This window comes from Riemerella columbina DSM 16469 (genome assembly GCF_000374405.1).
GTDB classification, from domain to species: Bacteria; Bacteroidota; Bacteroidia; order Flavobacteriales; family Weeksellaceae; genus Riemerella; species Riemerella columbina.
The window spans coordinates 24,619-139,961 of the sequence record NZ_KB894217.1; the positions used below are offsets into that span (position 1 = coordinate 24,619).

Genomic DNA, 115,343 nt, shown 5'->3' on the forward strand with positions numbered 1-115,343 from the left:
TTGCGATAGTTCGCAACAAAGAACTTCAATTTATCTTAGACGAAATCGTTGTGAATTGCTTTCAAATTTTTACTATCTTTGCGATAGTTCGCAACCTCAAAATTTAATCCACTGTTTTTCAGTGGATTTTTCGATTTTATAGGATGGTGATTTTTATTCTTTTTTTGGTTTATCGGATATAAGATTTCTTATTTTTTTATTCTAAAATAACTCCAATTGTTGGTAAGTAGGGGGTGGATCTTCTCGTTTTTGTGAAAAAAAAATCTCAATATCGCCAAATTGTTTATCGGTAATATGCATAATCGCCACTTTTCCGTATTTGGGCAATATGGATTTTACTCGTTTGATGTGTACTTCTGCATTTTCTCGGCTTGGGCAGTGGCGTACATAAATAGAGAACTGAAATAGGCTAAAGCCATCGTCTTCCAATCGCTTACGAAATAGTTGAGCTGCTTTTCGCATGGCTTTGGTTTCGGTTGGAAGATCATATAATACCATTACCCACATGACTCGATAGGCGTTAAATCGGTCGAAATTCATTAAATTCAGGCATTGAAAGTTGTCGTTTTTCTCCTGTATAGCATTTGTATAGTGAGGCAATTGTGGTTTTTACGGCTACAATCAGCGGTCTCGTATTGTTTTCAATACGGACATCCATTGTGGCAATTTGTAACATATAGGCTTTGAATTCTTTGTTAAGCTCTTCTGCTTCAGGATTTTGGTTTAGCCATTTTATAACTAATCCATCTACAAAGGGGCGATAGGGCTCCATCATATCATCTGCCAGACAATATGGGTTGTATTTATTCCGATGAAAAATGCCTATTACTGGCAATAAGCCTGTTTCTACAATAGCTCTGGCAATGATGCTCCGCAAGACGGTATATCCAAAATTAAAGAATTGATTGGGCGACTCCCCGAAGCGTTCTCTTAGAAAGTCTGGAGAAATTAAATATTTCCAATAATGCTGAGCTGCAATGCCTTCCATATTGGTGGTATCGCCACTTTTTACTTGCCTTTGGTATTCCAACATTGGTTCGTAATAGGTATCTAATTGTTTTAGAATTTCGGCTTGATTACCGATTTTAGCCTCTACTACTTGTTTCCAAAGATTTTTCTTTAAGGGTTCACTAGCTTCTAATTGATATTTTACGCGTTGCGAATGTTCGGAATGTCCGTACAAAGGTAGCATCATTCCGTGGGGTAAGTGATGCGCATCACAACTGATTACAACCACACTATTTCCCATCAATCGCTGAATCAATTGATGGGAAAGTGTAATCTGAAAATGATCAAGCATAATCAATCCAATATCTTCAATAGGAATACTGCCTTTCTCATTTTTGGATTCAGGACAGATAATTTTCATCTGCTGATCTTTGAGTTTCAGATAGGCTGGATTTCCGATATAGATAGAGCGATAGAGCATGGTTGATTAATTTTGAATAACTCTTTTAATATTTCCTAAACGATCAATTTCTAACTTCCAACATATTTCTTTAACCATTATATCATCAATAGATTTTTCCATTTTGTTTAATGCTGAAAACTCTTTTTTATTATATATTGTATTTGCAACATTTGAAAGAACAAAAAAACATTGATTACCCGTAGAACTCACCATCTTATATATTCTGCTAGATTGCTCTTTTGTAAGGCTATTAAAGTTCACAGAATTTGGATTGTCCATTTCTTCTTGTGTAGGAACAAATACTAAATCATTAGGTGATAGACTAAACAAAAACCTACCAATTTCTGGTTTTATAGGAAGTTCTGTCCTTTCATTTTTTGGTAGGTGCACCATTTGTTTTTGATGTTCTATTACCTCGTTTAGTGGCACGGTTTCATAATTTCGTTTTTTCTTTTCTTCATCCCAATAAATAGCAAAAAACAAGTTCGTTCCTTTAGCCGATTCTACATATTTATCTTTTTTATTACCTACTTCGCCGACCGAAAATTTATTGCCCACTTCATAAATTCGTACCTTATAAATAGGCTGATGTGCTTTTCCTCCGTTTAATTCTTGAATATTGGCATTCATCGCCTCTATTCCCTCAGGGCTGAAAGCCTTAGAAAAGTCTAAGTTTCCTTTTTTATCTACATATTTATTGACATGATTTTGTAAGATTTTACGAATTCCCGAGTCTGTTACAGAATCCAGTTGTTTTTGAGTGAATTTATCGGTGAGTTCGCTACGCGATGCTGTGGCTTCTACAAATTCAAAAACTTTTATTTTCTCAACTTTTTTGCCTTCTTTTTTTATAGGATGTTCTTTTAAATGCTTTTTAACCAAACTTATATCCCCTTTGAATTGTTTGATGAGTTTTTTCACTTGCTCTTTAATAACATCATCTTTAATCAACTCCCAATCGTTTAGGGTGTTGGTTAAAGCCACTATACCCTTTTTTTCTTGCTTTACATAAACCTTTCCAGAAACCGTCTCTTTGTGCATAGGTTTTCTAATAGCAAAGTTTTTTCCTTTCTGCTCTATCCATTCTTTCTTATACTGACCATTGGGTTGCTCTACCCATTTTTGAAATTTATTATTGGTTCGGTTGATCACTCTTAGGTTTTGCTTGAAACTAACAACAATTTCTTCTAATTTGTTTTTTGCTTCCAAAGTAAAACCATCCCATGGCTTTTTGTATGCCTTAGCCACTTTTACCAACTTTCTTTCTTTGGTAATGGGATCATTTTTATAGACTTCTTCAACTTCTCTCAATTTTTTTACCAATGAAAAGTTTTTTCGTTCGGTATTCAATGAAGTGATATAATTGGTATGATCTTTTGTGGTACAAGCCACTACTAAGGCATCCAAAGCGTGATGTCTGTGGTCAATTCTCTTTGTGCTGAATCCTTTAGAAATTTCATCAGGGACTTGTATTCTGAAGGCGTTGATACTTTTATCCCAAAAACCAAAATCTTGGCTATTGGTAATTTCATTCATTCGCTCAAATCGTGGTTGAACAATTTCATTCCATTTGTCATTAAGTCCCCAATCGTGGCGAAGTTTAGCTGTAATAGTACCATTTACGTGCACCAATCTATTAGCCGTAACTTGATTTTCTCCGTCTTCTCGTACAATATTGCTCAATAAGCCTTTGATGTATTTACTGATATATCGGCTGTCGTTGAGTTGTCGCTCAATAAATCCAGAAGGAATCTCATCTGCCAGCAAATTTTTGAGTTTGAGACGGTTTTTTCTGAAATATTTTGAGCAATGTGCTTCATAATCATCAAATTTGGCTAAGGTTACGATTTTGTTCTGACCTAAATCAAATTTTTCTCCTCCTCGGGCTTTAATAAATTCATAAGCCGTTGCATTGCCTTTTTCTTCATTGATTACACTCTCACAAATGATTTTATTATTCATCGAATCATCAAAATAGCGAGATTGTGGTATGATATGCTCGATTTGATATTGGCTTGAGAATAATTTGGTCAGAGGTATCATCTGCAAAGTGTATGGCGATACATAACCTTGCTCTAACCAAAGTTTGTATTTTAAAATCTGAGATTTGGTAGGCGAAGTAGATTTGCGAATATTTTTTATTTCATCACTTGCCTCTTGATTTTCAAAAACACCTTCTTCATAAATTTTCAATATTTCCTGATGACTTGGAGAATAAGGTCGTGGTTTTACTTCCATAGAATCATCATTGGCTAATTCTTCTAAAATTGCCTTAATTCGCTGATTGGTTTTCTCTCTTTCTGTGTTCTTATCCGACATTTCTTTCCTCTTATCCGCCGGATTTTTCATCTCTCTACCTAGTTCTACATGTATTTCTGAAAAGAAATTATCCGCACCATCTCCGTAGTATTCCCAGATATCATGAACCAATCGTAAGGTTTCGGTAGCAATTTGCTCTACAATCGGATTTCTTAATTGATGTTGCTTAAAAATATGATTCAAATAATGTTCTATATCTTTTGGGCTTTTCCACTGAGTGATTTCTGCCGCTTCGGAATGCCTTTTGTAGACTGCATAACAAGCCTGATAGGTGTTTAATCCCTTTAATGGATTCTTATCCTTAAACGAAGCAAAACTTTTTAACAATTGTTTAGAAACCAAATCATCGGTTACACTTTCAAATTTTTCTTTTTCAAAATTGATATCCTCCAAACGCTCCATAATGTCAGAAATATTTTCTTTGGTGGTATCTGAAATATCGTTTTCAGACCAATATTTCCCCATGCGCATTAGTGGAACTAGTTTCTTCAATGCTTTTTCAGAATAGGCACCATAATCATTTAGGAAAGGTGGAAATTTTTTAAAGTTCTCAACAAAACTCTCTGTATCGATAGCATATTTTTCCGCGAATGTTCCTAGGGCTTTTTCAAATTCCTTTTTGTCTTTTACAGAGTATATAATGTGCCATAGATGTTGCTCCACTTCCTTTGTTAAAAAAGTTTCTACATCTATCCCTTTTACTTTTTTTAATCTCGAAACAAAGGCAGAATGCGAAGTATTACACGGATATTTTTTATCCTCTACATAATTCCAAGTATATGCTGGTTCAGACTTTGAGATTTTAGGAAGTTTTTTTAAATCACTAAAATATTTTAGTAATTGATATTGTTCAACTTCCTTCAATTCATTTAGAAAATCAAACAAATTTGTATAGGCTTCCTCATCAGGTAGTAATTGTTGTGTAATATCCTGATTGATTTGAACCTCTCCTTTCTCATTAATACCTTGCTTTTTATAGATCCTAAGATTTTGAATAAATTGCCACAATCGAAACTCTTGATACAATGGATGAGATTTTGCGATACACTTTAAGGGTTTTTCTAATTTTTCTCCATCTTTGATATATTTTTTAACTTCATAAGAGCAATCCGAGATGGTTGATTTTTTACTTTTTAAAGGTCTTTGATAGAAGATAATATCATCTACAAAAAGGTAAGTAAAATCTTTATCGCTAATATTACTTCGATGTGCTTCATTATGAGGATAAAGTTCTTCAATACAAGCATAATACAAATCTTTGTCATTCAACTCTGTATGAAATTCCTTTTGCTTTTTTAAAATGGCTTTTAACTCCTCTTTGTAGTATTTACGCTCAATGGTTTTTACCAATTTCCCATTGATTTTTTGAGTAGGATTTTTTAAGAGTGTATCAAAAATATAAGTTCCTACCTGTTTTCCCGAATTATTGATGTCATGTTCGGTTTTCTTTTTGATAGCAATCCAATCTTTTTCAGAATCTACCATACGGAAACTTCTTTTGATATCTCCTTCTTTATCCTTTTTAGGCGTACCATCTTTATCTAAGGTTGTAGTAACGATAAATTCTTTGGTCATTCCTACCCAATCATCTAAGGGTTCTGTACTTTTCCTTCTGTAAATAAATCCATTTTCTAAATGTACTAAATACCAATTCGCACTGCTATTTTTGTCTTCTTCTACCGATACAACTTTTAGAGCGTAGAATTCTTCGATGGTTTCTACATCTTTTTCCTCTTTCTCCTTTTCCTCTTCTTCACGCAACTCATAATATCCTCTTTTTTGGTTAAAATTTAATAAGAGCCAAGCAAGTTCTTCTTTACTAATCTTATGTTGCAAGGCTTTTTTTCTAAGATAGTACAGAGTCCAATCGTAAGGAATATTTTCGCTATATCCATTATCCTTAAATAATTGCAACATCTCTTGAAAAGAATCTTGAAAAACAAAGGTGAATTGTCCATTTTCCTCTGGTTTATAATTCAGTTTTACTTCTTTATTATCAATAAATTGTCCTTTACGATTTTCAAAATCAATATTTTGAGCGTAGTGCTTAGGTAGAAAATTCATAATGTTCAATACCCGATGCAAACGCTCTCTTCTTAATAAATGTCGTTCTCGCAAACGACGAATACCTCTATACCTTGTTCTTTCTGCCGTTTGTGAAATAGAAACTCCACTATCAAATTTACTAAGAATATCCTGACTCATGGGGATAATCCGCACCCCTAAATCAATAATTCTTCCTTTTTTGTTGTCAAAGTCTTGTTCTGTCAATGCCCAACCAATACTATTGGTTCCTATATCTAACCCGAGTATTTTTTTCATAATAAAATAATTATGCTATAAATTTATGAAAAAAACTTGTAAACTCAAAAATAATTTGTAGATTTGTGCCAGAAAGCAATTCACAATAAGGATTATTCCGTTGTGAAAACATTCAAAGCGGCCTGTGAGGGTCGCTTTTTTTAATTTATATTAAAATGCTATATTAAAACTTAAATTCTAATTATTTCCTTATTTTCTATAAAATTCCGTATATTTGTAATCTTTAAAATTAAGCAATACATTATGAGCAATAAGCAATATACAGCAGATAGTATCCAATCGCTAGAAGGGATTGAACATGTGAGGTTAAGACCATCCATGTACATAGGAGATGTAGGCGTAAGAGGTCTTCACCATTTGGTTTATGAGGTGGTGGATAACTCTATTGATGAAGCACTGGCTGGCTATTGTGATACCATTACAGTGACTATTCACGAAGGCAATTCCATTACCGTTCGCGATAATGGGAGGGGAATTCCAGTAGACTTCCACGCTAAGGAACAAAAATCAGCCTTGGAGGTTGTAATGACTAAAATTGGTGCTGGTGGTAAGTTCGACAAAGACTCTTATAAAGTGTCTGGTGGATTGCACGGTGTAGGGGTATCCTGTGTTAATGCCTTGTCTAATAGCACTATTGCAACGGTCTATAGAGATGGTATCATATATCAGCAAAAATATTCTAAAGGAAGAGCACTTGGTGATGTAGAGCAAATTGGAAAGACAGATGAGCGTGGTACAGAAGTGTTTTTTCAGCCTGATGATACTATTTTTAATGAGTTAGTTTATAATTTTAATACGCTTTCTGCTAGACTTCGTGAGTTGGCTTACCTCAACAAAGGAATTACGATTACCATCATTGATGAAAGAGTAAAAGATGAGCAAGGCAATTTTGAAAGTGAAACTTTCCATTCCGAAGGTGGACTAAAAGAATTTGTAGAGTTTATTGACGGCAATAGAGAAGCCATAATGGAGCAAGTGATCTTTATGGAAGGCGAGCGCGACGATATCCCCGTAGAAGTGGCGATGCGATACAATACTTCGTTTTCCGAAAATTTACACTCTTATGTTAATAATATCAACACACATGAGGGCGGAACACACCTCACAGGATTCCGTAGAGCACTAACTAGAACCCTTAAAAAATATGCCGATGAACTAGGACTTCCACAAAAGGAAAAAGTAGAAGTAACGGGAGACGACTTCCGTGAAGGGCTTACGGCAGTCATTTCTGTGAAGGTAATGGAACCTCAGTTTGAAGGTCAAACAAAAACTAAACTCGGCAACTCTGATGTTTCTGGTGCTGTTGATAAAATAGTCGGAGAAATGTTGACCAACTTTTTGGAAGAAAACCCTAATGAAGCTAAACAAATTGTTCAGAAAGTAGTCCTTGCAGCTAAAGCCAGACAAGCCGCTAAAAAAGCTAGAGAAATGGTACAGCGTAAATCCCCAATGGGAGGTGCTGGATTACCGGGTAAGCTTTCTGATTGTTCTTCTAAAGATCCTGAAATTTCTGAAATATTCCTAGTAGAGGGAGATTCCGCAGGGGGTACCGCTAAACAAGGTAGAGATAGACATTTCCAAGCCATTCTGCCATTAAGAGGTAAAATTTTGAATGTGGAGAAGTCTATGGTGCATAAAGTATATGATAATGAAGAGATTAAAAATATCTATACGGCGCTAGGCGTAAGCGTAGGTACCGAAGAGGACAGCAAGGCACTTAACCTTAACAAGTTGAGATATCATAAAATTGTGATCATGACAGATGCCGATATTGATGGCTCGCATATTTCTACTCTAATATTGACGTTCTTCTTCCGATATATGAAAGAGTTAATAGAACAAGGCTATATCTTTATCGCTTCACCACCACTTTATCAATTGAAAAAAGGAAATAAAAAAATCTATGCTTGGAACGAAAAAGAACGCGAAGAAAAAATGTTGGAAATGAGCGCAGATGGTAAAGGGGTAGAAATCCAGCGTTATAAAGGTCTGGGTGAGATGAATCCAGAACAGCTTTGGGAAACCACTTTAAATCCTGAAAATAGAATCTTAAAACAAGTCACAATAGATAATGCGGGCGAAGCCGATCGAGTGTTCTCAATGCTTATGGGAGATGAAGTACCACCAAGAAGAGAATTTATTGAGAAAAATGCAGTATACGCTAATATTGATGCGTAAAATTTTGAATTATAATCAACTAAAAAAGTGATATATTTGCCAGTACAATATCATTAATTTTTAAAACAAACATTATGAAAAAATTATTTTTAACTCTTGGAGTTCTAGGTTTATTAGCGGTATCATGCGATAAAAAAACTGAAAAAGAAGCGGTAGCAACAGATGTTATTACGGTAGAAGGTGAAAATGTAGCTGATGCTCAAAAAGATCTAAATCAAGAAGTGATTGATGCACAAAATGCATTAAATGACGCACAAAAAGAATTAGATAAGGCTAAGCAAGATGGTAACACGACTTTAGTGGATGTTGCTCAGAAAAAAGTTGATGAATTACAAGCTAGACTAGAGAGTATCCAAGCCAATGCAGGAGAAAAAATTAGAGATGTAAATGGTGCCGCTGATAATGCAGATAAAGTATTAAATAATACTGTAAAAGCAGCAGAAGCTCAAACCGATAACATCGAAGAAGCAGCTAAAGATATTAAAAAAGCAGTAAAGTAACTTTTATTTCTTTTTATAAAAAAGCCGTATCAAAATACCCATTTGATACGGCTTTTTGTATTTAACTAAACTAGCTAGTCATTGTTGACCATTTTTACTTCTACAATATCAGACGGTAGTTTGTAACCTTTATCCAAAATAGTTTTATAAACTTTAAGCATAATTCTGCTTCTCAGATCGTTTGCAGGTGCAGTCATATCATAAGTTTCTATCCAATACATTACCTTTACATTTACGGTGCTGGCTGCTAGTTCGTCTATAAAAACACTCGGTGCAGGCTGCTGCTGAACTTCTGGGAAAGTATTTACAATCTCTCTAATAAGGGACAAAATGGCTTCCACATTATCGTCATAATCTAACCCTATAATAAATTCATTTCGTAAATAATTATCTAATGTATAATTTTGGAGTGGATTTTTAAGAATGATACTATTAGGTACAAAAACATCTTTCCCATCTAATGTTTTAATATTCGTTTCTCTAAGCGACATTCTTTTTACTTTTCCCTTTATCCCTTCTATTTCTACTAAATCGCCTACACGGAACGGTCTTTTAAATGCCATCAAAATACCGGCTAGAAAGTTTTCACCAATATCTTTTAAAGCAAAACCTATAACAAAAGTACCAATCCCTGCTCCAGCCAATATCTTATCCGTAATACTTCCCCAGCCTAATATACTCATGCATATCACCACTAAAAATAGCATCAATACAAATGAAATAATATTAACCAAAAAATCACTAACTAATAAGTCATCGGATTTTTTTTCTATAATATTGGTAGCAAGTTTACTAATGTATTTAATGATAATAAACCCTAAAACAAATACGATAATCGCCATAGCAATAGCAGGTAAATTATCTAAAAAATTGTCCCAAGATTTATATAATAATTGATTAAAATCCTTAATTTCTCTATCCATAAATTTTTATTTAATTAATCGATCTAGCACCCACTGAATCATTTTTTTCTCTGAGGCATGGTGGTCAGCAGAAAATTCGCCTCGGCGTCTATTGGCAATCACACAATTTACCGTTAGGGCTTTGTGTCCTAATAACTTAGAAAGTCCATAGATGGCAGAAGTTTCCATTTCAAAATTAGACACTCCTAATTCATTTAAAGTTTCTAAAAATTGGTCATCTACTGCTTTTAAGCGTAATTGTCTGCCTTGTGGTGCGTAAAATCCTGGGAATGTCGCTGTATTACCTTGATACTTAGCATCTTTGTAATAATCAGAAATATCCTCTGCCCAATCTGAAAAATAAAGCATCGGTTTAATTTTTTCATAAGGGAATTTCTCTAAAAATTGTTTAGAAAATTCATTTTCAAATTGGTAATCTTGATAAAAATGTAATAATCCATCTAAACCAACTACATTTTGAGTCACCAACATTTGGTCTACCTCAATATCAGGATTTACACTGCCACAAGTACCCATACGGAATAGTTCTAAGGCTTTATGCTCTTTCTTTATTTCCTTATTTTTAAGGTCGATATTTACTAAGGCATCTAGCTCGTTCATCACAATATCAATATTCTCAGTACCGATACCTGTGGACATGACTGTAATTCTTTCGCCTCTCAAAATACCTGTATGCGTATAAAACTCTCTTTTATTCTTTTTGATTTCTATTTTATCAAAAAACTGAGATACTCTTGCAACACGATCTGGGTCACCCACTAAAAGGATTTTATCTGCAATATCTTCTGGTAGTAAATTTAAGTGGTATACACTGCCGTCTTCATTAAGCACCAATTCTGATGCTGCTAACTTATTAATCATAATTTATATTTTTTATTTGTTTCTCTATTGTTATCCACCAACTCTTTTGGTTTTGTAGCCTAATTGGTGTAGGATGTCCATAATTTTATCCCGATTGTCCCCTTGTATAATAATTAAACCGTCCTTTTCTGAGCCTCCAATTCCAAGTGTCGTTTTTATCTTTTTTGAAAGTTTTTTCAGTTCATCGTTAGCCCCTTCAAAACCTTCGATAATGGTAACGGGTTTTCCATTTCTTCCTTTCTTTTCGTATTTACAAATCAATGGATTGGTTTGTGTTTTTTGTTCCTCTTCGGGCGCTGTCCATTCTTGCTCTTCGTGGTCAGGGAATAAATTTTTTAATTGATCTCTTAAATCCATAGGTCAAAAATAAGGATTAATATTGAATTTTTTCGCTTTATAACGGGTAAATTCTAATGATTTTTATCTATAAAACAAAAAAAGCACCAAAATTATTGGTGCTTTTATACTTGGTTATCGGTTGTAATCTAAGCATTTTTTATCGACTCGATAGCATGTTCTGGATTTTCAGCCCCAAATACAGCATTTCCTGCCACTAGGACATCGGCACCAGCATCGTAAAGTTTTTTGGCGTTGTGTGGGGTTACCCCGCCATCTACTTGGATTAATGCCGATGCGTTTTGGTCTAAGATTAATTCCTTGGTTTGTCTTATCTTTTTATAAGTATTTTCAATGAATTTCTGTCCGCCAAAGCCTGGGTTTACACTCATTAATAGCACTAAATCCACTTCACTGATGATATCTTCTAAAATTGATACTGGAGTGGAGGGATTGAGTACAACACCCGCTTTTACTCCTTTATCTTGAATTAATTTGATGGTTCTATGCAGATGAATACAGGCTTCATAATGTACAGAAACCAAATCGGCACCGCCATCAATAAAAGCTTCTACATAGTTTTCGGGTTGTTCAATCATCAGGTGAACATCTACAAATTTTTTAGCGTGGGTTTTTATCGTTTTCATCACAGGAAATCCAAACGAGATATTCGGGACAAAGCGGCCATCCATTACATCCACATGAAACCAATCGGCTTGGCTTCTATTAATCATTTCAATATCTCTTTGAAGATTACCAAAGTCTGCAGATAGTAGTGAGGGGGCAATTAGTTTTGTTTTCATGCGTTATTTTTTATTAAATGAAAAAAATAAAAGGTTAAAGTAGATATAAACCAAGCTTTAACCTTTTTTTTTTGAGATTACTTTCCTAAATAAGATTTTAGAATTTTACTTCTAGAATTATGTTTTAGTCTTTTGATTGCTTTTTCTTTAATTTGTCTTACACGCTCTCTTGTTAAGTCAAATGTTTCACCTATTTCCTCTAAAGTCATTGGGTGTTTACCATTAAGCCCAAAATAAAGTCTTACTAAATCTGCTTCTCTAGGGGTAAGGGTTTGAAGCGCTCTTTCAATTTCAATTTGAAGAGATTCTAGCATCAATTCCTTATCTGGACTTGGGGACTCACCAGAACGCAATACATCGTAAAGGTTAGAATCTTCACCTTCTACCAATGGGGCATCCATAGAAAGGTGTCTTCCGCTGTTTTTCATAGACTCTTTTATGTCCTCTTCACTCATATCCAAAACCTCTGCTAATTCTTCTGGGGATGGTGGTCTTTCGTTTTCTTGTTCTAGATGAGCATAGGCTTTATTGATCTTATTGATAGAACCAATTTTGTTGAGTGGTAATCTTACAATTCTAGATTGTTCTGCCAAAGCTTGTAGAATAGATTGTCTAATCCACCACACGGCATAAGAAATGAATTTAAATCCTCTGGTTTCATCATATCGTTTAGCCGCTTTCATCAGCCCTAGGTTACCTTCATTAATAAGGTCAGGAAGAGAAAGTCCTTGATTTTGATATTGTTTAGAAACTGAAACTACGAAACGCAAATTGGCTTTGATAAGTTTTTCGAGGGCAACTTTATCCCCAGCGCGGATACGCTGTGCGAGTTCTACTTCCTCATCGGCAGTAATTAAATCTACCTTACCAATTTCTTGTAAATACTTATCCAGAGAGGCGGTCTCTCTGTTTGTTACCTGTTTTGTAATCTTTAGTTGTCTCATAATCTATTATCGCTCGAAAAAAGAGTTTATACTAAGTTATACGAACAAAAAGTATAAAAGGTTACAATATGTTTATGGAAATATTTTATGAAAAATGATAATTAAAAATTTATGTTTAATTTTACCTCAAATAAAAAATTATGTTCAAATCATCTAATTTTTTTGTGGTATGGTTGATGTTTTTAAGTGGAATGCTATTTTCGCAACATCATCGTTTTGTTTATGAAGTTACTTTTAAACCAGATTCTACTTCTACTGAAGTTACAACAGAACATTATATGTTGGATATAGATTCTGAAAAACTTTGGTATTTTAATGAAATTTATGCCCAAAATGATTCTTTGGTGGTAAATAAAAATCAGTTTGGATTTGATGGTTTTAAGCTTACAGACTTTGTTATTCGGGACTTAAAGACTCCAGAATATAATGTATATCAATATATTGGCGATATCAATGTATATCGCACAACAAGAACGCCACAATTCAAATGGGAACTTGGAAATGAAGTGAAAGAGGTTGGTGGATTAAAAGTTCAGAATGCGTATACCAATTTTGGAGGTAGAGTATGGGAAGCTTGGTCTTGTAATGATATCATGTTGCCTTATGGTCCTTACTTATTTAGTGGTTTGCCAGGCTTAATAATTGAGTTAAAGGACACTAAAAATAATTATCAATTTAAACTGATTAAGAGTATTAATCAATACGATGATTATGGCAGAGTTACTATGGCACAGCAGGCTAAAATAGCGATTGAGGTGAGCTCAAAACAATTATTAAAATTAAAAAAGGAGCATTACTATAATCCTTTTAAATCTATTTTAAATGGTAATTTGGAAATACCAGAAGGGAATCGCTACGCTTAGAAGATGGTACTATTATTAATAAAGATCAATTAAAACCTGCGGAAGAAAAAGAACGCCAAAAGATAAGGGCTAAAAACAACCCAATAGAGCTAGATCAGGCTGTGAAGTATTAAAATTTATGAGATTTTTAGATATTATAATCAAAATTATTTTTGTTCTTGGGGTGATTTATTTCGTCTATCCGATAGTTATTTTATTAAGTCGTGGTCCATTAGGGAATGATATTTATTGGATTATGGCATTAATTGTTTTGTGTGTAATTAATAAAATGCTAAAAAAATAAAAAACCTCCCTAAAAAGAGAGGTTTTAAAGTGAACGCGGAAGGAGTCGAACCCTCAACCTTCAGAGCCGTAATCTGACGCTCTATCCAATTGAGCTACGCGTCCGTTTTGAGATTGCAAATATATAAAAATTTTTAATATTATAAATAATGAAATCTAATTTTTTTTTAGGACTAATAGTTTTAGGACTGGTTTCTTGTAAAAAATCGCCGACTTTGGATATTGCAGAGTCCATTAAAATCTCTCAAAATCTAAGTTATGAAGATGCTCAGAGTTATCTTAAAGTAAATTCAGGAAATTTATCTTTTCAAATTCCGAAATCTAAGTTGCCATTAAAAAAAGTCATCTTGCTGAATGCGACTATGGTAGGCTATATGGCGAGTTTAGATTTGGAACAACAGATTGTAGGCATCACGAGTCCAGAGTATATTTATTCCAAGAGAATTCATCAATTATTAGATAAAGGCTCAATAAAAGTGGTAGGCAATGACCAAAAGTACGACATAGAACAAATCCTAGCCCTAAAGCCAGATGCCATTATCACCAACCATATTCCCAATTTTCAAAATACTTACGATATCCTCAAAAAAAATGGTATTGCAGTAATTTTTCTTAATGAATATACTGAGCCTACACCATTAGAAAAGTCAGCGTATATTAAGTTTTTTGGTCGACTATTCGGTGTTGAGGAAAAAGCCAATGCGATTTATCAGGAGATTGAAACGCATTACCAAGACTTAAAACAAAAGGCAGAACATCAGTCGGAACAGCCTTATGTTTTATCAAATGAAATGTATGGCAACCAATGGTTTATACCCGGTAATTCTACTTTCGTCGCGCAATATTATAAGGATGCAGGAAGTCGGTATGTTTTCAATGATTTAAACTCTAATAAAGCCGAACCTTTAAGTTTTGAAGAAGTTTATGCTAAAGCGGAATCTGCTCAATTTTGGGTTAATCTTTCCAACCATACCACAAAAAAGGAATTGTTAATGGTCAATCCTGCGTATGCTAAAATGAAAGTATTTAACAATGGACAGCTCTATGGATTTGCCAAACGGACAAGAGGTGCTGCCAATGATTATTTTGAAAGTGGGGTAGTGAGAGCGGATTGGGTGCTTCGGGATTATATTAAAATTTTTCATCCTCAATTATTACCGAACGACACGCTGGTGTATATGAATCATTTAAAATAATTGGAATACCTTATCTTTGTCGCTTTTAATAAAGGTTAAAATAATCATCCATGTTTAGTAAACACGAAGCGGCACAACTAAAGAAGGAATTTTGGATTGCATTTGGAAAGTCTTTTCCTAGAAAATGGTTGCTCTATAATACCAAAGTGAAGGATATGGCTTTTAAATTCCGAGCAGAGCGAAAATTTGCAGAAGTGAGTTTGGATATTGAAATGAAAGACGAACTATTTCGTAATGCGTATTTTGAAAAAATGCAGTCGTTGGAAAGTATTTTGGAAGAGGCTTTAGGCGAAGTTTATTTTGATGAATTTTACACGCTAGAGAATCAAAAAGTCATCAGTAGGGTATGGGTGAGATTAGATGATGTAAGTATTTACAATAAAGCCACTTGGCAACAAATATTTGAATTTTTTGTTGAGAAAATGCAGGCTTTTGAAACGGTCTATTACGAATATGAAGACTTTATAAAAGCTATTTAAAGGTACTTTAAAATTTCTCGCCATTGGCTGAGTTTTTCTTCGTAGGGCATCGTGTGCAATGGACTGGTAGAAGGTAAATAGAATATTGGTAATATATAGTTTTTACCCAAAATTTTTGTAGTCGTATTAAAGGCTTTTTTACCATTACAAAATACCGCTTTAATGTTAGGGTAATCTTCAAGTAGTGTACTGATATTTTGAACAGATTCATTTTTAATTGTGGCATCTAGGCTACCTTTTCTTTCGCAACTTTCGATGATGTCCCAAAGGGCAATATGGTGTTTTTTAAGCCATACAATCCGTTGTTGATAATCGGTGTTATAAGGTTCGGACAATAAATCTGAAATGATATTCCAAAACTTATTTTGAGGATGTGCATAGTATTGGTTTTCCTCTAATGATTTTTTACCTGGAATAGACCCTAAAATTAAAATTTTTGAGGTGGTATCCATAATCGGTTTAAAACTTGAAATTCGTGAGGACATTTTATTAATAATCTACTTCTATATGATCCATTTTTCCCATTATAAAAAAGAAATTATCTAAATATTCTGTACTGGGAGGCGTTTCGTATTCTTTTTCTAAATCTCTTTTTTGCTTTGGGGTTAAATGTTTTGTAGCTTCTTTTGATAGTTCCATTTCTTTATCATTTTTCCAAGATTCTAAATACTCGTTAACTGCTTTTTTATACTCTGGCGATTTTTTAAAGGCTAGAAACTGCTTTATTTTAAATTGATAAAATTCATCTTTATTGAGATCTTTAGTCTTTGTAACATGATCATTTTTAATCGTAACCAATTTATACTGACTATAAATTGATGCATAACCGAAATTAATAAATTCTTCTAATTCTCCTGTTGGAATAACTAATATACCGTTATAATTAATATTTACTTTTTGAGTTCCAAATAACTCTTTAAAAACGGATATATATTCTCTTTCTTCAGAATCAAGGTTGGGAACTTTTATATCAACTAAATTTAATTGGTTATTTTTCAGCTCCAATGTAGCTATATAGCCTCTATAATTACCAGTTGAGAATGGTAGTGGAAATTCAGGATTAATGTGTTTGTTTAACATTTCAATTTTTCCACTATAAATAGGATGAAACTCTGGATGCTTTTCAAAATAGCGTTCCATAGGACTGTTTAGCAAATCGTATTTTTTACCATCAATAATAATTTTATCGGGAGCTTGGGCGGTAGCAAACACCTTAGTTAAAGCTAATATTAGAAATAAAAATAATAATTTAATTTTCATCAGATTGTGGTGTTACATTTTGTTTATAAAGCAATTTACCAATGCGGTGTTGAAATATGATAAATACTACCTACCAGTACTTTTATCAATGAAGTATAAAATTCGGATGTTAAACCTAAAGTATTATAATCATCTAAAGTAGAACGCATTAAACTTTTAAGCTCTAATAATTGATAGATATAATTGATGGTTTCAGGAATGGCTTCAAAAAGCATTAAGATACCAATAGACAGAATAGCAATTTGCAATAGGCTTTCCATATTTAGTTTTTCAATATTGATATTTTCATCTAGAAACTTTTTTGGTTTTATTTTATTAATGATAATATCAGGGTTGCTCACTAAAAGATAAAAAGCGCCGTACAGAAATAATATGGATACGAGTAAATATCCTGCCGATATCAAAAAACTATTATCAGAAGAAAATATCAACTTAATAATGGTTTGAAAGGTGCCAATAGCTAATTGAACCACTATATATAACCCAATGGCACTAAACAGAATACGGAGGAGGTTTTTGATTTTCATAAGGTTGCTTTTTTAATTTTACTCTCGAATGACTTTTATCCTATTATCGTGCCATATTCTAATGATAGAGGAGGCGTCCCATTCAGAGGGTTGATTATTTTTATCTTCAACTACAAAATCTACGGCTTGTTTTAATGTTTTATTAATATCGGCAAAGCATTTCGGGCTTTTATCGCCAGAGAAATTGGCAGAGGTAGAAACTAAAGGGACATTGATTTTTCTTATCAATTGTTGGCACCATTTATCCTTTACCACTCGAATGCCTATGCTGCCATCTTTGGCTAATAAGTTTTTGGCTATTCCTTTGGGTTGGTCGTAGATAATGGTCACGGGCTTTTCGCTTAAATCTATAATTTCCCAAGCCATTTCTGGTACTTCTACCAAAGATTGTAATCGCTGGTCACTATCCACCAAAATAATCATCGGTTTTGAGGCTTCTCTTTTTTTGATTTGGTAGATTTTTTCTACCGCATCAGCGTTGGTGGCATCGCATCCAATACCCCAAATGGTGTCCGTAGGGTAAAGGATGATGCCCCCAGAACTGATGATTTCTACAATTTCGTCCATAGACTACATTTTTATTGCCGATTTTACTGCAAATTCCTCTGCTTTTTCCTCAAGCCAAGCGGCTACATCGTCTTCGCCTGTGGCTCTTTGATAGGTGTGTCCTAGCGATACTAAGATTTGATGGAAAAAACGCTTCATTTCGTCTACGGGCATTTCTTTAGTCCAAAGGTCTATTCTTAAGGCTTCTTTGGCTTTATCGTCCCATACGGAAATCATAGCGGCTTTGGTTTCTTGGTTTTCTACACCACCGTCTTGAGCATTCCAGCTGAGTTTTTCAGGGATATGGTTTTCGTCTAATTCTACATTAATGGTAATCTGTGTCTTTCTCATAATATGTTTATATTTTTCTATTCTTTTTTAGTTAATTTAATTCTTTTTTTGCGATATTGATAATTTTATGGGTTGCCCTTATCATTCTTCTATCGCCCAGTCTATTTTCTTATTTTTAATCAATTTTATGTATTGCCCGTTGCGATTCTTCTATTGCTCCGCATCATTCTTGTATTGCCCCATTAATTTTTGGGTTGCCCCAAGCCGTTGGTCTATTGCCCATGGTCGTTTTTCTGTTGCCCCGCATTATTATAAGTCGGTGGTTATTCGCCTTTATATTTTGATTGTTTTAAAATGTCCTCGCCCTTAGTTTTTAAAATAAATTCGGCTAGCGAAGTATCTGGAAGTTGTTTAAAATACGCTCTACATATTTGCCATCCGATAAATACGCCTGCTCTTGGTGCAGATTCGTTATCGATTTCGGTATAGAATTTTGAAAATGGTGCAGGGGCTAAAAATCGCTCAATCAGCCGAGCATCATCGCTAAAAAGTAAATCGTTTTCCACAAAATAATTCCAAATATTGGCTTCGTTTGCTTTTGCCCAAGCTTCTTGTTCTGGGGAGTAACCGATTTTAAGAGCATCGCTGGTATTGGGTAGAAAAGCATCTTGAAGCATCATCAATTTTCCTTCGTACGCGATATCATCAATAAATTTTCTATGGGTTCTATCCAAAGGTACAATATGTTCTGCCAAGGCTCTAGAAACCGTAGGAATAAGGTTCTCAGGATTCATAGATTCTTGTAAATATAAATCTACACCTTGATAGTAGCGGTTGCCTTTTCCTATAAATGCAGCAATGTCTATAAACAACCAATTTTCCTCTAGCTTGTAAAACACGGGGATTTCTACGCCCTGTACTGCCGATGAATAGAGGAATACTTTGGGCGCTACAAATTTTGGAAAATAGTATTGGATATGTGCAAATAAGGTGGCTAAATCTTTTTTAAGTTGAATTTCATTCAGTTGTTTTTTAGCCGTTTTATAGATTTCAATTTCTCGGGTATCTAAGCGTCTTTTAGCATAATCTTCATCGGAAACGGAGCCTTGGAACCACGGGTATTCTTTTTGAAACTCAGGCAAAGGGGTATGCGCATCATAAAACGATTGCGAAATATCTACCAATTCAACGGGTGGTAAAGGCTGCTTGAGTTCAATATCCCAATTTTTAGTTTCCTTATTATGATTATGGCAAGATAGTGTCCATAGGGCTAAACTGAGCACCGAGTATTTGATTAATTTCATACTAAAAGTAGATTTTAAATGGCAAAAATAATGAATTTTATATGCAAATAAAGGTGTAAGTTCAAAAAGTTCTGTAAATTTACCGCTGAATAAAATTTTAGACAATGCAAACAGAAAAAATAATCCATCATATTGTAGGGTGGCTCAAAGATTATGCTACTAAAGCCCGTGTAAAAGGTTATGTCATCGGTGTTTCAGGTGGTGTGGATTCTGGTGTGGTATCTACGCTTTGCGCGATGACGGGGCTTAAAACGCTTTTACTAGAAATGCCTATCCGCCAAAAAGAAGACCAAGTGAATAGAGCGTGGGAGCATATAGAAGACCTTAAAAAAAGATTTCCAAATAATGTGGAAGCGATGTCGGTAGATTTAACGCCTGCTTTCGAGGAACTCTATAAAACCTTTGATGTGGCAGATGAACTTTACCCCAATGAGCAATTGGCATTTGCTAATACTAGAAGCCGATTGAGAATGCTGACTTTATATTATTATGGTCAAATCAATGGACTGCTAGTCTGTGGAACGGGGAACAAAGTAGAAGATTTTGGAATTGGTTTTTATACCAAATATGGCGATGGCGGTGTAGATGTATCCCCCATTGCAGACCTTTACAAAACGGAAGTGTATGAGCTTTCCAGAGCCTTAAACTTAGTAAAGAGTATCCAAGAAGCCATTCCAACAGATGGACTTTGGGATACCGAAAGAACAGACGAACAACAGATTGGTGCGACTTACCCAGAATTAGAAAAAATTCAAAAAGAATACGGTACAAAAACGCTGGATGACTACACAGGAAGAGACAGAGAGGTGTACGAAATCTTCGATAGAATGCATAAAGCGGCACAACATAAGATTAACCCAATCCCCATTTGTGATATTCCAGAAGATTGGAGAGATTAAACATTAAATAAAAATCTTACCTTTGTAGCACCAATTAATATTATTATTTTGAAGAGAGGGCTAATCATTATTGGATTGAGTTTAGGCGTGTTGAGTAATGCTCAAGACGGTACTTCGGTGTATAATTTTCTTAATTTACCCGTTTCACCAAGACAAGCCGTACTAGGCGATGCGGTGTCCGTAAGAGATTACGACCAAAACTTTGCTGTGGTAAATCCTGCCTTGCTCAATTTAGAAATGGATAGTCGTGTGTCAGTAAACTATGCTAATTATTTAGCAGGGTCTCATTATGGTGCCATTTCTTATGCCAAAGATTTGGAATACGGGCATCATATTGTGGCTAATGCTCGATATTTAGATTACGGAAGTATGCCCAGAACCGACGAATACGGTAATACCAATGGTCAGTTTTCTGCAATGGATGCCTCAGTAGGTGTGGGCTATGCTTATCAATTTGAAGACGAATGGACGATAGGGGGAAATCTAAACCTTATTTCCTCTAAAATTGATACCTATAATTCTATGGCGGTTTCGGGGAATATTGCGGCGGCTTATAGTAGAAAGCAATCTAAAGAAACTTTAACTTTTGTAGTTCGTAACTTAGGGTATCAATTTAAAACCTATAATGGGTATAGAGAAACGCTACCTGTAAGGATAGATTTGGGCTATACTAAAATCTTTGACCAGCTTCCCGTTGCTTTAACGCTAACCGCCCACGATTTGCAAAAATGGAAAATCTCCCAGGACACGAATCATAATGGTGAAAAAGCCAGATGGACTAAACATTTACTAGACCACTTTGCCGTAGGGGTGGAGTTATTTCCAGAGCAGGCATTTAATCTTAGAATGGGCTATAATGCCAAGCGCGGCAATGATTTATATATAGAGGATCAAAGAAATTTTTCAGGACTTGCCTTTGGATTTGGGTTTAAATGGTCTTACTTCCGCTTCGATTATACCCATAGCCGATACCATAATGCGACAAACCTTAATCAAATAGGACTCTCTTTAGACTTAGTTGAAATCAGTGGTTTTAGAAGATAATACGAAACAGATTTATGAAAAAACAACCCGTGATAGCCATAGACGGCTATTCTTCTACAGGAAAAAGTTCAATATCCAAAGAAATTGCCAAACGCCTAGGCATCATCCATATGGATACAGGGGCGCTCTACCGTGCAGTGACTTATTACGCGTTGACGCATTGTGCTAAAGATGGTATAATCCAAACACTACAATTGATTGATGCACTAGACGATATTCATTTAGAGTTTAAAATAGAAGGGAATGATTTGGTGCTGTTCCTTAATGGTAAGGATGTTTCGTCGGGTATTAGAACGATGGCGGTTAATCATCATGTCAGTCAAGTAGCGAAAATTCCAGAAGTTCGGGCTTATCTATTAAATACGCAAAGGGCTATGGCAGAGCAAGGGGGTGTGATTATGGATGGTAGAGATATTGGCAGTGTGGTGCTTCCCAATGCCGATTATAAATTTTTCCTCACCGCGAGTATTGAAGAACGCATCAACCGACGCTATTTAGAATTAAAGTCTTTAGGACAAGAAACCGATAGAGAAGAGGTAAAACAAAACCTTATCCAAAGAGATAAAATAGATTCCGAAAGAGCCGTTGCCCCATTAATCCAAGCCGAAGATGCTATATTGGTGGATAATTCCGATATGGATAAACAGCAAACCATAGAAAAGATATTGGAATATATTCATTGACTATTTAAAGGGTTATGCTGAAAAATTGTTTGTTAATTCTAGGACTTTAGCTATGCTGTGCGTGTAATGATTCGGATAAGCAACCCATGGAATTTAAAAACTATGCTGAGGCAAAATCCTATGTTGACAATACTCATTAACACATTCATACATTATACTTTCTACATTGGTACATCCATACATGCTACATCATTACTTTTTATATTGGTATACTAATACATTGGCACATACCCACATTAGTACATTTCACTAAAAATCTCTATATTTGTAACAATCAAAATACATCTAATGAGTACGACATATACACCTAATCAAGAGGTTTCTTTTGAAGATTTTAAAAAAAGTATTTTAAATAATTATAAACTCGCACGCATTTCACGCGAAATGTCCTACCTAGGAAGGCGAGAGGTGCTAACAGGAAAAGCAAAATTTGGTATTTTTGGCGATGGTAAAGAGCTTCCACAGCTGGCGATGGCAAATGTCTTTAAAAATGGGGATTTCCGTTCTGGATATTACCGAGACCAAACTTTTGCCTTAGCGATTAATGCCATTACTATTGAAAGTTTTTTCGCACAACTCTATGCAGATACCAGTGTAGAAAGAGAACCCGCCTCGGCAGGGCGACAGATGAACGGACACTATGCTACTAGAAGCCTTAATGCCGATGGAAGTTGGAAAGATTTAACGGCTCAAAAAAATATTTCAGCTGATATATCGCCTACAGCAGGGCAGATGCCAAGGTTATTAGGTTTAGCCCAAGCATCAAAAATTTATAAAGAAATTCAGTTTGAAGGGTCTGAAAAATTCTCTAAAAATGGTAGAGAAGTGGCCTTTGGAACTATTGGAGACGCATCTACAGCAGAAGGGCATTTTTGGGAAACATTAAATGCTGCTTGTGCTTTGCAAGTCCCTATGATTGTAAGTATTTGGGATGATGGCTATGGAATTTCTGTACCGACTCATAACCAAAGAGCCAAAGCCGATATTTCCGATATGCTATCAGGATTCCAAAGAAAAGAAGGTGAAAACTCTGGTTGCGAAATCATCACGGTAAATGCCTGGGATTATCCTGCGTTATTAGACGCCTATGCGAGAGCAGAACATTTTGCAAGACACGAAAGTGTACCTGTGGTGGTTCATGTAAAAGAGGTGACACAGCCTCAGGGGCATTCTACTTCTGGGTCGCACGAACGCTATAAATCCGAAGAAAGACTGAATTGGGAAGCCGAATTTGATGGGTTAAAACAATTCAAAAATTGGATTATCAATTATAAGCACGATATGAATGGCAAAGTGCTGACTTTAGCAAGTGAGGAGGAACTAGATGAGATGGACAAAGCGGCAAAGAAAGAAGTAAAACAAGGACAAAAAGCCGCTTGGGAAGCCTATCAAAATGCCATCAACGAAGTAAAAGATAAAGCCCTAAATGTAGTACAACCTCTGGCGGAAGAGCATACGGAAGTTAAAGTAGTGTTGGATAAATTCCACCAACTGATTGCCGTTAGCAAAAGAGAGGTATTCCATTTGATGAGAAAATCATTATTGGTAACGAGACAAAATCCTACGGATAAAAGGGCACAATTGCAGAAGGTTTACAATGAACTTCTAGCTCAAGAAAAAGACCATTATTCGTCGCATCTCTATTCTCAATCAGAATGGAAAGCCACCAATGTAAAAGAAGTAAAGCCTATCTATTCGGATCAATCTGAAACGGTAGATGGTAGAGTAGTGGTAAGAAATAATTTTGATAAAATCTTTGAAAAATACCCTGAAACTTTAGTCTTTGGGGAAGATACTGGAAATATTGGGGATGTTAACCAAGGCTTAGAGGGGATGCAAGAAAAGTATGGCGCGACTAGAGTTGCCGATACGGGTATCCGCGAGGCTACGATTTTAGGTCAAGGGATTGGTATGGCGATGAGGGGACTTCGTCCAATTGCTGAAATTCAATATTTGGATTATATTCTATATTGTCTACAAGGAATGAGCGATGATTTGGCAACCGTACAATACCGTACCAAAGGGGGACAAAAAGCCCCAGTTATCATCAGAACCAGAGGACATAGATTGGAAGGAATTTGGCATTCTGGATCACCTATGGCTGGATTGCTCAATCTTTCAAAAGGGATTTTAATTTTAGTGCCTAGAGACTTAACCAAAGCTGCAGGATTCTATAACACGATGCTACAAAGTGATGAGCCTGCCGTAATTATTGAATGCCTTAATGGTTATCGATTAAAAGAAAAACAACCCGATAACTTGGGCGAATTTACCGTGCCAGTAGGTCAGGTAGAAGTTACTAAAGAAGGTAAAGATGTTACTTTGGTAACTTACGGCTCTACATGGCGTATTGTAATGGAAGCAGCCAAAGAACTGGAGCAATTCGGAATTTCTGCTGAGGTAATTGATATTCAATCTTTAATTCCTTTTGACTTATCTCACGATATTGCTAAAAGTCTTCAGAAAACCAATCGCTTAGTCGTGATAGATGAAGATGTAGAAGGCGGAACTACGGCATTTATCCTCCAACAAGTATTGGAAAAACAACAAGCCTTTAGATACTTGGATAGTGCACCGCTAACGATTACAGCAAATGACCACCGTCCTGCCTATGCAAGTGATGGCGATTACTTTAGCAAACCATCGGTAGATGATATGGTAGAAAAAATTTACCAATTATTTTATGAGGTTAATCCATCCAAATTTCCAAAACTTTAATTTGAATATTTAAGATAATGGTTTCTAAAATCATTATTTACTAAAAACGATAGATCATGAAAAAAATACAAATGGTAGACCTGCAAACGCAGTACTACAAAATAAAAAATGAAGTGGATAATGCCGTAATGAATGTTATGGAATCGGCAGCATTTATTAATGGCCCAGAAGTAAAATCTTTTCAGAAAGATCTAGAGGATTATCTAGATGTAAAACATGTGATACCTTGTGGAAATGGGACAGATGCTTTGCAAATTGCACTGATGGCATTAGACTTAAAGGAAGGCGATGAGGTCATTACCACTGATTTTACCTTTGCGGCAACGGTAGAGGTTATTCATTTATTAAAATTAAAAGCCGTCTTGGTAGATGTTGATTATGACACTTTTACCATAGACCCAGAGCAAATTAAAAAAGCAATAACACCCAATACTAAAGCCATTATCCCAGTGCATTTATTTGGACAGTGTGCCAATATGGAAGCGATTTTAGAGATTGCCAAAGTGCATCATCTTTATGTTGTAGAAGATAATGCACAAGCCATTGGTGCCGAATATACTTTTTCCGATGGTAGCAAGAAAAAATCTGGAACCATGGGCGATATCGGAACAACTTCATTTTTCCCTTCTAAAAACTTAGGTTGCTATGGCGATGGTGGGGCTATTTTTACCAATAATGATGACTTAGCACAGCGTATGCGTGGAATTGTCAACCATGGAATGTATAAAAGATATTATCACGATGAGGTAGGTGTAAACTCTCGTTTGGATAGCATTCAAGCAACGGTATTAAGAAAAAAATTACCACTCTTAGACCAATATAATGAGGCTAGAAAAAAGGCAGCTGACTTTTATGATAAAGCCTTTGCAGAGCATTCTCAAATTTTAACGCCCCTAAGATCTAAAGATTCTACCCATGTATTTCATCAATATACTTTAAGGATTTTAAACGGTAAAAGAAATGAATTACAACAATTCCTTTCTGAAAAAGACATTCCAGCGATGATCTACTATCCCGTAGCTCTTAGACAACAAAAAGCGTATTACCAAGACAGTAACGATGCGGACTTCGTTAATACAGATAAATTGTTAGACCAAGTGATTTCTCTACCTATGCATACGGAATTAGATGAGGAGCAACTGACTTATATTACTGAGCAAGTGTTGAATTTTATGAATCATAATCAATAATCTATGGAAATTTTAGTAACGGGAGGATTAGGCTATATTGGTTCTCATACGGTGGTGGAACTACTTAACGATGGTTTCGAAGTTGTGATTGTGGACGATATGTCTAACTCTGAGAAATTTGTTCTTCAAAACATCGAAGCGATTACAGGTAAAAAGCCAGTCTTTTATCCTTTTGATTTAAAACGAAGAGAGTTGCTTTCTCAAGTATTGGATGCTCATAATATCGAAGGCTGTATCAATTTTGCTGCATTCAAGGCGGTAGGTGAAAGCCAAGTGAAACCTATTGATTATTATGAGAATAATCTTTTTACGCTGATTAACTTATTGCAAGAGTTTAAAGAACGAAATATTTCTAATTTTATATTTTCATCGTCTTGTACTGTGTATGGTCAGGCTGACCAAATGCCTATTGATGAGCAAACGTCATTAAAAACTCCAGAATCTTCTTATGGAAAAACCAAACAAATGGGAGAGGAGATATTAAAGGATTTTGCCAATGCCTATAAGAAAAAAGTGGCACTACTTAGATATTTTAATCCTATTGGGGCGCATCCATCAGCTAAAATTGGAGAATTACCAATTGGTATTCCTAATAATTTAGTGCCTTATGTTATGCAAACCGCTGCGGGTATCCGTGAGTTTCTAAATGTTTGGGGTGATGACTATCCAACGCCTGATGGAACAGCGATTAGAGATTATATCTATGTGGTAGATTTAGCCAAAGCCCATACCGCAGCACTTAAAAAATTGATGTCTGATAGTCAAGATACTTTGGTGGATATTTTTAATCTAGGAACAGGGAAGGGGTCGTCGGTTTTAGAAGTGGTAAAAGCCTTTGAAAAAGCAAATGGCGTGGAAGTCCCATATAAAATTTGTGATAGAAGGGCAGGGGATATAACCATTGCTTATGCCAATGCCGATAAAGCAGAGCGAGAATTGGGGTGGAAGGCTGATACGACTTTAGAAGAAGCCTTACGAACCACTTGGGAATGGCAAAAGTATTTAGATAGTAGGGAATTATAGAAAATAAAATTAATGGAATTAATACAGCAACATTTTGATTTATCCGACCGACAAATCCAGCAATTTCAGCAGTTGGAATCGCTCTATCGTGAGTGGAACGAAAAAATTAATGTGATCTCGCGAAAAGATATGGATAGTTTATACGAAAAACATGTGTTACATTCATTGGGGATTGCTAAAGTAATGCCTTTTGCCGATGGTTCTAAAGTCTTAGATATCGGTACGGGTGGCGGTTTCCCTGGGATTCCATTAGCTATTTTATTTCCTAAGGTTCAGTTTACATTAATTGATTCTATTGGTAAAAAAATTAAAGTGGTTCAGGCTGTGGTAGAGGCTTTAGAATTGGATAATGTAACTACAATCCATGGTAGAGCCGAAAAGGTAAAAGATAAATTCCATTTTGTAGTCAGTAGAGCTGTGACGCAGATGCCAACTTTTTTAAGATGGGTAAAAGGAAAGTTTGAAAAAGAACAAATCAACCCTAAGCACAATGGCGTTCTCTACTTAAAAGGTGGCGATTTATCCGAAGAATTGGCAGGACTAAAATGCGAAATTTTTAATCTTAAAAACTATTTTGATACTCCATTTTTTGAAACTAAAAAAGTGGTTTACCTTTCTAAAGGGCATATTTGATTAAGGATAAAAGTGAAATAAAGACTTTCTTTTTCCAGATAAAAGCATTATTTTTGAAACCATAATAATTTTTATCTATGAAAAAGAATATTATTATAGCACTGAGTGCCTCATTTTTATTTGTGTCCTCTCTTAAATCTCAAGAAATTACTTTAGACAAAATTTATTCGGGATATTATCGTGGACAAGGGATTGCAGGGATTTCGCCTCTTAAAACCGATGATTATTATGCGGTAATAGAACGCGGTGGCATTGCCAAATATGCGTACAAAAATTTAGAAAAAGTAGGCTATGTGGTTGAAGGGCAGTTTGAAGGTTATACTTTATCCGACGATGGCTCTAAGATTCTACTTCAGTTAAAAAGTCAGCCGATTTATAGGCATTCGTTTTTAGGGGTATTTGAGGTTAAGGATTTGAAATCGGGTAAGACGGTTTCTGTGTTTAATGGTAAGCCTGTACAAGAGCCTTTATTATCGACAGATGCTTCAAAAGTAGCTTTTATTTCTGAAAACAATCTCTATATTCAAGATTTAACAACGGGGAATATCACTCAAGTGACCAATGATGGTAAGAAAAATAAAATTCTTAATGGTTTAGCAGATTGGGTTTATGAGGAAGAATTTGGACATGCCAGACAATACGAATGGAGTAAAAATGGTGATGCCTTAATCTATGTAAAATCCAACGAATCCGAAGTGCCAGAAATGAATATGCCGATATATGGCGACTATTTATACCCTAAAGATTTCAAATTTAAATACCCTAAAGCTGGCGAAAAAAACTCTGAGGTTTCACTTTGGGTTTACCATTTACCATCTGCCGACTCTAAAAAAGTAGATTTATCACAATTTGAAAATTATTATATCCCTAAAATTTTTAAAGCCCATCAATCTGGAGAAATTTTAGTCGCAACAGCCAATAGGCATCAAAACAAATTAGACTTATTGAGTTTAAATATCAAAACTAATAAAGTTCAAAAACTATTTACAGAAACCGATAAAGCGTGGATAGAAACGGATAATTTAACATTAGAGTTCTTACCTGATGGGAGTCTACTGTGGGCGTCAGAACGCGATGGACACCGTCATCTTTATTGGTATGATGCTTCTGGAAAACTAAAAAAACAAGTGACTAAAGGCGATTGGGAAATCACTGATTATTATGGTTACAATCCTAAAAGTCAAGAGGTTTTAGTGCAAACCACACAAAATGGAAGTATTAATAAAGTAGTGTCTAAAATTAATATCAACACAGGAAAATCTAAATTAATTTCCGAACCAGAAGGTAATAATAGCGCGTCTTTTAGCCCTAATTATAATTACTTTATCAATACCACTTCTACGGCTAAGATGCCTTATCAATATATATTAAAAAATGGAGATGGAAAAACCATTAAGGAAATTCAAAATAATGATACCTTATTAAAAAAATTAAAAGACGACCAATGGGTAACGAAAGAATTTTTTACCATTCCTAATGACAATGGTGATCAAATGAACGCTTGGATTATGAAACCGAAAAACTTTGATCCGAATAAAAAGTATCCTTTGCTTATGTATCAGTACTCTGGACCAGGCTCTCAGCAAGTGAGCAATTCTTGGGATGGCGGTAATGGTTTATGGTTCAATCATTTGGTGCAGCAAGGTTATATCGTGGCGTGTGTAGATGGGAGAGGAACAGGCTATAAAGGAACAGATTATAAAAAAGCCACTTACCTTAATCTAGGAAAATATGAAATAGAAGACCAAATTGCTGCGGCTAAATGGTTGGGTAAGCAACCTTATATTGATGCTTCTAGAATTGGAATTTTTGGTTGGAGTTTTGGAGGCTATATGGCGAGTCTAGCTATGACTAAGGGGGCTGATGTATTCAAAATGGGAATTGCGGTGGCACCAGTTACCAATTGGAGGTTTTATGATACTATTTATACGGAAAGATTCCTAAGAACCCCTCAAGAAAACCCTAAAGGCTATGATGAAAATTCACCAACGGAATATGCTCCGCTTTTAAAAGGTAAATTTCTAATGATTCATGGGACGGCAGATGATAATGTCCACTACCAAAATGCGACTGTCTTTGCAGAAGCGTTAATCCAAAATAATAAGAATTTTGAATTTATGACTTATCCAGACAAAAATCATGGAATCTATGGCGGTAAAACCCGTCACCAATTGTATAAAAAAATGACGAAGTTTATTCTTGAGAATTTATAGAATAAAATCTGATAATTGTAATATAAAAGGCTATCAAAATTATTTGATAGCCTTTTCTTGTATTACATAAGTAATTAATGACTTACTACTTTCTCACTCTTTTTCTATGCAGTTGTTTTTTAACCTTATTAGATTTAGAGTCTGCTTTATAAAAGTGGTTGTAAGCATATTCAGCGGCTTTGTAAGTATCAATAACACCACCTGCTCTGGAAATTAAATCAAAGCGGTTGTTTTCATTAGAATCAATCATGGCATTAACAGAAGATTTATTAGCTGTTTTTACAAAAGATTCAATGATTTGTGCTGGTGTAAGGTTTGGCATATAAGCCAACAATACCGCTGCTGCACCCGCTACCACTGGGGAAGCCATAGAAGTTCCTTGTAGATATTCGTATTTACCATCTGGAACTGTAGAATAAATTTTATCCCCTGGTGCGAACACATCTACCATTTTACCATTATAGTTAGAGAATCCAGCTCTTAGGAATTCATTATTATTGGTGCTAGCACCTACCACAATCATATTATTGATGAATGGTTTCTCGTCATTAGCAGTAATAAAATTCGTAGGATAGAATATATTTTCTTGAATATTTTCATTCTCATTTCCTGCTGCTTTTACGAGTAACACGCCTTTATCTTGAGCATATTTCATAGCGTCCCATACATATTTTTTACCAGGTGATACAGGCTTTCCAAAACTCATGTTAAGGATTTTAGCTCCGTTATCCACAGCATATCGAATGGCATTGGCTACATCTTTATCTCTTTCATCGCCGTTGGGAACGGCTCTTACCGTCATAATTTTAGCCACTTTAGAGGCAACACCATGCTGAACTTCTTTACCTTGTGGAAGCCCTGCAATAATCCCTGCGACATGCGTTCCGTGCTGTGCATCTGGACCTTCATAGTGGTTGTTACCATAACTTTTTTCATAGTAATCTTCGTAATTGTCGCCTACAACCTCTGCTCTTGGGTCAAAGTTTAGGTCGTATTGTTGAGCTTGAGGACCGAAGTAATCTAAAGCACCTTTCAATTCTTTTTCCATCACCTTTCTTACGCCTTCAGCATTTTTACCATTGTAGTCTTCATTTTCTGCCATTTTGGAAAGCATTTGAAGATACATTACATCTTCCTGAGAATTAGGCTTAATGGTTGCTAGATTTTCAGTTGTTAAAGTTTTATCACCCAATAATGCTACCATATTAGGAATTTTGCTGTAAAGCATCTTGTAGAATTCAGCGTTTTGTTTGGATTCTACGCTTTTTTTGTAGAACAAATCTTTAGCCTTCATGTACATTTTAAATTCTTCAGCCATTTGGGCTTGGTTCACTTTGTTTTTTGCAGAATCTTCCCCTTCAAAAATAGGCTGGTATTTTTTCACCACACGGGTTACTTCCATATTATCCACATCTACATCGCCATTTCTACCGCCTTGGAAATTCCATCCGTGGATATCGTCTACATAGCCGTTATTATCGTCATCTATACCATTATTAGGCACTTCATTAGGATTAGTCCAAATATTATTGATGAGTCCTGGGTGGTCTACTTCTACACCACTATCCAACACGCCTACGATAACGGTATGAGGTTTAAGCCCCTTAGATTCTAAAAATTTATAAGCGTTGATGGTATTAACGCCATAAACATTGGTCGAATTAAAATCTTTGTGATACCAAGTTTCTAAATCTGGGTTGTGCTGAACTTGCTCTTGTTCTTGTGAAAAAGCAGTGCCGAATCCTGCTAAAAATAGTGCGGCAATAATTATTTTTTTCATAATTTATAAATTTATTGTTTTTCCTTGTTCTGCGATGATGACTTCAACGCCCAAAGGATTTAATAGGTTTAATTCTTCTTTAAGTTGTTCTACGATATGAGGCTTAGGTTTGATATGGGTAATTACAATTTTCAAACCATTCAGCCGAGTTTTTGATATTTTTTGTAAATGGGTTAATTCTTCTAATAACAATTTTGGTGTTAAATGTCCGAATAACAAATGGTTAGGGCGGTTATTATCATAAGAACATTCTATTGCAATGCCTTTGAGTTGCTTAGATAAAATTAATGGGGCGATGCTTTTCCAAAGCGATTCTAATTGTGTCGATTGTTCCATTCGGTCTGCCCCTGTATCGCCTAAATAAAGAAAATAGTCACTAGTATTATTTCTTATCAATACTCCTGAACTTTGGCTAATGCCATCATGACTTAGAGGAAATGCCTGAATGCTTAATCCTAAATCTTCTATGGTATGCCAAGTTCCAAATTCTGTGGTCTGATATTGATATTTAGAAAGGGTAGGAGGAGTCCCTTCATTACCAAAATTAGCCCAAGAAGTCCCGTTGAAAATATGATGTTTAAAGTTATCAATCACAAATTTTGGGGCGTAAATTGGTTTTTTAGAATCTAAAGGCGAGTTAATAATCAGTCCTGAAAGATGGTCAAAATGAGGATGCGAAATATAATAGGCTTTAATTCTATTTTGAAGAAAATATTTGATTTCAGATTCATCATCAACCAAAGTTTTAATCCCAGAATACAATGTCCCAGCATCTAAGCACAGATAATGTTTTTCTTGGTAAGGCGCTATCAGGTAACTGCTCATATTTCCTTCGTTGAGCCCACCTCTTACACCCAAAGGAGTGAGGGTAAAACTTTGCCCCATAATAAGGAATGGTACTAATAGAACCCCAAAAAACATCATTAAACTTCTAGTCACGCGAAATTGTTTTAATATAAGTCGCAGATTCTGGGCCTTTGTTACAAATTAAATCCAAAATCGATAAATCTTTGATAAATCCTAGTTTGTCAGAAAAGGTTTGATAATACTCTGGCATTTCGTACTCAGAAGGTTTTTTAGAAGAAAAATCGTTTCTTAAATCTTTACCTTCTATGGTTTTATGATAAGTTTCTGACCATTTAAAAGAGGCATTGGTTTTCAGAATCCCTTGAATAATTTCTAATGCATTTAGGTTAAACGCCATTAAGTTTTGAATATCATTATCCCAAATTTTATTGAGCTGACTTTCATAAAACTCAAAATAAGGGGAAGTTTGATAGGCAATTTTAATCGACTTCCAGTGGAGTGAACGCCAATTTTCATTATCCGAAATTTCGATGTCTTTATAAACGCGTTTGCCATTGTGTTTTATAGGAATGCTGAGTTGTAGCATACCATTAGCACCATAGATTTGGGTTCTATTTCTATAAGTTTGCTTAGGAAAATGCTCGTATTGCTCCAATACAATTTCTGCATTCTCGTCTAAAAACTCATGCCACCACGAAAGCGGTGGCATGTAGAATAAGGGCATCAACTTCATATTAATCGTCTTTTTTCTTTTTAAATAATTTTACAAAATATTCCCATCCAAAGAATAAAATCAGTATTGCGGCTGCAATCCACCAGTAGGATGTTTTGTTAGTCTCGCCAGTATTAGTAGCTTTAAACATTCTATCCCAACGGATTTTTTTAGGGCCTTCATCAAAAATACCTTGAACGCTCATCCATGTGAACATCGGTTTTCCCACAATATTTTCCTCAGGAACAAATCCGAAAAATCGAGCATCTAAAGAGGCATCGCGGTTGTCCCCCATCATAAAGTAATAATTTTGTTTTATTTTATATTGATTAGCTTCTTTGCCATTAATATAAATTTTTCCGTTTTTATGTTCCAGTTTGTTATGCTCATATTCAGAAATAATCCATTGATATTCTGGTAGCGTTTCTTCATTAATGGTCACAACATCGCCTTTTTTCGGTATTTTGAGTGGACCATACCAATCTTGATTCCAATCTTTGTTAATCGGGAAAATGGTATTGGTTGTATCAATTTTCGTTTGTTCAGCGTTGTAATAAGAAATGGTCTTTTCACCTTTTTCAGAAAGGATTTCTTCGGCTTTGATGAACTCTGGCAATTCTTTTATCTCGTTCAGTAATTCATCTGTTAACCCTTGAAATTGATAAACATAACCATTCTCTAAAGTGCCTTCTTGCAACGGAAGATAGCCCAAACGATTCCATAATCCCATTACATCCATAGGCTGAGAAGTATAAACCAAATACGAATGCTGAATTTTTTGGTCGCCTAAAATATGCTCTGGTTTACCATTAATATATAAGCGTCCTTTTTTCATTTCCACCACATCGCCACCTACGGCTACACATCGTTTTACATAGGCATCTTTTCTGTCAATGGCGGTATGTACAGAATCTTGAGGGTAGTTAAATACCACAATATCATCTCGCTGCACTTCTTCCCAACCTGGTAGCCTTAGATAAGGCAAGTTAATGGCATCTACATAAGATTTTGGGTCGTCTTTAGGATTGCCTTTTTGTCCAGCATCAAAGATAGTACCTTGTAGAAAAGGTAGTGCCACAGGGCGCATCGGCATTCTATAACCGTAGTTGAGTTTATTCACGAAAAGGAAATCGCCCACTAAAAGCGTACGCTCCATAGACCCCGTAGGAATCCCAAAAGGTTGGGTAATAAAGGTATGGATAATGGTGGCAAATACCACAGCAAAAGTTACAGAACCAAGGAAAGTCTCTTTCTTTTTAGATTCTTTTTCCTCATCACTAAGGTAAAATGGCTCTTCTTCTTTTACCACTTCGGCATTGCTTGAGTAATTGACTACCGCCAAATAGATAAATGGAAGTACCACCGTAAGAAATTGCTCAAAAAAACTGGTTTTACCAAATTTTCTTACCAAAAATAAATGAAATACTGACATCATAATAGGTCCTACAATGGGTAAATACGATAATATCGCCCACCATTGAGGGTGTTTGGTTTCCTTTAATACAATCATATAATTGTAAAACGGGATAAAGGCAAAAAGGGGATTGTAGCCCATTTTTTTGAATAATTTCCAGCTGGATAGTCCCATCAGTACCGATACGATGAGGACATAAAGTGAATATTTTAAAATATAATCCATAATTGTGAATTTAAAATTTAGTTATTAAAAAGTACATCTTTCATACCAAAGTTTCCTTTTTTTCCGATAATCCATTCCGCAGCAATGACGGCACCGAGGGCAAAACCATCTCGGCTAAAAGCGGTATGTTTTATTTCTATTTCATCTACATTAGAGCGGTAGAATACGCTGTGGGTGCCAGGAACTTCATCTTTTCTAATGGTCTCAATGCCTAAGTCTTGGTCGTTGGTTTCACCTAATTTCCAAGTCTTGTAGTTGGAATGTTCTATAATGCCTTCGGCGAGTGTAATGGCAGTACCACTAGGGGCATCTTTTTTATGCGTATGGTGAATTTCTTCCATTTGGCAAATATAAGCCCCAAAGGAGTGCATCAATTGAGCCAACTGTTCATTCAGTTCAAAAAAGAGATTGACGCCAAGGCTAAAATTAGAACCATAAAGAAATGCCGTCTCATTATCCAAAGCGATGTGTTCAATTTCTGGTTTTCTATTGAGCCATCCAGTAGTACCACAGACTACGGGGATTTTTAGTTCTAGACAAGTTTTTATATTTTCAAAAGCCGCTTCGGGGTTAGAGAATTCTATCACCACATCTGGGGCGTTTAGGTTTTCGGCGGTGGGTGTTTCTTTAAGCCTAGCAACGATTTCGTGACCTCTTTTAGTCGCGATTTCATCGATGATTTTCCCCATTTTTCCGTAACCTACTAATGCTATTTTCATATATTATAAAGTGTTATTTTTTAATCTTCTTTTTGATAACCTTCGTAGTAGTATGATTGCTCTATACCTTTAAAAATCATATCTTTATTATTGGTGTCGTCACTTAGATTTGCAGAAAGTAAAGCTTTAATTTCCAAATCGTTAATTGGACTGCGTTCCATCGCTTGCAAATATAAGTTTTTATCCACACTTTGCTTTCAATACGCTCAATGGTGCCATTTTCAAATAGTCGGTAGGCGTTTTCTAAGCTTTTTTTATCAATATCTTTCATTTGTTGTATCCACTATTTATAGGGGTGTTTTGTGTACATTATTTTTTGGCGTATCCCTTGCCTTTGCTATATCCAGCGCTAGGGTCGGGCTATCGGCTCTATCTTTTTTTCGTCGTTCCTCCTCAAAAAAGGATGCCGCCTCTATCCCTTACGCGATTTTAATTTAATAAAAACTAAAATCTATAATTTAAAGACAAGCCCACTTTGCTCGGTTCTATCCCAAACTGGTCATTAAGTAGAGTAGGGGCTATTGCCAAATCTGGGTCGTGCCTCTGCTCGTATAAATGAGCATCTACTACCGCATCTATAATATTCAGGATATAAATCCCTGCCGTTATGGCGATGGCATAGTCTCTTTGTCGCTTCATACGGTCTTGCATATTACCGAGTACCCTTGCATCCACACCATTAATATTAGAAAATTCGTGTGGCTGATTATTGAGTTCGGCAATAAAAGCATTTCGGTATTTGGTATATTGCTTTTGATTCCAAATGGCAATACCTACGCCCGTTCCTACTGCGCCCCAAACGATGGGGATTTTCCAATATTTTCTGTTATAATATTGTCCTAATCCAGGCAACACCGCAGAATAAAGCCCCGCTAGCGTAGGATTATAAGTTTTAAGGCTAGGTTTGGCGTTGGCTTTTTCTATGTCCTGAACCACTTCTGCCTCTGTTTTAGTTGAAGAAAGGGAATCCTGTGGTGTATATTGAGCAAAACCTAATCCCCCGATAAAAACAAAGACGATATAAATCAATTTGTACAGCGGCATATTATCTTTCAAAAGCGTTCAAAATTCGTTCTAACTCTTCCTCGTTGTTGAAATCCAAAACAATCTTTCCTTTTTTACCATTTTTAGAGGCTTTAATATCTACCTTAATATCTAATAAATCCGATAACGATTTCTGAGTTTTCTTAAGGTGATGCGGAAGTTCTCTTATCGTTTTAGACTTTTCGGATTTAGGTTTTTTAAGTTCGTTGGCCGCTGCCTCGGATTGGCGCACATTCAGTTGTTCTTTTACAATCTTTTCAAATAACTGGTGTTGCAAAGCTTCGTCTTCCAAACTGATGATACTTCTGCCGTGTCCTGCTGAAATCATTCCACTACGGATAGCGTTTTGTACTTCTGGGCTTAGTTTAAGTAATCGTAATGCGTTGGTAATGGTACTTCTATTTTTACCAATTCTATGGCTTAGATTTTCTTGGGTCATACCAATTTCGTCTAATAATCGCTGATAAGTCAAGGCGATTTCTATGGCGTCTAGATCTTCCCTTTGGATATTTTCTACCAATGCCATTTCTAGCAATTCTTGGTCATTTACCAAACGGATATAGGCGGGAATGGTTTTTAGACCTGCCATTTTAGAAGCTCGGTATCGTCTTTCCCCAGAGATAATCTCGAATTTGGTGCCGTCTTTTCTTAAGGTAATCGGTTGTATTACTCCAAGATTTTTGATGGATTGCGAAAGTTGCTCTAGCGCCTCATCATCAAAATGAGTTCTCGGCTGGTTGGGATTAGGATAAATATCTTCTATATTGATTTCTACAATACTGCCCATTATTTGTTTAGCTCCTTCATCGTTCGCATCGTTGATAGTGGCTTTTTTTTCAGCATTGAGTATGGCGTTGAGCCCTCTGCCCATGGCGGTATTCTTTTTTCTCATAACTTTTATGGGGTTAATATAACATTAAGATGGACTTACCGAAGTTTCATTTTTTAATAAGACTTCTTCTGCCAACTGAATATATTGGATGGCGCCTTTGCTTTCGGCATCGTACATCAGGATACTTTCGCCAAAACTTGGCGCTTCACTTAGGCGGACATTTCTATTGATAACGGTTTCAAATACCATATCTGGAAAATGGGTGTTCACTTCTTCTACCACTTGGTTAGATAGCCTTAGCCTTGCATCGTACATGGTGAGGAGCAAGCCTTCAATATCCAATTCCGAATTGTGACTATTTTGTACATTTTTAATGGTATTAAGTAATTTTCCTAGACCTTCTAGTGCGTAATATTCGCATTGGATAGGGATAATTACCGCATCGGCAGCCGTTAGGGCATTAACGGTGATAAGTCCTAAACTTGGCGCACAATCTATAATAATAAAATCGTATTCATCTTTTACTTCTTCCAAAGCGGTTTTCAGCATATATTCTCGCTGGTCTTTATCCACCAATTCAATTTCTGCCGCTACTAAATCGATATGAGAAGGAATAATATCCAAATTAGGGGAAGTGGTAGGCACAATACATTCCCTAGCAGTAGCATGATGTTCTAATAAGTCGTAAGTAGAATTATTGACTTCTTCTACACCTAATCCTGAAGTGGCATTGGCCTGAGGATCAGCATCAATCAACAATACTTTTTTTTCTAATACGCCTAAAGCTGCGGCTAAATTTACCGAAGTGGTTGTTTTTCCAACACCTCCTTTCTGATTGGCTATACCGATGATTTTACTCATATTTTATATTTAATTCTTCAAAAATACAATTTTTTTAATGTTGCGTAAATCTTTAAAATATTAAAATATGTTAAATTTCTGATTATAAATGGGTTATTCTAATAAAAAATTATCCACAAAATTTTAAAAAATTGTGGATAACTTTGATTTTAAAAACGCGTAGTAGATTACTCAAAACGCATAGATACAGGGATTCTAAAATATGATCTTACTGGGGTTCCTTTTATTTTAGCAGGTTCCCAGCGTTCTCTAATTTTTTTAATGGCGCGTTCTGCTTCCTTATTAAAGTCTGGATTACTACCCTCAGCTCTGATGTCGGAAATACTACCATCTTTTTCCACGACGAAAGTAACCACGGCTTTTATAATGCCCTCTTTATTCGTCAAAACTTCTGGATCAAAATTTTCGGATACTTTTGTTCTAAAATTATTGATACCCCCAATAAACTTTGCTTCTACATCTACTTTGGTTTGGATTTCATTATTTGGTTTTGGGGTAACCATTTGGTTTGGAGCCACAATCCCTGAGTTTGTAGGTAATTGTAAATCAGGAATTACGCTACTTGATGGCTTTACGCCTTCTTTATCTTGGATACCAGATGCCGCAGTTTTTAAATCGGTTACTGTCGGTAAGGGTTTTTCTTCTACTGGAGTTCTCGTAGGATCAGGAACTCTAGTATCCAAAGTTTTTATAGGCTCAGCTTTTATAGGCTTTGTGATGGGCTGAGGCTCAATTTTTTTCTTTTGGACTTCTGGTTCGCTCGTATCCACAGGTTTTAAATTGACTACAAAGCCGTCAGAGGTCTCTTGAGTGACTTTATGAGACTGTAAATAGAGTGTTGAAACGCTAATAATACTTCCGAAAATAGCCACACCTGCGATGAGGGCTTTTTTTAGGAAGTAGTCGGATTCCGCTCTAAGGGCATAGGCACCATAGGCTTTGTTGCGGTGAGCAAACAATAAATCATTAAGCCGCTCTTGTTCTGTTGGTTTTTGGAAAATTGTCATCATTTGTTCTAAATTTAAAATCATTAGATAATTAAACACGCAAATGATTATTAGTTTTAAGTCTTTTTGCAAAAAGTAATTAAAACTTAACAATTATCTTGCCAAAAATGCTAGTACTTCTCGTTTTATTAAAAAAAATTATTTCTCCCAATAATTCGCATTTTTGATGCCTACTTCTTTAGCATTGAATTGAGGTGATTCTTCTCCGCGTTTCTTTTTTTCAACATAATCTTTCCAAACTTTAATGGTGATATTGCTTAATAGTAAAATCGCAATAATGTTGACCCAAGCCATTAGCCCTACGCCAATATCTCCAATTTTCCAAGCTAATTGGGCTTCTTTTACCGTTCCCATATAGGTGGCTCCCAAAAATAATACTCTTAAAATCCAGATGTAAACCTTAGTGTTTTTCTTAAAAATATAGGTAATGTTGGTTTCTGCATAATAATAGTACGCCATAATCGTGGTAAATGCAAAGAAAAATAAGGCAATCGCTACAAATTCATTACCGAAAGATGGGAAATAGGTAGATACGGCGTTTTGTGTAAATTGGGTATAATCTTTCCCAGGTAAATGCTCAACGATAATTTGATTGGTTCCTTCGTCTATTACATTATAACTATTGGTAAATAAAATCATCAGTGCTGTACAAGTACAAATCATCAAGGTGTCTACATAAATAGAAAAGGCTTGTACTAAACCTTGCTCTGCGGGGTGATTAACTCGTGCGGCAGCAGCGGCGTGGGGTGCAGTACCTTGTCCTGCTTCGTTGGAATAGACACCGCGTTTAACGCCCCAAGAGAGGGCAGCTCCTATAATACCTCCAAAAGCAGCATCAAACCCAAAGGCAGAATTGATTATCAATTTAAACATCTCAGGGATTTTCTGAATATTTACCCCAATGATATATAACACCATAAGAATGTAAATCCCCGCCATCACAGGGACTACGATTTCCGCAATTTTCCCTAAACGCTTAACACCACCAAAAATAATGATCGCCAATAGCGTGATAATGATAGCACCAGGAATATTGATAGAAAAATCAAAAATTTGAGTATTTGAAATAGCAAACGCATTGTCTATGGAAGATGATATACTATTGCTCTGTATTCCAGGAAGTAGTAATCCACAACTGATAATAGTAACCAAAGCAAAAAGGACAGCATACCATTTAATCCCTAACCCTTTTTCAATATAAAAAGCGGGACCTCCTCGGTATTGTCCATTATGGTCTTGTTTGTATACTTGTCCTAAAGTAGATTCAGCAAATGCTGAGGCAGAGCCTAAAATGGCAATGCACCACATCCAAAATATGGCGCCGGGACCACCCATAGATATCGCTGTGGCTACCCCTACGATATTTCCTGTACCTACACGCCCAGAAATAGCTAGTGCAAAGGCTTGGAAAGGTGAAATTCCTTTTTTTGAACCACCTTTATTAAAAAGAATATTGAGCATACTTCTAAAGTACCTAAACTGTAAAAATCCAGTACGAATTGAAAAGTATAATCCTGCAAAAGCACACAAGGATATTAAGGCGATAGACCAAATATAATCATTAATCAGATAAACAATTTCTTCCATAACTATTTTTTACCTAGAGTCACAAAACTACAATTTTTTATTTAAAATGGATTTTTGAATTCATATTGTGTGGATTTAAATTCTTGATTTATGTTCGCCATTCTCATTCTTAATTCCTAAATTTGCATTTCTCAATGGAATAAGAAAATGAATAAAACAACAGCGAATCCCCAATCTGTAAAACAAAAAACTTTGTCTAAGCCACGCATCATCTTTGGACTTGGATTTTTATTGATTTCAGTAATTCTAATATTATCATTTGTTTCTTACCTTAGTAATTGGCAGTCAGACCAAAGCCAAGCGGGTGAATTATTGGACAAATCGGTGGAATCTTCTAATTTAATTGGTAAATTAGGGGATTGGCTAGGTAATATTTTTATTTTTGAGAGCTTTGGGGTTGCAGCATTTATTATTGCATTTTTAGTTTTCGTGTTGGGCTGTCTTATTTTAAAAAAGAAATTTTTTAAACCTTTAAAAACTTTTTCACACGCTATATTTTTTCTATGCTGGTTACCTATTTTCCTAGGTGCTGTTACCAAAGGCGCAGGCGTGATGAGTGGGGTTTATGGGTTTCAAATTTATGACTATTTAAGCGTTTTTATTGGTAAAGTAGGAACTTGCCTCATTATTATAGTGAGTATACTGCTCTATTTTGTACTGGAATTTAACTTAAGACCAAGTGTTATGAAATCCAGATGGCGTAAGTTAAATGACAAGACAGCAATGATGGCTGAAAAACTAAAGCCTAAAGCCCAAGAAGAAGAGGTAGATTCTCAAGCATCAGAAGATGAATTACCAGAAACAAAAATCGAACATAGGACAGAAGCGAAGGTATCGACGCCAACGCAGGTGGTAGATTTAGAAAATTTAGAGGTAACCAACTCTAAAACTGAGCCTACCCATATTATAGAAACTCCTAACCATACTACATCCGATGTAGTTATTGAATCCTCTGCAAACAATCCACCAGAGAAAGTAAAAATAGCGAAAGATTCATTTGAGTTTAGCATTGAAGAACATCAGCCTAGTAATGAACCTCAAAACGAAGTATCAAAAGCAGAAGATTTAGTCAATCAGCATGGGTTGTACGACCATAAATTAGATTTGGCAAAGTTCCAAATGCCGACTATTGATTTGCTGAATGATTATGGAAATGAAGAAATTACCATTAACAAAGAAGAATTAGAAGAAAACAAGAATAAAATTGTTGGACTGCTCAAGAATTTTAAGATTGGAATTGCTAAAATTAAAGCAACCATTGGTCCTACTGTTACGCTCTACGAAATTGTGCCAGAAGCAGGTATCCGTGTGTCGTCTATTAAACGATTACAAGATGATATAGCACTTAATTTAGCGGCTTTAGGTATTAGAATTATTGCTCCTATGCCAGGTAAAGGAACTATTGGTATTGAAGTGCCTAGAAAAAATGCAACGATGGTGTCTATGCGCTCGGTAATTAATTCGCCGAAGTTCCAAAATACAACGATGGATTTGCCAGTAGTTTTTGGTAAAACTATTTCTAACGAAGTGTTTATGGCGGATCTCGCTAAGATGCCACACTTATTGATTGCTGGGGCTACGGGGCAAGGTAAATCAGTAGGGATTAATGCGATACTGACTTCACTATTGTATAAAAAACACCCGAGTGAATTAAAATTTGTAATGGTAGACCCTAAAAAAGTAGAGTTATCACTTTATTCTAAAATTGAACGCCATTATTTAGCCAAGCTTCCAGATGTAGAAGAAGCGATTATAACAGATAATACTCATGTTATCAATACTTTAAATTCATTATGTGTTGAAATGGACAACCGCTACGACTTGCTGAAAGATGCGTTTTGTAGAAACCTTAATGAATATAACGCTAAGTTTTCTCAAAGAAAATTAAATCCAGAACATGGTCACCGCTATTTACCTTATATCGTTTTGGTGGTGGACGAGTTTGCGGATTTAATTATGACGGCAGGGAAAGAGATAGAACAGCCGATTGCCAGATTAGCACAAAAGGCGAGGGCAGTAGGGATACACCTGATTGTAGCCACTCAAAAGCCTACGGTGAATGTGATTACGGGGATTATAAAAGCCAATTTCCCTGCTAGAGTATCGTTTAGAGTGAATTCTAATATGGATTCAAGAACGATTTTGGATACGACTGGTGCTGACCAACTAATCGGTAAAGGAGATATGTTGATTTCTAATGGGAATGATTTAATTAGGGTTCAATGTGCCTTTATTGATACGCCAGAAGTGGAACGCATTGCAGATTTTATCGGGGAGCAAAAAGGCTATGGGGGAGCGTATGAACTGCCAGAATATAGCGGTGAGGAAAGCGGAAATGCCAGTGGCGATTTCAACCCCAATGAAAAAGACGCGTTATTTGATGAAGCTGCAAGAATTGTAGTGTCTACGCAACAAGGCTCTACCTCTATGCTTCAGCGTCAATTGAAATTAGGCTATAATCGTGCGGGGAGAATTGTGGATCAATTAGAGGCTTGTGGGATTTTAGGTGGATTTAATGGTTCTAAAGCTAGAGAGGTTCTTATCCCAGATTTGCAGACATTGGAACAGTTTTTGGAAGACTTGAAGAAATAAAAATTGAATCTCATGAATACAATATACAAAACTATGCTTGTTTCTGCTGTATCTTTGGCAAGTGCAGCAAGTCTTTCGGCTCAGAAAATGGATGTTAAAGCCAAATCTCTTTTGGATGCGGTATCAGCAAATTATAAATCTAAAAACAATACCTACTTTAAGTTCCTTTATGGCTCTGGGAGTAATAATAAAGTGCAACAGACTCAAACGGGTATTTTTTATTCTCAAGGGGCACAATACAAATTGAAAATCATGGACACAGAACAGATTTTTGATGGTAAAAAGATTTATAATATTAATGAAGAAGACCAAGAAGTTACCACAGCATCGCCAAATGAAGATGCGGTTATGTTTTCCCCAATTAATTATATAGACGATTATAAAAAAGGCTATGAAATTTCTTATGTAGGGAAAAGAAGCGTGGCAGGAAAATCTGCGGATTTAGTAAAGCTAGTACCCACAAAGCAGAATGAGGTAAAAGCCGTCTACATTTATGTAGAACCTAATAAAAAGGAATTGGTTAAACTAGAACAATATCAGAAAAATAAAAATGTAGCGGTGATTTATATCCAAGAATTTAAATACAATCAAAATTTAAGTGCAGATATGTTTACTTTTAATAGAGGGAAATATAAAAACTACCTCATTACGGATTTGTAAATATTAAATAAATTATAGAAAATAGCCACGAAGGTTTTATCTTTGTGGCTTTTATTTTATCTTTGTCCTATGTTGAAGAAATTAGACCAATACATTATTAAAACTTTCTTTGGACCTTTTTTGTTCATTTTCAGTGTATTGTTCTTTATTTTTATTGTGAATATCGTTTGGATTAAACTTTATCAGTTTACAGGTAAAGGACTTTCGCCGTTTGAAATTTCCAAACTATTATTTTATATGAGTGTAACGGTGGTGAGTATGGTACTACCGCTTACCATTCTCTTATCTTCCATTATGACTTTTGGAGAGTTTGGGGAACGCTATGAGCTGGCAGCGATGAAAGCGGCTGGTATTTCTCTATTTAGAGTAATGAAGCCATTGATTTTTGTATGTACTATTTTGGCAGGAATTTTATTTTTGTTTTCTAATAATATCGTTCCAGACTTTAATAAGAAGGCAAAAAATATGCTTTATAATATTGCGGTGAATAAGCCTGCTCTTAACTTTACACCTGGACAATTCATTAACACTATTCCTGGGGCTTCGGCAAAGTTTGATAAAATCTATGGTGAGAATGGAGAGTTTATAGAAGGGATAATGATTCATAAAGAAGCCTATGGACTAGAAAGCCAACAAACCATTATTGCCAAAAAAGGAAAATTCGTACCTGCACAAAATCGCAATTATTTAAAATTGATTTTAAAAGACGGCTATGTCTACGAAAACGAAAATAATAGCTACGACTATAACGACCGTATAAAACAGCCTAATCGCACAGTAAAATTTGATAGCCTAACCCTACATTTTGATGTGAGCGAATTAGTTAATCAAGCCATTGAAGCAGAAAGTATATCGGATAGTTATGAATTTCAGACTTATCCACAAATCAGCACCACGATTGATAATTTAGAGAAAGAAAACGAAACTATTTACAGCAATATCAATACCGACTTAGTTTCTCAAATCAGTTATTATCTTACTTTTGACCATTCCAAAACAAAGAAAAAACCTGTATTACCATTTAAGTTAGATACCCTGAAAAATAAACAACAATTAAAAGTACTTTATAACGCGTACGACAAAATCAATACTTTAAAAGAAGGTAAAAAATCAAAAGATAGTGAACTTTACGATTTAACAAAATACCGAAGCAAAGTCATTATGTATCAGCAGCGTATATTGGCTTTTCCTGTAACATGTTTGATATTTTTCCTTATTGGAGCGAGTTTAGGGTCTATTATCCGTAAAGGAGGGGTAGGATTTCCAGTGGTAATCGCCATTATAATTTTCATTATTTTTTATGTATTGAATCTAAGCGTGGAAAATTTAGCATGGAAAGCCAAACTCAATCCCTATTTAGCCGCGTGGATTCCAGATTTGGTATTAGCACCATTAGGCATATGGCTTACTTTTAAAGCCCTTACCGATTCTCAAGTTTTAGATGTTGATAAATATAAAACGCTTTTAAAGCCTATAACAAAATTATTCCAAAAGAATAAAGAGCATGCCCGCTATCAGTAATTTTTTATTAAAATTATTAGGTAGATTATAAAAAATGTTTTATTTTTGCACCCTGTTAACCAACCTCTGACGAGAGCCGTGTATGTTGCTTAGCGCTCAACTTTATTTTATTTATTAACAATGGATTTAATCAAGTACGTACAAGACAAGTACATTACAAAAAAAGAATTCCCAGAATTCAAAGCAGGGGACACTATTACTGCTTATTACGAAATTAAAGAAGGACAGAAAACTAGAACTCAGTTCTTTAAAGGTGTGGTAATTCAGTTAAGAGGGACTGGAGCTACAAAAACTTTCACTATTAGAAAAATGAGTGGTGATGTAGGTGTGGAAAGAGTATTCCCAATCAATATGCCTGCACTACAAAAAATTACCGTAGATAGAAGAGGTAGCGTAAGAAGAGCTAGAATCTACTACTTCCGTAGCCTTAGAGGTAAAAAAGCAAGAATTAAAGATAAAGCTTATATTAAATAATATTTGTTTTACACTATTAAAAAATCCCTTTATGTTTGTAGAGGGATTTTTTTATTTATATCCCATTTATTAAATTTGTCAAAAATAACTTATATGCACAAAGCAGGATTTGTAAATATTGTAGGAAAGCCCAATGCAGGAAAATCAACGCTACTCAATCAATTGATGGGCGAAAAGCTGGCTATTGTAACTCAAAAGGCACAGACTACCCGACATAGAATCTTTGGTATCTATAACGAACCCGATGTTCAGATTGTGTTTTCGGATACACCTGGCGTTCTAGAGCCAAAATATGGCTTACAAGAAAAAATGATGGATTTTGTAAAAGATTCTTTACAAGATGCCGATGTATTTTTATACATTGTGGATGTTACGGATAAAACGCCAGCATCTGAATTTTTAATAGAAAAACTCAACAAAATTCCTGTACCTGTTCTTATTCTTATTAACAAGATAGATCAGTCGAACCAAGAGCAATTGGAGCAAATCATGAACCATTGGCACGACCTGATTCCTAAAGCCGAAATCCTTCCTATATCAGCATTAAAAGCATTTAATACAGAAATTATTTTACCTAAATTAAAATCTTTATTGCCTGAAAATCCGCCTTATTACGATAAAGAACAGTTTACCGATAAGCCCGAACGCTTCTTTGTAAACGAGACCATTAGAGAAAAAATTCTATTGAACTACGAAAAGGAAATTCCTTATTCCGTAGAAGTAGTTACAGAGTTATTTAAGGAAAAAGAAGGCATTATCTTTATCGATTCTATTATTTATGTAGAAAGAGAGAGCCAAAAAGGTATTGTGATAGGTCATAAAGGTGAAGCTATCAAAAAAGTAGGAACCGAAGCAAGGTTAGACTTAGAAAAGTTTTTTGATAAAAAAATTCATCTTAATTTATTCGTTAAGGTTAAGAAAGATTGGCGCAAAAACGACAGAGATCTTAAGAGTTTTGGGTATAGATAATCTACCATTTTATAAAGAAATATCGTTATATTTGTCCCTATGATATTACGAGGCGATAATTTAATTAAAGAATACGGACCTAAAAATGTTGTAAAAGGCGTTTCTATTGAGGTAAAACAAGGTGAGATTGTAGGTTTGCTAGGTCCTAATGGGGCGGGTAAAACAACGACTTTCTATATGATTGTAGGTTTGGTAAAGCCCACTAAAGGCAATGTATTTTTAGACCAAACCAATATTACCCAAGATGCAATGTATCGCAGAGCCCAAAAAGGAATTGGCTATTTGGCACAAGAAGCCTCTGTATTTAGAAAATTATCGGTAGAAGATAATATCATGGGCGTTTTGGAATTAACCAAATTATCTAAAAAAGAACAACGCCGAAAGTGCGATGAATTAATAGAGGAATTTTCTCTAGAGCATGTACGCAAAAATCGTGGTGACTTACTTTCTGGTGGTGAAAGGCGACGAACAGAAATTGCGCGTTGTTTGGCAACCAGTCCTAATTTTATTCTTTTGGATGAGCCTTTTGCGGGGGTAGATCCGATTGCAGTGGAGGATATTCAGAAGATTGTAAGGTCTTTAGTAGAAAAAAATATTGGGATTTTAATTACCGACCACAATGTGCAGCAGACCTTGGCCATTACCAACAAAACTTATATTATGTTCGAGGGTAGAATTCTAAAAGAAGGCTTACCAGAAGACCTTGCCAACGACTCAGAGGTAAGAAGAGCCTATCTCGGCGAAAACTTTAGATTTGAAAAAATATAACACTATCCAAAATATTAATTATGAAAATCTATACTAAAATAGGCGACAAAGGGGAAACCGCACTCTACGGTGGGACTAGAGTATCCAAAGCCTCGTCTAGAGTAGAGGCATATGGGGCTATTGATGAGCTCAATGCGTTTGTAGGTATTGCTAAATCCTATATTAATGATGAAGCACTTATCCGTCAACTAAAAACCATTCAGTTTGATTTATTTACCGTAGGCTCTGAGGCAGCAACCCCCACCGATAAGTTGATGTTAGCAAACGGCAAATCTAGATTGTCATTAATAATAGAAGAAAAAGATATAGAGCAATTGGAGCAATGGATGGATGCCTTGGACGAAAGTTTAGAACCGCTTCAGTTTTTTATTTTACCTGGTGGAGGGAAAGCGGCTACCCACCTTCATGCTGCTAGGACGATATGCCGTAGAGCAGAGCGTGGACTTGTATTGTTAAATGAAACCGAACCCGTGCGACCTACCTTAATTAAATATCTCAATCGGCTATCTGATTATTTTTTTGTTTTAGCGCGCTATGTTTCTAAAACACATAATGAACCAGAGGAGTATTGGAATCCTAATGATAGACCTTCTAAGGCTAAATAATCATGGAAAAAGCCATCTTATTTCTAAATGGAACGCCACCAAAGACTTTTGATGATAAGCTAGAAAAGGATGCTATAATTGCGTGTACAGACGGCGCATTTGAATATCTAAAAGATACCATAGGCATCCAGAAAATTCATTTTATTTCTGGGGATTTTGATTCTTATGAATTAGCACCACAGCATCAAGGGTTAGAGGTAATTCATACGCCTGACCAAGATTATACCGATTTTCATAAAGCCTTAAATATCCTTAAATCTAGAGGGGTAAAAGAAATAAAAGTATATGGCGCCAGCGGCGATGAACAAGACCATTTTTTAGGGAATTTGACTGTTGCCTATCATTTTAAAGATACTTTAGATATTATTTTTGAAGATGAATATGCGCGTTATTTTTTTATCCCCAATACCTTTAAGCTGCAAGGGGTACAAAACAAAATGATTTCGCTATATCCATTTCCCTATGCCAAAGAAGTGACGACTAAAGGACTTAAATGGCTGCTTAATGGCGAAGATTTAGAAATTACCCATCGTATCGGGACACGAAATATCGCCATAGAAGATACCGTGACTATTGAATATAATAGTGGAGGTTTATTAGTTTTTGTAGGGCATTAATCATTAATGTTCGTAACTTTCAAAAGTGCCATCTTCAAAAAATAGAACAACCCGCTTGATTCCAGATTTTGTTTTATGCTGTACTGCTTGTAAACTCTGATTTTTTTCTTCGATTTCCACCATTTTTTCTAATCGCTGAGAATCGTCTATATGATTTTCATTGTGTTCTTGGTTATCATTTTTAATTTCTGGGGCTTTTTCAGAAAATTCTGAAGTGGTTGGTAAATTGAACAAGTCGGGTAGAGGGGTGGGAGAAGTATCTTCCACTTCGTTGGTTGGGGGATTGATTTTTTCGTTAGATTGTGGAGGGGTAATCATTTCCCCTTTACCATTAATTAGCCAGTCCCATTCAATCTCTGGAAAGCGGTCTTTGATTTTAGTTATGAAGTCGAGTGAGGGTTTATTTCTTCCCGAAGTGATGTGTGAGATACTAGAACGCTGAACATCTATTTCGTCCGCAAAGTCCGATGCCGTTAATTGAGAATACTCAATAATTTTTGAAATGCGTTGATTGAGCCCCATACCTTAGGTTTTACAATTGTTACAATTAGATATTACAAAAGTAAAACAAAGAAATGGAACAATAAAATACAAATGTAAAATATGCGCGTTAACAAATGTAAATATTAATATGAATCACTTGTAAATCAATAGTTTTTGTAAATGTTACAAATTTAAAAACTATTAGAATTAGTCAACTTTTACCTTTTTGCTAGTTGTTAATAATGATGCAATAATACTAATGGCAAGGATACTAACAATTACAATTAAGGAATGAGTGGTAGTAAATCCTAAGTCATCCAATTGATGATGTAATAACATTTTTACACCAATAAAGGTAAGCAATACGGCTAGACCTACTTTCAGATACTTGAACTTATCAATCACCCCAGCCAATAAAAAGAACATAGACCTTAGCCCGATGATGGCGAAAATATTAGAGAAAAAGACGATATAAGGATCTTTGGTAACAGAAAATATCGCTGGAATACTATCCACTGCAAAGATTAAATCGGTAAATTCTATGATGACTAAAACTAGGAATAGTGGCGTCATTTTCTTTACGCCATTAATCGTTACAAAAAATTTACTCCCTACAAACTGATTATGAACCTTAAAATATTTATTGGCAAACTTAACAACTGGATGATTTTGAGGATCTATTTCTTCATCTTGGTCTTTTTGTAGGAACATTTTAATCCCTGTAAATACTAGAAATGCGCCGAAGACATACATAATCCAGTCGAATTTTTCAATCAATGCTGCTCCAATAAATATAAATGCAAAACGCATGACTAATGCCCCAATGATTCCCCAGAATAAAACTCTATGATAATTCTTTTTTTCTACCCCATAAGCTGAAAATATTAAAACGATCACAAAAATATTATCCACAGACAGCGCATATTCTACAACATAACCCGTAAGGTATTCTAATCCTAAATTTTGGTTATAGAGTTGAATACTACTTTCTAAATCGCCAGGTATAATTTTAACAGGGTGATGGTGGCGAGCGATTACTTCTTGTAGCCGCTCCATACTATCAATACCATGTAAATACTGCCCAAAAGAAAGGATAAAAAAGTAAAACCCCATCGATAGACATACCACAAGAAAACTCATCAAGGTAGCATGTTTAAGGGAAATGGTATTAGAATTTTTATTCTTATTTAATAGTCCTAAATCTAAGGCTAGGATAAAGCCTATGAATAGAACAAAACAGATTAGGAATATAGCTTCATTTGTCATGTGACAAAGATAATAAAATTATTTTTCCTGCATTTTACAAATGTAATATTTAAAGTTATTCACAAAAGTAATCCACGAAATCTGTTTAATAAATTTGTATACACTCTCATTTTATCAACTATTTTGATACTTAAAGTAATATTAAAGTTTGATTTTATATAAATTATATAATAAACTGATTTGCATATAATTATATTTTTGAAATAAGAATAGTTTAATCCACAAAATAATCCACAGACATATTGTCTTTTTCACTTGTTTAATGATTTTACTAATGTAAATTACCTAAGATATAAAAATTAAGATTATCTTTGGGGTATAAATTTTAAAAGAAGACTATGGAATTTCAGTATGTTAGAAATGTAAACTTTAATCATCGTTATATTTCGCCACAGCAACTTCACCATTATTTAGAATCTCATTATGCACAGCAAATAAAATTACTGGGAACTTCAACTTTAGGTTTGCCTATTTATAGTTTGAGAATTGGTACGGGGAAAACTAAAGTGGCAGCATGGAGCCAAATGCATGGAAACGAATCCACTGCTACATTGGCTTTATTGGATTTATTATATTCATGGAACTCTAACCAAGTAATTATGGATGCATTATTTTCGGAAATTCAATTGGATTTTATTGTGATGCTCAACCCCGATGGTTCTAAAGTTTGGACGCGTAGAAATAGCCTCGATATAGATATTAACCGAGATTTTATAAAAGAGTCTTCTAAAGAAATTAAAATTTTAAAGCAGTTTGTTGCTAGTAATCACTATGATTATGCTCTGAATTTGCATGATCAACGCACGATTTTTACTACCGACGGCGAGCATCCTGCGACGCTATCTTTTCTTTCTCCGTCTGAAAATGTTGCCCGTAGCCTTACAGAGCATAGAAAGCAAAGTATGGCAGTTATTGCCTCAATTTACAAGGCATTAAAATCAAAATTACCTCATAGAATAGGGCGCTATTCTGATGAGTTCTATCCGCTTTCGGTAGGGGATAATTTTATGAAAATGGGACTTCCAACCGTTCTATTTGAAGGCGGACATTATGAGAATGATTACTACCGAAACCATACCCGACAATATTATACGGAAGCGCTTTATATTGCATTAAAGGCAATGGCAGATTTAAAAGGCGATACCACAAACTTTGAGATGTATTCTGAAATTCCAGAAAATAAAGACACCCATTGCGATATAATCTATAACAATCTTAATATCAATACAGGAGAGGAGCCTTATCTAGTAGATGTCGCGGTACAATATCGTGAGGAATTTACTGAAGGCCATGAGGAATTGACTTTTCAGCCTTATATCCTAGATATAGGGGATGCCCGACGAAAAAAAGCATGGAAAACCATAGACTGCGAAGGAAAATTGTTCCAAGACAAGCGTCCACAACTCGACCAAAAAGCGCAATTTACAATAGGTTAAAACTAAGTCTAACTCATATCATACATCACCATAGCGGTTATTAATTTAGGCGAAATTAAGGTTGATTTCGGTGGCATTTTTTGGTTTAGATCAGAAACTTTTATCAAGTCATTAAAACTAACAGGATATACTCCAAAGGCTACTTTATAATCCCCAGAGTCTACTTTATCCTTAAGTTTTAAAATACCTTCCATATTAGAAGTGCCTTTAACGAACTTAATTCTATCCGAAGTTTTTGTATTTTCTATATCTAAAATTGGTTTATAAACATACTTTTCCAAAAGGTAGTGGTCCATACTGGCTAAACCATCCTCGGTTGGTCTAAGGTGATGTTTGATGTGCAAACTATAAAATTTACCCCCTAGATACATAGAAATATGGAACTTCTGAGATGGGTAATAAGGGGTTTCTCCCTTTTCGTAAATCAAGAAATTTTCGTCTAATGCACTTAAAAATTTCTCCTCTGAAAGTCCATTCAAATCTTTGATTAAACGGTTGTAATCATGGATTTTAATAGATTGGTTGGAAACAATATAACTGAACACAAAATTATAAGGTTCTGCTCCCGTGTGTTTTTTATATTTTTCTTTGTGATTTCTAGCATTAAGTGCCGCAGACCCTATTCTATGGTGACCATCGGCAATATAAAATGCTTCTATTTGGTCTATCACTTCTTTAAACTGCTGAAGTTTTAGTCGGTTGTCAATTTTCCAAACTTTATGACGGATTTGATCGTCGTCTGTAAAATTAATAATTGGAATATTTTTTTCCTCTAAATTCATCAGCATTTCAACTTTGGAATTGGCAGGGTAGGTCAGCAATACTGGCTCTGATTGTAATTCTACCTTATCCAAATATTTAGCGAGTTTTTCCTTTCTCTTAGTGATGGTACCTTCGTGTTTTTTAATCTTACCATTCCAGAAATCTTCTACCGAAACCAGCCCCATTAAACCTCTAAATACAGTTTTATCTGGCATAATCTGCTCATAGAGATAGTACGATGCTGTATCTTCTTGCATCAGATGCTGTTGTAGGCTATTTTCATAATTGACCTTTACTTTTCTTAGGTTTCTAGATACATCTTTAGATTTACTGCATACATAAGGTTTTACCATATGGATATAGGAACCTTCGTCTTTAGATTTTGCTAGCAATTCCTCATCCGTGTAATTATCCAAAGATCTAGTTGGAAAATGTTCTAGAAATTCTGCTTTAGGTCGTATTCCTTTAAATGGCTTAAATATCGGCATCGCTAAGATTTTAGGTTAATAATTTGCTCTGCTAACTCTGTACCAATTCTATCTTGTGCTTCCTTGGTGCTGCCTGCAATATGTGGTGAAAGCGACAATGCAGGATTCATCAATAGCGATAAAGCGGGCTGTGGTTCAGCTTCAAATACATCTAAAGCTGCACCTCTTACAATACCTTTCTCTACAAACTCTAGGAGTGCCTGCTCGTTGATTACGCCACCTCTTGCTGTATTCACAATCATCACGCCTGGTTTCATTGCTTCAAACTCTGGAGTATCAATAATGTAACCATTAGTTTTTGGCGTATTAAGGCTAATGAAATCGGCATCTTTTAGCACTTTTTGAATTTGGTCTGTGGTTTCAATACTAAATTCTAGCGTTTGACCGTCAAAAAATTTTAATGATACAGTTTCAGTTTTGGGTTTGGTGGTTACGGCAGTAATCTTCATTCCTAATGCAATACCAATTTTTGCCACCTCTTTACCAATACTTCCAAATCCAATAATAGCTAAAGTTTTGCCTGCCAATTCCGTAGCATCAGCATAAGATTTTTTAAGAGCTTTAAACTGAGTGTCACCTTCTAGAGGCATCATACGATTAGATTCATGAAGGAATCTGGCTAATGAAAATAAATGAGCAAATACGAGCTCTGCAACCGATTTTGAAGAGGCTAATGGCGTATTAATCACCTGAAGCCCTTTAGACTTGGCGTAGTCTACATCAATATTATCTAATCCTACACCGCCTCGTCCAATAATTTTTAGACTAGGACAAGCGTCTATAAGGTCTTGTCTTACTTTGGTTGCACTTCTTACTAAAAGTACTTCAATATGGTTTTCATTGATGAAATTCGCAAGTTGTTCCTGAGCCACACGATGCTCTAAAACTTCAAATCCTGCGTTTTTTAGTCGTTCGACACCACTATTTGAGAGTCCGTCGTTTGCTAATATTTTCATTTTAATTAGATTTATTTTAGTTGTTGCATTACCTCTACAAGGACTTGTACGCTTTCTATAGGTAGGGCATTATAAAGACTAGCACGGTAGCCTCCTACGCTACGGTGTCCATTAATCCCATTGATGTTTGCTGCTTTCCAAAGTCGGTCAAATTCTTCTTTCTTAGACTCATCGGTTAGTCGGAAACAAACATTCATATTTGAACGGTCTTCTGTATGGGCAGTCCCTTCAAATAATGGATTGCGGTCAATCTCGCCATAGAGTAGTGCAGCTTTAGCCTTGTTTTTCTCTTCTGCGGCGGCGATACCCCCATGCTTTTCTAAATGCTGAAGGGTTAATAATGAAGTATATACCGCAAATACAGGCGGGGTATTAAACATGGATTCCTTATCAATATGAAGTTGATAATTCAAATAAGATGGAATGTTGCGTTTGGTTTTTCCTAAAATATCCTTTTTTACAACCACCAATACCGTACCTGCAGGTCCCATATTTTTCTGAGCACCAGCGTAGATTAAATCAAATTGAGAAAAATCTACCACTCTAGAAAAAATATCCGAACTCATATCACAAACTAGAGGTACTTCTGTTTTTGGAAATTCTTTCATTTGGGTCCCATAAATCGTATTGTTGGAAGTACAATGGAAGTAATCGTAATTGCTTTTTATGGTATAATCTTTAGGAATATAAGTATAATTTGATGCTTTAGACGATGCCAACACATCTACATTTCCAAGTAATTTGGCTTCTTTAATGGCGTTAGATGCCCATTTCCCCGTATCGGTATAGGCAGCGGTACCCTCGGTAGAGAGCAAATTAAACGGCACCATTAGGAATTGTAAACTAGCACCTCCTTGTAAGAACAGGACTTCGTAATCGTCATTAAGATGCATCAATCGTTTTACGATAGCACGCGCCTCGTCCATTACCGCCACAAAATCTTTTGAACGGTGGGAAATTTCTAATAAAGACAACCCCGATTGATTAAAATCTATAATGGCTTCTGAGGACTGTTGGAATACTTCATTGGGAAGTATACATGGTCCAGCACTGAAATTATGTTTCTTACTCATAGTATTTTGATAAATAAGATGTAACGATATTATTCCCCGTGTAGAAAAACTTTTTTAGATAGCAGTTGCTCTTCGGTTTCTTCGTGGTTTTCATCGGGTACGCAACAATCCACTGGGCAAACTGCCGCACATTGAGGTTCCTCATGGAAGCCCATACATTCGGTGCATTTATCAGTTACGATGAAATAGACATCATCACTTACAGGTTCTTGAGGGGCGTCCGCATCTAAGGTAACGCCAGATGGCATGGTGACCATCCCTTTCAATTCGGTTCCATCAGACGCACGCCAATCTACTGCTCCTTCATATATTGCATTATTCGGGCATTCGGGTTCGCATGCGCCACAATTAATACATTCGTCTGTTATTATGATAGCCATTGCTAATTAAATTTTTAAATTTGCACAAAGTTATTACATTTATATTATATGACAATGATAAACACGACTAAAATTTCAAGTCTAGCCAAAGTTGGTGAGTTCATAAAACATTATCTTGATACGGATGTTTCTCAATATACCCCCGAACAAGAAGAATTCAGTAACCTCTTGCGTCGTAGTGAGATAGAAAATCCATGGTTTACCCAAGAGAACCTAAAATTTGCACTCCAACAATGGGCGACACTTTTAAATGAACACCACCTCAAAACTTGGCAGTCTAAATATCAACACTCCAACGCTACTAAAAAGGTGGGGCTTATTTTAGCAGGAAATATTCCATTGGTAGGTTTTCATGATGTGATTTGTGTGTTGCTAAGTGGGCATATTCCGTATATTAAACAGTCGTCTAAAGATACATTAATTTTACCTTTTCTATTAAACCTTTGGAATCGTTATTCCGAAGGTAATTTAAAATATCATATAGTAGAAAAACTAGAGCACTACGATGCTATTATCGCGACAGGAAGTAATAATACGGCGAGATATTTAGAGTATTATTTTAAATCGGTGCCACATATCATCCGAAAAAATAGAACTTCTGTGGCGGTTTTAAGCGGTGAAGAATCAGATGTACAACTTAAAAAATTGGGTGAAGATATATTCCGATATTTCGGTTTAGGGTGTAGAAATGTGAGTAAAATTTATTTACCAAAAGATTTTGAATTAGATAGAATTTTTGAAAACTTTGAAAGCTATAAAGACATCATTAACCACCATAAGTACGCTAATAATTACGATTATAACCGAGCGGTATATTTACTCAATCAAGAAGTGTTTTGGGATAATAATTTTGTGATGCTTAAAGAGGACGATGCTTTATTTACACCATTATCAGTCGTGAATTTTAGTCGATATGATTCTATTGATGAAGTCAAAAATGCGCTAGATGAAAAAGCAGATGATATCCAATGTATTGTAGCGGATTCTCAATTAGGATTAGAAAGTTTAGATTTTGGACAAGCCCAAACACCAGATTTAGAAACTTATGCGGATAATGTAGATACAATGGCGTTTTTGTGTTCGCTATAAAAACTTAAAACGATGATAAAAAAAATTATTTTATATTTTAGTTTGTGCTACTTTTGCTTAGGATGCGGACAGAATACAAAATCGTCCTCGTTTAAGTTAGGTTTATTTTTTTAGATTGATATTTATTGTATATATTTGTGTGATGTAGCGAAAGGAGCGAAGCGGATTTCGCAAAGCCGCCGGGATTTTATAGCCAATGCTAAAAGACAGATAACAATAAAGAAATATAAAATAGACATTTATACTCTGACCGAAAGTGGAAATCACTCAAGTAACCAAAACTACTTCGGAAGTGTAGTATTTGAGACAGATAATAAGGCAAGTTGGGTTTTTGACTTTTTGCACCACGCAGGTGGACAAATAGTTATAGAAGGAATTGAGATAAAAACTTACGAGTTTGAAGATTATACTTTAATTTCTTTGACTGACTTTTTCCGTGACGGTGACTTTTACAAAAATTTGATTTATGGTAGCAAAGGTTTAAACGTAACTAACAATTTGTTTCCTGACAAGCAGTTTACAGTTGACAATGAACCTGAATACTTAATTATCGGGGACGATGCTGTAGCAGAACAATTTACGGAAAGTGATTTTGACTTCTATGAGGACTGTAAACAAACAGTTGTAAAATCTGAATACTTATACGAATGTGGTGCAACAGGATTTTGGGAAAATTATCTAATTGGAGTTGCGTCAAGTCTTTCTGTCCTCATAGTTGACAAATTAGCTTCATTTGGTTTTCCAGTTGACAGTATTAAAAGATTTAAACTGCCTTCAAAAATTAGAAAATCTCTTGCAAGTGAATACAATATCAATCCTGACAGCTTATTCCTAGAAAGTTATAGAAAAGAAGAAGAAATAATTAGAGTAAGTTTCAGAAATGTCGCCTACCGTTTTCATTTGACAATCAAAGAAGGTGAACTCGTAGATATAATTACGGAAAAATTAGACAAACTTGTATGATGACAAGAAGTACTGGCTATAACAAGGGTTTTGTGTCAGGCGGGGTGATATGCAAAATTGGAGCATTGTGTTTCTATTGAATATTAGTAATAAAACCAACTTTGCGCTTAGATTTACCTTCCGAACGCAGAACCCAAACCGTTACCTATAAGCTAAAAAAGTGCAAATGAAAAAAATATTAGGAATTTTAATTATCGGACTTTCAATTTTTGGCTGTGTAGTAAATCCATCTAAAAAGGAAAAACTTACACAAAATATTAAATTTAACCAAGGTTTAGCAGATGAGCTCAAAAAGATGGCTGAAGTTGACCAAATCGCAGCATATATACCGCAAGGGGAGTATAAAAAAATGTCTAATGAGGAATGGGATTCTTTTAAAGATAGTGTTTTTATAGCTCATCAAAAACGACTAAAACAGATTTTTGACAATTACGGATTTGTTGGATTTGACTTAGCTGGGAAAGAAGGCTCTAATAACTTTTGGCTCATGGTACAACATTCTGACCATAATCCTAATTTTCAAAAAGAAGTATTGGAAAAAATGAAAATTGAAGTTGATAAAGGAAATGCCTCACCAAGTAGCTATGGATTACTTGTTGACCGAGTAAATCTTAATTTAGGAAAAAAACAGATTTATGGAACGCAAGTAACATATAATATGGAAACAGGTCAAGCCTATCCGAAGCCTTTGGAAGATAGTCTAAATGTTAATCAAAGAAGAAGTTCTATTGGACTTAATTCAATAGAAGAGTATTTAAATGAAATGACCAAAATACAATTTGAAATAAATAAAGAAAACTATTTAAAAAAGGGAATGACTGAACCCAAAATATACGAACTGAAAAAATGATTTATGTGGAAATAAAATATTATATTTGTAAAAAATAAAAAAACATGGAATATACAGATCATTTATTAGTAGCACAGTCTACGGAAGCCGAAAAAGCACAGTTTTACAAAAAAACCTATATGCATTTGGCATTAGCGGTTTTGGCGTTTATTGTAGTGGAAAGTATCTTAATTACAGTTGTACCAGAAGAGATAATTTTTTCTATGGTATCAGGCAGGTTTACTTGGTTGTTTATTTTGGGTGCATTTTGGCTGGCATCTATTTTGGCAGATAAATGGACAATGTCCCAAAGCAAATCTACACAATATTTAGGATTAGGATTTTATGTGCTTTTAGAAGCAGTGATTTTCTTACCTATGATACTTATAGCAACTGTGTATAGTGACCCTGATTTAATTTTTCAAGCGGCAATTATTACATTGGCTCTATTTGGTGGACTTACTGGGGTAGCCCTTACTACAAAACGCGATTTTTCGTTTTTAAGAAATATCATTGTCATCGGTGGATTTGTGGCCTTGGGATTAATTGTTGCAGGTGCGATATTTGGATTTAATTTAGGACTTTGGTTTTCTGCGGGTATGGTACTTTTAGCATCAGCGAGTATTTTGTACCAAACACAAAAATTAAAAGTTATGTATACCAAAGACCAATATGTAGGAGCGGCATTACAATTATTTGCTTCTGTGATGTTACTATTCTGGTATATCTTAAGAATTTTAATGTCTAGAAGAGATTAATAAACTCTGCATAAACTGAAATAAAAAAGATTGGCAAAACGCCAATCTTTTTTTGTTAATTGTATACATTCATAATGTTATTCCTCACCAGAATAGTCTACGGTATATAAATCTTTTCTTCTATCCGAAAGGGTTTTTACGGCACCATTATGGTGTAAGTCTTTTAGAAGGTTTAGGTCTACATCTACAATCAGGGTCATTTCTGTATTTGGGGTAGCTTCACCTTTTACTGCATTAGCAGGGAATCCAAAATCCGATGGTGTAAATACAGCAGCTTGTCCATATTGGATATCCATATTATTCACCCCAGGTAAATTGCCTACACAACCAGCAATAGCAACATAACACTCGTTTTCAATGGCTCTAGCAGCCGCACAATGTCTTACACGCGTATATGCATTTTGAGTATCGGTAAGGAATGGAACAAATAGAATCTTCATCCCTTGGTCGGCTAAGATTCTTGGCAATTCTGGAAATTCTACATCGTAGCAAATCACTAAGCCCACTTTACCACAGTCGGTATCGAAAACTTTTACTTTATTACCGCCCTTCATACCATAGTAGCGTCTTTCATTAGGGGTAATGTGGATTTTTCTATATTCATCAATTCTTCCGTCTCTGTGCAATAGGTAGCTGATGTTATAAAGTTCGCCGTTTTCCTCAATGGGCATACTTCCCGAGATGATGTTTACATTATAACTGATGGCAAATTCTGAAATTTTGTTTTTAATTTCTTCTGTCATTTTTGCTAATTCTATCATACTATCTCTTTCCGAAAGATGATTGAAAGGTGCTAATAGAGGTGTATTGAACAATTCTGGGAATAGAACAAAATCCGCTTTGTAACCTCCCATCACATCTACAAAAAATTCGACTTGCTCGTAGAAACTATCAATATCTTTAAAGCGTCTCATCTGCCATTGAACCAAGCCTAAACGAATGATGCTATCCTGCATTGTATTAGGTTTGCGGCTGTAATAGATATTGTTCCATTGTAAAAGTACCGCATTCTCCTTAGAAGAAGAATCTCCTGGTAGATAGTCATTAAGAATTTTAATTGGTAGAAAGTTATTAGAAATTTGAAAAGAGAGTACAGGGTCGTAGATTTCTTTATTTCTTACTTTTTGAATGTATTGCCTAGGCGTTAATTCATCACTATGTAAATGGTAATTTGGGATTCTCCCTCCTACGATAATAGATTTTAGGTTTAGGTGTTCACAGAGTTCTTTTCTAGCATCATATAGTCTTCTGCCTAATCTTAGTTCTCGGTACTCTGGGTCTACAAAGACCTCGATGCCGTAAAGCACATTCCCATTATTGGTATGGGTGTTAAAGGTAAAATTACCCGTAATTTCGGAGTAAGTATGATCGTCACCATAAAGTTCGTACTGAACAATAATAGACAAACACGCAGCCGCAATTTTACCATCTACGGTAATACACATTTGTCCATCTGGAAAAATAGATGTCAGTTTTTGAATATTTCTCTTATCCCAGATGTCGTTCATTTCGGGATAGGCTTTTTTCATTACGCTTACCAGCGCATCATAATCGTCTATATTTAGTTTTCTAATATCTACTTGCATAGTAATAATTTATATTTTTTTAGGGTTGCAAAAATAAAACCTTTTAAGATGATTCTCAAAAGGTTTTAAATGTTTTATTGAATAATCTAAGATTAAATTTTCATAATATCTTCTTCCTTGTGTTTTAGATGCTCTTCAATTTTAGCGATATATTTATCAGTTAGTTCTTGAACTTCATCTTCTGTATCTTTTATGATATCTTCGGAAATCCCTTCTAATTTTTTAAGGTTTTTCATCCCATCTTGTCTGGCGTTTCTTACCGTCACTTTAGTTTGCTCACTTTCTGCTTTAGCTTGTTTCGCTAAATCTCTACGGCGTTCCTCTGTTAATGGCGGAACATTTAGGATAATGGTATCACCATTATTCATTGGGGCAAAACCTAAGTTGGCATTAATGATGCCTTTTTCAATATCCTTGATGGCAGACTTATCCCAAGGTTGTATGGCAATGGTCATGGCATCGGGAATAGAAACATTGGCTACTTGGTTAAGTGGGGTAGGGCTACCGTAGTATTCCACCATTACATCTTGTACCATAGCAGTAGACGCTCTACCTGCTCTAATTTTTAGGAAAGCATGCTCCAAATGCTTGATGGCACTTTCCATTTCTTGCTTTGTCGTATCTAATATTAATTCTAACTCTTCCATTTTATTGTTATTTTTTAATCTTTAAATCAAATTATCTAGCCTTTTACCACAGTTCCCACTTCTTCGCCTTTAATTACTTTCAATAGGTTCCCTGCTTTATTCATATCAAACACAATGATGGGTAAATGATTCTCGTGGCTAAGGGTAAATGCCGTCATATCCATCACTTTTAAGTTTTTTTCGTAGACTTCTTCAAAAGATAAACTATTGAATTTTACGGCATCTTTGTTTTTTTCGGGGTCGCTATCATAGATTCCGTCCACACGAGTTCCTTTAAGAATTACATCAGCACCAATTTCTATGGCTCTTAGTGTAGCCGCAGTATCGGTTGTAAAATAAGGGTTTCCAGTTCCGGCACCGAAAATCACCACACGCCCTTTTTCTAGGTGCCTTGTGGCTCTTCTTTTAATAAACGGCTCGGCAACTTTATCCATTTCAATTGCGGATTGCAATCTTGTTTTTACACCTTGGTCTTCCAAAGCGCCTTGCAATGCCATACCATTGATTACGGTGGCCAGCATTCCCATATAATCCCCTTGAACTCTATCCATACCTTTGGCAGCACCAGATAGCCCTCTAAAGATATTACCACCACCAATGACTATGGCAACTTCGCAGCCTTCGTCTACGGCTTTTTTTATTTCGGTAGCATATTCGGTAAGTCTATCATTATCAATACCATATTGGAGATTTCCCATTAGGGCTTCTCCACTAAGTTTCAGTAGAATTCGTTTGTATTTCATAAAAGTAAAGGTTTAATCTTTAAAAAAGATTCGTTTTTGCAAATATAATAATTATGTCTTTATTATTCACCATACAGCGGGATATTTTGTGGGGTTTGGTCTGTTAAAAAGAATTAATTTTTGCTAAGTTTGCGTATTAAAAAGATTTTAAATGTTGAAAAAATTAACTTTTGCGATGGTATCATCATTTTTATTGAATAGTTGTCAGGTATTGGATCATACTACCAAACAGGAACTATCAGATAGCTATTACACTAAAATTGAGGGAACTGAAAAATCAAAAGTCTATGTAGATATCAATAATGATTTAATTAATATCTATCCTTTAAACCATGATTTAGAAGTAGATACAACTAAAGACTTTGAATCTTATCAACTGGAATCAGCATCTGAAACTCATGTTAATTTTATCTTACAACATAGTAGTTTCGATTTAGATTTTATGACCATACCGTTAAAATATAGATTTTCTACTAAAGATTTACCGGCTCAACTTAATACAGATTTAAATGGCGGGTTATTTATAGGATTTAGAACAGACCGCTATCATATTAATTATAGCAAAAACCCACTAGGAAAATCCATAAGGAACATCAATCATTGGGCGTATTCAGTAGGATTATATACAGGATTGGGAAATACCCAAATGACGCCTACAAATACCAATGACCAAATTCAGCAAGAGTATGATGGCGTGGTATGGTCTAAAGGTATTGTGGGAATTATAGGATTTAATCGCTTTACCATGGGGATTACATTAGGTTTTGACCAATTATTAGATAAAAATAGAAATCTTTGGATTTATTAGCAGCGTCCTTGGTTAGGCTTAGCTTTGGGATTGAATCTTAATTAAGAATATGGAATGAAAAAACCGATTAGAATGTTCTAATCGGTTTTCTTTATTTAAAAAGTTAATAACCTTATTTACCAATATAATGTTGTGCTACTTTTTCAGTAAGGGCAATCACATTCGGATGATTGGTATATTTTGTAAATCTTCTTAAACCAGAAAGCATCATGCGTTGCTCGTCGCCTTCAGCAAAAGAGATGATTCCTTCCTTAGCCGCTTCAATTGTTTTTTCAATCGCTTTGTACAGATTCAACTGTGCCATTGCCGCTTCTACAGAGTCAGCAGAGAAATGTTTTTCTGATCTTAGCACTGCCGATTCTGCCATATACAATTGGTTCAGAATTTCAGAAGCATTAAGCAATAAATGTTGTTGCTTTTCAATTTCCATCATGTATTTTTGAAGTGCCGCTCCAGATACCATTAAAAATACTTTTTTAAGTTTTTCAACCATAGCTTTTTCTTCACTCATAAACTCTGAGTAGTCTGGGGTTTCAAATGATGGAATAGACATCAACTCTTTACCAATAGCTATCGCTGGGGACATTAAATCAATATGACCTTTCATGGCTCTTTTAATGAGCATGCCTACGGCTAGTAAACGGTTGATTTCATTAGTTCCTTCATAAATTCGGGCAATTCTAGCATCTCGCCAAGCGGCTTCCATAGGTGTATCTTCAGAGAAGCCCATACCTCCAAATATTTGAATCCCTTCATCAGCAGCATGTTGAAGAATATCAGACACAAATACTTTTAGAATAGAGCATTCTACGGCAAATTCTTCTACCCCCTTAAGTTCGGCTTGTTGGTGGTCCATACCTTCGGCTACCAATTCATCAATTTTATTTTGAATGTCTTTCGCTGCACGATAAGCTCCAGCCTCGCATACAAAAAGTTGAGTTGCCATTTCCGCAATTTTTTTGCGAATTGCTCCGAAAGTAGAAATGGTAACGCCGAATTGCTTTCTTTCATTAGCGTATTGTATCGCATAATTCATAATGCGACGCTGTGCATCTAAAGAAGCCGCCGCCAATTTAATTCTTCCTACATTTAAGGCATTTAAAGCAATTTTAAATCCATTGTTACGCTCCCCTAAAAGGCTATCTACTGGCACTTTCATATCATTGAAAAAGACTTGTCTCGTAGAAGAGGCACGGATACCTAATTTATGTTCCTCTTCACCGAAAGTTAAACTTTCAGGGTTTTCTAATTCGGAACGGTTAATAACGAATCCTGTAATGTTTTTATCATCATCAATTTTGGCAAAGAAAATAAAAGTATCTGCAAATCCTGCGTTAGAAATCCACATTTTCTGTCCATTGATGATGTAGTGTTTGCCATCTTCGCTTAACTTGGCTCTGGTTTTTCCGCTGTTGGCATCAGAACCTGCATCGGGCTCTGTAAGGCAATATGCCCCAAATTTTTTCCCCATAGCTAAATCTGGAAGGTATTTTTGTTTCTGCTCCTCCGTACCATAGAGTAGGATAGGAAGGGTACCAATCCCCGTATGTGCACCATAGGCGGTTGCTAATGACCCCGTAGCGCCTGAAAGATAATCGCAAGCCAGCATAGTGCTTACGAATCCCATACCCATACCGCCATAAGATTCAGGAACGGCAATACCTAAAAATCCCATTTCGCCCATTTCCTTCATACATTCTTCGGTAAAGGCGTAGTCTTTATGCTCGAATCTTTCTCGGTTAGGGATTACTTTTTTATCAATAAATTCTTTTGCAGAGTCGCGTAGCATTTTTTGCTCCTCTGAAAAATCTTCCATCGTGAAGATGTCTTGTGCTGGTGTTTCTTTAATTAGAAACGCTCCTCCTTTATTTTTCATAATATTTTTATTTTTTTAATTAGTCTTTTATTTAGTTAAAAGGGTTGAGTTTTGAGTTAATAATCACTCTGTCTATCTAAATTTTCCTTAGTAGTTTTTACTATTGCGGTAAGAATATTTATGATATTATTAATTTCATTAATATAACATTCATTATCAAACTTTACTAAATTAGATTTCGATAGCAATAATAACCAATATTTAGTCTCTCTAGCTTCTTTATTAGCTAAACTCATTTTAAAGAGAAAATCTTTTTTAGAAAATCCTGCATTCGCTTCCTGCACATTTGCTCCAATAGATGTACCGCTTCTTAATAACTGTTTTGAGAGTATAAACTCATTTTGGAGTTTGCAAACTTTATATAATTCGATAATGGATAAAGCAAATTGAAATGTTCTCTCTGAAATAGTCATCACTCAAAATTTATCACTCAAAACTTATCATTTATAATTTTTTTAAAGCAACTCAAAGATACTTGCGGCGCCTTGTCCTGTACCGACACACATGGTAACCATGCCGTATTTGTTGCCTCTTTTTTTCATTTCGTCTAGGAGTTGAACGGTAAGTTTTGTTCCTGTACAGCCCAATGGGTGACCGAGTGCAATGGCACCTCCATTGACATTAAGAATATCCGTATTGAGGTCTAACTCTCTTTGGATAGCCACCGACTGAGATGCAAAGGCTTCGTTAAGCTCAATCAATTCAATATCTTTAAGTTCCAATCCCGCTTGTTTTAATACTTTTGGAATGGCATAGACTGGTCCCATTCCCATAATTCTTGGTTCTAGCCCTGCCGTAGCATAAGATACCAAGCGCGCCTCAGGTTCTAAACCGAGTTCTTTTACCATGTCTTCGGACATCACGATAACGAATGCAGCACCGTCTGACATCTGCGAGGAATTTCCTGCCGTTACACTTCCACCATTGGCAAATACAGGACGCAACCTTGCTAATCCTTCCATAGAAGTGTCTTTTCTTGGACCTTCGTCTTGTTTAAAATCAAAAGATTTAGTTTGCACTTTTTGATTGTCGTCCAAATAAGTATATTCTACAGGAATAGGCACAATCTGATTTTCAAAACGATGTTCTGCTAATGCCTTTAACGCTTTTTGATGCGAGTGATAAGCAAATTCATCTTGAGCTTCTCTGCTGATGTTGTACTCCTTAGCTACGGCTTCCGCAGTATAACCCATTCCCCAATAATAATCTGGATTGGTTTTGGACACTTCTGTTTCTGGAACTGGCTTATATCCTCCCATTGGGATAAAGCTCATAGATTCTGTACCACCTGCAATAATGCAGTCTGCCATCCCTGCTTGAATTTTTGCCGAAGCAATAGCGATGGCTTCCGAACCTGAAGCACAATAGCGGTTTACCGTTACCCCAGGAACTTTATCCGTTTGCAATCCCATCAGAGAGATAAGTCTGGCGACATTAAGCCCTTGTTCTGCCTCTGGCATGGCATTACCTACAATAAGGTCGTCTATTCTGTTTTTATCTAATTGTGGTACGGCTTTCATCAATTGTTTAATTACGGTTGCCGCCATCACATCTGGTCTTGTAAAGCGTAGACTGCCTTTAGGTGCTTTGCCCACCGCAGTTCTAAAGCCTTTTATAATATATGCTGTTTTCATTTTTTTTATTGATTTATTGTACAATGTATTGAAGTACAAAGTACAAGGTTTACTATTTATTTAAGCGTTTTAATAAGTTTTGCAAGCATGTTTTGGATGTATTTTAAGTCGTTGAAAATGATATTATAATGTTCTTCTTCTAAATAATTTAAGTTAAAAGCAATTGTCAGTTGAGTTTCAAATTCAAATGACGATGCTAAAGCTATGGATAAAAATTGTTTAAACTGTTTATTAGTATTTCTACCCGAACCTTCTGCAATATTTGAAGCAATAGAAATGACACTTCTTCTAGATTGAGAAGTTAGCCCAAACATTTCCTCCTTTGGGAATTCATTAGAATATTGATAATATATTGTTATCAATTCCATTGACTTTTTCCAAACTTCTAATTCTCTAAAATTATGCATTAGTATTTATTAAAAATTTATATTCATCCAAAATGTTGTAAAAATTGTATTCTACTGTACAAGATACATCATACAAAAGTACATGATACATCGTACAACATTACACACTCATTAATTTCTCAACGGTTTTCCTTTTTGGAGCATGTATTGGATACGCTCTAGGGTTTTTCTTTCGCCACAGAGTTGTAGGAACGCTTCTCGCTCTAGGTTAAGCAAGTATTGTTCTGTAACTAAGGTTTCTTCAGAAAGGTTACCCCCTGCCATTACATACGCCAATTTATCGGCGATTTTTTTATCGTGTTCAGAAATATAATTTCCGGCTAACATTTGGTCGGTGCCTACATAGAACATTCCCAACGCGTCTTTACCAACTACTTTTACCTTTTGAGGAATCGGTTGGGTATAGCCTTGTTCAGCCATCAACTTAGCAACTTTTTTAGCCTCTGCGATTTGACGGTTTTTATTTACAACCACGATATCTTTTCCGTGTTGAAGGATGCCCATATCGTAGGCTTCATAAGCAGAAGTTGCTACTTTACCCATTGCGATATTCATAAAGGCATCGCGAAGACGGTTATTTTTAACATCGTCTTTATAAACTTGCTTCATGGTTCTTAGCGTCATTTCTTTACTACCGCCACCACCTGGGATTACACCAACGCCCACTTCCACTAATCCGATATAAGTTTCTGCTGCTGCAACCACACGGTCGGCATGGAGTGTCATTTCGCAACCGCCGCCTAAAGTCATTCCAAATGGTGCGACTACAGTTGGCACGGCACAGTAGCGTAATCTCATCATAGATTTTTGGAAATATGCAATCGCCATATTAAGGTCGTCCCAATCTTGCTCCACCGCCATCATCAGAATCATGGCTAAGTTGGCTCCCACTGAGAAGTTAGCCCCTTGATTAGCGACTACTAAACCATCGTATTCCTTCTCTGCTAAGTCTATAGCACGATTAAGTCCGTCTAATACCTCACCACCTAAAGAATTCATTTTTGAGCGAATCTCAAAGTTGATGATACCATCACCAAGGTCTTGAATAGCAGAGCCAGAATTACTCCAAAGGGTTTTATTTTTTCTGATATTATCTAAAATAATAAAGGCTTCCTGACCTGGAATAGGTTCGTAATTATCTTTATGATAGAAGGTAGAATGTCCTTCGTCATTCACTTGATAGAAGGCTTTACCTTCATTAGCCATAGTTTTTACCCAATCGGAAACTTCATAGCCCGCTTCTTTCGCTAAGTCTATCCCTTTCTGAACGCCCACGGCATCCCAAATTTCAAACGGTCCATTTTCCCACCCGAAACCTGCACGCATGGCATCGTCTATTTTATAAACTTCGTCTGAAATTTCTGGTACTTTGTGAGAAACATAAGCGAATAATGCACCCAACGATTTTTTATAAAGCTCACTGGCTTTGTCTTGTCCACCGATAAGGACTTTAAAACGCTTAATAGGCTCATCAATATTTTTAGTCATTTCCAATGTTGGGAACGATGTTTTCTCTTGCGCCTCATATTCTAAAGTATCTAAATTTAGCCCTAAGATTTCAGATTTACCCTCGGCATTTTTTACTTTTTTATAGAAGCCTTGTCCTGATTTAGACCCTAGCCATTGGTTATCCATCATTTTTTGGATATAGTCTGGCAATTGGAAGACATCATTAAAATCATTGGCTTCAGCACCACTTTCTCTTACCCCATTAGCCACATGGATTAAAGTATCTAACCCTACAACATCTGCTGTTCTAAATGTAGCTGACTTGGGACGCCCAATGATAGGTCCCGTCAATTTATCCACATCGGTAACACTTAGCCCAAGTTTTCTTACATTATGAAGTAAATCCATAATACTAAATACCCCAATTCTATTCGCAATAAATGCTGGTGTATCTTTAGCTAGTACTGTAGTTTTACCTAAAAACTTCGCGCCATAATTCATATAGAAATCTACAACCTCTGGTAAAGTATCTTTGGTTGGGATAATCTCTAATAAAGGTAAGTAACGCACAGGGTTAAAGAAGTGTGTCCCTGCAAAATACTGTTTGAAATCTTCGCTTCTACCATCGATTAGTAAATGAATCGGAATTCCAGAAGTATTGGACGATACTAAAGTCCCCGGCTTGCGGAATTGCTCAATTTTTTCGTATACTGATTTTTTGATGTCTAAGCGCTCTACCACTACCTCGATAATCCAATCGGTATCTTTGATTTTCTTTAAATCATCCTCAAAGTTACCTACGCTAATGCGGTCGGCAAATTTAGGGGAATAGAGTAGGGCAGGGCTCGATTTTTTTAGTTTGGCTAAATTCTCTGTTGCAATACGATTTCTAAAGGCTTTATCGTCTTTAGAAATTCCTTTTTTTTGTTCCGTTTCGTTTAGTTCAGAAGGTACGATATCCAGCATCAGCACTTCTACACCAATATTGGCGAAATGTGCCGCGATGCCAGCCCCCATAATTCCAGAACCTAAAACGGTAATGTGTTTGATTCTTCTTTTCATACTTTTTTATTAATCTATTTGTTTTTTATTGTTTAGATGATTAGCGATATTAGAAATATCCTTCATCACCTCTTTAAAAATATCAAGTTTCTCTGGCTCTATCGTATCTATGATACTTTTATTAAACTTCAGCACCATTTTTTTAGATAAATTTCGAGATTCTAAGCCTTTAGGCGTTAATTTTATGATGACCTCTCGTTTATCCGTAGCCGATTTTTCCTTATAGATATAGCCATTGTCTTCTAGTAGTTTTATAATCCTTGTAAGGGAAGTGGATTCAATGCCCATTTTGGGTCCCAAATTGGTACTGCGGGTTCCATTTTTCGGGTCTATTTTCAATAATGTTAAGGCTTGGACGGTAGTCGATTGATACTCTTGTGCCAGTTCAGCATACATCTTGGATACCGAGAGCCATGTGGATTTTAATATTAAATCGATACTTTCTATTTTCTCTTTGGTAAGTGACTGCATTATTAAAATTTTGATTTATCCAAATATACAAAAAATACTATGCATGCATAGTATTTTAATGTTAAATTTTAGTTAATATTTTGGTATACAGTTATTTAAATATTATGCTATACATATTTTAAATGTTTGTTTAATTTAACATGGAGGTCTTTATCTCATTTAATAGAGATTCTAAATTATTGAATACCTGTATTTTACCTTCAGTATTTATGCACCATTGCGTTGCTTGGTACTGTATCTGATAATACGATAAATCTTGATTGAAATGTTTTTCCAATAACGCGATTAAAGTTTTTTTATGAAGTTCTGGGGCATCAATGGTGGGAAGTTTTAATTTTTGAGGCGGTTGTATCGTATGATTGTTTTGAAGTTCTGGATGGGTTAAAAGCATATCTTCCACCAGTCCGTGGTGCAGTCTTCCCGAATGAAGCCACCAAAGTTGGTCGGCATATTGTTGGGCTAAGCGCCAATTGTGAGATGAGAAGATGATTAGTTTGTTTTGCTCTTTGGCTAATTGCCTTAGCAATTTAAGTATTGCGATTTTGTTTTTTTCATCGAGATGAGTTGTGGGTTCATCTAAAATAATGATTGGTGTATTCTGGGCAATGGCTCTTCCAATAAAGGCTTTTTGAAGATTGCCGTCAGAGAGTTGTGATAATTTTTTATCCGCGTAGGATGATAAACCTAGTTGGCTAATAATATGATTTATTTCTTGTGCGTCTTGTTGGGTTAATTTAAAATAATAAGGATAATGGATATATTTGCCTAATGCAATTAAATCTTTGGTAGTGTAATGTTCAGGAAGTTGATATTTGGATAATACTACGGAAACCATTTGGGCAATGGCTTGATGGTCTAATTTGTCAATAGAGGTGTTGTTGATCTCAATACGACCTTCAAGTAGTGAAATTTGTTTTAGAATGGATTTAATCAATGTGGTTTTGCCAATGCCATTATCGCCTACCATTAACACTACTTCGCCCAAATGGGTTTTTATATTAATATTACGGATTAATGGGCTTTTGTAGCCAATGGTAAGATTCTTAAATTTGAGAATTGACATGATTATTTTTTATAGTGCTGAATAATTTTATGTTTTGGGGTTTGAAGAAACTCTAATATTTCTTCTGTATCATTCATATTATGCAAAACTTTATAGGTATCAAATAATTCTTGCTGATGACTCTCTAAATCGTAGATGATTTCATAACTTCCATATTTTTGAACTTTGTCATTTGTACTTTTTTTGAAAGTAAAAACTAATGGATGTGCTTTTGTATCTCTAATTAGTGAATCGGGTATTGTAATAGGGTTTGGAAATTTTAATTGAGAGAATGGTTTAAAAACTGTTGTTTTAAAATTTGATTGACGATATAACTTCTGACTGATTAAAGGAGCATAGACCCTTAAAGGCTGATAATAATAAAACGTTCTGCTAAGAAAGGGCGGAATTTTGTCGTTATTTTTAAGATTGAGATAGTCAATCAATTTGAAATTGGCTAATAATGAGTCTAATACTAAGTGCTGTTCCAACTCCAATGGTTTGTTTCTTAAACTGAATCCATTATTGTCAAAAATGAGATTTTCAAATTCAAAATCTGTGGTTGGTGTATCATAGACATATATACCATTAACTGATAGTGTTTTAGCCCGATGATTAGTGACTTTTACCTTATGCGGAATGAAAATCATCACACTATCTTCATTAGAAGAATAAGGCTTTATTTTTACTGGAATATCAGATTCCAAAGGCTCTAAACTAAGAGTAACTGCAGGTTTTAAGTATTGAACACTTATATTTATTAATGCCAACACTGCTATTGCTATGGTTAACCATTGGATATTAAATGTTCGTTTCATTCATGTTTTCTTTTAATCAGCATTAACAAAATAACGGGAATCCCAAATACCGAAGTGATGATATTGATGGGTAAACTGCTTACTTCCGAAATAATGGAAAAGCCTTGCATCAAAGCCATGCCAATCGTTAGATTAAGTAACCATTGTTGCCAAAGCAAGGCAGGATTGTAAACCATACGACTAAAATGAGGAACAATAATACCGATAAATAATATAGGCCCTAAAAACGCCGTAGTACCTGCTGCCAATAGGGAAGACCCTAAAATAATATTGAATTTAAGCCCCTTTAAATTAACCCCAAAACTTTGAGCATAAGAAGTTCCCAAAGCATTTCCTATCAAAGGTTTGATACTTTTAAAACTAAATCCTAATCCTAAAATTATTAGACCAGATAATAGAATTAATTGATTAAAATTCAGCTGATTATTAGCGCCAAAACTCCATAAAATGTAATGTTTAAAACTTTGATTGTCTGCATAAACTTGCATAATAGATACCACAGCACCAGCCAATGCCGAAACTAAAAATCCAAAAATAATGAGAAAGGAAGTGTCTTTAAAAGTTTTTGAAAACAGCAGCAAAATGCCCATCATACTAAGGCTTCCAACTACTGCCACTAGACTCATGAGTCCGTTTTGTAAGAACTCTGGAATAATGATTTGATTCGAAAAAAAGATAAACAATGCCACACTAAGACTAGCAACAGAGGTAATTCCTAAAACCGAAGGTCCAGCCAAAGGGTTTTGAAAATATTCTTGGAGTAAAAATCCAGAGGTCGGAATGGCAATCCCTGCAATCAGCATCGCGAATACCCTTTGGATTCTAAGCTCTGCAATTTGATGATGGGGTGTATTTTGAAAAAAATCAATAGGTTCCAAATGGATATAGCCTATATTTAAATTGACGGTAATTAGAACCATTACCGCCAATGAAATACTGATAATTAATTGTTTAAAACCTATTTTAAACATAGATTATTTTAATTCGTTGAGCTTTCCATTGAGGTCTTCTTTGCTCATACTGCCTACCGTTTCATTAGATTTTTTACCTTTTTGAATTAAAGTAAATGGAATACTTTCACCTTTCCAAGTTTTAAAATGCTCACTAAAGAAAGACTCATCAAAACTTTCCCCATCAAATAATACGATATTTGAAGATAGTCCATTTTCTTCGCCAAACTCTTTTACTTTAGTATCCCAATCGCTCTTTTGGTCTAGACTTACAAAGGTAAACTTAACGGGTTGTCCCTCTAATTCTTTCATTTTTTCCTTAAAATGTGGAATTTCCATCATACAAGGGCCACACCAAGTGGCAAAAAAATTGGTAACATAAAGCGTATCATTATCTTTTGGAGTAACAAGGTCTGCCAGTTGTGCCTTAGTTACTTCCTTAGGTGTAGTCACTACTGTGGTTGTTTCTGTTACCTGTTCCGTAGAATCTGCATCGTTTGTTGTGGTGCTAATAGGTGTGTCTTTTTTTTCACAGCTAAGAGCAAATAGGGCAATACTCACCCCTAATACTAATTTTTTCATAATTTTTTATTATTTTTGTTCGCTTATGAACGAAGTTAATAAAAGTATTAAGCCTCGTTTTGAAAGGCTAAAAGTAACTAAAAAACAGCAATTATCCAAACACACCTTTTTATTGGGGCTAGAGCCGCCGAAAGGGCAGGGGACTGAGTTTTTAGCAGGACAATATTTAAGGCTAAAGCACGAAGACAAAGCCAACGATTATAGTTTTGTATCCGCTCCTTATGAAAATAAATGGGAATTGGCACTCAAAATCAATCATGAGGAATCATTTGCGAATCATATTTTTAAACACTATGAAGTGGGTGATGAAATTTTAGTTTCAGCCCCTATGGGTAGATTTACCTTAGCCGATAAACCGAATGAAAAACGCACCATTTTGGGGTTTGCGGGCGGCATTGGCATTACCCCAATTTTATCTCATCTTAAACATATACTACATACCGAACGTCTCACTCGATTCTTTTTATTTTATGCTAACAAAACTAAGGCGCAAATTGTATTTAAAGATGAATTGGCTGCGTTGGTTGCACAATATCCAGAGCGTTTAGAAGTTTATGAATTTTATACGCAAGAACCTGATATGCACCCATTTTTTTCGGGTAGAATTAATGAACGGAAAATAGAGCTCATCATCAATCAATTATTGCATTTAGATGAAGATGACGACGAATCTACCATTTGGGATGCCGTGGACGAAATTTTAATTTGCGGTCCTGGAATGATGATAAAAGATATTGCCACAGCGTGTTATGAAAATGGGATTAGAAAGAAAAATATCCATTTTGAGTTATTTGAGAGTTTTAATGAAGACATTTATCCAGAAGAGCAAGTACACGAACGTATAGAAGATATTTTGGTGCAGTGGCAACTCAACGGGGAAACTTCGCCAGTGGTACACCTTAAAAATAATCAGCAGAAATTATTATCTCAATTATTAGATTTAGGTTATGAGTTACCATATTCTTGTAAATCTGGAATTTGTGGGGCGTGTCGTTGCAAACTAGAAGAAGGCAAAGTGGAAATGACCGATAATGAATACCTTACAGATAAAGAATTAGAAGAAGGTGAGGTGCTGATTTGTGTATCTTTGCCTATATCTAAAACCTTAAAACTCAATTTTGATTTGATTTGAAATTTGTAATTAACATATTGAAAACCATAATTATAACTGCTGAATTATTACTTTTAGTGATGCTTTCGGCAAATAGTTGGGTTTATGCACTAAATCATGGGCGAACTTATACCAAGGTAAGTAAAATTCCTTACAGAAATGCGGCTTTGGTATTGGGAACTTCGCCGAAAATGCGCTCTGGTATTGCCAATCCTTATTTCACGAAGCGTATGGAAGCGGTATCGGCATTATATCATTATGGTAAAATTGAAACAATAATTGTGAGTGGCGAAAAAAGTCCATACTACGACGAACCCAAAGCGATGAAAAATTATTTAGTGAATACTGAACATATTCCAGAAGATATAATTATAGAAGACCCCAAAGGTTATAGCACCAAAGAAAGTATTGAGCGTTGTAAGAATGTGTATCATCAAACAAATATCATCATTATTTCGCAAGGGTTTCATAATTTACGGGCTTTATTTTTTGCTCGAAATATGCATATGAATGCCTTAGCCTTTGAAGCCCAAGATGTCACGAAGCCAGAAAGTTATTATAGAAATCATACCCGAGAATTTTTAGCCAGAGTACAAGCAGTAGTATATTATGTATTGGGTATAGAAAAAAGATAAACACATTTATGTAAATCATAATCAATTTAACATAATATAAATTATAGGATAAAAAAATATACAAAATATTATAAATCAATATTTTATAAATTATTTGCGTGTTCATTTTTTATCATTTTTAGTATAAAATATTATCATTGTCAATCTTTAGAAACTTTACAACAAGATTACAAACAATCTCGTATTGCTACCAATTCCCAGTTAATAAAACTCACATCCGAAAAAAAATCATGGAAATGGTTATCATTATTACCCACAGTATCAGTTTCTAGCACTTGGGATCCTTTCACACAGGTATATAGACCGACGGTCAATTTTGGAATATCCTTATCCAATTTATCCAATTATATACAAACATCAAATCGCAATCGTATTGAGCGCGAAAAACTAGCTATTTCATTACAGGAGCAGCTATCATCACAATTAATCGCTATAGATGCAGAAATTTTAGACTTAAAAAGAGACTCTATTGCACTTACCTATGAACATAAAAACATCATGCTTTTAGAAGAACTATACACTATAAAATCAAAACAGTATGAGCAAAACCAAATCAATTTAGAAGAAAAAATAAGACACCAGATGAATCTTAATAATAGTAAGCATTCATTTGAAATTCGAAAATTAAACTACGAAAACAAGCAGAAAAAATTAATCAATAAACTAAAAAAACGCCTATGATGTGGTTAGGCATCGTAAGCGTTTTGAAAAAATTCTATTCTTTATTATGGACAAAAATACAATTTTAAAGCAAACAACACAAGTAGAAATTTACAATTATTACTACGGTCATGGCTTCATACCATATACCAAAATATCTTCACCATTTACAGAGGATAAGAACCCCAGTTTCAAAGTCTTTAAAAATGGTTCTTTCAAATGTTTTAGTACAGGGAAGCAAGGGGATGTTTGGCAATTTGTAGCAGACATTAAAGGCTTAGATTGTAAAACACAATTTGCAGAAATATTAAATATAATCTCTAGTGATATGGGAGTTATCAAGGAACAGAAACAAAAAAATATAAATTTTCAGTCTATTAATAATAGTACTGATAATAAACACTTTATATATTTTGAAAAACCCTATACTTCCCATAGTTTAGAATTTTGGACACAAGGAAATTGGAATGTTACAAAAGATATTCTAGAAAAATACAATGTCAAAAACCTTGATAAATACGAGTATTATAACTCTAAAAAAAATGCTATACAAAAAATAAAACTTTATTCTGGTATTGTGGGGTTTATTTATAAAGTCAATGACAATGCCGAAATTTATATCCCTGCACAAGGCAAAAACAAAAAATTCTTTTATAATAACCTTACATTTTCCGATATTTTTGGATACGAACAATTAAAAAATAAAGAAGACTATATCATCATTACAGCAGGCAAAAAAGACTGTCTAATACTCAATGCCAATGGCTTTCCCGCCGTATCATTTAGGTCAGAAAGTGGCTTTATAAAAGAAGAAGAAATACTCAAGCTCAAGCAGAAAACAGACAATATTTACATTTGCTACGACAATGATAAAACAGGCATGGAAACCGCTTTAAAACTATGCCAGGCCTACTCTATCAAACAAATTATTTTACCCGAAAAATACAACGATATAGCCGACTATTTCCTAGTATACGATAAATCACACTATCAGAAATTAATACAAGAAATAAGAGAACTAGAAGAAGCCGAAACAAAAAAAGACACTCAAAACACTATATTTCATATCACAGAAGAATATTTATCTACTTACTACAAATTCAGATACAATACCATTGCATTAGACATAGAATACTGCAAAAAAACAACCCATGATTGGAAATCACTCAATGAAAATTCCTTGTATTTAGAACTTCAGAAAAAAGGAATTAAAATCAGTATAAACAACCTCATTGCCATTCTAAAAAGTGAGTTTGTACCCCATTATAACCCTATACAGGAATACTTTGAGAACTTACCAAAATGGGACGGTAGAACAGATTATATCAGTAACCTTGCCAATTATGTATACCCTTTGGATAGAGAAAAATTCAATCATCATTTCAAAAAATGGGCAGTTAGAACAGTTAAATGTGCGCTATTAGAAAGATACTTTAACAAACAAGCCTTCGTTTTAGTACACAAGGCTCAGAACTCAGGTAAAAGTTCTTTTTGCCGTTTCTTATGCCCACCAGAATTATCCCAATATCTAGCCGAAGATATTAGTAATGATAAAGATGCAAGGATACTATTATGCAAAAATTTCCTTATCAATTTAGACGAACTTTCAAGCCTAGCCAAAAAAGAAATCAATACCCTAAAATCCTACTTCTCAAAAGACCAAATCAACGAACGCCTACCCTACGATAGAAAAAATAGCATACTACCACGCATTTGCAGTTTTATAGGATCTACCAATAGAGATACATTTTTAGATGATGAAACAGGCTCCGTGCGTTGGTTATGCTTTCAAATTACAGGCATCAATTGGAACTACCGTCAAGAGTGCAATATAGATTTATTTTGGTCTCAAGCCTATGCCCTTGCACTAGATGATAGTTTCAATAGCGAAATGACATTTGATGAAATCCAAGACAACGAAGATAGAAACAAAAAATACCAAATCCTAAGCACTGAGCAAGAACTCATCGCCAGCAATTACAAACCAGCTCAGGAAAACGAAGGCGTATTTGTAACCAGTACAGATGTTTTGATAAGGCTATCAGAATTAGGCGTTAGGCTCTCTAGCGTACAGATTGGAAAAGCATTTAATGCCTTAGGCTTTGAAAGAAAAAAACATAAAACCAAACAAACCTACGGATACTGGGTAAAAGTATTATAATATGAAAATATTTCAAATATGAAACAAGTAGAAATTAAAAACGAACTAGAATATATAGATGGTGTCAGAGAAGCACTAGGCTATATATTAGAAGTCATAGATAAGGATACAGATTATCTCTATCACGAAAAAGAAATCATTAAAAAATTCATACGCTCCGAAATTTGGAAAAACATTTCAGAAAAAGATTTTGATAATTTTTTAAATCAATTACAGCAACAAAAAAATAAATAACCTTACCTAAGTTACCTAATCAGTATAATAAAATGATAATCAGGACAATAATTTTAGGTAAGATAATAAAATAAAGTTACCTAGAAGTTACCTAAGTTACCTAATACATGTAGGTAGGTTGGGTAAGTTCAGGTAAGTATAGGTAAGTAGTCTTAGCCCCTATAAATAAAGGCTTTGGTAAGATAGGTAAGATTTTTTAGCAAAAACAGTTTAAAAAAAATAATATGAAAACCAACATCACACTCTTAGCATTAGCAGTATCAGCACTCACTGCCTGTAGTTACAAAAACTATCAACTTACCCAAGACGATAGAAAACTACTAAAAAAATACCCCGAAATTATCCTTTTACACTCGGGTAAACAACATATTCTACTAGCCCGTAGATTAGAAATTATAGACAGTATCCAGAACGCACATCAGCAGGACTTAGCACAAGAATTTAAAGAAGAGCAATACCATAACAATAGCGAAGACTTTTAATGCTTATGATTACCATAGACTACATATCAAAAGAAGAAAGCCTATTACTCATTGAAAAATGCAAAAATCCAAAGTACAAATGCATCATTCTTTTAATGTTAGATTGTGGCTTTAGAGTATCAGAAACCGTTACACTTAGGCTTAGAAACTTCGATTTTCAAAAAAGAACCATTACAATAAAATCACTCAAAAAGAAAAACGAAGACTATCGTACCATACCCATATCAGACCGTTTATACAGAGCCTTAGCCAACTATTTAGAACAATCCAAAATCCCCATTACACAGCCCGAAAACTACCTATTCCCAAGCTATACCCACAAAGGGCATCTATGCCGTAAGACTGTTTGGAAAGTCCTTAAGGCCTATGGAAAAAAATTAGGCATACAAAACCTACACCCGCACACGCTTAGGCATACCTTTGCCACACATCATCTCAATAACGGGACTAAGTTAGAAGAAATAAAAACCATGCTAGGACATAGTTCATACGATACCACACTTATATATGCTCAGATCCCTACCGAACAACTAAGCAAAAAAATAGAAGCCGTTACCACACAAAAAAGAAATTTTTGGGTTAGAGTTAAACATAAATTCTTCCCACCTAAAAAAACAAAACTTATCAATCTATCGTTCAACAAAAATTATTTTACCATTGGGCGAAATGAAGAATTATCAAAACTCAATGTCAATGCAGAATTAGGAATCAATACCGTTATCATTGGCGATATAGGCACAGGTAAAACCCACCTTCTAGACAATCTAAAAACAAACAAAAAAATACTAAAATTTGAAGACGATAGAATGGCAAAAAAATCCCTTATGTATATGATGTTATACCTATTAAAAGGCGATAAAGAAAATATGTTATCTATGCTCTATGGCGATATTGGTATAGAAGCCGTAGAAAAAAAAATACAAAGAGAATCAGCCCTATTCATTTGTGATAAAATTATGACCATCGTAGAACCAAAAGAATACATATTGCTAATAGATAATATTACAGACATTACAGCCGCTAGTAAAAGAATTATAGAACGCCTTAAAGACACCTTTGTTATCATTTGTGCAGCGCGGTATATCAAAAATAAAAACACCTCATTCCTTTGGAATTTCGAAAAAATAGAAATCAAAAATCTATCTCGAGAGAACGCCATAAAATTCATTCAGCAAAACTCATTTGGATTAGAAGTAGAATCTTGGGAAGACTTTAGAAACCACATCTACGAACAAACCAATGGCAACCCTCGTGCAATGGCAGAAATGATAGACCGTTATAGAAAAGAACCATTTTTAACCCTAGATATAGTAAAAAACATTAAGCACTCTGGAGCATTACCCGAAATAGATTTTACCTTTATCATTGTTGTATTCTTAGGCATCATCACAGCACTACGCTATGCCAGCAGAGAGCTAGACGAGCCCGCACTCCGTATGATAGGCTCCGTAGGCCTAATACTACTCATCATCTCACGCCCATTATTCAAAGAACTCAAAAGAAAATTTATTTAATATTTTTTTGTTTCTGTTAATCTTTTAATAATTAATATCATGACAGCACCCAACCACATAGCAGGTGGCATACTATTCACAGGCATATTTACCAGCCTTTGGAATGTCAATATATTCTCAAACCCCTACTACCTTGCAGCCACAATATTTGTATCTCTATTGCCCGATATAGACACACCAAAATCCATAATCGGAAAACCCTTTTACCCCATATCCAAATGGCTCTATCGTCGCTATGGTCATAGGACTATCACACACTCGCTACTCGCAACCGTCATCATCACACTATTAGTCCTTATCTTACAAAAATTACAAATCATTCCAGAACACTACGCTTTAATCACATTCTTCGCTTACTTTGGGCATCTATTATTAGATATGCTCACAATCTCTGGTGTTCCCCTACTCTACCCGTTTTGGCGAAATCCTTGCGTTATCCCTGGTAACCCCACTTACAGATTCAGCACTGGCAACCTAAAGCAAGAAGGTATTTTATTTGTTGTATTCCTATGCAGTTCCGCACTTATGAATAACCTATTTACACAAGGCTTTTGGCTTACCTATAACCAACAATTTAACGATATAACCCATGTTTATAGAGAATTTACAAAATCAAACAAACTCTACAAAATAGACTACGATTTATACAACTTTCAAAAACCAGTCAAAGGAACAGGCTATTTAGTCTATGCAGATTTCCAGCAATTATACATCGTATCAAATGATACCATTATAAGATTAAGAGAAGGTCAGCAAGGGCTAAAAATCAATACTCTAAAACCATACAATACCAAACATACACTCACAACCAAAAGAGTAGAATTTAACCATATTACAGCCGATAGTTTAAATATATTGGTAGATGATAAATTCATATCCTACACCAAAATTACAGCTACAGAAAAAGCCGATGTTATCACATTAGAAAGAAAACTACACGATTACTATTTTGAACTAAAAAACGAACATAACTTATACTTTTCAAAATCCTTAAAAGACACCCTAAAAATAGAAACCATAGACCACTCAGAAGCCAATCAGCGTTTGAAATACGAAGAAAATCGCCTAAAAATACAACAGCAAATCCTAGAAAAACAAACCCAAATCGCTCAAGAAGAAGCCAATATCAAAGCCACAAACGAACCCTATTATAGAGCCTTAGAAGAAATCAAAATAGCCAAACAAAACCTATCCAACGAAACCGATAGTTACCAAATCAATGAACTAAAAAACCAAATCATAGCACTTCAAAAATACATAGACCATCATACCCCAAAAGACAGCCGTAATCTTGCATTACTCAAAGTACAACTATCAGGGCTTAATGCCCAACTAAACAAACCATTCAAATACATCAGCAACAAAAAAAATACCCCTAAAAATCCTTTGCTTTTCTCTGGATATTTTGATTATTTTGTACTCCCAAATAAAAAACAATGAGAGCATTTCTAATTATCTTTTTATTTTATTACGCTATCTTTTTTCCCCAACAAAAAGCCTTCGTTATAGGCATAAAAGATGGTGATACCATAGTCGTATTAGATAGTTTAAAAAATCAACATACCCTAAGACTTGCCGAAGTAGATTGCCCCGAAAATGGTCAAGCCTTCGGCAAAAACGCAAAGCAATTTGTATCATTACAAGTATTCAAAAAAAATATAACCTATTACCCTATTAATACAGATAGATACAGGAGAACCATTGCAAAAGTATATTATGACAATGGTAAATACTTATCCAAAGAAATCATAAAAAACGGCTTCGGTTGGTGGTATTATAAATATTCAGATGATAAGAGTTTAGGAGAATTACAACAAAAAGCACAACAACAAAAAATAGGTTTATTTTCCGATAAAAATGCTGTGGCTCCTTGGGTATATCGTCAGTATCATCAGCGATTCTAATTTTTTTTGTTTCTGTATTGCCACGCAGTGCCATATCCCCAGCCATATCCATCCACATATATCGCACTTGCTTCCTATGCAATCATGTATTATATTTTTTTCTCAAAAAATATAATACACATAGCTTTTTCCAACGCTTACTACTATTCGTCTTCTTATCTTTTTTTCCAAATAAAAATTTATAGTGGGGGTGGGTGGTAGACGCTTATTTTTTATCTTGTTTTCCCAACCCCCGCCCTGCGGGACGGGGCTTAGGAAACCGCTTCAATAATTTTTTTTATTTTTTTTGACGGCTATACCGTCAAAACCATTTATTCCAGTTTCACGGTATAGCCTATTACGGGCGGTTATATGGTGTTCGGTTGTTCGGCGTACCCTGCGGGGTCTACGGCATCTGCAAGGGTAATAATAAACTCCGCTTTGCTCCGCCCTTGCATATGCCTCCGCCCCTTGTGCACCTCACTGCCCTCATCGCTCCACGTGTCACCGCTTCGCTATTTTTTTAGAAAAAAAATTGCCACACTCCGCCTATTGGGGCGTGCCGCTTAGTCGGCGCTGATTCCACGACTTTATTTAGTTCGCTTACGCTCCGCTCCAGCTGGCATCTAAGGTGTTCCCTTCCACTTCCGGTGCTACATCAGCTCCGCTTTGCTCCACCATTCCGCACCTTCAGGCATCGCCTCCACACGCCACTCCGCTCCCCCGCCCTACTTCCCCACACCATACCCATTCCCTTTCCCTCATCTGGTCGCTCCGCAGTACGCACGCCGGTTATCGCACCGCTTATATATAGGTGTCAGTGTGCGTGGCTCGACTACGCTCGCTATTTTTATACAGTCTTAGACTTTACGCTAATACATACACTACGCTGATTATCTTTTCCCACCCACCACCCTTTTGGGTGGTTACTTTCTATTTTGATTTGCTTAAAAAAACTGACACTTATAGGTAACTTAGCGGTATTGACTACCTGAAAAAGCATTTTTCATCCTTTTTGATTCGATTGTTTTGTCTACTTTTTTGAGGATTGAAAGGGCGACAAAATCGCAATTTCGTCGCTCCTTTCAATCCTCGTAATTTTAAAAAAAAACATTTGTTTTAATTCATTTTAGTATCTATATTACAGGCTCTTAACCATTAATTCTTTTTATTATGAAAAAGCTAATTTTACTTACAGGAATTACACTTACAACTCTAGTTGCATGTAAAAGAGAAATCCATAATGAAGATAGCGAACTAAAAGAAATTACACCAATCGCTATGTGTGAGAAGACTTACAACACACCTTCTGTCCTTAATAAATTCGGTACCCTTATTCGTACCACTTGTAAACCAGGTCCCGGGACTGAAGTTGTTTCACTATCAGCTAATGGTAATAATAGTAAATCTGATTTGATTACATTTTCACAACCTTTAAAAACATTAGACAAGGTAAAAACTAAAGCCACCCACTTTTGGTTTTATGGCACAGATTCACAGCAATTATTTAAACCTATTACTTACGCTCGTGTATTTGTTTTTGATGAAAACGATCCAAAGGTCAATCTAGCCAAACAACAGATACAAAGCGGAAATCATTATTTAGGATTTGACAGAGGAATATTTGAAGGCATATATCCATATGTTGTGCTCAATATTAATCATAGAGAGGTCAATGGTAAAATATACAGTTCTTTTAATCTAGAGAATGAAGTAAAAAGAAGTTTACCTGTAGGCAAGCGAATTTTTATACAATTCATAGTACAAAAAACGCCAAATGAAGTACCTACATTTGAAAATGCTAAATTCACCTATTGTGATTTTGTTAATGAAGATAATAAAGCCTATCCGCATTATAAAATAGACTTATCAGATGCTAATTTAGGTTATCAGGGTTCTTCATTTTACTATGTACAGTAATGGATTTTTTAGAAATCAAAAAAAGACTATCTATTAGATGGTCTTTTTTATTATATTTGTATCAAAATTGATATAAAAAATGGAACGGGTTATTTTATGGACAGATACAGCAAAAAATTCTTTTAATGATAATATAGCATATCTTTTAGAAGATTGGACACAAAAGGAAATAGAGAATTTTATAGACAAAACCGACTCAGCAATAGAAAATTTGCGTTATCATCCTTATATAGGCAAACCTGTTAGTGGCTATTCAGACTATAGAAACATACTCATTGTACCACAAATTAGTTTAATTTATCGTGTAGTAAACACCTATGAAATTCTTTTAATTACTTTTTTCAATAACTATCAAAATCCTTACAAACTAGAGATACTTCTCTCTTAAGTCTTTCATGTACTCTCTATGTTCTTGTACTCTTCCATTTTTGTAATCAGCTTCCGCTTTTTCTATTTCATATAGAAGAGCTTCCTGTGGTTTGAGCAATGTAAGTATTTTTAATACTTCATCAGGTGTAAAAGTTAGAGACTTTAACTTTCTATAAAAAGTTGGTGCTGGTATCCCTACTTGCTCAATAATATATGTTTTTTTAAATGGGCTTTTATCCAATAGTCCTTCAATACCATCAAGCACATTTTTATATGCAATAACTTCTTGTATCATATTTGAAATATTTTTATTATATTTGTTGCAAATATACGAATTAAAAATGATACATCATAATATAAATTATAGGATTTTTATTAAATAAAAAAACATCACAGAATTTATGATGTTTTTTGATTTACCCCAAAATAGTAACCCCGTTTTGAAGCATCTCATAAATGGCATCTCTACCATTTTCTGGACGCACATTTACAGCCTTGGTTCCGTTGAAATGTACACATGTAATAAAGCCTTCTTTAGCAGCATCTATACAAGTATATTTTACGCAATAATCTAGTGCTAGCCCAACCACTTCAATCATTTGAATATCATTTGATTTTAGATAATCTGCTAAGCCTGTTTTCATAAACTGATTATTATCTTGGAAGGCACTATAACTATCAAATTCTGCATTTTGACCTTTCTTTATAATATGGTCAATTTTGCTTGTATTTAAATCTTTATGAAATTCTGCGCCATGCGAACCTTGTACACAATGGTCTGGCCACATAAACTGCGGAATTCCATTTAGAGTAATAGTCTTACCAACTTTTTTACCGTTGTTAGACGCAAAACTTTTATGGTTCTGAGGATGCCAATCTTGTGTAAAAACAATTTTATCGTATTGATTTTCTTCTATTAATAAGTTAATATACGGAATAATATCGCTTGCATTAGGAACGGCTAAAGCGCCGCCTTCACAAAAATCATTTTGTACATCAACTACAATCAGTGCTTTTTTCATAAGTTAATTTTATACTCTTAACCTGCAAAATAAAAACCAAACTTTTATGGCAGACAAATCGGCAGAGATTATCTTAGTTTTATTCTATATTCTGCATATCCCTAGTCAAAACTTTAGACTTTTCTATTTTTTTATAGACGAATACCGACATTAAGATACAAATTTCATAAAGGATAACCAAAGGCAATGCCGCCGCCATCATACTGATAATATCCGCTGGGGTAATGAATGCCGCGATGACCATAATCACCACTATGGAATGGCGTCTATAAGTTCTAAGAAATTGTGGGGTAAGTAGTTCTAATGAAGTCAAAATATAGACAATCATTGGAAATAGGAAAATCACTGCCATACCTAATACAATTTGTAAAAGAATAGTCACATAACTTGCCAAGTCGATATCCACTCTTACAAAATCCGAAATACTGAAAAAATAACCAAAATTAATTACAAAAGGCATCACTAAAAAGTAACCCGATAATGCACCCAATATAAACAACACCCATGTGCCATTAATAATGAATATAGAATTCTTTCGCTCACTAGGTTTTAATGCTGGACTAATAAATTTCCACAGTTCCCATACCACATAAGGAAAAGCAATCAAAAGTCCGCCTACAATAGAAATCGCCATCATCATATTGAACTGTTCGAATAGTTTTCTTACTTGGATTGGAAATTCTTTGGGCATGGTAATGGTATCCTCCCCTATGGTCATTCTAGAAATATAATTCACCACGCGGAAAGTGAAAAAGTCGGGACGGGTTGGTCCAAAAATGATATGGTCCATCACCCAGTTTATATTAAACCCTATTAAAAATCCTCCAATGATAATCGCTATGATTGAGCGAATTAGATGCCCTCGAAGTTCTCCAATATGGGCGAGAAAAGACATTTCTTTATCTGTACTCACAGTATTTTTTATTTTTATATTGGCAAATTTACAATATTCCTTCGTCTAAAAGGGTATGTAAGTCTATTATTCCAAAGTATTCGTTGTGGCTTGTAACAATTAATTGTCCTATATTAAACTCCTTAAGCATCGCCATTGCCTCTTTTGCTAAAGCATTTTTGTCGATACTTTTAGGCTCTTGACTCATAATTTCTTTGGCTGTTTTATGGGTAATATCTGTATCCATCATCAGCATCCGTCTTAGGTCGCCATCGGTTATAATGCCTTTTATTTTATTACCTTCTGTCACTACCGTTACCCCATGGGTAGAAGCACTGATGGAAATAATCACTTCTTTAATATCGGCAGATTCCGAAACACAAGGTTTTTGAGAAGACAAAAATTGCTCTACGGTGGCTGTGAGATTTTTACCTAAACTTCCTCCTGGGTGAAATTTAGCAAAATCGGTATCTTTAAAATGGTTAATTTCCATTAAACTTACGGCTAGAGCATCGCCCAATGCCATTTGAACCGTCGTAGAACTCGTAGGCGCTAGTTTATTAGGACAGGCTTCTTTTTCTACAAAAGTATCTAAAATGATATCGGCAGTTTCGGCGAGTTTGGATTTTGTATTTCCCGTCATGGCAATCAGCCCCGAGGCATATTGTTTTAAATAAGGAGCAAGATTCACAATTTCTGGGGAATTTCCCGAATTAGAAATACACAACACCACATCTTGCTTCTGAACCACACCTAGATCCCCATGAATGGCTTCCGCAGCGTGTAAAAATTGTGCGGGAGTTCCCGTAGAATTAAGCGTAGCTACAATTTTTGTTCCTACATGAGCTGATTTCCCTATGCCTACCACAATTAATTTTCCTTTTGATAAATGGATCATCTGGATGGCTTCTAAAAAGCATTGGTTCAATCGATTTTTTAGTTGGGTTAATGCCTCTATCTCCGTTGCTATTGCCTTCTTCCCTATTTCTAGCAATGGGGACATATCTTCTGAAATGAGCTTATTTTGATGATTCATAGCGATGTTTAGTTGGTCCGTTTAGTTGTTTTAAATAAAGAAATATCATATAATTTTTGAACATAACAAAAAAAATTGTACCTTTGGTAAGTTGCAAATTTAGTAAACAAAACTAAAATGACTACGAAAAAATATAATTTAACACAGGAACTCAAAAAATATTTTGGCTTTTCCTCTTTTAAGGGGCAACAAGAACAAGTGATTACAGCGCTTTTAGAAGGCAAAGATGCTTTTGTATTGATGCCTACTGGTGGCGGCAAATCACTATGTTATCAATTACCCGCCCTTATTTCAGATGGTACCGCGATTGTAGTTTCACCACTGATTGCCCTTATGAAAAATCAGGTAGATGCGGTAAATGGACTTTCCTCTGACGAAGGTGTAGCGCATGTCCTTAATTCTTCATTAAACAAAACACAAGTCAGACAAGTGTTTGACGATATACAAGCAGGACGAACTAAATTGCTCTATGTAGCGCCAGAATCGCTCATTAAAGAGGAATATCTAGAGTTTCTTAAATCGGTTAAAATTTCTTTTTTCGCTATTGATGAAGCCCACTGTATTTCGGAATGGGGACATGATTTCCGTCCAGAATATAGAAATTTAAAAGTAATTATAGAACAAATTGCAGAGGTTCCTGTAATTGCCCTTACGGCTACGGCAACCCCAAAAGTTCAAGACGATATTCAGAAAACTTTAGGGATGAATAATGCCCAAGTTTTTAAGGAAAGTTTTAATCGTCCGAATCTATTTTACGAAGTGCGTTCTAAAGTGGATGTAGAAAAGCAAATTGTAAAATTCATCAAAAAAAATAAAGGCAAATCAGGGATTATCTATTGCCTTAGCCGAAAAAAAGTAGAGGAATTCGCACAAATATTACAAGTCAATGGCATTAACGCACTACCCTACCATGCTGGTTTAGACCAGAAAACGCGTATCGCCAATCAGGATAAATTTTTGATGGAAGATTGCGATGTCATTGTAGCGACTATTGCATTTGGTATGGGGATAGACAAGCCCGATGTGCGTTTTGTGATTCATTATGATTTTCCAAAATCTCTCGAAAGTTATTACCAAGAAACAGGGCGTGCTGGTAGAGATGGTGGCGAAGGCTATTGTTTAGCGTTTTACGACCCAAAAGATATCGAAAAACTAGAGAAGTTCTTAGCTCAAAAATCGGTTTCCGAAAAGGAAATTGGATTACAATTGCTCAACGAAGTCATTGGCTATGCCGAAACTTCTATGAGTAGAAGACAATATATATTGTACTATTTTGGGGAATCCTTTGACCCAATCCATGGCGATGGTGCTAAGATGGACGATAATTCCGTAAATCCGCCTCAGCTTATAGATGTTTCAGATGATTTTAAATTGGTATTAGAACTTACCAAAAATTTAGAAGAAAAGTTTAAAACCAAAGATTTGATTGCGGTGCTTATGGGCAAAGAAACCCCAGTGACTAAATCTTATAAATTAGAAAAATCTGAATACTTTGGTAAAGGCAGTGATAAGACCGATAATTATTGGAAGTCTATCATCAGACAAGCGACGGTGAGAGGCTATATCACCAAAGATATTGAAACTTACGGCATTCTTAAACTTAGTCCATCAGGGTTAGAAGTCCTTAAAAATAAGAATACACCTGAATTTTTAATTGCAGAAGATAGAGAATACGACTTAGCACAAACTAGAGCCGAATCCGAACAGATGAATACACAAGCAGGGAATGCCATGGATCAGGCTTTATTTTCGCAACTTAAAGACCTTAGAAAAAAAGTGGCTAAGAAACACGGAATTCCACCTTATACGGTTTTTATGGATCCGAGTTTGGAAGATATGACCATACAATACCCGATTTCCATAGAAGAAATTGCTAAAGTTCATGGTGTTGGCGAAGGCAAGGCTAGAAAATTTGGGAAAGAATTTGCAGAATACATCAAAAAATATGTTGAGGAAAATGATATTGAGCGACCAGATGATATGGTGCTGAAAAAAGTAGCCAATAAATCTAGCCATAAAGTATTTATCATTCAAAATACCGATAAAAAAATAGACCTCGAAGATATAGCCAATGCTAAAAACCTAAGTATGGAAGAATTAATTTCCGAAATGGAAAGCATTGTCTACCAAGGGACTAAATTAAATATCGACTATTATATTGACGAAAATTTCGATGAAGATTTAGTAGACGACTTTATGGAGTTTATGAATGATTCTGAAAGCGATAGCATGAAAATTCTTCTAGCAGAATACGGCGATGAATTAACGGATGATGAAGTGCGATTGCTCAGAATTAAGTTCATTAGTGATGTGGCTAATTAAGAACTATTCATGATGCCAAAAGATATCATTTTTATCCTGCCCGATATGGAAACTGGCGGAGCAGAGCGTATTGTAATGACTTTAGCCAACCATCTTCCTAGAGCTTATTTTAGCTCTAAAATCATGTTGCTTAGAAAAGAAGGGGGCTATCTAAAGTTTCTAAAAGAAGATGTAGAAATCATAGACCTTAAGACGCCAAGAATACGCCATTCATTAATTCCTATTTTAAAAGAATTAAGAAAACGGAAACCAGAGATTGTTTTTTCAGGGTTTGGTGAGGTTAATGCTTATCTTTCCATGTTTACTAAGTTATTCCCAAAAATTCATTTTGTGGCTCGGGAAACTAATGTGGTTTCTCAGCATGTAACTCGTAAAGAAATTAGGCTGTTTTATCGCTTTTATAATAATTATAACACCATCATTGCTCAAAGCGATGATATGGCGCAAGACTTAATTCAGAATTTCAATATTAAGCCAAAAAAAATTGTAAAAATTAACAATCCTGTCGATTTTCAATTTATAGAAGACAAACTAAAGGATACTATACGCCCAGACGCTTATACAGAAGGTAAAAAGCATGTTGTTGCTATTGGCAATCTATCTCATAGAAAAGGTTTTGATAATTTACTAAAGGTATGTTCCTATCTAAAAGGCCAACCGATTATGTTTCATATTTTGGGCGATGGGGCAGATAAAGAACAACTGCATCAGATGAAAACAGATTTAGGTCTAGAGCAAGTGATATTTCATGGAAGACAGAGTAACCCCTACCCTTTCCTTAAATTTGCCGATTTATTTGTATTATCCTCTCGCTACGAAGGTTTTCCTAATGTATTGTTGGAGGCTGGTGCTTGTGGGACTTTTGCCCTAACTAACAATTGCCCTGGGGGAATTAACGAAATTATCCAACCTCAGATTAATGGTGAAATTGCAGATATTACGCAACATCAAATATTTGCAAATACCATAAAAAGGCTTTTAGAGCAAAATTATAATGAGGAAGACATTAAAAATAGTATCAAAACACGGTATAGTAAAGAGGTGATTTTAAAGCAATATGTGGAAACGCTAAATTCACTTTAGCCTATTTTTTCTTTTTCTTAAGTTGTTTTGCAAATTTCTTTATTTGCTTTTTAGACACTATTTTTTCTGAAACTAAACGCTTTAGCAGTGTTTCCTCTTCGTCTTTATAAAACTGTGTGACTAAATTTTTAAGTAAATCAATACGGTACTCTTGCTTAGATATTTCAATTTTATAGAAGAATATTCTACCATGTTTTTCAATGCTTAGATAGCCTTTTTTCGTTAATATTTTAACATAAGTAGACACCGTATTCTGGTGAGGTTTCGGCTCTGGAAAAGTCTCTACGATATCTTTAAGAAACCCACCTTGTAGTTCCCAGATGACTTGCATTACTTGTTCTTCGGCTGTAGTCAGCGGTTGTATCATGTTTTGTTAGTTTTTCAATTCTAAATCCTTAAAGTACAAATATAGCAAATAGATACGACAATACCTATCACTCCACCCAATACCACCTCATTTTTGGAATGTCTTTTTAAAACTAAGCGAGACCACCCCACAATCATGGTGACTAGAATCCAAACAATACACCACTCTAACGCACCAAGACTATAAAACAATGTCGCAACAAATACATTATAAGCTGTATGCATAGAAGTTTTAATAAAATAATTACTCAAAAATAGCACTATGGTAAGCCCTAATAAGTACAATATCTTAACATCTACCCTACCAAATTGATAATAAAACCCAATATTATAAACCATAAAAATGCCGATTAAAAAATAGTATAAGGATTGGCGTTTCCTTTTATCCGATACATCCGCATCTTGGTAATATCCTCTTTTAACATTCCAAATAAGCCAAATGATAGCGGGAAAACCGACCATTAAAGCAAAGCCAAGACATTCTAATTTAGAGATAGCCCCATTGATAAATGTACCATATACATAAAACCAAGCGATGGAAATAAAAGGATAAAACAACTTGGATAGCCACTTGGAAATTAGTTTGAGCATAAAAGATTAGATTTAAGCGGATAAAATTACATTTTTTCAAAGGAATGTCTGGCATAAGGTTTTATATTAAATAAGATTTTCTTATTTTTGCGATATATTTTTGAATAGATATGAAAGAATTTTCTAAAGAAGTTTACCTTCAATGGTATGCTGATATGACGATGTGGAGACGCTTTGAAGATAAATGCCGCTCTCTTTATTTAAAACAAAAAATCAGAGGTTTCCTACACCTTTATAATGGACAAGAAGCTATTCCTGCGGGGTTTGTACACGCTATGGATATGACTAAAGATAGTATGATTACTGCGTACCGTTGTCACATCCACCCTATGGCAATGGGTGTAGATCCTAAAAAAATAATGGCAGAACTTTGTGGTAAAGCCACAGGAACCTCCAAAGGTATGGGCGGTTCTATGCATATTTTTAGCAAAGAACACCGTTTTTATGGAGGACATGGTATTGTAGGTGGACAGATTCCTTTGGGTGCTGGTATTGCCTTTGCAGATAAATATTTCGATAGAAAGGCGGTCAATATTTGTTTTATGGGGGATGGTGCTGTTCGTCAAGGATCACTACACGAAACCTTCAATATGGCAATGAACTGGAAACTCCCTGTAGTTTTTGTTTGCGAAAATAACCAATACGCAATGGGAACTTCAGTTAAAAGAACGGCTAATCATGAAGATATTTATAAATTAGGTTTGGGCTACGAAATGCCTTGTTTACCTGTAGATGCAATGGATCCAGAGAAAGTAGCTGAAGCCGCTTTTGAAGCTATTGAAAGAGCTAGAAGAGGTGATGGACCAACATTTATCGAGGCTAGAACTTACCGATACAGAGGACACTCTATGTCTGATGCTGAACCTTATAGAACTAAAGAGGAAGTCGCAATGCATAAAGAGCACGACCCGATAGAGCTAGTAAAGTCAAGGATCCTTGAAAACCAATGGGCATCTGAGGCTGAGTTGGAAGACATAGATGCGAAGTCTAAAGCTTTTGTTGAAGAATGTGTAGAGTTTATGGAAAATTCTCCATATCCAGAAGCTAGCCAAGTTTATGACTTTGTTTATTCTACTCCAAATTATCCTTTTTTAGACAAATTAGAAAACTAAGAATAGATTGATGATGCAATAGCATATAAAATCATTAAAATACACAAAATACTTATGGCAGAAATTATTACAATGCCTCGCCTTTCTGATACGATGACGGAAGGAAAAGTGTCCAAATGGCACAAAAAAGTGGGCGATACAGTAAAAGAAGGCGATATTCTTGCTGAAATTGAAACCGATAAAGCCGTACAAGATTTCGAATCTGAATTGGATGGTACGCTACTTCATATTGGGGTTCAGGAAAATGGTGCCGCACCCGTAGATAGCATTTTGGCTATTATTGGTAAAGAAGGCGAAGATATTTCAGGTCTTTTAAATGGTGGAGACAATTCAGCATCTAATGGTAAAGAAACTGAGGCTGAGGAAACTGCTTCTGAGGTTAATGGAACAGAAACCTCCTCTGACTCTGTAGATATACCTGACAATGTAGAAGTGGTAACGATGCCTCGCCTTTCTGATACGATGACAGAAGGAAAAGTAGCCAAATGGCATAAACAAGTTGGCGACACAGTAAAAGAAGGCGATATTCTTGCTGAAATTGAAACCGATAAAGCTGTACAAGATTTTGAATCTGAATTTGATGGAACACTTTTATACCAAGGTGTAGCAGAAGGCAACGCTGCCGAAGTAGACAAAATTTTAGCCATTATAGGACCAGAAGGTACTGATGTATCTGCAATTGTATCTGGCGGTGGTAAAAAAGAACAGAAGGCAGAGCCTAAAGTAACTAAGAAGGAAACAACCTTTTCTGAGGCACCAAAATCAGAACAAAAGACTACATCAAACGCTTTAACTTCTGACCGTATTGCAATTTCGCCTTTAGCAAGAAAGATGGCAGAGGAAAAAGGAATTGATATTTCAACCATCGAAGGTTCTGGTGAAAATGGCAGAATTGTAAAAAGAGATATTGAAAATTATACGCCTAAAGCCGCAGCTTCTACTCCTCAAGCCGTTGCTCAGCCAGCTGTTAATTTTGTACCAGGTGAAGACACCGAAACGGTAAATTCTCAAGTAAGAAATGTGATTGCTAAGCGTTTATCGGAAAGTAAATTCTCGGCACCACATTATTATCTAATGGTGGAAATAAATATGGATAAAGCTATTGCTGCAAGAAAAGACATCAATGCTTTGCCTGATACCAAAGTATCGTTTAACGATATGGTGATTAAAGCGACAGCCATGGCATTAAGAAAACATCCACAAGTGAACAGCAGTTGGGCAGGTGATAAAATCATCCACCACGGTAATATCAACATTGGTGTAGCCGTTGCCATTCCAGATGGTTTAGTTGTTCCTGTACTTAAGAATGCAGACTTTATGAGCTACAACCAAATTTCTTCTGGGGTTAAAGATATGGCCTCTAGAGCGAAAACAAAAGGTCTTAAAGCTAATGAAATGGAAGGTTCTACTTTCTCTATTTCTAATTTAGGTATGTTTGGTATAGAAACCTTTACTTCAATTATCAATCAGCCTAACTCATGTATTCTTTCTGTAGGGGCAATTATAGAAAAACCGATTGTAAAAGATGGTCAAATTGTGGTAGGCAACACCATGAAGTTATCCCTAGCCTGCGACCATAGAGTGGTTGATGGTGCTACGGGTGCAGAATTCTTACAGACACTAAGAACTTATTTAGAAAATCCAATGGTTATGTTAGTATAACAACAAATGCCAAAAATAGATAAAGCCCTCTCTAGAAGAGGGCTTTTTTAATGTGATGGTATGCTATTATTTTTTAGATTTCTTAGTGGGCTTTGGTACTAGCATCTTTCCAATGACAAAAACGGCAGGTATTTTATGGAAATCAAACTTTTGGCGTTGCCATTCTTTTACCGTTAAGGTTTTTATAAACTCATCACTAGGATGGTTGATATTGGCAGCAACACAAAGTTTCGTATTAGGGCTAAGCGTTTTTAATAAATCATCCATTAAGGCATTATTACGGTATGGGGTTTCCATAAAAATCTGACTATATCCCGTTTTTTGGACTTGCTGTTCCAAATATTGAATTTGGTTTTTCTTCTCTATTTTATCTATCGGTAAGTAACCATGGAAAGTGAATTGTTGTCCATTAAATCCACTAGCAATCAATGCGGTAATCATAGCTGAAGGTCCATTGATAGGTACCACTTTAATATTATTTTGATGTGTCCAATGGACTATAATATGTCCTGGGTCTGCAATACAAGGCAACCCAGCTTCGGATAATAAGCCAAAATCTTGTCCATTTTTCATTAATTCCAATGCTTCCGAAACATCAGCAGTCGTAGAATATTTGTTGAGTAAATAAAGTTTTAAATCAGGTTGTGATTTTTCTGGACAGAAAAATTTAATGACTTTTCTGGCTGTTTTTTCGTTCTCAACAAAGAAATAATCGGTCTTTAAAATATAATCTTTGATGATGGGTGCAAAGTAAGACCGTGGCGACTGGTCGGAAAGATAAGCAGGTAACAAAAATAACATATTACACAAGATTAAGTTCTTTAATCACTCTATCGCAAGCCTTATCGAGCATAGCGTATACTTTTTCAAAACCACCAATACCACCATAATAGGGGTCTGGCACTTCTTGCTGGCCTTCTAAAATCAGTTTTAATTTTTGCTGCTCTTCCTCATTGTCAGCCAATTTTAAAGCATCTTTATAATTTTGCTGATCCATACAATATATTACATCAAACACTTTAAAATCCTCTTTAGTCAGGGGTCTAGAGCGATGGTCTGTAATATCTATCCCGTGGAAATCAGCAGTTTCAATTGAGCGTGGGTCGGCTTGGTGTCCTTCATGAAATGCACTAGTTCCCGCAGAGTCTATTTCGTGGATATCGGAAACTTTAGACTTTAAAATCCCCTCTGCTAATGGACTTCTACAAATATTTCCTAAACATAACATTAAAATCTTCATGACTTGATGGTTTTTAAAATAAATAAAAAAGGATTCTCAATAATTTTAACATTAAAGAAAATCCTTATAGATGATTAACGATGGTAAGTGGATTTATTTACCAATCTTCTCTTTAAGTTCTTTAACATAAGTTCTTATTTCTTTATTAACCTCAGTACCACCTTTAATGGTTTGGCAAGCGTGCATTACCGTAGCATGGTCTTTACCCCCCATTTCTTTTCCAATTTTGGCATAAGTAGCTTCGGTATATTCTTTAGCAAAATACATGGCGAGTTGTCTTGGTAGCGCAATTTCTCTTTTTCGTGTTTTAGATAATAACTGCTCTCTTTTTAATCCAAAATACTCACAAACCACCTCTTGGATATAAGGAATATTGATTTCTTTTTTCTGGTTTTTAGCAATTTTCTTGATGGTTTCTTTTAATAAATCTAATGTTAAATCAGACTTATAAATCGTAGAATAAGCAATCACGGCATTAATTACCCCAATTAATTCTCTCACATTGGACTGAACCTCACCCGCTAAGAAATCTATCATATCCTCGCTAAGGACAATACCATCTCTATTGAGTTTATCTTCGATAATTTTTCTTCTTGTGTCATAATCTGGCGATTTGATTTCCGCAGAGAGTCCCCATTTAAAACGAGAAACCACACGCTCTTCAATATCCATAATATCCGCCGGTGCCTTATCCGAAGTTAAGATAATCTGCTTACCATTTTGATGCAGATAATCAAAAATATGGAAGAACGATTCTTGAGTTGCTTTTTTACCCGATAAAAACTGAATATCATCTACAATTAAGACATCTAGCATTTTATAAAAATTAGCAAAGTCCTCTCTACTACTAGAGTTTCCACGAGTGGTACTTGCCGCCTTTACAAATTGCTGAATGAATTTCTCTGATGATAAATAATGTACAATTTTTTCTGGATAAGCAGTTTTAATTTCCAAACCGATAGCCTGCGCAATATGCGTTTTCCCTACACCTACGCCTCCATGAATAAACATTGGGTTAAATGAGGTTTCACCAGGTCTTTTAGCGATAATTTTAGCCGCAGAATAAGCAAATTTATTACTCTCTCCTTCTACAAAATTATCAAACGAGTGCACTGGATTAAGATTAGATTCCACAGGGACTTTTTTAATACCAGGCATCACCAAAGGATTTTGGATTTTCCCATGGATTTGAGGCATTACTTCTTGTGTTTTAATCTCTTGTGGCTTAGGTGTTGGAACGGTATTCCCTTTGATGTTTTGGTTGGTAGGGTTTTCCGTAGGTATCGCTTTACCATTTAAAATTAAATAGTATAATTTCACTCGTTTTCCAATATATTTTTTAAGTGCAGAGGATAATAAAGCAATATAATTCTCCTCAATATACTCCTTATAAAAATTACTCGGTACCCCAAGGGTTAAACTATTTTCAACCAACGATATCGGCTGTACTTTATCAAACAACAAATGGAATGAGTCTTCCAATTTACCCAAATCTTCAGTTTCATTAGCATTTAAATTGTCTTTCATAAACTGAAGACATTTTTGCCAGATATTGAGTAAATCGTGTTCCATAATATTTGATGTTTTTTGTAATTTTTTTTGAGAAGAATTAGAACGCAAATATCCAAGATTTAATTCAAAAAAAAAAATGTTTGCACTCTTGATTTTTTAGAAATATATTTGTATGTATAAATAAAAAAAACGGTATGATTCACACAACCCACTCTATACGAGTAAGATACGGCGAAACTGACCCTATGAAGTATGTTTATTACGGTAACTATGCTGAGTATTTGGAAGTTGCTAGGGTAGAACTCTTCCGAAGTATAGGAATTGCCTATGATGAAATTGAAAATCGAGGGATTTGGTTGCCCGTTTCTGAGTTTAATATTAAATATTTGAAACCTGGAAAATATGACGAACTTCTAGAAATACATACTTATGTGAGAAAAAAACCAGCCGGGGTAAAAATCATTTTTGATTATGAAATTTTTAATCCTAATGGGGATAAAATTACCGAAGCGAGTACAACGCTTTATTTTCTAGAGGCTGAAAAACAAAAAGTCATTCGCTGTCCAGATTTTCTTATGGCGTATATGGCACCTTTTTTTGAAGAATCGTAAAAGAAGAAGTGAAAGACTTATTTGGTAGAACAAATTTTATATTCATTCATTTTTTTAGCCGATAATATTGCGTTATATTTGCGATACTTAAAAACTAAAATAAATAATGTCTCCAATTATTCTATTAAGTATTATTTTAGCCTACTTCGCCATTCTACTATGGGTGGCTTATCGTACAGGTAAGGGTAGTAACAACGACAGTTTTTTTATCGGTAACCGTAGCAGCAACTGGATGCTAGTGGCATTTGGGATGATAGGCACTTCGCTTTCTGGGGTTACTTTTGTGAGTGTTCCCGGTCAAGTAGGCAAAGACAGTTTTCATTATTTACAAATTACCATTGGGTATTTAATCGGCTATATTGTAGTGGCGTATGTCCTGCTTCCACTCTACTATCGGCTGAAACTGACTTCCATCTATGGTTATCTTCAGCAACGGATGGGGCAATACTCTTATAAATCTGGGGCATCTATATTCATCGTATCCCGATTGGTAGGCGCTACGGCAAGACTTTATTTGGTGGTGAATATTTTGCAAGTGGCTATCTTAGATAATTTAGGTGTGCCATTTATTCTAACTACGCTGATTATCTTAGCTATGATTATCCTCTATACTTATGAAGGTGGTGTAAAAACCATTGTTTGGACGGATACTTTGCAAACCTCATGTATGCTTTTAGGCTTAATTATTTGTACCATTTATATGCTAAATTATATGGATTTAGGCATAGTGGAAAGTTTTAACGCTATGAGTGCTAAAGGCTATACTAATATCTTTGATTTTAATGTGAATGACAAAGGCTTTTTCCTAAAACAAATTTTGGCTGGAGCATTTATTACCATTACAATGACGGGGATAGACCAAGAAATGATGCAAAAATCCATTTCTGTAACCAATCTTAAAGATTCTCAAAAAAATATGGTAACGCTCGGGTTTATTCTATTAGGCGTTATTTCCTTATTTTTGTATATGGGGGGACTACTTCACTTATACGGCATCAAAGAAGGGGTATTGAGCAGCGGCGACCAGCTGTTCCCAGATATTGCCCTTAACCATATGCCACCATTGATTTCGATTATATTTATTGTGGCTTTAATATCCGCATTATTCCCAAGTGCTGATGGAGCGATGACGGCACTCACCTCTTCTATCTGTATCGATATTTTTGGATTAAAGGAAAAACATATCGACAGCCAAGCGAAAGAAAAGTTTAGAAAGCGTGTTCACCTTTGGGTAGCCTTATCATTTTTAATTATGGTCTTAGTCTTCAAGTGGATTGATGACAATTCTATGATTGGGCTAATCTTAAAATTGGCAGGATTTACCTATGGACCATTATTAGGATTATTTGCATTTGGTATCTTTACGAAGAGAACGGTTAATGATAAACTTGTGCCTTATGTTTGTATCGCGGCACCGGTATTATCTTTTATTATTGATAAATACCAAAGCCTTATTTTTGGGGATTTCCAAGTTGGCTTAGAGTTATTAATCATTAACGGGTTATTGACTTTTATAGGACTATGGCTTATTAGTAAGCCTAAAAAATAATACTATTTTTTAAACATAAAATATCAAAAGAATAAAAATCAAATACAAAAAATGAAAAAAACAACCGAAGAATTAAAACATCTCACCACACAAATCAGAAGAGACATTTTACGGATGGTACACGCTGTAAGCTCTGGACATCCAGGGGGAAGTTTGGGCTGTGTAGAATATTTTACTGCGTTGTATGGCAAGGTGATGAACTACGAGTTACCCTTTACTATGGAAGGCAAAAACGAAGATTTATTTTTCCTTTCCAACGGGCATATTTCCCCTGTATTTTATAGCACATTGGCAAGAACTGGATTTTTCCCAGTAGAGGAACTTAAAACTTTTAGAAAATTAGACTCCAGATTGCAAGGACACCCTACAACACATGAGGGACTTCCTGGTGTTAGAATAGCTTCGGGGTCTTTGGGTCAAGGGCTTTCAGTGGCTATTGGTGCGGCTTTAGGTAAAAAATTAGACGGGGATAAAGGCTTAGTCTATACCCTACACGGCGATGGCGAATTGCAAGAAGGACAGATTTGGGAAGCGCTAATGTACGCCAGCCACAACAAAGTAGACAACCTAATCGCGACCATAGACTACAATAACCGACAAATAGACGGCGATGTAGACCAAGTGCTATCTTTGGGTAATCTAAAAGCCAAATTAGAAGCCTTTGATTGGAAAGTTTTAGAACTAAAAGAAGGGAATAATCTAGAAGCGGTAATCCACACTATAGAGCAAGCCAAATCAGAAACTGGCAAAGGAAAACCTATTGCCATCATTATGCATACCGAAATGGGTAATGGCGTAGACTTTATGATGGGAACTCACGCTTGGCATGGAAAAGCCCCCAATGATGAGCAATTAGAAAAGGCGTTAGCTCAATTAGAACTAGATGAAGTAGCAGATTATTAAAAAAATAAAAACAATGGAAAATTCAAATAAATCAGAAAAAGTAATTGTAGTCACCCCTACCAAAAGTGTGGGAATTAGTTTATTGTTGACTTTCTTTTTTGGTCCAATAGGTATGTTGTACTCTACCGTGTCTGGGGCTATCATCATGTTTATTATATCCTGCATTGTAGGTATATTTACTTTAGGTGTTGGATTATTTATCACTTGGCCTATTTGTATGATTTGGGGTGCAATCGCGGCAAACAATTATAATAAGAAAATTACCATTCAACAAAAAGACTAAGTTTAGGTCTTAACTAAACTTTCATAAATTTTAAAAAATAAAAATGAAATATACATATACAGAAAAAAAAGATACCAGAAGTGGATTCGGAGCAGGCTTAGCCGAGTTAGCAGATAAAAATCCTAATGTAGTTGCTTTATGTGCTGACCTTATTGGTTCACTAAAGATGGAAAAATTTATAGAAAAAGCCCCCGATAGATTCTTCCAAGTGGGAATTGCCGAAGCCAATATGATGGGTATCGCGGCAGGACTTACCATTAATGGAAAAATTCCTTTTACGGGAACTTTTGCTAACTTTTCTACTTCTAGAGTTTACGACCAAATCCGCCAGTCCATCGCCTACTCAGGGAAAAATGTAAAGATTTGTGCTTCTCACGCAGGACTAACTCTAGGTGAAGATGGGGCAACCCACCAAGTGTTAGAAGATATTGGGATGATGAAAATGTTACCTGGGATGGTGGTGATTAACCCATGTGATTATAACCAAACTAAAGCCGCAACCATCGCTATTGCAGACTATGAAGGTCCCGTATATTTAAGATTTGGGCGTCCTGCGGTTCCCGTGTTTATACCAGAAGATATGCCATTTGAAATCGGGAAAGGGATTTTATTACAAGAAGGTAGTGATGTAACAATTGTGGCTACGGGGCATCTGGTTTGGGAATCTTTAGTTGCAGCTGAAGAATTAGCTAAAGAAGGTATTTCTTGTGAAGTGATTAACATTCATACGATAAAGCCATTAGACGAAGACATCATCTTAAAATCAGTAAAGAAAACAGGGAAAATCGTAACGGCAGAAGAGCATAACTACTTAGGTGGCTTAGGCGAATCCGTAGCGGGAATGCTTGCAAGAAAGCACCCTACAAAGCAAGAATTTGTAGCCGTAAACGATAGTTTCGGTGAATCTGGAACCCCAGCCGAATTGATGAAAAAATATGGTATTGATGCTGAAGCCGTGAAAAAAGCCGTTAAGAAATTAATGTAATATTATAACTTAATATAAAAAAGGAATATCCAATGAGATATTCCTTTTTTGTTAAACCTCATTGGGATAAAAGTGATAAGAATTATCTTTATATTGGGCAAAAATATGGTGCAGCCCATTACTTAGAATAATTTCTGGGGCTTTGATGATGCTATTGTATCGAGCGGTTTGCTCAAATACAACTTCGTTGAGTTTAATATGGGGTGCTTTACATTCAATAAGGATTTGAGGTTGGGTTTTTGCCGTTACCAATAAGTCCAAACGCTTAGTGGTTCCATTTAATATAATTTTCTGTTCTGCAATCAAGGCAGAGGTGTGGTAACCTTTAGTTTTATGGAAATAATAAATCCAGTGTTGCCTTACCCATTCTTCGGGTGTTAGCACTAACCAGATTTTTCTTAGTATATCGTAAATAAAAAATGTATCTTTGTCTTGTTTAATTTGAAACGGATAGGTTTCTTTAAAATTGAGTTTTGTAACTTGCATTGGTATGAAAGACTTAGAAATAATCATCAAAAATATAAAAAATAAAACATTTCTACCCATCTATTTTTTGCATGGCGAAGAACCTTATTTTATTGATGATGTGGTAAGACACTTAGAACAAGAGGTTTTAACCGAAGATGAAAAAGCCTTTAACCAAACCATTGTCTATGGTAAAGATACCACCTACGCTGAAGTATTGGCATTAGCAAGGCAATTCCCTATGATGGGCGACAAACAACTCATCATCATAAAAGAAGCCCAAGACATTCGATTGACAGAAAGCGAGACCAAAGCGCTAGAAGCCTACGCAGAAAATCCTATTCCCAGTACTATTTTAGCCATTGCCCACAAGCATAAAAAAGTAGATACTCGGAAAAAGTTTGCTAAAACATTAAACAAAAATAAAATGCTATTTCTTAGCGAACGCGTTAAGGATTGGCAGTTGCCACAGTTTATACAATCGGAAATTACAAAGGCGAGTTTTAAAGCCGACCCGAGTATTTCCAACCTACTTGCAGAATACCTCGGGAACGATTTATCAAGAATTGCCAATGAGATTAATAAACTACACTTGGTACTTCAGGAAGGGGAAACCATTACGGCTAGTGTGATAGAAAAACATATCGGCATCAGTAAGGATTATAATGTGTTTGAACTTCAAAAAGCACTAGGTAATAAAAATGCCGACCAAGCGATGAAAATAGCCTATTATATCGGTAAAAATCCAAAATCTAATCCTTTTGTAGTTATTTTGGGAAGTTTATATTCTTATTTTTCTAATTTGGTATTGTTCCATACGATGAAGGGAGCATCGCCCACCACCATTGCATCTACCATTGGTATCAATCCTTATTTTGTTAAAGATTATGAAGCGGCTTCCAAAGTGTATGGGCTAAAACACGCCACAAGAATTATTTCCATTTTAAGAGAATTTGATATGAAAAGTAAAGGACTTGGGGCGGTAAATATGAGTGATGCCGAGCTTTTAAAAGAAATGGTGTATAAAATTATTAATATTGATAAAATCAAAATAAAACTTTAATTATTTAGAATTTAATTTATGAAAAAGACCTTCATTATGGCTGGAATCAGCCTACTGTTAATGACTTCTTGCAACAACGATAAAGACATGCTGAATACACTAAATGAATATAACCTATCTAAACAAACCCAAGGCTACCACTTTGGCGATGCCATCCAGCTGCCTAAAGAAGTGACCGAAAACGCTGAACAAATCAGCATTAGTTTTGGTGATAAGGAAACCAACGACCTTAAGGTAACCCCAGATTATTTTACTTTAGGGGATAATGATGTGTCGTTTATCATTAAAACTAAGGGTGGCGAAACACTCACCCAAGATGCCGTCATCAATGTGTATGCTAAAAACCCAGCCAAAAAATTAAGCTTTACCATAGAAAAAGAATATCCACACGATCCTAATAATTTTGTACAAGGTTTCCAATTAGAGGGCAATACAATCTACGAAAGTGATGGGCAAAATGGAAGCTCTAGAATGATAAAATACCCTCTAGGCAATACCAAAGTTACCGAAGCCACTACGCAACCCAACGAAGTTTTTTCCGAAGGAGCAACCATCGTGGGCGATAAAGTCTATCAATTGACTTGGCAAAATAAAGTTGGATTTATCTATAACAAATCGGATTTAAAATTGTTGGAAACTTTCCCTTACCCCGGCATTCTGGGCGAAGGTTGGGGCTTGACTTATGATGGACAATACCTCATCGCTTCAGATGGTTCTAAAAACCTCTATTTCATTGACCCTAAAACGCCTTCGGAAGTGGTTAAATTTATAGCCGTAGCAAGTAATGATAAAGCTTACGACCGTTTGAATGAACTAGAATACCACAATGGTTATGTGTATGCTAATGTTTGGCAGCAGCCCATTATCCTAAAAATCAACCCTAAAAATGGTGAAGTGGTAGGTATTTTTGATTTTACAGAACTGGCTAAAAAACATACCAAAGGTCAAGACGATGTATTGAATGGCATTGCATTCAAAGGCGAAAATATGCTCGTAACGGGTAAAAATTGGGATAAAATCTATGAAGTAAAAATCAGCGAATAATGCAGTGGCGGTGGTTTTTCTTATTGTGTTTTGCATTTCTATTGGGAAAATCTCAAAGCCTTATCCCTTTGGATTCCAGCATTGTACAAGATACTAATCGTTTTTATTTAGACGATTATAACCACCTTTATTTGTATCGTGATAAAGATTTTAGCCTTACCAAATTTAATGATAAAGGACAACCGCTGAGCCAAAGAATGGAAGTTTATCCATTTAAAATTCAGCAAATCGTCAATCCATTAAATGTGATTTTATTCTCAGCCAATCAGCAAGTGTTTAAGTTTTTAGACCAAAACTTAGTTGAAATTCAACAATTTAAAATTCCGCAACGCTTAGGTTATATCGACGCGGTTTATGTTGAAAACCTACAAGTGGTTTGGCTATTGAATACGACTCAAAACACACTAACGAAGTACAATTACAGAGACCATCATATTCTTAGCACTACCATTTTTAAAGATGATATTAATGTTGAGGAATTTATTATTCAAAATGGCATGATGTATTATGCAACCTCGAACGCATTGATAGGTTTGGATACTAAAACGGGAACCACTACAACTTATCCTTTAAACCAAATAAAAAAAATTAGGCGAGAGGGAAATAAGATTTTTGTATTGACTCATCAGGCTATTTATGAGCTGGTTAACTATCATTTAAAATTAAAAAATTCTCAAGACGATGGTAGAATTGTGGAAAAAAATTCCAATGGATATTTGGCATTGATAGGTAACAAAGTCTATCTTTACACCTCTTTTTAATCATAAAAATTACAAAGCATGCATATTGCAGTTACAGGAAATATTGGCGCAGGAAAAACCACCCTTACCACCATGCTGGCAAAGCATTACCAATGGGAAGCCCAGTTTGAAGATGTAGACCACAACCCTTATCTAGACGACTTTTACCACGATATGTCCAAATGGTCGTTCGCGCTTCAAATTTATTTTTTGGGCAGCCGTTTTAGACAGGTAAAAGAAATTAGAGAAAGTGGTAAAAATATCATTCAGGATAGAACCATCTATGAAGACGCCCATATTTTTGCTGAAAACTTAAATGAAATGCAATTGTTAAGTGATAGGGATTATCAAAATTATTTGTCTTTATTTGAATTGATGAAGACCTTTGTGTCTGCACCAGATTTATTGATTTACCTTAGAGCCTCAGTACCGAAATTGGTGGGACAAATTGCTAAACGCGGCAGAGATTATGAAGCCGAAATCAGTATTGACTACCTTTCTAAACTGAATAATAAATACGAAAACTGGATTAAAAATTATAAGGAAGGGAAATTGCTCATCATAGATGTAGACCATTTAGATTTTGTAGAAAAACCAGAAGATTTTGGTTCTATCCTAGAGCGTATAGACGCTGAATTAAACGGACTATTTTAAATTTTAATACGATGAAAACTACTCTATACCACAACAACCGTTGCTCTAAATCCCGCTGTGCTTTAGATTATTTAAAAGAACACGAATCTAATGTAGAAGTAGTGGATTTATTAAAAGATAACATCACCAAGTCCCAACTAGAGGAAGTTTTAAGCCTCTTAAATATGAAACCTTCTGAATTAATACGGACTTCGGATAAGTATTTTAAAGACAATTTTGAACAAAAAGAATATTCCGAAGAAGATTACCTTAACATTATGTTGGAGCATCCAAGATTAATCCAACGCCCAATTGTTGTTAAAAACAACAAAGCGGCAATTGGTAGACCTTTAGAACGAGTGATTGAGATTTTGTAAAGCGGCAATAGCCTTACCAAAAAATTAAGCCGTTGTATTTTGTGTATATTATAGAAAAGTTATATATTTGCACTGGCAAGTCCTAAACAACCAGCTCCTGAGAATCCTCCAGGGTGGGAACGCAGCAAAGGTAATCGGTTGTAGCGGTGTGATTTAGGTAGCTTGCCATTTTTTGTGTCCCTACTCTACTTTTGAAGGCACTCTTAACTCATTAAAATCGCTATTTTATCTTTTGTAAAGGAATTCTGATTGTAGTATTTTTTGTATTTTTGGATTTCTGATTATAAAAACCTACGCCGTATCGTTACTTTTATCAAAAAATATATTGTAGATAGCCAAATCTATGTTTCCCTTATGGGAACTGCATTAGCGATGCTTTTTATAGGAAGACATCACCAATGGTCTTGGCAGTTTATAGGGCTGATTTTCTTTACTTATCTCTGTGGCTATACCTATACAAAATATCAAAACATCAAATCTAAATTAACAAAAATTATCGTGTTTAATATTATCGTTTTTGTATTTGGATTATTGTTTCTATGGAAATTCCACAATTTTAATATTATTGTTAAATGGTTGATTATCATTGTTATAGGATTATTATACGATAGTCGATTCTTGAAATATTTTGTTAGGCAAATTCCATTATTTAAGATTTTTTATGTAGGGCTCACTTGGGCATTGATGAGTGTTTGGCTGCCTTTAGAATCTATCCATTGGGGAGCGTTTTGGGTAGTCTTATTGTATATTTCAGCATTGGTTTTGCCCTTTGACATCAGAGACCGTCATCAGGACAAAATTATGACTTTCCCTAAGCTAATCGGTACTTCGAATACCAAACTACTAGCCTATACTCTATTAATTTCCAGTGCTACGATGGCTTATTTTACTTTAGAACATCGGTTATTTTTAGCCATAGCATGTTCGGGGTTGATTTCGGCAGGATTGGTATCAGCTTCAAATGACAAGAGAGTAGATTTATACTACTCTCTTGGTGTGGAAACCTGTTGTGGTTTACCTTTTCTATTGGGATTAATGTTCTAATTATCCCATTTTTTTAGCATCTGCTACGAACTGGGCTAGACCATTATCTGTCAATGGGTGTTTTAATAAACTTAAAATCGGTGGCAGTGGCGAAGTAATCACATCGGCACCAATTTTAGCACAATTGATGATATGCATCGAATGTCTAATAGAAGCCGCTAAAATTTCAGTTTCGTACATATAGTTATCAAAAATCACACGGATATCTTCGATTAACCCTAGACCTTCCGTAGAAATATCGTCTAATCTGCCTAAGAATGGCGATACATAGGTGGCTCCTGCTTTAGCCGCCAACAATGCCTGCCCTGCTGAAAAAATTAATGTACAATTGGTTTTAATGCCTTTATCTGAAAAGTATTTTAATGCCTTCACCCCATCTTTAATCATAGGAATTTTAACCACGATATTCGGATGAATGGCTGCCAACTCCTCCCCTTCTTTTATCATTTCGTCATAAGTTGTAGAAAGCACTTCGGCAGAGATATCGCCATCAACTAAATCACAGATCGCTTTGTAATGTTTTAGAATGGCGTCCTTACCTTGGATGCCTTCTTTTGCCATAAGCGAAGGATTAGTCGTTACCCCATCTAAAATTCCGAGGTCTTTTGCTTCTTTAATTTGTTCAAGGTTTGCGGTATCAATGAAAAATTTCATAAGTAGATAATGTTTTTATGTTTCCACAAAGTTACTAAATTAATACGAAATTTCCTTACTAAAAACGACCTATTAAGGTTAAAAAGAATTAATATTTATTAGTATTTTTGCGATTCTAAAAATAGATTATGATAACAACTTTAGATAAAGACTTTACAGCATTAAACCAATATATTAAAGAGCTTCGTCCAAGCCAAATTTTGATTTTGGTAGATGAAAATACACACCAGCATTGTTTGCCTTTATTACTAGGAAATTTAGCCACCGATATCCCTATGGAATCCATTGAATTAGAAGCAGGGGAAGAAAACAAAAACCTTCATACGGCTACTCAATTATGGGAAATTTTTTCCGAATTTCAAGTGGATAGAAATGCATTACTCATTAATTTGGGTGGCGGTGTGATTACAGATATGGGTGGATTTGTAGCTTCAACTTATAAAAGAGGCTTTAAATTTATCCATTTACCTACTTCACTTTTAGCAATGGCAGATGCTTCAATTGGTGGCAAAACAGGAATAGACCACCAGTTTTTAAAAAATATTGTAGGAACTTTTGCTTTTCCAGAACAAATTTTTGTAACTACCGATTTCCTAAAGACTTTGCCTTATAAAGAATTAAGAAGTGGATTTGCTGAAATGCTAAAACATGGACTCATTGCCGACGCCTCTCATTGGGAAGAATTGAGCGCTTTAGAAACGCTTACACCAGAAGTTTTAGATGGGTTGATTGAAACCTCAATTAAAATTAAGCAACATATAGTAGACCAAGATTTTAAGGAACAAAATATCCGAAAGACTTTAAATTTTGGACATACTTTTGGGCATGCCGTAGAAAGTTTATTCATGTCTCTAGACCAACCCATAGCTCATGGGGAAGCGGTAGCCATAGGTATGATCATGGAAACTTATCTGGCTTTTCTAGAAGGTTTGATTCCAGAAACAGCATGCAACACTATTGTTAAAAAAATTCAGCATTTTTATCCCTATATTTCTATTGACCCACTTTCCAACACTTCAATTATGGAATGGATGAAAAACGATAAGAAAAATAAAAATGGAAGCATACAATTTTCTTTAATTGATGGTATTGGCTCTTGTACTTATAACTATAAAGCCGATGCTAACAATATCCATAAAGCCATAGAGTTTTATAAAAGTTTAGCATAAAACAATCGGTGTGGAAATTTCCACACCGATTGTTAGTTTAAGAAATCTTATGATTTCTTTTCTTTTTTAGTTTTGCAGCATGCTTTCTTTTCAGTAGCTTTTGCTTCTTTAGTTTTGCAACATGCTTTTTTCTCTTCTTTACCTTTTTGGGTTGTACATTCTTTTTTATCTTTTGTAGAGCAACACGCTTTTTTCTTAGGGGTTTCTTGTCCTAATACGATAGTAAACGCAGATAATAATGCGATGGAAAGAATCTTTTTCATAATTTCTATGGTTTTAATTGATTGTTAAGTTAAATATCGGTATCTAAATCCCAGTTTTCTAGATAGTCGTGTACGGACTTTAAAAATAATCCGCCTAAAGAGCCATCTACTACACGATGGTCATACGAATGGCTCATAAACATCTTTTGTCTAATCGCGATGACATCACCATCTGGTGTTTCTAATACCGCAGGTTTTTTCACGATAGCACCAACAGCTAAAATAGCCACTTGAGGCAATGGAATAATAGGTGTACCCATTAAGTTTCCAAAAGTCCCAATGTTTGAAATGGTATAAGTTGCCCCTTGGGTATCCTCTGGTTTTAGTTTTTTATTTCTTGCTCTATACGCTAGGTCGTTAATAGCTTTTGCTAAACCGCTTAAAGATAATTGGTCTGCATTTTTAATCACAGGGACAATCAGGTTACCATCTGGCGTTGCTGTTGCCATACCAATATTAATATTTTTCTTTTTGATGATTTTATCTCCATCTACTGAAACATTAATCATAGGATGGTCTTGGATGGCCTTCACCACAGCGCGTACAAAAATTGGCATAAAAGTTAATTTCTCACCTTCTCTTTGTTGGAATCCGTTTTTGTTTTTATTACGCCATTTTACCACATTGGTTACATCCGTTTCAATGAATGAACTGACATGTGGTGCGGTTTGTTTACTTCTCACCATGGCATCGGAAATGAGTTTTCTTACTCTATCCATTTGAATAATCTCGTCTCCAGAAGACACACTTACCGTAGATGCTGGAGCTGAAGATGTTGTAGTTTCCACCTTAACTTGTGGTGTGCTAGGAACTGATGATGACGATTTAGAGCGGTTATTAACAAATGCTAAAATATCATCTTTAGTAATTCTTCCTTCCAAACCAGTCCCTTGGATGCTTTTTAATTCCGCTTCAGAAATATTTTCTTCTTGAATAATAGATTTAACTAAAGGGGATAAATATAAATCATCAAAAGAAACAGATGCTTGTGCCTTTAATGGGGCTTCAATAGTTGCTAAAGTGTCTTCGTCTGGTGTTGGTGCCTCTTCAGTTTGGGTTGGTTCTGGTGTAGTCGTTGAAGTTTTTGTGGCTTCCGTATCGCCAGAGCCTTCGCCTTCCACCTCTAAGATCGCAATTGCCTCTCCTACTTGAGCGACTTCATCTTTTTGTTTTAAAATTTTAACAATCTTCCCAGAAACTGGTGTGGGAACATCGGAATCTACTTTGTCGGTTGCAATTTCCACCACGCTATCATCTTCGGACACATGGTCGCCTTCATCAAAAAGCCAAGAGATAATGGTGGCTTCCATTACGCCTTCTCCCATAGAGGGTAATAATAATTTATATTCTGCCATTTTCTATATTTTGTATGGTAGCAAAGATACCTTTTTTTTATGATTTTCAAAAGTTATACTGCACCTTTATTTATTATAAAACCATTTCAGGTATCTCTCCTTCTATTACTAATTTTCCTGCGGTGGCATTTTTAATTTCATCTATACTTACACCTGGTGCTCGTTCTATTAACTTAAAACCTCCTTCAGGAAGAACTTCATAAACGCCTAATTCGGTTACAATTTTTTTAATACATTTAACGCCTGTTAAAGGTAACGAACATTCTGGGAGTAATTTGCTGTCGCCATGTTTATTGACTTGTTGCATTGCTACTATAATATTTTTTGCTGAGGCCACTAAATCCATAGCACCGCCCATTCCTTTTACCATTTTACCAGGGATTTTCCAGTTGGCAATATCACCATTTTCGGATACTTCCATTGCCCCAAGAATGGTTAAATCTACCTTTTGGGCACGAATCATCCCAAAACTCATAGCCGAGTCAAAAATAACTGAACCCGGTAGTGTGGTAATGGTTTGCTTTCCTGCATTGATAAGGTCAGCATCTTCCTCACCTTCGTAAGGGAATGGGCCCATCCCTAATAATCCATTTTCCGATTGTAGTACTACATTAATATTTTCAGGAATATAATTGGCCACTAGAGTAGGAATCCCAATTCCTAAATTAACATAAGAGTTATTTTTTATTTCTTTCGCAATGCGTTGTGCGATTTGTTCTTTTGATAAAGCCATGCTTTCAATTTTTTAATTAAGATTCTCTTTGTTTCACAGTTCTCTGCTCAATACGCTTTTCATAATGTGCACCTTGGAAAATACGATGAACATAAATCCCTGGGGTATGAATTTCGTCTGGATCTAAAGTTCCCGCAGGTACCAATTCTTCTACTTCGGCAATGGTAATTTTCCCTGCCATCGCCATAGGTGGATTGAAATTTCTGGCGGTAGATTTATAAACTAAGTTTCCAGCGGAATCTCCTTTCCACGCTTTTACAATAGCAAAGTCAGCATCGAAAGCATATTCTAAAAGATAATCTTTTCCATTAAAATTTCGTATTTCTTTACCTTCAGCGACTTCTGTACCTACACCCGCAGGAGTAAAAAACGCAGGCATACCATAACCTGCTGCCAAACATCGCGTAGCCAATGTTCCTTGTGGAATAAGTTCTACTTCTAGTTCTCCGTTTAATAGTTGTCTTTCAAACTCTCCATTTTCGCCAACATAAGACGATATCATTTTTTTGATTTGCTTTTTTTGAAGTAACAAGCCTAAGCCAAAATCGTCTACGCCTGCATTATTAGAAATACAAGTTAGATTTTTCACATTTTTTTCTACCAATTCTGCGATGCAGTTTTCTGGAATCCCGCATAGCCCAAAGCCTCCAAGCATAATGGTCATTCCATCTTCTATCCCTTCGCAGGCTTCTTTTACATTTTTTACAGTTTTATCTATCATGATTTAATTTTTAAAGTGTAGTTTCGTCTTTATCCTGATTGATTAGTTGATTATAGCGTTGTTCGTAGCGTTTAAAGCCTATGTAGTAATAGTATATAAATAAAATCACCGAACTAATCAACCAAATGATGGTATTCTTTAATATAAAGAATTTAAAATTCTCAGGTTTTGTGAGGAAATAGTTAATTGTGGCAGCAAAAAGTATAAATATAAAAGCAATAACAATACCTTGTTTTAAAGAAAACTTCACTCTACTTTTTCTTAAATTCTGCCATAGCATAATGAAGCGTTTGTCTTTTTCGTTCATAGTTTTATATTTTAGCAAAAGGCGTTAATTCCCGTAATATCCATACCCGTAATGAGTAAATGGATATCGTGAGTACCTTCGTAAGTGATTACAGATTCTAGGTTAGCAGCGTGTCGCATCATAGGAAATTCTCCCATGATTCCCATACCACCCAGCATTTGGCGACTTTCTCTAGCAATATCGATGGCCATTTTTACATTATTTCTTTTCGCCATAGAAATTTGTGCTGGGGTGGCTTGGTGTTTGTTTTTCAATTGACCCAATCGCCAAGATAACAATTGAGATTTGGTAATTTCGGTTAAAAACTCTGCCAATTTCTTTTGTTGTAATTGAAATCCTGCAATAGGCCTACCAAACTGGCTGCGTTCTTGTGCATATTGTAATGCCGTACAGTAGCAATCTATTGCTGCACCAATCACGCCCCAAGAAATACCATATCTTGCAGAATTAAGACAGGAAAGAGGTCCTTTAAGTCCTTTAACATTAGGAAGTACATTATCTTTAGGTACTTTAACCTCTCTGAATACGAGTTCTCCAGTCTTAGACGCTCTTAAACTCCATTTATTAAGCGTTTCAGGCGTTGTAAAACCTTCCATTCCACGCTCTACAATCATTCCTCTTATAGTGCCGTCTTCTCCTTTAGCCCAAACTATGGCAATGTCGCAGATGGGGGCATTGGTAATCCACATCTTTGCTCCATTTAGAATAAGGTAATCGCCTTCTTCTCTAAAATGCGTTTCCATCCCTGCTGGATTAGAACCGTGGTTAGGCTCTGTTAAACCAAAAGCGCCTACAAGGTCGCCACTCGCCAACTGAGGCAAGTATTTTTTCTTTTGTGCTTCTGAACCAAATTCATAAATTGGAAACATCACCAAAGAAGATTGTACCGAAGCTGCCGAACGAATGGCAGAATCACCGCGTTCTAACTCCTGCATAATCAGTCCGTAGGAAATTTGATCTAGCCCAGCCCCACCATATTCTTCTGGAATATAAGGGCCTAAAGTACCGATATTTCCCAGTTCTTTCATTAGATTAGGGATTTCTTTATGGTGTTGTGCAGCATCATCTATTTTAGGCATAATGAATGACTCTACCCAATCCCGAACCGAACCTCTAATAAGGCGGTGTTCATCGGTGAGTAAATCATCAATACCATAATAATCTGGAATGCTATTGAGAGGATAATATGACATCTTTACTTTTTTTAGATTGTTTTGATGCCACTAATATAATAAAATTTGGTAAAATCTTTATATTTTTTTTAAAGTTTTTGAATATACTTATTTTATACGAAGTAGCAATTGTAAAGTCCAAATTAGCATCCGAAACGAATATGTAAATAATGCTGTAGTAATGCCCATTTGTTTGGGTGGTACAACATCAAGATGTTGAAAAAGCCCAAAGTATTATTTTTGAATTATCACTCTAAATATAAGGCTTTACAATATTCATCTCTGAAGTTTTTGGAATTTTTGATGTAATACTTTTAGCCATCGTTTGGATTAAAGCTTTTAGTACTTTTTTCTTTACAAAATGCTGGTGGGTTACCACCCCAATCGAACGAACTGGATAAGGTGGGTTAAACTGAGCCAAACGGGCTTTATCTTCTGCCCTTAAATCCAAAGTTGAAAGATACGGTAGAATCGTTACCCCTTTGTTAGCCTTAGTAAATCTAATCAGGCTATCGATTGACCCCGCTTTAAATTGTAAATTATGCATCCCCTGCGATTTATTTTTAGAAAGTTGACAAATTTGTTCTACTTGCATCCTTAAGCAATGCCCATCTTGTAGCAGGATAAAATTATCATAATCTACCTCTGTTATATCCACCTGTTGAGGAATAGTTTCAGAATGACAATCAAACAATAAAAAAGGTTCTTGATAAATTTCGGTTTCTATCAATTCGCTATCGTGAATCGGAATAGCGATAATGCCAATGTCTATACTACCATTTTTAAGTGATTTTTGAATATCATGGGTCATCATTTCTTCTACGATAATGTTGATATTTGGAAATTGATTTGAAAAATCCCCTAAAAACAAGGGCAATAAATAAGGAGCCACGGTAGGGATAATCCCAATAATCAACTCACCTGATACTTCCCCTTTTATTTGTAAAGTCAACTCGTCCAAAACCTTTATTTCTCGACGAATAATTTTAATTTGGTCAATGAGGAGTCTTCCTTCTTTGGTGGTAGTAATAGGTTTGGTTTTCCGATCAAAAATGTTGATGCCTATTTCATCTTCAAATCGCTTAACCATGGTACTCAGTGTAGATTGTGTAATAAAACATCGGTCAGCCGCCTCACCAAAACTTTTAAATTCATCTATCGCCAATATATAATCAAATTGTCTTGTATTCATCTATTTTATCAATATTAATATCTAAACTATCGTTTTTATAAATCAAATATACACATTATCTTTGCAAGAGAAAAATTTAACATAAAAAATGTGAATATGGATAATCAAGAACAATCAAAATACCATGAGGGCAAAACACCCGAGCAAAATGATAACCATCCGAATGCATCGGCTAAGAAAACCACACCTGCCCACACACAAGCGATGGGCAAATGTCCCGTAGCACACGGAGCGAACACAGAAGCAGGCGACAGCGTAATGGAATGATGACCAAAATCATTGAATTTTGACATCTTACACCAGCACGACAAAAAGACCAATCCATTAGGAGAGGATTTCAACTATGCCGAAGAATTCAAAAAATTGGATTTAGAAGCCGTTAAAAACGATTTGAGAAACCTAATGACCGACAGTCAAGATTGGTGGCCAGCCGATTGGGGACACTATGGCGGATTGATGATTCGTATGGCGTGGCACTCAGCAGGAACTTATCGTGTAGCAGATGGTCGCGGTGGAGCAGCAACAGGAAACCAGCGTTTTGCACCCTTGAACTCTTGGCCTGATAACGCCAACTTGGATAAAGCAAGAAGATTACTTTGGCCAATCAAAAAGAAATACGGAAATAAATTATCTTGGGCAGATTTGATGATTTTAGCCGGAAATATGGCGTATGAATCAATGGGCTTAAAAACTTTCGGATTTGCAGGAGGTCGCGAAGACATTTGGCACCCAGAAAAAGATATTTATTGGGGAAGCGAGCGCGAATGGTTAGC

Annotated in this window: 115 protein-coding genes, 1 tRNA gene, 1 other RNA gene and 1 pseudogene (1 of these 118 running past the window's edge); 55 read left to right on the forward strand and 63 right to left on the reverse strand. The window is 35.4% G+C overall.

Translation table 11 applies throughout. From position 1 onward, the window contains the following. Positions 1-201 precede the first annotated feature (201 nt). Genes cas2 through cas9 form a run of 3 tightly spaced genes read right to left on the reverse strand, consistent with a single transcriptional unit; the run spans position 202 to position 6,052 of the window. Positions 202-540 carry a CRISPR-associated endonuclease Cas2 gene (gene cas2 / locus C237_RS0100135; RefSeq protein WP_026315391.1) on the reverse strand — a complete coding sequence of 113 codons (339 nt, stop codon included), beginning with the start codon at positions 538-540 and terminating at the stop codon, positions 202-204. Next, positions 521-1,429 carry a type II CRISPR-associated endonuclease Cas1 gene (cas1, locus tag C237_RS0100140; protein ID WP_018674452.1) on the reverse strand — a complete coding sequence of 303 codons (909 nt, stop codon included), beginning with the start codon at positions 1,427-1,429 and terminating at the stop codon, positions 521-523. Before cas1 ends, cas2 begins: the two co-directional genes overlap by 20 nt. 6 nt (positions 1,430-1,435) lie before the next feature. Next, a complete protein-coding gene (gene cas9 / locus C237_RS0100145) occupies positions 1,436-6,052 on the reverse strand; it encodes a type II CRISPR RNA-guided endonuclease Cas9 (protein ID WP_018674453.1) in 4,617 nt (1,538 codons plus the stop codon). A gap of 243 nt (positions 6,053-6,295) precedes the next feature. Here cas9 and gyrB point away from each other — a divergent pair, with 243 nt between their 5' ends. Together gyrB and C237_RS0100155 are read left to right on the forward strand one after the other, a co-directional pair. Beyond that, positions 6,296-8,230 carry a DNA topoisomerase (ATP-hydrolyzing) subunit B gene (gene gyrB / locus C237_RS0100150; protein ID WP_018674454.1) on the forward strand — a complete coding sequence of 645 codons (1,935 nt, stop codon included), beginning with the start codon at positions 6,296-6,298 and terminating at the stop codon, positions 8,228-8,230. Between the two features lie 74 nt (positions 8,231-8,304). Beyond that, on the forward strand, positions 8,305-8,730 hold the full coding sequence (locus C237_RS0100155; protein ID WP_018674455.1) for a hypothetical protein: 426 nt from the start codon (positions 8,305-8,307) through the stop codon (positions 8,728-8,730). A gap of 74 nt (positions 8,731-8,804) precedes the next feature. On the opposite strand, the gene C237_RS0100160 is transcribed toward C237_RS0100155, so the two are convergent. The 5 genes from C237_RS0100160 to C237_RS0100180 form a co-directional block, all read right to left on the reverse strand. Then, positions 8,805-9,653: a mechanosensitive ion channel family protein gene (locus tag C237_RS0100160; RefSeq protein ID WP_018674456.1), complete on the reverse strand. Its 849-nt coding sequence runs from the start codon at positions 9,651-9,653 to the stop codon at positions 8,805-8,807. A gap of 6 nt (positions 9,654-9,659) precedes the next feature. Continuing rightward, on the reverse strand, positions 9,660-10,514 hold the full coding sequence (locus tag C237_RS0100165; protein ID WP_018674457.1) for a nucleoside phosphorylase: 855 nt from the start codon (positions 10,512-10,514) through the stop codon (positions 9,660-9,662). A gap of 30 nt (positions 10,515-10,544) precedes the next feature. Then, the gene (locus C237_RS0100170; protein ID WP_018674458.1) at positions 10,545-10,871 is read right to left on the reverse strand and encodes a translation initiation factor; all 327 of its coding nucleotides are present in this window, start codon (positions 10,869-10,871) and stop codon (positions 10,545-10,547) included. Positions 10,872-10,999: 128 nt separating this feature from the next. Further along, positions 11,000-11,653, reverse strand: a complete 654-nt coding sequence (gene rpe / locus C237_RS0100175; RefSeq protein ID WP_018674459.1) for a ribulose-phosphate 3-epimerase — start codon at positions 11,651-11,653, stop codon at positions 11,000-11,002. Between the two features lie 77 nt (positions 11,654-11,730). After that, positions 11,731-12,597, reverse strand: coding sequence for a sigma-70 family RNA polymerase sigma factor (locus C237_RS0100180; protein ID WP_018674460.1), 867 nt, complete (start codon positions 12,595-12,597; stop codon positions 11,731-11,733). 140 nt (positions 12,598-12,737) lie between these two features. Here C237_RS0100180 and C237_RS0100185 point away from each other — a divergent pair, with 140 nt between their 5' ends. Next, positions 12,738-13,460 (forward strand): GLPGLI family protein, encoded by a 723-nt coding sequence (locus C237_RS0100185; RefSeq protein ID WP_018674461.1) that lies wholly within the window; start codon positions 12,738-12,740, stop codon positions 13,458-13,460. Positions 13,461-13,773: 313 nt separating this feature from the next. On the opposite strand, the gene C237_RS0100190 is transcribed toward C237_RS0100185, so the two are convergent. Next, positions 13,774-13,847: transfer RNA gene (locus C237_RS0100190), tRNA-Arg, on the reverse strand. 44 nt (positions 13,848-13,891) lie between these two features. On the opposite strand from C237_RS0100190, the gene C237_RS0100195 reads away from it, so the two are divergent. Next, positions 13,892-14,938, forward strand: a complete 1,047-nt coding sequence (locus C237_RS0100195; protein WP_018674462.1) for an ABC transporter substrate-binding protein — start codon at positions 13,892-13,894, stop codon at positions 14,936-14,938. Positions 14,939-14,988: 50 nt separating this feature from the next. Next, positions 14,989-15,417, forward strand: a complete 429-nt coding sequence (locus tag C237_RS0100200) for a DUF4268 domain-containing protein (protein ID WP_018674463.1) — start codon at positions 14,989-14,991, stop codon at positions 15,415-15,417. On the opposite strand, the gene C237_RS0100205 is transcribed toward C237_RS0100200, so the two are convergent. From C237_RS0100205 to gldB, 6 genes are all read right to left on the reverse strand, one after another. Further along, on the reverse strand, positions 15,414-15,902 hold the full coding sequence (locus tag C237_RS0100205; RefSeq protein ID WP_026315392.1) for a DNA-deoxyinosine glycosylase: 489 nt from the start codon (positions 15,900-15,902) through the stop codon (positions 15,414-15,416). The two genes, C237_RS0100200 and C237_RS0100205, sit on opposite strands and share 4 nt — an antisense overlap. Before the next feature lie 4 nt (positions 15,903-15,906). Beyond that, positions 15,907-16,677, reverse strand: a complete 771-nt coding sequence (locus C237_RS13775) for a hypothetical protein (protein ID WP_018674465.1) — start codon at positions 16,675-16,677, stop codon at positions 15,907-15,909. A 35-nt stretch (positions 16,678-16,712) separates the two neighbouring features. Continuing rightward, positions 16,713-17,204, reverse strand: a complete 492-nt coding sequence (locus tag C237_RS13545; RefSeq protein ID WP_018674466.1) for a hypothetical protein — start codon at positions 17,202-17,204, stop codon at positions 16,713-16,715. A gap of 18 nt (positions 17,205-17,222) precedes the next feature. Then, positions 17,223-17,771, reverse strand: a complete 549-nt coding sequence (locus tag C237_RS0100220; protein WP_018674467.1) for an L-threonylcarbamoyladenylate synthase — start codon at positions 17,769-17,771, stop codon at positions 17,223-17,225. Positions 17,772-17,774: 3 nt separating this feature from the next. Then, positions 17,775-18,101: a gliding motility protein GldC gene (gene gldC, locus C237_RS0100225; protein ID WP_018674468.1), complete on the reverse strand. Its 327-nt coding sequence runs from the start codon at positions 18,099-18,101 to the stop codon at positions 17,775-17,777. Positions 18,102-18,364: 263 nt separating this feature from the next. Then, positions 18,365-19,345, reverse strand: coding sequence for a gliding motility lipoprotein GldB (gene gldB, locus C237_RS0100230; protein ID WP_018674469.1), 981 nt, complete (start codon positions 19,343-19,345; stop codon positions 18,365-18,367). Positions 19,346-19,449: 104 nt separating this feature from the next. Here gldB and nadE point away from each other — a divergent pair, with 104 nt between their 5' ends. From nadE to C237_RS0100270, 8 genes are all read left to right on the forward strand, one after another. Continuing rightward, complete coding sequence (nadE, locus tag C237_RS0100235) at positions 19,450-20,244, forward strand: NAD(+) synthase (protein ID WP_018674470.1); 795 nt, start codon at positions 19,450-19,452, stop codon at positions 20,242-20,244. A gap of 48 nt (positions 20,245-20,292) precedes the next feature. After that, positions 20,293-21,288, forward strand: coding sequence for a type IX secretion system protein PorQ (gene porQ, locus C237_RS0100240; protein ID WP_018674471.1), 996 nt, complete (start codon positions 20,293-20,295; stop codon positions 21,286-21,288). Positions 21,289-21,302: 14 nt separating this feature from the next. Continuing rightward, on the forward strand, positions 21,303-21,971 hold the full coding sequence (gene cmk / locus C237_RS0100245) for a (d)CMP kinase (protein ID WP_018674472.1): 669 nt from the start codon (positions 21,303-21,305) through the stop codon (positions 21,969-21,971). A 288-nt stretch (positions 21,972-22,259) separates the two neighbouring features. Beyond that, positions 22,260-24,689: an alpha-ketoacid dehydrogenase subunit alpha/beta gene (locus C237_RS0100250; RefSeq protein WP_018674473.1), complete on the forward strand. Its 2,430-nt coding sequence runs from the start codon at positions 22,260-22,262 to the stop codon at positions 24,687-24,689. Between the two features lie 56 nt (positions 24,690-24,745). Continuing rightward, positions 24,746-25,879: a DegT/DnrJ/EryC1/StrS family aminotransferase gene (locus tag C237_RS0100255; RefSeq protein WP_018674474.1), complete on the forward strand. Its 1,134-nt coding sequence runs from the start codon at positions 24,746-24,748 to the stop codon at positions 25,877-25,879. 3 nt (positions 25,880-25,882) lie between these two features. After that, positions 25,883-26,902, forward strand: a complete 1,020-nt coding sequence (gene galE, locus C237_RS0100260; RefSeq protein ID WP_018674475.1) for a UDP-glucose 4-epimerase GalE — start codon at positions 25,883-25,885, stop codon at positions 26,900-26,902. A 12-nt stretch (positions 26,903-26,914) separates the two neighbouring features. After that, the gene (gene rsmG, locus C237_RS0100265) at positions 26,915-27,535 is read left to right on the forward strand and encodes a 16S rRNA (guanine(527)-N(7))-methyltransferase RsmG (RefSeq protein ID WP_018674476.1); all 621 of its coding nucleotides are present in this window, start codon (positions 26,915-26,917) and stop codon (positions 27,533-27,535) included. A gap of 77 nt (positions 27,536-27,612) precedes the next feature. Further along, positions 27,613-29,748, forward strand: a complete 2,136-nt coding sequence (locus tag C237_RS0100270; RefSeq protein WP_018674477.1) for a S9 family peptidase — start codon at positions 27,613-27,615, stop codon at positions 29,746-29,748. 85 nt (positions 29,749-29,833) lie between these two features. On the opposite strand, the gene C237_RS0100275 is transcribed toward C237_RS0100270, so the two are convergent. The 11 genes from C237_RS0100275 to C237_RS0100325 all read right to left on the reverse strand — a co-directional run bounded on the left by C237_RS0100275 (position 29,834) and on the right by C237_RS0100325 (position 40,736). Continuing rightward, complete coding sequence (locus tag C237_RS0100275; protein WP_018674478.1) at positions 29,834-31,528, reverse strand: S8 family serine peptidase; 1,695 nt, start codon at positions 31,526-31,528, stop codon at positions 29,834-29,836. 3 nt (positions 31,529-31,531) lie between these two features. Further along, the gene (locus tag C237_RS0100280) at positions 31,532-32,467 is read right to left on the reverse strand and encodes an MBL fold metallo-hydrolase (protein WP_026315393.1); all 936 of its coding nucleotides are present in this window, start codon (positions 32,465-32,467) and stop codon (positions 31,532-31,534) included. After that, on the reverse strand, positions 32,460-33,068 hold the full coding sequence (locus C237_RS0100285) for a WbqC family protein (protein WP_018674480.1): 609 nt from the start codon (positions 33,066-33,068) through the stop codon (positions 32,460-32,462). Before C237_RS0100285 ends, C237_RS0100280 begins: the two co-directional genes overlap by 8 nt. Position 33,069: 1 nt before the next feature. After that, positions 33,070-34,686, reverse strand: coding sequence for a signal peptidase I (gene lepB / locus C237_RS0100290; RefSeq protein WP_026315394.1), 1,617 nt, complete (start codon positions 34,684-34,686; stop codon positions 33,070-33,072). Between the two features lie 17 nt (positions 34,687-34,703). After that, a complete protein-coding gene (gene dapB, locus C237_RS0100295; RefSeq protein WP_018674482.1) occupies positions 34,704-35,405 on the reverse strand; it encodes a 4-hydroxy-tetrahydrodipicolinate reductase in 702 nt (233 codons plus the stop codon). 20 nt (positions 35,406-35,425) lie between these two features. Beyond that, on the reverse strand, positions 35,426-35,593 hold the full coding sequence (locus C237_RS14100) for a cell filamentation protein Fic (RefSeq protein WP_221403451.1): 168 nt from the start codon (positions 35,591-35,593) through the stop codon (positions 35,426-35,428). A gap of 256 nt (positions 35,594-35,849) precedes the next feature. Beyond that, positions 35,850-36,449 carry a DUF5683 domain-containing protein gene (locus C237_RS0100305; protein ID WP_051081499.1) on the reverse strand — a complete coding sequence of 200 codons (600 nt, stop codon included), beginning with the start codon at positions 36,447-36,449 and terminating at the stop codon, positions 35,850-35,852. Between the two features lies 1 nt (position 36,450). Beyond that, positions 36,451-37,341, reverse strand: a complete 891-nt coding sequence (locus tag C237_RS0100310) for a ParB/RepB/Spo0J family partition protein (protein ID WP_018674485.1) — start codon at positions 37,339-37,341, stop codon at positions 36,451-36,453. A gap of 24 nt (positions 37,342-37,365) precedes the next feature. Continuing rightward, entirely contained in the window at positions 37,366-38,142 is a 777-nt protein-coding gene (locus C237_RS0100315) for a ParA family protein (RefSeq protein ID WP_018674486.1), read from the reverse strand. Positions 38,143-38,309: 167 nt separating this feature from the next. Next, positions 38,310-39,152: an energy transducer TonB gene (locus tag C237_RS0100320; RefSeq protein ID WP_026315396.1), complete on the reverse strand. Its 843-nt coding sequence runs from the start codon at positions 39,150-39,152 to the stop codon at positions 38,310-38,312. 135 nt (positions 39,153-39,287) lie between these two features. After that, positions 39,288-40,736 carry an alanine/glycine:cation symporter family protein gene (locus C237_RS0100325; protein WP_018674488.1) on the reverse strand — a complete coding sequence of 483 codons (1,449 nt, stop codon included), beginning with the start codon at positions 40,734-40,736 and terminating at the stop codon, positions 39,288-39,290. A gap of 147 nt (positions 40,737-40,883) precedes the next feature. Between C237_RS0100325 and C237_RS0100330 the strand changes: the two genes are divergently transcribed. From C237_RS0100330 to C237_RS0100365, 8 genes are all read left to right on the forward strand, one after another. Next, positions 40,884-43,328 (forward strand): FtsK/SpoIIIE family DNA translocase, encoded by a 2,445-nt coding sequence (locus tag C237_RS0100330; RefSeq protein WP_018674489.1) that lies wholly within the window; start codon positions 40,884-40,886, stop codon positions 43,326-43,328. A gap of 12 nt (positions 43,329-43,340) precedes the next feature. Beyond that, on the forward strand, positions 43,341-43,988 hold the full coding sequence (gene lolA1 / locus C237_RS0100335) for an outer membrane lipoprotein periplasmic chaperone LolA1 (protein ID WP_018674490.1): 648 nt from the start codon (positions 43,341-43,343) through the stop codon (positions 43,986-43,988). Between the two features lie 69 nt (positions 43,989-44,057). Further along, a complete protein-coding gene (locus C237_RS0100340; RefSeq protein ID WP_018674491.1) occupies positions 44,058-45,509 on the forward strand; it encodes an LptF/LptG family permease in 1,452 nt (483 codons plus the stop codon). Positions 45,510-45,629: 120 nt separating this feature from the next. After that, complete coding sequence (rplS, locus tag C237_RS0100345) at positions 45,630-45,983, forward strand: 50S ribosomal protein L19 (protein WP_018674492.1); 354 nt, start codon at positions 45,630-45,632, stop codon at positions 45,981-45,983. A 93-nt stretch (positions 45,984-46,076) separates the two neighbouring features. Then, positions 46,077-46,952 carry a GTPase Era gene (gene era / locus C237_RS0100350; protein ID WP_018674493.1) on the forward strand — a complete coding sequence of 292 codons (876 nt, stop codon included), beginning with the start codon at positions 46,077-46,079 and terminating at the stop codon, positions 46,950-46,952. Between the two features lie 39 nt (positions 46,953-46,991). Beyond that, positions 46,992-47,720: an LPS export ABC transporter ATP-binding protein gene (gene lptB / locus C237_RS0100355; RefSeq protein WP_018674494.1), complete on the forward strand. Its 729-nt coding sequence runs from the start codon at positions 46,992-46,994 to the stop codon at positions 47,718-47,720. Positions 47,721-47,740: 20 nt separating this feature from the next. Continuing rightward, positions 47,741-48,325, forward strand: a complete 585-nt coding sequence (locus C237_RS0100360) for a cob(I)yrinic acid a,c-diamide adenosyltransferase (RefSeq protein ID WP_018674495.1) — start codon at positions 47,741-47,743, stop codon at positions 48,323-48,325. Between the two features lie 2 nt (positions 48,326-48,327). Beyond that, positions 48,328-48,942 carry a thiamine diphosphokinase gene (locus C237_RS0100365; protein ID WP_018674496.1) on the forward strand — a complete coding sequence of 205 codons (615 nt, stop codon included), beginning with the start codon at positions 48,328-48,330 and terminating at the stop codon, positions 48,940-48,942. A gap of 3 nt (positions 48,943-48,945) precedes the next feature. Here C237_RS0100365 and C237_RS0100370 read toward each other — a convergent pair whose 3' ends face one another. Both C237_RS0100370 and C237_RS0100375 read right to left on the reverse strand, forming a co-directional pair. After that, a complete protein-coding gene (locus C237_RS0100370) occupies positions 48,946-49,464 on the reverse strand; it encodes a helix-turn-helix domain-containing protein (protein ID WP_018674497.1) in 519 nt (172 codons plus the stop codon). A 168-nt stretch (positions 49,465-49,632) separates the two neighbouring features. Next, the gene (locus C237_RS0100375; RefSeq protein WP_018674498.1) at positions 49,633-50,691 is read right to left on the reverse strand and encodes a TerC/Alx family metal homeostasis membrane protein; all 1,059 of its coding nucleotides are present in this window, start codon (positions 50,689-50,691) and stop codon (positions 49,633-49,635) included. A gap of 338 nt (positions 50,692-51,029) precedes the next feature. On the opposite strand from C237_RS0100375, the gene C237_RS0100380 reads away from it, so the two are divergent. Then, positions 51,030-52,127 carry a M14 family zinc carboxypeptidase gene (locus C237_RS0100380; protein WP_018674499.1) on the forward strand — a complete coding sequence of 366 codons (1,098 nt, stop codon included), beginning with the start codon at positions 51,030-51,032 and terminating at the stop codon, positions 52,125-52,127. A gap of 8 nt (positions 52,128-52,135) precedes the next feature. Here C237_RS0100380 and C237_RS0100385 read toward each other — a convergent pair whose 3' ends face one another. Genes C237_RS0100385 through C237_RS0100400 form a run of 4 tightly spaced genes read right to left on the reverse strand, consistent with a single transcriptional unit; the run spans position 52,136 to position 55,786 of the window. Then, positions 52,136-53,377, reverse strand: a complete 1,242-nt coding sequence (locus C237_RS0100385) for a DUF1015 domain-containing protein (protein ID WP_018674500.1) — start codon at positions 53,375-53,377, stop codon at positions 52,136-52,138. A gap of 2 nt (positions 53,378-53,379) precedes the next feature. Next, positions 53,380-54,333 carry a D-2-hydroxyacid dehydrogenase gene (locus tag C237_RS0100390; RefSeq protein WP_018674501.1) on the reverse strand — a complete coding sequence of 318 codons (954 nt, stop codon included), beginning with the start codon at positions 54,331-54,333 and terminating at the stop codon, positions 53,380-53,382. A gap of 11 nt (positions 54,334-54,344) precedes the next feature. Continuing rightward, complete coding sequence (gene serC, locus C237_RS0100395; RefSeq protein WP_018674502.1) at positions 54,345-55,406, reverse strand: 3-phosphoserine/phosphohydroxythreonine transaminase; 1,062 nt, start codon at positions 55,404-55,406, stop codon at positions 54,345-54,347. Between the two features lie 29 nt (positions 55,407-55,435). Then, positions 55,436-55,786 carry a 4Fe-4S binding protein gene (locus tag C237_RS0100400; RefSeq protein WP_018674503.1) on the reverse strand — a complete coding sequence of 117 codons (351 nt, stop codon included), beginning with the start codon at positions 55,784-55,786 and terminating at the stop codon, positions 55,436-55,438. 54 nt (positions 55,787-55,840) lie between these two features. Between C237_RS0100400 and C237_RS0100405 the strand changes: the two genes are divergently transcribed. The 4 genes from C237_RS0100405 (at position 55,841) to C237_RS0100420 (ending at position 59,425) form a co-directional block, all read left to right on the forward strand. Then, complete coding sequence (locus tag C237_RS0100405) at positions 55,841-56,875, forward strand: acyl-CoA reductase (RefSeq protein WP_018674504.1); 1,035 nt, start codon at positions 55,841-55,843, stop codon at positions 56,873-56,875. A gap of 135 nt (positions 56,876-57,010) precedes the next feature. Then, entirely contained in the window at positions 57,011-57,838 is an 828-nt protein-coding gene (locus C237_RS0100410; RefSeq protein ID WP_018674505.1) for a hypothetical protein, read from the forward strand. Positions 57,839-58,004: 166 nt separating this feature from the next. Further along, positions 58,005-58,688 carry a DUF6624 domain-containing protein gene (locus tag C237_RS0100415; protein WP_018674506.1) on the forward strand — a complete coding sequence of 228 codons (684 nt, stop codon included), beginning with the start codon at positions 58,005-58,007 and terminating at the stop codon, positions 58,686-58,688. A gap of 44 nt (positions 58,689-58,732) precedes the next feature. Next, complete coding sequence (locus C237_RS0100420) at positions 58,733-59,425, forward strand: Bax inhibitor-1/YccA family protein (protein ID WP_018674507.1); 693 nt, start codon at positions 58,733-58,735, stop codon at positions 59,423-59,425. Between the two features lie 77 nt (positions 59,426-59,502). Here the strand turns inward: C237_RS0100420 and C237_RS0100425 are convergent, their stop codons facing one another. From C237_RS0100425 to pyrH, 3 genes are all read right to left on the reverse strand, one after another. After that, positions 59,503-61,011, reverse strand: coding sequence for a bifunctional GNAT family N-acetyltransferase/carbon-nitrogen hydrolase family protein (locus tag C237_RS0100425; protein WP_018674508.1), 1,509 nt, complete (start codon positions 61,009-61,011; stop codon positions 59,503-59,505). Positions 61,012-61,103: 92 nt separating this feature from the next. Beyond that, on the reverse strand, positions 61,104-61,658 hold the full coding sequence (gene frr, locus C237_RS0100430; protein WP_018674509.1) for a ribosome recycling factor: 555 nt from the start codon (positions 61,656-61,658) through the stop codon (positions 61,104-61,106). 35 nt (positions 61,659-61,693) lie between these two features. Continuing rightward, the gene (pyrH, locus tag C237_RS0100435; RefSeq protein ID WP_018674510.1) at positions 61,694-62,401 is read right to left on the reverse strand and encodes a UMP kinase; all 708 of its coding nucleotides are present in this window, start codon (positions 62,399-62,401) and stop codon (positions 61,694-61,696) included. A 151-nt stretch (positions 62,402-62,552) separates the two neighbouring features. Here pyrH and C237_RS0100440 point away from each other — a divergent pair, with 151 nt between their 5' ends. After that, positions 62,553-63,209 (forward strand): hypothetical protein, encoded by a 657-nt coding sequence (locus tag C237_RS0100440; RefSeq protein WP_018674511.1) that lies wholly within the window; start codon positions 62,553-62,555, stop codon positions 63,207-63,209. Positions 63,210-63,321: 112 nt separating this feature from the next. On the opposite strand, the gene C237_RS0100445 is transcribed toward C237_RS0100440, so the two are convergent. The 10 genes from C237_RS0100445 to C237_RS0100490 form a co-directional block, all read right to left on the reverse strand. Further along, on the reverse strand, positions 63,322-65,085 hold the full coding sequence (locus C237_RS0100445) for an acyl-CoA dehydrogenase family protein (RefSeq protein WP_018674512.1): 1,764 nt from the start codon (positions 65,083-65,085) through the stop codon (positions 63,322-63,324). 56 nt (positions 65,086-65,141) lie between these two features. After that, complete coding sequence (locus C237_RS0100450; RefSeq protein WP_018674513.1) at positions 65,142-65,498, reverse strand: four helix bundle protein; 357 nt, start codon at positions 65,496-65,498, stop codon at positions 65,142-65,144. A gap of 42 nt (positions 65,499-65,540) precedes the next feature. Next, a complete protein-coding gene (locus C237_RS0100455; protein ID WP_018674514.1) occupies positions 65,541-66,719 on the reverse strand; it encodes a thiolase family protein in 1,179 nt (392 codons plus the stop codon). Positions 66,720-66,775: 56 nt separating this feature from the next. After that, positions 66,776-67,126 carry a four helix bundle protein gene (locus C237_RS0100460; RefSeq protein ID WP_018674515.1) on the reverse strand — a complete coding sequence of 117 codons (351 nt, stop codon included), beginning with the start codon at positions 67,124-67,126 and terminating at the stop codon, positions 66,776-66,778. A gap of 111 nt (positions 67,127-67,237) precedes the next feature. After that, a complete protein-coding gene (locus C237_RS0100465; RefSeq protein ID WP_018674516.1) occupies positions 67,238-69,637 on the reverse strand; it encodes a 3-hydroxyacyl-CoA dehydrogenase/enoyl-CoA hydratase family protein in 2,400 nt (799 codons plus the stop codon). Between the two features lie 9 nt (positions 69,638-69,646). After that, on the reverse strand, positions 69,647-70,108 hold the full coding sequence (locus tag C237_RS0100470; protein ID WP_018674517.1) for a MarR family winged helix-turn-helix transcriptional regulator: 462 nt from the start codon (positions 70,106-70,108) through the stop codon (positions 69,647-69,649). Positions 70,109-70,238: 130 nt separating this feature from the next. Next, on the reverse strand, positions 70,239-71,171 hold the full coding sequence (locus C237_RS0100475; RefSeq protein ID WP_018674518.1) for an ABC transporter ATP-binding protein: 933 nt from the start codon (positions 71,169-71,171) through the stop codon (positions 70,239-70,241). A 2-nt stretch (positions 71,172-71,173) separates the two neighbouring features. After that, positions 71,174-71,968 (reverse strand): hypothetical protein, encoded by a 795-nt coding sequence (locus tag C237_RS0100480; protein ID WP_018674519.1) that lies wholly within the window; start codon positions 71,966-71,968, stop codon positions 71,174-71,176. Then, on the reverse strand, positions 71,965-72,939 hold the full coding sequence (locus tag C237_RS0100485) for an iron chelate uptake ABC transporter family permease subunit (protein ID WP_018674520.1): 975 nt from the start codon (positions 72,937-72,939) through the stop codon (positions 71,965-71,967). Before C237_RS0100485 ends, C237_RS0100480 begins: the two co-directional genes overlap by 4 nt. A gap of 3 nt (positions 72,940-72,942) precedes the next feature. Beyond that, the gene (locus tag C237_RS0100490) at positions 72,943-73,500 is read right to left on the reverse strand and encodes a TlpA family protein disulfide reductase (protein WP_018674521.1); all 558 of its coding nucleotides are present in this window, start codon (positions 73,498-73,500) and stop codon (positions 72,943-72,945) included. 25 nt (positions 73,501-73,525) lie between these two features. On the opposite strand from C237_RS0100490, the gene C237_RS0100495 reads away from it, so the two are divergent. From C237_RS0100495 to C237_RS0100555, 10 genes are all read left to right on the forward strand, one after another. Continuing rightward, entirely contained in the window at positions 73,526-74,632 is a 1,107-nt protein-coding gene (locus tag C237_RS0100495; RefSeq protein ID WP_018674522.1) for a flavin reductase family protein, read from the forward strand. Positions 74,633-74,691: 59 nt separating this feature from the next. Next, a complete protein-coding gene (locus tag C237_RS0100500) occupies positions 74,692-75,246 on the forward strand; it encodes a SanA/YdcF family protein (RefSeq protein WP_425413721.1) in 555 nt (184 codons plus the stop codon). 727 nt (positions 75,247-75,973) lie between these two features. After that, positions 75,974-78,067, forward strand: coding sequence for a VapE domain-containing protein (locus tag C237_RS0100515; protein ID WP_018674525.1), 2,094 nt, complete (start codon positions 75,974-75,976; stop codon positions 78,065-78,067). Positions 78,068-78,085: 18 nt separating this feature from the next. Continuing rightward, complete coding sequence (locus C237_RS0100520; RefSeq protein WP_018674526.1) at positions 78,086-78,301, forward strand: hypothetical protein; 216 nt, start codon at positions 78,086-78,088, stop codon at positions 78,299-78,301. Positions 78,302-78,525: 224 nt separating this feature from the next. Beyond that, positions 78,526-78,783, forward strand: a complete 258-nt coding sequence (locus C237_RS0100525; protein ID WP_018674527.1) for a hypothetical protein — start codon at positions 78,526-78,528, stop codon at positions 78,781-78,783. Between the two features lie 5 nt (positions 78,784-78,788). After that, positions 78,789-80,297: a tyrosine-type recombinase/integrase gene (locus tag C237_RS0100530; RefSeq protein WP_245539679.1), complete on the forward strand. Its 1,509-nt coding sequence runs from the start codon at positions 78,789-78,791 to the stop codon at positions 80,295-80,297. A 39-nt stretch (positions 80,298-80,336) separates the two neighbouring features. Further along, positions 80,337-81,737 carry a metal-dependent hydrolase gene (locus C237_RS13780; RefSeq protein WP_083917604.1) on the forward strand — a complete coding sequence of 467 codons (1,401 nt, stop codon included), beginning with the start codon at positions 80,337-80,339 and terminating at the stop codon, positions 81,735-81,737. Further along, entirely contained in the window at positions 81,734-82,201 is a 468-nt protein-coding gene (locus C237_RS0100545) for a thermonuclease family protein (protein ID WP_018674530.1), read from the forward strand. Before C237_RS13780 ends, C237_RS0100545 begins: the two co-directional genes overlap by 4 nt. Positions 82,202-83,353: 1,152 nt before the next feature. Beyond that, on the forward strand, positions 83,354-84,100 hold the full coding sequence (locus C237_RS0100550) for a hypothetical protein (protein ID WP_018674531.1): 747 nt from the start codon (positions 83,354-83,356) through the stop codon (positions 84,098-84,100). 79 nt (positions 84,101-84,179) lie between these two features. Beyond that, positions 84,180-84,488, forward strand: a complete 309-nt coding sequence (locus C237_RS0100555; RefSeq protein ID WP_018674532.1) for a type II toxin-antitoxin system RelE/ParE family toxin — start codon at positions 84,180-84,182, stop codon at positions 84,486-84,488. On the opposite strand, the gene C237_RS0100560 is transcribed toward C237_RS0100555, so the two are convergent. From C237_RS0100560 to C237_RS0100575, 4 genes are all read right to left on the reverse strand, one after another. Continuing rightward, positions 84,468-84,764, reverse strand: a complete 297-nt coding sequence (locus tag C237_RS0100560; RefSeq protein ID WP_018674533.1) for a hypothetical protein — start codon at positions 84,762-84,764, stop codon at positions 84,468-84,470. The two genes, C237_RS0100555 and C237_RS0100560, sit on opposite strands and share 21 nt — an antisense overlap. Positions 84,765-84,885: 121 nt before the next feature. Continuing rightward, positions 84,886-85,491, reverse strand: a complete 606-nt coding sequence (pncA, locus tag C237_RS0100565) for a bifunctional nicotinamidase/pyrazinamidase (RefSeq protein ID WP_018674534.1) — start codon at positions 85,489-85,491, stop codon at positions 84,886-84,888. A gap of 79 nt (positions 85,492-85,570) precedes the next feature. Beyond that, a complete protein-coding gene (tatC, locus tag C237_RS0100570) occupies positions 85,571-86,404 on the reverse strand; it encodes a twin-arginine translocase subunit TatC (RefSeq protein WP_018674535.1) in 834 nt (277 codons plus the stop codon). Between the two features lie 28 nt (positions 86,405-86,432). Beyond that, on the reverse strand, positions 86,433-87,419 hold the full coding sequence (locus tag C237_RS0100575; RefSeq protein ID WP_018674536.1) for a KpsF/GutQ family sugar-phosphate isomerase: 987 nt from the start codon (positions 87,417-87,419) through the stop codon (positions 86,433-86,435). Positions 87,420-87,536: 117 nt separating this feature from the next. Here C237_RS0100575 and recQ point away from each other — a divergent pair, with 117 nt between their 5' ends. Both recQ and C237_RS0100585 read left to right on the forward strand, forming a co-directional pair. Beyond that, positions 87,537-89,741 carry a DNA helicase RecQ gene (recQ, locus tag C237_RS0100580; protein WP_018674537.1) on the forward strand — a complete coding sequence of 735 codons (2,205 nt, stop codon included), beginning with the start codon at positions 87,537-87,539 and terminating at the stop codon, positions 89,739-89,741. 9 nt (positions 89,742-89,750) lie between these two features. After that, the gene (locus C237_RS0100585; protein WP_018674538.1) at positions 89,751-90,824 is read left to right on the forward strand and encodes a glycosyltransferase; all 1,074 of its coding nucleotides are present in this window, start codon (positions 89,751-89,753) and stop codon (positions 90,822-90,824) included. 1 nt (position 90,825) lies between these two features. Here the strand turns inward: C237_RS0100585 and C237_RS0100590 are convergent, their stop codons facing one another. Next, positions 90,826-91,191: a BlaI/MecI/CopY family transcriptional regulator gene (locus C237_RS0100590; protein WP_018674539.1), complete on the reverse strand. Its 366-nt coding sequence runs from the start codon at positions 91,189-91,191 to the stop codon at positions 90,826-90,828. Between the two features lie 20 nt (positions 91,192-91,211). Further along, complete coding sequence (locus C237_RS0100595; RefSeq protein ID WP_018674540.1) at positions 91,212-91,781, reverse strand: phosphatase PAP2 family protein; 570 nt, start codon at positions 91,779-91,781, stop codon at positions 91,212-91,214. A 110-nt stretch (positions 91,782-91,891) separates the two neighbouring features. Between C237_RS0100595 and pdhA the strand changes: the two genes are divergently transcribed. Beyond that, positions 91,892-92,893, forward strand: coding sequence for a pyruvate dehydrogenase (acetyl-transferring) E1 component subunit alpha (pdhA, locus tag C237_RS0100600; RefSeq protein WP_018674541.1), 1,002 nt, complete (start codon positions 91,892-91,894; stop codon positions 92,891-92,893). Between the two features lie 54 nt (positions 92,894-92,947). Then, positions 92,948-94,555: a 2-oxo acid dehydrogenase subunit E2 gene (locus C237_RS0100605; protein WP_018674542.1), complete on the forward strand. Its 1,608-nt coding sequence runs from the start codon at positions 92,948-92,950 to the stop codon at positions 94,553-94,555. A 66-nt stretch (positions 94,556-94,621) separates the two neighbouring features. Here C237_RS0100605 and C237_RS0100610 read toward each other — a convergent pair whose 3' ends face one another. From C237_RS0100610 to dnaA, 3 genes are all read right to left on the reverse strand, one after another. Further along, positions 94,622-95,356 (reverse strand): SAM-dependent methyltransferase, encoded by a 735-nt coding sequence (locus C237_RS0100610; protein WP_018674543.1) that lies wholly within the window; start codon positions 95,354-95,356, stop codon positions 94,622-94,624. Between the two features lies 1 nt (position 95,357). Beyond that, the gene (locus tag C237_RS0100615) at positions 95,358-95,795 is read right to left on the reverse strand and encodes a low molecular weight protein-tyrosine-phosphatase (protein ID WP_018674544.1); all 438 of its coding nucleotides are present in this window, start codon (positions 95,793-95,795) and stop codon (positions 95,358-95,360) included. Positions 95,796-95,888: 93 nt separating this feature from the next. After that, positions 95,889-97,367: a chromosomal replication initiator protein DnaA gene (gene dnaA, locus C237_RS0100620; RefSeq protein ID WP_026315399.1), complete on the reverse strand. Its 1,479-nt coding sequence runs from the start codon at positions 97,365-97,367 to the stop codon at positions 95,889-95,891. A 134-nt stretch (positions 97,368-97,501) separates the two neighbouring features. Between dnaA and C237_RS0100625 the strand changes: the two genes are divergently transcribed. The 5 genes from C237_RS0100625 (at position 97,502) to C237_RS0100645 (ending at position 101,638) form a co-directional block, all read left to right on the forward strand. Continuing rightward, positions 97,502-97,918: an acyl-CoA thioesterase gene (locus tag C237_RS0100625; protein ID WP_018674546.1), complete on the forward strand. Its 417-nt coding sequence runs from the start codon at positions 97,502-97,504 to the stop codon at positions 97,916-97,918. Positions 97,919-98,024: 106 nt separating this feature from the next. Continuing rightward, positions 98,025-99,467, forward strand: a complete 1,443-nt coding sequence (locus C237_RS0100630) for a sodium:solute symporter (RefSeq protein WP_018674547.1) — start codon at positions 98,025-98,027, stop codon at positions 99,465-99,467. A 42-nt stretch (positions 99,468-99,509) separates the two neighbouring features. Continuing rightward, on the forward strand, positions 99,510-100,370 hold the full coding sequence (locus C237_RS0100635; protein WP_281166417.1) for a transketolase: 861 nt from the start codon (positions 99,510-99,512) through the stop codon (positions 100,368-100,370). 13 nt (positions 100,371-100,383) lie between these two features. Then, entirely contained in the window at positions 100,384-100,653 is a 270-nt protein-coding gene (locus C237_RS0100640; protein WP_018674549.1) for a hypothetical protein, read from the forward strand. A 43-nt stretch (positions 100,654-100,696) separates the two neighbouring features. After that, the gene (locus tag C237_RS0100645) at positions 100,697-101,638 is read left to right on the forward strand and encodes a transketolase family protein (RefSeq protein WP_018674550.1); all 942 of its coding nucleotides are present in this window, start codon (positions 100,697-100,699) and stop codon (positions 101,636-101,638) included. A gap of 51 nt (positions 101,639-101,689) precedes the next feature. On the opposite strand, the gene C237_RS0100650 is transcribed toward C237_RS0100645, so the two are convergent. Then, positions 101,690-102,124, reverse strand: a complete 435-nt coding sequence (locus tag C237_RS0100650; RefSeq protein WP_018674551.1) for a type I restriction enzyme HsdR N-terminal domain-containing protein — start codon at positions 102,122-102,124, stop codon at positions 101,690-101,692. A gap of 4 nt (positions 102,125-102,128) precedes the next feature. Here C237_RS0100650 and holA point away from each other — a divergent pair, with 4 nt between their 5' ends. The 7 genes from holA to C237_RS0100680 all read left to right on the forward strand — a co-directional run bounded on the left by holA (position 102,129) and on the right by C237_RS0100680 (position 107,004). Continuing rightward, positions 102,129-103,166, forward strand: coding sequence for a DNA polymerase III subunit delta (gene holA / locus C237_RS0100655; RefSeq protein WP_018674552.1), 1,038 nt, complete (start codon positions 102,129-102,131; stop codon positions 103,164-103,166). Positions 103,167-103,184: 18 nt separating this feature from the next. Then, positions 103,185-104,210, forward strand: coding sequence for a glutaminyl-peptide cyclotransferase (locus C237_RS0100660; protein WP_018674553.1), 1,026 nt, complete (start codon positions 103,185-103,187; stop codon positions 104,208-104,210). Next, positions 104,210-104,971, forward strand: coding sequence for a hypothetical protein (locus C237_RS0100665; RefSeq protein WP_156809684.1), 762 nt, complete (start codon positions 104,210-104,212; stop codon positions 104,969-104,971). Before C237_RS0100660 ends, C237_RS0100665 begins: the two co-directional genes overlap by 1 nt. An 18-nt stretch (positions 104,972-104,989) precedes the next feature. Then, positions 104,990-105,604: a deoxynucleoside kinase gene (locus tag C237_RS0100670; RefSeq protein WP_018674555.1), complete on the forward strand. Its 615-nt coding sequence runs from the start codon at positions 104,990-104,992 to the stop codon at positions 105,602-105,604. Positions 105,605-105,615: 11 nt separating this feature from the next. Next, entirely contained in the window at positions 105,616-105,960 is a 345-nt protein-coding gene (arsC, locus tag C237_RS0100675) for an arsenate reductase (glutaredoxin) (RefSeq protein ID WP_018674556.1), read from the forward strand. 73 nt (positions 105,961-106,033) lie between these two features. After that, positions 106,034-106,131, forward strand: an RNA gene (gene ffs / locus C237_RS14105) — signal recognition particle sRNA small type. 90 nt (positions 106,132-106,221) lie between these two features. Beyond that, positions 106,222-107,004 (forward strand): UbiA prenyltransferase family protein, encoded by a 783-nt coding sequence (locus C237_RS0100680; RefSeq protein ID WP_018674557.1) that lies wholly within the window; start codon positions 106,222-106,224, stop codon positions 107,002-107,004. On the opposite strand, the gene fsa is transcribed toward C237_RS0100680, so the two are convergent. Then, positions 107,005-107,658 carry a fructose-6-phosphate aldolase gene (gene fsa / locus C237_RS0100685; protein WP_018674558.1) on the reverse strand — a complete coding sequence of 218 codons (654 nt, stop codon included), beginning with the start codon at positions 107,656-107,658 and terminating at the stop codon, positions 107,005-107,007. 128 nt (positions 107,659-107,786) lie between these two features. On the opposite strand from fsa, the gene aroB reads away from it, so the two are divergent. Then, positions 107,787-108,827 (forward strand): 3-dehydroquinate synthase, encoded by a 1,041-nt coding sequence (gene aroB / locus C237_RS0100690; protein WP_018674559.1) that lies wholly within the window; start codon positions 107,787-107,789, stop codon positions 108,825-108,827. 47 nt (positions 108,828-108,874) lie between these two features. Here aroB and C237_RS12575 read toward each other — a convergent pair whose 3' ends face one another. The 7 genes from C237_RS12575 to C237_RS0100730 form a co-directional block, all read right to left on the reverse strand. Beyond that, positions 108,875-109,090 carry a hypothetical protein gene (locus tag C237_RS12575; RefSeq protein WP_018674560.1) on the reverse strand — a complete coding sequence of 72 codons (216 nt, stop codon included), beginning with the start codon at positions 109,088-109,090 and terminating at the stop codon, positions 108,875-108,877. 29 nt (positions 109,091-109,119) lie between these two features. After that, a complete protein-coding gene (locus tag C237_RS0100700; RefSeq protein WP_018674561.1) occupies positions 109,120-110,445 on the reverse strand; it encodes a dihydrolipoamide acetyltransferase family protein in 1,326 nt (441 codons plus the stop codon). Between the two features lie 73 nt (positions 110,446-110,518). Then, the gene (locus C237_RS0100705; protein ID WP_018674562.1) at positions 110,519-111,178 is read right to left on the reverse strand and encodes a 3-oxoacid CoA-transferase subunit B; all 660 of its coding nucleotides are present in this window, start codon (positions 111,176-111,178) and stop codon (positions 110,519-110,521) included. 16 nt (positions 111,179-111,194) lie between these two features. Continuing rightward, the gene (locus C237_RS0100710; protein WP_018674563.1) at positions 111,195-111,899 is read right to left on the reverse strand and encodes a CoA transferase subunit A; all 705 of its coding nucleotides are present in this window, start codon (positions 111,897-111,899) and stop codon (positions 111,195-111,197) included. A 10-nt stretch (positions 111,900-111,909) separates the two neighbouring features. Further along, positions 111,910-112,206 (reverse strand): hypothetical protein, encoded by a 297-nt coding sequence (locus C237_RS0100715; RefSeq protein WP_018674564.1) that lies wholly within the window; start codon positions 112,204-112,206, stop codon positions 111,910-111,912. A gap of 11 nt (positions 112,207-112,217) precedes the next feature. Next, on the reverse strand, positions 112,218-113,399 hold the full coding sequence (locus tag C237_RS0100720) for an acyl-CoA dehydrogenase family protein (protein WP_018674565.1): 1,182 nt from the start codon (positions 113,397-113,399) through the stop codon (positions 112,218-112,220). Positions 113,400-113,631: 232 nt separating this feature from the next. Beyond that, on the reverse strand, positions 113,632-114,570 hold the full coding sequence (locus C237_RS0100730; protein WP_018674566.1) for a LysR substrate-binding domain-containing protein: 939 nt from the start codon (positions 114,568-114,570) through the stop codon (positions 113,632-113,634). Between the two features lie 204 nt (positions 114,571-114,774). Between C237_RS0100730 and katG the strand changes: the two are divergent. Then, positions 114,775-115,343, forward strand: a pseudogene (gene katG, locus C237_RS13550) (catalase/peroxidase HPI) (it continues 1,600 nt past the right edge of the window).

What these genes read in the sequence shown, in the direction of transcription:
- C237_RS0100415 (WP_018674506.1), top strand. Translation starts at nt 58,005, where the DNA reads ATGAAAAAAATATTAGGAATTTTAATTATCGGACTTTCAATTTTTGGC.
- C237_RS0100325 (WP_018674488.1), bottom strand. Translation starts at nt 40,736, where the DNA reads ATGGAAGAAATTGTTTATCTGATTAATGATTATATTTGGTCTATCGCC.
- C237_RS0100275 (WP_018674478.1), bottom strand. Translation starts at nt 31,528, where the DNA reads ATGAAAAAAATAATTATTGCCGCACTATTTTTAGCAGGATTCGGCACT.
- frr (WP_018674509.1), bottom strand. Translation starts at nt 61,658, where the DNA reads ATGGAAGAGTTAGAATTAATATTAGATACGACAAAGCAAGAAATGGAA.
- C237_RS0100550 (WP_018674531.1), top strand. Translation starts at nt 83,354, where the DNA reads ATGAAAAAGCTAATTTTACTTACAGGAATTACACTTACAACTCTAGTT.
- rpe (WP_018674459.1), bottom strand. Translation starts at nt 11,653, where the DNA reads ATGAAAACAAAACTAATTGCCCCCTCACTACTATCTGCAGACTTTGGT.
- C237_RS12575 (WP_018674560.1), bottom strand. Translation starts at nt 109,090, where the DNA reads ATGAAAAAGATTCTTTCCATCGCATTATTATCTGCGTTTACTATCGTA.
- lepB (WP_026315394.1), bottom strand. Translation starts at nt 34,686, where the DNA reads ATGGATTATATTTTAAAATATTCACTTTATGTCCTCATCGTATCGGTA.
- C237_RS0100670 (WP_018674555.1), top strand. Translation starts at nt 104,990, where the DNA reads ATGCATATTGCAGTTACAGGAAATATTGGCGCAGGAAAAACCACCCTT.
- nadE (WP_018674470.1), top strand. Translation starts at nt 19,450, where the DNA reads ATGCAAACAGAAAAAATAATCCATCATATTGTAGGGTGGCTCAAAGAT.
- C237_RS0100185 (WP_018674461.1), top strand. Translation starts at nt 12,738, where the DNA reads ATGTTCAAATCATCTAATTTTTTTGTGGTATGGTTGATGTTTTTAAGT.
- C237_RS13780 (WP_083917604.1), top strand. Translation starts at nt 80,337, where the DNA reads ATGACAGCACCCAACCACATAGCAGGTGGCATACTATTCACAGGCATA.
- C237_RS0100585 (WP_018674538.1), top strand. Translation starts at nt 89,751, where the DNA reads ATGATGCCAAAAGATATCATTTTTATCCTGCCCGATATGGAAACTGGC.
- C237_RS0100555 (WP_018674532.1), top strand. Translation starts at nt 84,180, where the DNA reads ATGGAACGGGTTATTTTATGGACAGATACAGCAAAAAATTCTTTTAAT.
- lolA1 (WP_018674490.1), top strand. Translation starts at nt 43,341, where the DNA reads ATGAATACAATATACAAAACTATGCTTGTTTCTGCTGTATCTTTGGCA.
- C237_RS0100305 (WP_051081499.1), bottom strand. Translation starts at nt 36,449, where the DNA reads ATGCCGCTGTACAAATTGATTTATATCGTCTTTGTTTTTATCGGGGGA.
- C237_RS0100715 (WP_018674564.1), bottom strand. Translation starts at nt 112,206, where the DNA reads ATGAACGAAAAAGACAAACGCTTCATTATGCTATGGCAGAATTTAAGA.
- C237_RS0100455 (WP_018674514.1), bottom strand. Translation starts at nt 66,719, where the DNA reads ATGAAAACAGCATATATTATAAAAGGCTTTAGAACTGCGGTGGGCAAA.
- C237_RS0100490 (WP_018674521.1), bottom strand. Translation starts at nt 73,500, where the DNA reads ATGAAAAAATTAGTATTAGGGGTGAGTATTGCCCTATTTGCTCTTAGC.
- C237_RS0100465 (WP_018674516.1), bottom strand. Translation starts at nt 69,637, where the DNA reads ATGAAAAGAAGAATCAAACACATTACCGTTTTAGGTTCTGGAATTATG.
- pncA (WP_018674534.1), bottom strand. Translation starts at nt 85,491, where the DNA reads ATGAAAAAAGCACTGATTGTAGTTGATGTACAAAATGATTTTTGTGAA.
- aroB (WP_018674559.1), top strand. Translation starts at nt 107,787, where the DNA reads ATGATAACAACTTTAGATAAAGACTTTACAGCATTAAACCAATATATT.
- lptB (WP_018674494.1), top strand. Translation starts at nt 46,992, where the DNA reads ATGATATTACGAGGCGATAATTTAATTAAAGAATACGGACCTAAAAAT.
- C237_RS0100530 (WP_245539679.1), top strand. Translation starts at nt 78,789, where the DNA reads ATGATTACCATAGACTACATATCAAAAGAAGAAAGCCTATTACTCATT.
- C237_RS13545 (WP_018674466.1), bottom strand. Translation starts at nt 17,204, where the DNA reads ATGAAAATCAAAAACCTCCTCCGTATTCTGTTTAGTGCCATTGGGTTA.
- C237_RS0100330 (WP_018674489.1), top strand. Translation starts at nt 40,884, where the DNA reads ATGAATAAAACAACAGCGAATCCCCAATCTGTAAAACAAAAAACTTTG.
- C237_RS0100665 (WP_156809684.1), top strand. Translation starts at nt 104,210, where the DNA reads ATGCAGTGGCGGTGGTTTTTCTTATTGTGTTTTGCATTTCTATTGGGA.
- C237_RS0100560 (WP_018674533.1), bottom strand. Translation starts at nt 84,764, where the DNA reads ATGATACAAGAAGTTATTGCATATAAAAATGTGCTTGATGGTATTGAA.
- cas2 (WP_026315391.1), bottom strand. Translation starts at nt 540, where the DNA reads ATGAATTTCGACCGATTTAACGCCTATCGAGTCATGTGGGTAATGGTA.
- C237_RS0100630 (WP_018674547.1), top strand. Translation starts at nt 98,025, where the DNA reads ATGTCTCCAATTATTCTATTAAGTATTATTTTAGCCTACTTCGCCATT.
- dapB (WP_018674482.1), bottom strand. Translation starts at nt 35,405, where the DNA reads ATGAAAATAGCATTAGTAGGTTACGGAAAAATGGGGAAAATCATCGAT.
- C237_RS0100360 (WP_018674495.1), top strand. Translation starts at nt 47,741, where the DNA reads ATGAAAATCTATACTAAAATAGGCGACAAAGGGGAAACCGCACTCTAC.
- serC (WP_018674502.1), bottom strand. Translation starts at nt 55,406, where the DNA reads ATGAGTAAGAAACATAATTTCAGTGCTGGACCATGTATACTTCCCAAT.
- C237_RS0100525 (WP_018674527.1), top strand. Translation starts at nt 78,526, where the DNA reads ATGAAAACCAACATCACACTCTTAGCATTAGCAGTATCAGCACTCACT.
- C237_RS0100730 (WP_018674566.1), bottom strand. Translation starts at nt 114,570, where the DNA reads ATGAATACAAGACAATTTGATTATATATTGGCGATAGATGAATTTAAA.
- holA (WP_018674552.1), top strand. Translation starts at nt 102,129, where the DNA reads ATGAAAGACTTAGAAATAATCATCAAAAATATAAAAAATAAAACATTT.
- C237_RS0100405 (WP_018674504.1), top strand. Translation starts at nt 55,841, where the DNA reads ATGATAAACACGACTAAAATTTCAAGTCTAGCCAAAGTTGGTGAGTTC.
- C237_RS0100200 (WP_018674463.1), top strand. Translation starts at nt 14,989, where the DNA reads ATGTTTAGTAAACACGAAGCGGCACAACTAAAGAAGGAATTTTGGATT.
- pyrH (WP_018674510.1), bottom strand. Translation starts at nt 62,401, where the DNA reads ATGAAATACAAACGAATTCTACTGAAACTTAGTGGAGAAGCCCTAATG.
- arsC (WP_018674556.1), top strand. Translation starts at nt 105,616, where the DNA reads ATGAAAACTACTCTATACCACAACAACCGTTGCTCTAAATCCCGCTGT.
- C237_RS0100365 (WP_018674496.1), top strand. Translation starts at nt 48,328, where the DNA reads ATGGAAAAAGCCATCTTATTTCTAAATGGAACGCCACCAAAGACTTTT.
- C237_RS0100520 (WP_018674526.1), top strand. Translation starts at nt 78,086, where the DNA reads ATGAAACAAGTAGAAATTAAAAACGAACTAGAATATATAGATGGTGTC.
- C237_RS0100475 (WP_018674518.1), bottom strand. Translation starts at nt 71,171, where the DNA reads ATGTCAATTCTCAAATTTAAGAATCTTACCATTGGCTACAAAAGCCCA.
- C237_RS0100650 (WP_018674551.1), bottom strand. Translation starts at nt 102,124, where the DNA reads ATGCAAGTTACAAAACTCAATTTTAAAGAAACCTATCCGTTTCAAATT.
- C237_RS0100575 (WP_018674536.1), bottom strand. Translation starts at nt 87,419, where the DNA reads ATGAATCATCAAAATAAGCTCATTTCAGAAGATATGTCCCCATTGCTA.
- C237_RS0100610 (WP_018674543.1), bottom strand. Translation starts at nt 95,356, where the DNA reads ATGTTATTTTTGTTACCTGCTTATCTTTCCGACCAGTCGCCACGGTCT.
- rsmG (WP_018674476.1), top strand. Translation starts at nt 26,915, where the DNA reads ATGGAATTAATACAGCAACATTTTGATTTATCCGACCGACAAATCCAG.
- C237_RS0100370 (WP_018674497.1), bottom strand. Translation starts at nt 49,464, where the DNA reads ATGGGGCTCAATCAACGCATTTCAAAAATTATTGAGTATTCTCAATTA.
- C237_RS0100660 (WP_018674553.1), top strand. Translation starts at nt 103,185, where the DNA reads ATGAAAAAGACCTTCATTATGGCTGGAATCAGCCTACTGTTAATGACT.
- cas1 (WP_018674452.1), bottom strand. Translation starts at nt 1,429, where the DNA reads ATGCTCTATCGCTCTATCTATATCGGAAATCCAGCCTATCTGAAACTC.
- C237_RS0100320 (WP_026315396.1), bottom strand. Translation starts at nt 39,152, where the DNA reads ATGATGACAATTTTCCAAAAACCAACAGAACAAGAGCGGCTTAATGAT.
- C237_RS0100615 (WP_018674544.1), bottom strand. Translation starts at nt 95,795, where the DNA reads ATGAAGATTTTAATGTTATGTTTAGGAAATATTTGTAGAAGTCCATTA.
- C237_RS0100425 (WP_018674508.1), bottom strand. Translation starts at nt 61,011, where the DNA reads ATGCAAGTAGATATTAGAAAACTAAATATAGACGATTATGATGCGCTG.
- C237_RS0100480 (WP_018674519.1), bottom strand. Translation starts at nt 71,968, where the DNA reads ATGAAACGAACATTTAATATCCAATGGTTAACCATAGCAATAGCAGTG.
- C237_RS0100470 (WP_018674517.1), bottom strand. Translation starts at nt 70,108, where the DNA reads ATGCAGTCACTTACCAAAGAGAAAATAGAAAGTATCGATTTAATATTA.
- C237_RS0100625 (WP_018674546.1), top strand. Translation starts at nt 97,502, where the DNA reads ATGATTCACACAACCCACTCTATACGAGTAAGATACGGCGAAACTGAC.
- C237_RS0100710 (WP_018674563.1), bottom strand. Translation starts at nt 111,899, where the DNA reads ATGATAGATAAAACTGTAAAAAATGTAAAAGAAGCCTGCGAAGGGATA.
- C237_RS0100390 (WP_018674501.1), bottom strand. Translation starts at nt 54,333, where the DNA reads ATGAAAATATTAGCAAACGACGGACTCTCAAATAGTGGTGTCGAACGA.
- C237_RS0100180 (WP_018674460.1), bottom strand. Translation starts at nt 12,597, where the DNA reads ATGAGACAACTAAAGATTACAAAACAGGTAACAAACAGAGAGACCGCC.
- C237_RS0100605 (WP_018674542.1), top strand. Translation starts at nt 92,948, where the DNA reads ATGGCAGAAATTATTACAATGCCTCGCCTTTCTGATACGATGACGGAA.
- cas9 (WP_018674453.1), bottom strand. Translation starts at nt 6,052, where the DNA reads ATGAAAAAAATACTCGGGTTAGATATAGGAACCAATAGTATTGGTTGG.
- C237_RS0100445 (WP_018674512.1), bottom strand. Translation starts at nt 65,085, where the DNA reads ATGAAAAATAAAGGAGGAGCGTTTCTAATTAAAGAAACACCAGCACAA.
- C237_RS0100545 (WP_018674530.1), top strand. Translation starts at nt 81,734, where the DNA reads ATGAGAGCATTTCTAATTATCTTTTTATTTTATTACGCTATCTTTTTT.
- gldB (WP_018674469.1), bottom strand. Translation starts at nt 19,345, where the DNA reads ATGAAATTAATCAAATACTCGGTGCTCAGTTTAGCCCTATGGACACTA.
- C237_RS0100250 (WP_018674473.1), top strand. Translation starts at nt 22,260, where the DNA reads ATGAGTACGACATATACACCTAATCAAGAGGTTTCTTTTGAAGATTTT.
- pdhA (WP_018674541.1), top strand. Translation starts at nt 91,892, where the DNA reads ATGAAAGAATTTTCTAAAGAAGTTTACCTTCAATGGTATGCTGATATG.
- C237_RS0100440 (WP_018674511.1), top strand. Translation starts at nt 62,553, where the DNA reads ATGTTGAAAAAATTAACTTTTGCGATGGTATCATCATTTTTATTGAAT.
- C237_RS0100160 (WP_018674456.1), bottom strand. Translation starts at nt 9,653, where the DNA reads ATGGATAGAGAAATTAAGGATTTTAATCAATTATTATATAAATCTTGG.
- C237_RS0100400 (WP_018674503.1), bottom strand. Translation starts at nt 55,786, where the DNA reads ATGGCTATCATAATAACAGACGAATGTATTAATTGTGGCGCATGCGAA.
- C237_RS0100220 (WP_018674467.1), bottom strand. Translation starts at nt 17,771, where the DNA reads ATGGACGAAATTGTAGAAATCATCAGTTCTGGGGGCATCATCCTTTAC.
- C237_RS0100155 (WP_018674455.1), top strand. Translation starts at nt 8,305, where the DNA reads ATGAAAAAATTATTTTTAACTCTTGGAGTTCTAGGTTTATTAGCGGTA.
- era (WP_018674493.1), top strand. Translation starts at nt 46,077, where the DNA reads ATGCACAAAGCAGGATTTGTAAATATTGTAGGAAAGCCCAATGCAGGA.
- cmk (WP_018674472.1), top strand. Translation starts at nt 21,303, where the DNA reads ATGAAAAAACAACCCGTGATAGCCATAGACGGCTATTCTTCTACAGGA.
- C237_RS0100515 (WP_018674525.1), top strand. Translation starts at nt 75,974, where the DNA reads ATGGACAAAAATACAATTTTAAAGCAAACAACACAAGTAGAAATTTAC.
- C237_RS0100500 (WP_425413721.1), top strand. Translation starts at nt 74,692, where the DNA reads ATGCTTTCGGCAAATAGTTGGGTTTATGCACTAAATCATGGGCGAACT.
- C237_RS0100450 (WP_018674513.1), bottom strand. Translation starts at nt 65,498, where the DNA reads ATGACTATTTCAGAGAGAACATTTCAATTTGCTTTATCCATTATCGAA.
- C237_RS0100700 (WP_018674561.1), bottom strand. Translation starts at nt 110,445, where the DNA reads ATGGCAGAATATAAATTATTATTACCCTCTATGGGAGAAGGCGTAATG.
- C237_RS0100340 (WP_018674491.1), top strand. Translation starts at nt 44,058, where the DNA reads ATGTTGAAGAAATTAGACCAATACATTATTAAAACTTTCTTTGGACCT.
- C237_RS0100705 (WP_018674562.1), bottom strand. Translation starts at nt 111,178, where the DNA reads ATGGCTTTATCAAAAGAACAAATCGCACAACGCATTGCGAAAGAAATA.
- galE (WP_018674475.1), top strand. Translation starts at nt 25,883, where the DNA reads ATGGAAATTTTAGTAACGGGAGGATTAGGCTATATTGGTTCTCATACG.
- C237_RS0100310 (WP_018674485.1), bottom strand. Translation starts at nt 37,341, where the DNA reads ATGAGAAAAAAGAATACCGCCATGGGCAGAGGGCTCAACGCCATACTC.
- fsa (WP_018674558.1), bottom strand. Translation starts at nt 107,658, where the DNA reads ATGAAATTTTTCATTGATACCGCAAACCTTGAACAAATTAAAGAAGCA.
- gldC (WP_018674468.1), bottom strand. Translation starts at nt 18,101, where the DNA reads ATGAGAAAGACACAGATTACCATTAATGTAGAATTAGACGAAAACCAT.
- C237_RS0100195 (WP_018674462.1), top strand. Translation starts at nt 13,892, where the DNA reads ATGAAATCTAATTTTTTTTTAGGACTAATAGTTTTAGGACTGGTTTCT.
- C237_RS0100380 (WP_018674499.1), top strand. Translation starts at nt 51,030, where the DNA reads ATGGAATTTCAGTATGTTAGAAATGTAAACTTTAATCATCGTTATATT.
- C237_RS0100205 (WP_026315392.1), bottom strand. Translation starts at nt 15,902, where the DNA reads ATGTCCTCACGAATTTCAAGTTTTAAACCGATTATGGATACCACCTCA.
- C237_RS0100285 (WP_018674480.1), bottom strand. Translation starts at nt 33,068, where the DNA reads ATGAAGTTGATGCCCTTATTCTACATGCCACCGCTTTCGTGGTGGCAT.
- C237_RS0100270 (WP_018674477.1), top strand. Translation starts at nt 27,613, where the DNA reads ATGAAAAAGAATATTATTATAGCACTGAGTGCCTCATTTTTATTTGTG.
- C237_RS0100385 (WP_018674500.1), bottom strand. Translation starts at nt 53,377, where the DNA reads ATGCCGATATTTAAGCCATTTAAAGGAATACGACCTAAAGCAGAATTT.
- dnaA (WP_026315399.1), bottom strand. Translation starts at nt 97,367, where the DNA reads ATGGAACACGATTTACTCAATATCTGGCAAAAATGTCTTCAGTTTATG.
- C237_RS0100165 (WP_018674457.1), bottom strand. Translation starts at nt 10,514, where the DNA reads ATGATTAATAAGTTAGCAGCATCAGAATTGGTGCTTAATGAAGACGGC.
- C237_RS0100595 (WP_018674540.1), bottom strand. Translation starts at nt 91,781, where the DNA reads ATGCTCAAACTAATTTCCAAGTGGCTATCCAAGTTGTTTTATCCTTTT.
- recQ (WP_018674537.1), top strand. Translation starts at nt 87,537, where the DNA reads ATGACTACGAAAAAATATAATTTAACACAGGAACTCAAAAAATATTTT.
- C237_RS13775 (WP_018674465.1), bottom strand. Translation starts at nt 16,677, where the DNA reads ATGAAAATTAAATTATTATTTTTATTTCTAATATTAGCTTTAACTAAG.
- rplS (WP_018674492.1), top strand. Translation starts at nt 45,630, where the DNA reads ATGGATTTAATCAAGTACGTACAAGACAAGTACATTACAAAAAAAGAA.
- C237_RS0100460 (WP_018674515.1), bottom strand. Translation starts at nt 67,126, where the DNA reads ATGCATAATTTTAGAGAATTAGAAGTTTGGAAAAAGTCAATGGAATTG.
- gyrB (WP_018674454.1), top strand. Translation starts at nt 6,296, where the DNA reads ATGAGCAATAAGCAATATACAGCAGATAGTATCCAATCGCTAGAAGGG.
- C237_RS0100170 (WP_018674458.1), bottom strand. Translation starts at nt 10,871, where the DNA reads ATGGATTTAAGAGATCAATTAAAAAATTTATTCCCTGACCACGAAGAG.
- C237_RS0100315 (WP_018674486.1), bottom strand. Translation starts at nt 38,142, where the DNA reads ATGAGTAAAATCATCGGTATAGCCAATCAGAAAGGAGGTGTTGGAAAA.
- C237_RS0100255 (WP_018674474.1), top strand. Translation starts at nt 24,746, where the DNA reads ATGAAAAAAATACAAATGGTAGACCTGCAAACGCAGTACTACAAAATA.
- C237_RS0100495 (WP_018674522.1), top strand. Translation starts at nt 73,526, where the DNA reads ATGAACGAAGTTAATAAAAGTATTAAGCCTCGTTTTGAAAGGCTAAAA.
- C237_RS0100375 (WP_018674498.1), bottom strand. Translation starts at nt 50,691, where the DNA reads ATGACAAATGAAGCTATATTCCTAATCTGTTTTGTTCTATTCATAGGC.
- C237_RS0100645 (WP_018674550.1), top strand. Translation starts at nt 100,697, where the DNA reads ATGAAATATACATATACAGAAAAAAAAGATACCAGAAGTGGATTCGGA.
- C237_RS0100590 (WP_018674539.1), bottom strand. Translation starts at nt 91,191, where the DNA reads ATGATACAACCGCTGACTACAGCCGAAGAACAAGTAATGCAAGTCATC.
- C237_RS0100485 (WP_018674520.1), bottom strand. Translation starts at nt 72,939, where the DNA reads ATGTTTAAAATAGGTTTTAAACAATTAATTATCAGTATTTCATTGGCG.
- C237_RS0100420 (WP_018674507.1), top strand. Translation starts at nt 58,733, where the DNA reads ATGGAATATACAGATCATTTATTAGTAGCACAGTCTACGGAAGCCGAA.
- C237_RS0100640 (WP_018674549.1), top strand. Translation starts at nt 100,384, where the DNA reads ATGGAAAATTCAAATAAATCAGAAAAAGTAATTGTAGTCACCCCTACC.
- C237_RS0100720 (WP_018674565.1), bottom strand. Translation starts at nt 113,399, where the DNA reads ATGTCATATTATCCTCTCAATAGCATTCCAGATTATTATGGTATTGAT.